This window comes from Cryobacterium fucosi (genome assembly GCF_004403515.1).
Taxonomy (GTDB): Bacteria; Actinomycetota; Actinomycetes; order Actinomycetales; family Microbacteriaceae; genus Cryobacterium; species Cryobacterium fucosi.
Genome location: NZ_SOHH01000087.1, coordinates 1 through 111,257 on the forward strand (window position 1 = coordinate 1; position 111,257 = coordinate 111,257).

The 111,257-nt window shown below is 66.7% G+C and carries 125 protein-coding genes, 3 tRNA genes and 1 pseudogene (1 of these 129 running past the window's edge); 90 read left to right on the forward strand and 39 right to left on the reverse strand.

Features of this window, described 5'->3' with window-relative positions; translation table 11 throughout:
* The 48 genes from E3T48_RS17055 to E3T48_RS12530 form a co-directional block, all read left to right on the forward strand.
* Positions 1-624: DUF7666 domain-containing protein (locus tag E3T48_RS17055; protein ID WP_206751164.1), on the forward strand; the 624-nt coding region annotated here is incomplete at its 5' end.
* A gap of 2 nt (positions 625-626) precedes the next feature.
* On the forward strand, positions 627-1,679 hold the full coding sequence (locus E3T48_RS12320) for a YqaJ viral recombinase family protein (protein ID WP_134524347.1): 1,053 nt from the start codon (positions 627-629) through the stop codon (positions 1,677-1,679).
* Positions 1,669-1,908 carry a WhiB family transcriptional regulator gene (locus E3T48_RS12325; protein WP_134524348.1) on the forward strand — a complete coding sequence of 80 codons (240 nt, stop codon included), beginning with the start codon at positions 1,669-1,671 and terminating at the stop codon, positions 1,906-1,908. The genes E3T48_RS12320 and E3T48_RS12325 overlap by 11 nt, the downstream gene beginning before the upstream one ends.
* Positions 1,901-2,665, forward strand: a complete 765-nt coding sequence (locus E3T48_RS12330) for an ERF family protein (RefSeq protein WP_134524349.1) — start codon at positions 1,901-1,903, stop codon at positions 2,663-2,665. The genes E3T48_RS12325 and E3T48_RS12330 overlap by 8 nt, the downstream gene beginning before the upstream one ends.
* Positions 2,665-3,030 carry a hypothetical protein gene (locus tag E3T48_RS12335; RefSeq protein ID WP_134524350.1) on the forward strand — a complete coding sequence of 122 codons (366 nt, stop codon included), beginning with the start codon at positions 2,665-2,667 and terminating at the stop codon, positions 3,028-3,030. The genes E3T48_RS12330 and E3T48_RS12335 overlap by 1 nt, the downstream gene beginning before the upstream one ends.
* A gap of 125 nt (positions 3,031-3,155) precedes the next feature.
* Complete coding sequence (locus E3T48_RS12340) at positions 3,156-3,350, forward strand: hypothetical protein (protein WP_134524351.1); 195 nt, start codon at positions 3,156-3,158, stop codon at positions 3,348-3,350.
* Entirely contained in the window at positions 3,347-3,772 is a 426-nt protein-coding gene (locus tag E3T48_RS12345) for a hypothetical protein (protein ID WP_134524352.1), read from the forward strand. Before E3T48_RS12340 ends, E3T48_RS12345 begins: the two co-directional genes overlap by 4 nt.
* Complete coding sequence (locus E3T48_RS12350; RefSeq protein ID WP_134524353.1) at positions 3,769-4,104, forward strand: hypothetical protein; 336 nt, start codon at positions 3,769-3,771, stop codon at positions 4,102-4,104. Before E3T48_RS12345 ends, E3T48_RS12350 begins: the two co-directional genes overlap by 4 nt.
* A 193-nt stretch (positions 4,105-4,297) precedes the next feature.
* Entirely contained in the window at positions 4,298-5,557 is a 1,260-nt protein-coding gene (locus E3T48_RS12355; RefSeq protein WP_134524354.1) for a DNA-methyltransferase, read from the forward strand.
* The gene (locus tag E3T48_RS12360; RefSeq protein ID WP_134524355.1) at positions 5,554-5,910 is read left to right on the forward strand and encodes a DNA cytosine methyltransferase; all 357 of its coding nucleotides are present in this window, start codon (positions 5,554-5,556) and stop codon (positions 5,908-5,910) included. The genes E3T48_RS12355 and E3T48_RS12360 overlap by 4 nt, the downstream gene beginning before the upstream one ends.
* A 241-nt stretch (positions 5,911-6,151) precedes the next feature.
* Positions 6,152-6,679, forward strand: a complete 528-nt coding sequence (locus tag E3T48_RS12365; RefSeq protein ID WP_134524356.1) for a GIY-YIG nuclease family protein — start codon at positions 6,152-6,154, stop codon at positions 6,677-6,679.
* A complete protein-coding gene (locus E3T48_RS12370) occupies positions 6,679-7,593 on the forward strand; it encodes a hypothetical protein (RefSeq protein ID WP_134524357.1) in 915 nt (304 codons plus the stop codon). The genes E3T48_RS12365 and E3T48_RS12370 overlap by 1 nt, the downstream gene beginning before the upstream one ends.
* Complete coding sequence (locus tag E3T48_RS12375) at positions 7,586-8,935, forward strand: replicative DNA helicase (RefSeq protein ID WP_134524358.1); 1,350 nt, start codon at positions 7,586-7,588, stop codon at positions 8,933-8,935. Before E3T48_RS12370 ends, E3T48_RS12375 begins: the two co-directional genes overlap by 8 nt.
* 14 nt (positions 8,936-8,949) lie before the next feature.
* Positions 8,950-9,141, forward strand: a complete 192-nt coding sequence (locus tag E3T48_RS12380) for a hypothetical protein (RefSeq protein ID WP_134524359.1) — start codon at positions 8,950-8,952, stop codon at positions 9,139-9,141.
* Between the two features lie 357 nt (positions 9,142-9,498).
* Complete coding sequence (locus E3T48_RS12385) at positions 9,499-10,005, forward strand: hypothetical protein (protein ID WP_134524360.1); 507 nt, start codon at positions 9,499-9,501, stop codon at positions 10,003-10,005.
* A complete protein-coding gene (locus E3T48_RS16795) occupies positions 10,002-10,142 on the forward strand; it encodes a hypothetical protein (protein WP_166789721.1) in 141 nt (46 codons plus the stop codon). Before E3T48_RS12385 ends, E3T48_RS16795 begins: the two co-directional genes overlap by 4 nt.
* Positions 10,143-10,228: 86 nt before the next feature.
* Positions 10,229-10,882, forward strand: a complete 654-nt coding sequence (locus E3T48_RS12390) for a hypothetical protein (RefSeq protein ID WP_134524361.1) — start codon at positions 10,229-10,231, stop codon at positions 10,880-10,882.
* Complete coding sequence (locus tag E3T48_RS17645; protein WP_166789722.1) at positions 10,879-11,073, forward strand: helix-turn-helix transcriptional regulator; 195 nt, start codon at positions 10,879-10,881, stop codon at positions 11,071-11,073. Before E3T48_RS12390 ends, E3T48_RS17645 begins: the two co-directional genes overlap by 4 nt.
* Positions 11,074-11,427: 354 nt before the next feature.
* Entirely contained in the window at positions 11,428-11,586 is a 159-nt protein-coding gene (locus E3T48_RS16800; protein ID WP_166789723.1) for a hypothetical protein, read from the forward strand.
* Positions 11,587-11,765: 179 nt separating this feature from the next.
* The gene (locus E3T48_RS12400) at positions 11,766-12,107 is read left to right on the forward strand and encodes a hypothetical protein (protein WP_166789724.1); all 342 of its coding nucleotides are present in this window, start codon (positions 11,766-11,768) and stop codon (positions 12,105-12,107) included.
* The gene (locus tag E3T48_RS12405; protein ID WP_134524363.1) at positions 12,094-12,369 is read left to right on the forward strand and encodes a hypothetical protein; all 276 of its coding nucleotides are present in this window, start codon (positions 12,094-12,096) and stop codon (positions 12,367-12,369) included. The genes E3T48_RS12400 and E3T48_RS12405 overlap by 14 nt, the downstream gene beginning before the upstream one ends.
* A complete protein-coding gene (locus E3T48_RS12410) occupies positions 12,369-12,716 on the forward strand; it encodes a hypothetical protein (RefSeq protein WP_134524364.1) in 348 nt (115 codons plus the stop codon). The genes E3T48_RS12405 and E3T48_RS12410 overlap by 1 nt, the downstream gene beginning before the upstream one ends.
* 8 nt (positions 12,717-12,724) lie before the next feature.
* The gene (locus E3T48_RS12415) at positions 12,725-12,958 is read left to right on the forward strand and encodes a hypothetical protein (RefSeq protein ID WP_134524365.1); all 234 of its coding nucleotides are present in this window, start codon (positions 12,725-12,727) and stop codon (positions 12,956-12,958) included.
* Positions 12,959-13,237: 279 nt separating this feature from the next.
* Positions 13,238-13,591 carry a thermonuclease family protein gene (locus E3T48_RS12420; RefSeq protein ID WP_134524366.1) on the forward strand — a complete coding sequence of 118 codons (354 nt, stop codon included), beginning with the start codon at positions 13,238-13,240 and terminating at the stop codon, positions 13,589-13,591.
* A 172-nt stretch (positions 13,592-13,763) separates the two neighbouring features.
* Entirely contained in the window at positions 13,764-14,018 is a 255-nt protein-coding gene (locus tag E3T48_RS12425; RefSeq protein ID WP_134524367.1) for a hypothetical protein, read from the forward strand.
* A gap of 66 nt (positions 14,019-14,084) precedes the next feature.
* Positions 14,085-14,432 carry a hypothetical protein gene (locus tag E3T48_RS12430; protein ID WP_134524368.1) on the forward strand — a complete coding sequence of 116 codons (348 nt, stop codon included), beginning with the start codon at positions 14,085-14,087 and terminating at the stop codon, positions 14,430-14,432.
* A gap of 497 nt (positions 14,433-14,929) precedes the next feature.
* Positions 14,930-15,187, forward strand: coding sequence for a hypothetical protein (locus E3T48_RS12435; RefSeq protein ID WP_134524369.1), 258 nt, complete (start codon positions 14,930-14,932; stop codon positions 15,185-15,187).
* A 55-nt stretch (positions 15,188-15,242) separates the two neighbouring features.
* Complete coding sequence (locus E3T48_RS12440; RefSeq protein WP_166789725.1) at positions 15,243-16,580, forward strand: terminase large subunit; 1,338 nt, start codon at positions 15,243-15,245, stop codon at positions 16,578-16,580.
* Positions 16,581-16,589: 9 nt separating this feature from the next.
* The gene (locus tag E3T48_RS16805; protein ID WP_166789726.1) at positions 16,590-16,730 is read left to right on the forward strand and encodes a hypothetical protein; all 141 of its coding nucleotides are present in this window, start codon (positions 16,590-16,592) and stop codon (positions 16,728-16,730) included.
* A complete protein-coding gene (locus E3T48_RS12445) occupies positions 16,727-17,863 on the forward strand; it encodes a phage portal protein (RefSeq protein ID WP_134524371.1) in 1,137 nt (378 codons plus the stop codon). The genes E3T48_RS16805 and E3T48_RS12445 overlap by 4 nt, the downstream gene beginning before the upstream one ends.
* On the forward strand, positions 17,856-18,554 hold the full coding sequence (locus E3T48_RS12450) for an HK97 family phage prohead protease (protein ID WP_166789727.1): 699 nt from the start codon (positions 17,856-17,858) through the stop codon (positions 18,552-18,554). The genes E3T48_RS12445 and E3T48_RS12450 overlap by 8 nt, the downstream gene beginning before the upstream one ends.
* Positions 18,555-18,632: 78 nt before the next feature.
* On the forward strand, positions 18,633-19,844 hold the full coding sequence (locus E3T48_RS12455) for a phage major capsid protein (RefSeq protein ID WP_134524373.1): 1,212 nt from the start codon (positions 18,633-18,635) through the stop codon (positions 19,842-19,844).
* 72 nt (positions 19,845-19,916) lie between these two features.
* On the forward strand, positions 19,917-20,138 hold the full coding sequence (locus E3T48_RS12460; RefSeq protein WP_134524374.1) for a hypothetical protein: 222 nt from the start codon (positions 19,917-19,919) through the stop codon (positions 20,136-20,138).
* A complete protein-coding gene (locus E3T48_RS12465; protein WP_134524375.1) occupies positions 20,139-20,684 on the forward strand; it encodes a head-tail connector protein in 546 nt (181 codons plus the stop codon).
* Positions 20,684-21,151: a hypothetical protein gene (locus tag E3T48_RS12470; RefSeq protein ID WP_134524376.1), complete on the forward strand. Its 468-nt coding sequence runs from the start codon at positions 20,684-20,686 to the stop codon at positions 21,149-21,151. Before E3T48_RS12465 ends, E3T48_RS12470 begins: the two co-directional genes overlap by 1 nt.
* Before the next feature lie 2 nt (positions 21,152-21,153).
* A complete protein-coding gene (locus tag E3T48_RS16810) occupies positions 21,154-21,330 on the forward strand; it encodes a hypothetical protein (RefSeq protein ID WP_166789728.1) in 177 nt (58 codons plus the stop codon).
* Positions 21,327-22,352 (forward strand): phage tail tube protein, encoded by a 1,026-nt coding sequence (locus E3T48_RS12475; RefSeq protein ID WP_134524377.1) that lies wholly within the window; start codon positions 21,327-21,329, stop codon positions 22,350-22,352. The genes E3T48_RS16810 and E3T48_RS12475 overlap by 4 nt, the downstream gene beginning before the upstream one ends.
* Positions 22,352-22,837, forward strand: a complete 486-nt coding sequence (locus E3T48_RS12480; RefSeq protein ID WP_134524378.1) for a hypothetical protein — start codon at positions 22,352-22,354, stop codon at positions 22,835-22,837. Before E3T48_RS12475 ends, E3T48_RS12480 begins: the two co-directional genes overlap by 1 nt.
* Positions 22,838-22,859: 22 nt before the next feature.
* A complete protein-coding gene (locus E3T48_RS12485; RefSeq protein ID WP_134524379.1) occupies positions 22,860-23,261 on the forward strand; it encodes a hypothetical protein in 402 nt (133 codons plus the stop codon).
* Positions 23,262-23,416: 155 nt separating this feature from the next.
* Positions 23,417-25,300, forward strand: a complete 1,884-nt coding sequence (locus tag E3T48_RS12490) for a phage tail protein (RefSeq protein WP_134524380.1) — start codon at positions 23,417-23,419, stop codon at positions 25,298-25,300.
* Entirely contained in the window at positions 25,300-26,730 is a 1,431-nt protein-coding gene (locus tag E3T48_RS12495; RefSeq protein ID WP_134524381.1) for a hypothetical protein, read from the forward strand. The genes E3T48_RS12490 and E3T48_RS12495 overlap by 1 nt, the downstream gene beginning before the upstream one ends.
* Before the next feature lie 20 nt (positions 26,731-26,750).
* Positions 26,751-27,839 (forward strand): hypothetical protein, encoded by a 1,089-nt coding sequence (locus E3T48_RS12500; protein ID WP_134524382.1) that lies wholly within the window; start codon positions 26,751-26,753, stop codon positions 27,837-27,839.
* Positions 27,840-27,852: 13 nt separating this feature from the next.
* The gene (locus E3T48_RS12505) at positions 27,853-28,701 is read left to right on the forward strand and encodes a hypothetical protein (RefSeq protein ID WP_134524383.1); all 849 of its coding nucleotides are present in this window, start codon (positions 27,853-27,855) and stop codon (positions 28,699-28,701) included.
* 87 nt (positions 28,702-28,788) lie between these two features.
* On the forward strand, positions 28,789-29,244 hold the full coding sequence (locus tag E3T48_RS12510) for a hypothetical protein (protein WP_134524384.1): 456 nt from the start codon (positions 28,789-28,791) through the stop codon (positions 29,242-29,244).
* On the forward strand, positions 29,244-30,278 hold the full coding sequence (locus E3T48_RS12515) for a GH25 family lysozyme (protein WP_134524385.1): 1,035 nt from the start codon (positions 29,244-29,246) through the stop codon (positions 30,276-30,278). Before E3T48_RS12510 ends, E3T48_RS12515 begins: the two co-directional genes overlap by 1 nt.
* Entirely contained in the window at positions 30,278-30,646 is a 369-nt protein-coding gene (locus E3T48_RS12520; protein ID WP_134524386.1) for a hypothetical protein, read from the forward strand. Before E3T48_RS12515 ends, E3T48_RS12520 begins: the two co-directional genes overlap by 1 nt.
* Positions 30,647-30,672: 26 nt before the next feature.
* On the forward strand, positions 30,673-30,975 hold the full coding sequence (locus E3T48_RS12525; RefSeq protein ID WP_134524387.1) for a hypothetical protein: 303 nt from the start codon (positions 30,673-30,675) through the stop codon (positions 30,973-30,975).
* A gap of 91 nt (positions 30,976-31,066) precedes the next feature.
* The gene (locus E3T48_RS12530; RefSeq protein WP_134524388.1) at positions 31,067-31,450 is read left to right on the forward strand and encodes a phage tail fiber protein; all 384 of its coding nucleotides are present in this window, start codon (positions 31,067-31,069) and stop codon (positions 31,448-31,450) included.
* A 470-nt stretch (positions 31,451-31,920) separates the two neighbouring features.
* Here the strand turns inward: E3T48_RS12530 and E3T48_RS12535 are convergent, their stop codons facing one another.
* The gene (locus E3T48_RS12535; RefSeq protein ID WP_134524389.1) at positions 31,921-32,766 is read right to left on the reverse strand and encodes a hypothetical protein; all 846 of its coding nucleotides are present in this window, start codon (positions 32,764-32,766) and stop codon (positions 31,921-31,923) included.
* Positions 32,767-32,871: 105 nt separating this feature from the next.
* Between E3T48_RS12535 and E3T48_RS12540 the strand changes: the two genes are divergently transcribed.
* Positions 32,872-33,174: a hypothetical protein gene (locus E3T48_RS12540; protein WP_134524390.1), complete on the forward strand. Its 303-nt coding sequence runs from the start codon at positions 32,872-32,874 to the stop codon at positions 33,172-33,174.
* A 48-nt stretch (positions 33,175-33,222) separates the two neighbouring features.
* On the opposite strand, the gene E3T48_RS12545 is transcribed toward E3T48_RS12540, so the two are convergent.
* From E3T48_RS12545 to E3T48_RS12570, 5 genes are all read right to left on the reverse strand, one after another.
* On the reverse strand, positions 33,223-33,732 hold the full coding sequence (locus E3T48_RS12545; RefSeq protein ID WP_134524391.1) for a hypothetical protein: 510 nt from the start codon (positions 33,730-33,732) through the stop codon (positions 33,223-33,225).
* Positions 33,733-33,776: 44 nt separating this feature from the next.
* A tRNA-Arg gene (locus E3T48_RS12550) sits at positions 33,777-33,848 on the reverse strand.
* A 17-nt stretch (positions 33,849-33,865) separates the two neighbouring features.
* The gene (locus tag E3T48_RS12555) at positions 33,866-34,738 is read right to left on the reverse strand and encodes a tyrosine-type recombinase/integrase (protein ID WP_166789729.1); all 873 of its coding nucleotides are present in this window, start codon (positions 34,736-34,738) and stop codon (positions 33,866-33,868) included.
* Between the two features lie 153 nt (positions 34,739-34,891).
* The gene (locus E3T48_RS12560; RefSeq protein WP_134524393.1) at positions 34,892-35,161 is read right to left on the reverse strand and encodes a hypothetical protein; all 270 of its coding nucleotides are present in this window, start codon (positions 35,159-35,161) and stop codon (positions 34,892-34,894) included.
* A 387-nt stretch (positions 35,162-35,548) separates the two neighbouring features.
* Entirely contained in the window at positions 35,549-36,424 is an 876-nt protein-coding gene (locus E3T48_RS12570) for an SDR family oxidoreductase (protein ID WP_134524394.1), read from the reverse strand.
* Positions 36,425-36,739: 315 nt separating this feature from the next.
* On the opposite strand from E3T48_RS12570, the gene E3T48_RS12575 reads away from it, so the two are divergent.
* The 3 genes from E3T48_RS12575 (at position 36,740) to E3T48_RS17315 (ending at position 39,013) form a co-directional block, all read left to right on the forward strand.
* Entirely contained in the window at positions 36,740-37,510 is a 771-nt protein-coding gene (locus tag E3T48_RS12575) for a phosphotransferase (protein WP_134524395.1), read from the forward strand.
* Between the two features lie 165 nt (positions 37,511-37,675).
* Positions 37,676-38,188, forward strand: coding sequence for a hypothetical protein (locus E3T48_RS17310; RefSeq protein WP_241986803.1), 513 nt, complete (start codon positions 37,676-37,678; stop codon positions 38,186-38,188).
* A gap of 114 nt (positions 38,189-38,302) precedes the next feature.
* Complete coding sequence (locus tag E3T48_RS17315) at positions 38,303-39,013, forward strand: AAA family ATPase (protein WP_241986804.1); 711 nt, start codon at positions 38,303-38,305, stop codon at positions 39,011-39,013.
* A 94-nt stretch (positions 39,014-39,107) separates the two neighbouring features.
* Here the strand turns inward: E3T48_RS17315 and E3T48_RS12585 are convergent, their stop codons facing one another.
* Together E3T48_RS12585 and E3T48_RS17650 are read right to left on the reverse strand one after the other, a co-directional pair.
* The gene (locus E3T48_RS12585) at positions 39,108-39,536 is read right to left on the reverse strand and encodes a GNAT family N-acetyltransferase (protein ID WP_134524396.1); all 429 of its coding nucleotides are present in this window, start codon (positions 39,534-39,536) and stop codon (positions 39,108-39,110) included.
* A complete protein-coding gene (locus E3T48_RS17650) occupies positions 39,487-39,780 on the reverse strand; it encodes a helix-turn-helix domain-containing protein (RefSeq protein ID WP_134524480.1) in 294 nt (97 codons plus the stop codon). The genes E3T48_RS12585 and E3T48_RS17650 overlap by 50 nt, the downstream gene beginning before the upstream one ends.
* A gap of 66 nt (positions 39,781-39,846) precedes the next feature.
* Here E3T48_RS17650 and nadE point away from each other — a divergent pair, with 66 nt between their 5' ends.
* Positions 39,847-40,668, forward strand: coding sequence for an ammonia-dependent NAD(+) synthetase (gene nadE / locus E3T48_RS12595; protein WP_134524397.1), 822 nt, complete (start codon positions 39,847-39,849; stop codon positions 40,666-40,668).
* Positions 40,669-40,845: 177 nt separating this feature from the next.
* Here the strand turns inward: nadE and E3T48_RS12600 are convergent, their stop codons facing one another.
* From E3T48_RS12600 to mgrA, 4 genes are all read right to left on the reverse strand, one after another.
* Positions 40,846-41,547, reverse strand: coding sequence for a hypothetical protein (locus E3T48_RS12600; protein ID WP_134524398.1), 702 nt, complete (start codon positions 41,545-41,547; stop codon positions 40,846-40,848).
* A gap of 78 nt (positions 41,548-41,625) precedes the next feature.
* Entirely contained in the window at positions 41,626-41,931 is a 306-nt protein-coding gene (locus tag E3T48_RS12605; RefSeq protein WP_134524399.1) for a hypothetical protein, read from the reverse strand.
* Between the two features lie 65 nt (positions 41,932-41,996).
* On the reverse strand, positions 41,997-42,962 hold the full coding sequence (locus tag E3T48_RS12610) for a DMT family transporter (RefSeq protein WP_134524400.1): 966 nt from the start codon (positions 42,960-42,962) through the stop codon (positions 41,997-41,999).
* A gap of 3 nt (positions 42,963-42,965) precedes the next feature.
* Complete coding sequence (gene mgrA, locus E3T48_RS12615; protein ID WP_134524401.1) at positions 42,966-43,973, reverse strand: L-glyceraldehyde 3-phosphate reductase; 1,008 nt, start codon at positions 43,971-43,973, stop codon at positions 42,966-42,968.
* Between the two features lie 17 nt (positions 43,974-43,990).
* Between mgrA and msrA the strand changes: the two genes are divergently transcribed.
* The 4 genes from msrA to E3T48_RS12635 all read left to right on the forward strand — a co-directional run bounded on the left by msrA (position 43,991) and on the right by E3T48_RS12635 (position 47,531).
* Positions 43,991-44,515: a peptide-methionine (S)-S-oxide reductase MsrA gene (gene msrA / locus E3T48_RS12620; protein ID WP_134524402.1), complete on the forward strand. Its 525-nt coding sequence runs from the start codon at positions 43,991-43,993 to the stop codon at positions 44,513-44,515.
* Positions 44,516-44,700: 185 nt separating this feature from the next.
* Positions 44,701-45,249 (forward strand): single-stranded DNA-binding protein, encoded by a 549-nt coding sequence (locus tag E3T48_RS12625; protein WP_134524403.1) that lies wholly within the window; start codon positions 44,701-44,703, stop codon positions 45,247-45,249.
* A gap of 97 nt (positions 45,250-45,346) precedes the next feature.
* Positions 45,347-47,029, forward strand: a complete 1,683-nt coding sequence (gene ettA / locus E3T48_RS12630) for an energy-dependent translational throttle protein EttA (RefSeq protein WP_134524404.1) — start codon at positions 45,347-45,349, stop codon at positions 47,027-47,029.
* Between the two features lie 7 nt (positions 47,030-47,036).
* The gene (locus E3T48_RS12635) at positions 47,037-47,531 is read left to right on the forward strand and encodes an acyl-CoA thioesterase (protein WP_134524405.1); all 495 of its coding nucleotides are present in this window, start codon (positions 47,037-47,039) and stop codon (positions 47,529-47,531) included.
* Here the strand turns inward: E3T48_RS12635 and E3T48_RS12640 are convergent.
* Positions 47,528-48,022, reverse strand: a complete 495-nt coding sequence (locus tag E3T48_RS12640; protein WP_134524406.1) for a DUF2231 domain-containing protein — start codon at positions 48,020-48,022, stop codon at positions 47,528-47,530. The two genes, E3T48_RS12635 and E3T48_RS12640, sit on opposite strands and share 4 nt — an antisense overlap.
* 13 nt (positions 48,023-48,035) lie before the next feature.
* Positions 48,036-48,488 (reverse strand): QcrA and Rieske domain-containing protein, encoded by a 453-nt coding sequence (locus E3T48_RS12645; protein WP_134524407.1) that lies wholly within the window; start codon positions 48,486-48,488, stop codon positions 48,036-48,038.
* A gap of 154 nt (positions 48,489-48,642) precedes the next feature.
* Here E3T48_RS12645 and E3T48_RS12650 point away from each other — a divergent pair, with 154 nt between their 5' ends.
* On the forward strand, positions 48,643-49,155 hold the full coding sequence (locus tag E3T48_RS12650; protein WP_134524408.1) for a sigma-70 family RNA polymerase sigma factor: 513 nt from the start codon (positions 48,643-48,645) through the stop codon (positions 49,153-49,155).
* The gene (locus E3T48_RS12655) at positions 49,152-49,940 is read left to right on the forward strand and encodes an anti-sigma factor family protein (RefSeq protein ID WP_134524409.1); all 789 of its coding nucleotides are present in this window, start codon (positions 49,152-49,154) and stop codon (positions 49,938-49,940) included. The genes E3T48_RS12650 and E3T48_RS12655 overlap by 4 nt, the downstream gene beginning before the upstream one ends.
* Positions 49,941-49,946: 6 nt before the next feature.
* Here E3T48_RS12655 and E3T48_RS12660 read toward each other — a convergent pair whose 3' ends face one another.
* Positions 49,947-50,822, reverse strand: coding sequence for an acyl-CoA thioesterase (locus tag E3T48_RS12660; protein WP_241986805.1), 876 nt, complete (start codon positions 50,820-50,822; stop codon positions 49,947-49,949).
* A 68-nt stretch (positions 50,823-50,890) separates the two neighbouring features.
* Here E3T48_RS12660 and E3T48_RS12665 point away from each other — a divergent pair, with 68 nt between their 5' ends.
* On the forward strand, positions 50,891-51,568 hold the full coding sequence (locus E3T48_RS12665) for a DUF8185 domain-containing protein (protein ID WP_134524410.1): 678 nt from the start codon (positions 50,891-50,893) through the stop codon (positions 51,566-51,568).
* Between the two features lie 217 nt (positions 51,569-51,785).
* On the opposite strand, the gene E3T48_RS12670 is transcribed toward E3T48_RS12665, so the two are convergent.
* Complete coding sequence (locus E3T48_RS12670; RefSeq protein WP_134524411.1) at positions 51,786-53,366, reverse strand: PucR family transcriptional regulator ligand-binding domain-containing protein; 1,581 nt, start codon at positions 53,364-53,366, stop codon at positions 51,786-51,788.
* A 146-nt stretch (positions 53,367-53,512) separates the two neighbouring features.
* Here E3T48_RS12670 and gabT point away from each other — a divergent pair, with 146 nt between their 5' ends.
* The 4 genes from gabT (at position 53,513) to E3T48_RS12690 (ending at position 59,188) form a co-directional block, all read left to right on the forward strand.
* Positions 53,513-54,877: a 4-aminobutyrate--2-oxoglutarate transaminase gene (gene gabT, locus E3T48_RS12675; protein ID WP_134524412.1), complete on the forward strand. Its 1,365-nt coding sequence runs from the start codon at positions 53,513-53,515 to the stop codon at positions 54,875-54,877.
* Positions 54,874-56,190 (forward strand): Glu/Leu/Phe/Val family dehydrogenase, encoded by a 1,317-nt coding sequence (locus E3T48_RS12680; protein ID WP_134524413.1) that lies wholly within the window; start codon positions 54,874-54,876, stop codon positions 56,188-56,190. Before gabT ends, E3T48_RS12680 begins: the two co-directional genes overlap by 4 nt.
* A 125-nt stretch (positions 56,191-56,315) precedes the next feature.
* On the forward strand, positions 56,316-57,779 hold the full coding sequence (locus E3T48_RS12685; protein ID WP_166789735.1) for an NAD-dependent succinate-semialdehyde dehydrogenase: 1,464 nt from the start codon (positions 56,316-56,318) through the stop codon (positions 57,777-57,779).
* Positions 57,780-57,826: 47 nt separating this feature from the next.
* Positions 57,827-59,188 carry a flavin monoamine oxidase family protein gene (locus E3T48_RS12690; protein WP_134524415.1) on the forward strand — a complete coding sequence of 454 codons (1,362 nt, stop codon included), beginning with the start codon at positions 57,827-57,829 and terminating at the stop codon, positions 59,186-59,188.
* Positions 59,189-59,361: 173 nt separating this feature from the next.
* Here E3T48_RS12690 and E3T48_RS12695 read toward each other — a convergent pair.
* From E3T48_RS12695 to E3T48_RS12735, 9 genes and pseudogenes are all read right to left on the reverse strand, one after another.
* A pseudogene (locus E3T48_RS12695) lies at positions 59,362-59,542 on the reverse strand (hypothetical protein); the annotation flags it as partial.
* Positions 59,543-59,722: 180 nt separating this feature from the next.
* Entirely contained in the window at positions 59,723-60,199 is a 477-nt protein-coding gene (locus E3T48_RS12700) for a globin (RefSeq protein ID WP_134524416.1), read from the reverse strand.
* Complete coding sequence (locus E3T48_RS12705) at positions 60,189-61,454, reverse strand: mechanosensitive ion channel family protein (protein ID WP_134524417.1); 1,266 nt, start codon at positions 61,452-61,454, stop codon at positions 60,189-60,191. The genes E3T48_RS12700 and E3T48_RS12705 overlap by 11 nt, the downstream gene beginning before the upstream one ends.
* Positions 61,455-61,602: 148 nt before the next feature.
* Positions 61,603-64,146, reverse strand: a complete 2,544-nt coding sequence (gene pepN, locus E3T48_RS12710) for an aminopeptidase N (RefSeq protein WP_134524418.1) — start codon at positions 64,144-64,146, stop codon at positions 61,603-61,605.
* A gap of 119 nt (positions 64,147-64,265) precedes the next feature.
* The gene (locus E3T48_RS12715; protein WP_134524419.1) at positions 64,266-64,997 is read right to left on the reverse strand and encodes a hypothetical protein; all 732 of its coding nucleotides are present in this window, start codon (positions 64,995-64,997) and stop codon (positions 64,266-64,268) included.
* A gap of 66 nt (positions 64,998-65,063) precedes the next feature.
* Positions 65,064-65,705, reverse strand: coding sequence for a hypothetical protein (locus E3T48_RS12720; protein WP_134524420.1), 642 nt, complete (start codon positions 65,703-65,705; stop codon positions 65,064-65,066).
* 136 nt (positions 65,706-65,841) lie between these two features.
* Positions 65,842-66,066, reverse strand: a complete 225-nt coding sequence (locus tag E3T48_RS12725) for a hypothetical protein (RefSeq protein WP_134524421.1) — start codon at positions 66,064-66,066, stop codon at positions 65,842-65,844.
* A 128-nt stretch (positions 66,067-66,194) separates the two neighbouring features.
* Complete coding sequence (locus E3T48_RS12730) at positions 66,195-67,703, reverse strand: SDR family NAD(P)-dependent oxidoreductase (RefSeq protein WP_134524422.1); 1,509 nt, start codon at positions 67,701-67,703, stop codon at positions 66,195-66,197.
* Between the two features lie 266 nt (positions 67,704-67,969).
* A complete protein-coding gene (locus E3T48_RS12735) occupies positions 67,970-69,553 on the reverse strand; it encodes an MFS transporter (RefSeq protein ID WP_134524423.1) in 1,584 nt (527 codons plus the stop codon).
* 223 nt (positions 69,554-69,776) lie between these two features.
* On the opposite strand from E3T48_RS12735, the gene E3T48_RS12740 reads away from it, so the two are divergent.
* From E3T48_RS12740 to E3T48_RS12775, 8 genes are all read left to right on the forward strand, one after another.
* Positions 69,777-70,538, forward strand: a complete 762-nt coding sequence (locus E3T48_RS12740; protein WP_134524424.1) for a DUF998 domain-containing protein — start codon at positions 69,777-69,779, stop codon at positions 70,536-70,538.
* Positions 70,539-70,547: 9 nt separating this feature from the next.
* Entirely contained in the window at positions 70,548-71,036 is a 489-nt protein-coding gene (locus tag E3T48_RS12745; RefSeq protein WP_134524425.1) for a ribose-5-phosphate isomerase, read from the forward strand.
* Between the two features lies 1 nt (position 71,037).
* The gene (locus E3T48_RS12750) at positions 71,038-72,027 is read left to right on the forward strand and encodes an Fpg/Nei family DNA glycosylase (RefSeq protein WP_134524426.1); all 990 of its coding nucleotides are present in this window, start codon (positions 71,038-71,040) and stop codon (positions 72,025-72,027) included.
* 39 nt (positions 72,028-72,066) lie between these two features.
* Positions 72,067-72,744 (forward strand): FMN-binding negative transcriptional regulator, encoded by a 678-nt coding sequence (locus E3T48_RS12755; protein WP_134524427.1) that lies wholly within the window; start codon positions 72,067-72,069, stop codon positions 72,742-72,744.
* Complete coding sequence (locus tag E3T48_RS12760) at positions 72,741-74,216, forward strand: amidohydrolase (RefSeq protein ID WP_134524428.1); 1,476 nt, start codon at positions 72,741-72,743, stop codon at positions 74,214-74,216. Before E3T48_RS12755 ends, E3T48_RS12760 begins: the two co-directional genes overlap by 4 nt.
* 268 nt (positions 74,217-74,484) lie before the next feature.
* Complete coding sequence (locus E3T48_RS12765) at positions 74,485-75,933, forward strand: sensor histidine kinase (protein ID WP_241986806.1); 1,449 nt, start codon at positions 74,485-74,487, stop codon at positions 75,931-75,933.
* Between the two features lie 4 nt (positions 75,934-75,937).
* Positions 75,938-76,627, forward strand: a complete 690-nt coding sequence (locus E3T48_RS12770) for a response regulator (protein WP_134524429.1) — start codon at positions 75,938-75,940, stop codon at positions 76,625-76,627.
* A 229-nt stretch (positions 76,628-76,856) separates the two neighbouring features.
* Positions 76,857-77,834, forward strand: a complete 978-nt coding sequence (locus tag E3T48_RS12775; RefSeq protein WP_134524430.1) for an L-lactate dehydrogenase — start codon at positions 76,857-76,859, stop codon at positions 77,832-77,834.
* A gap of 16 nt (positions 77,835-77,850) precedes the next feature.
* On the opposite strand, the gene E3T48_RS16995 is transcribed toward E3T48_RS12775, so the two are convergent.
* Positions 77,851-78,306, reverse strand: a complete 456-nt coding sequence (locus E3T48_RS16995) for a hypothetical protein (RefSeq protein ID WP_134524431.1) — start codon at positions 78,304-78,306, stop codon at positions 77,851-77,853.
* Positions 78,307-78,508: 202 nt separating this feature from the next.
* Here E3T48_RS16995 and E3T48_RS12785 point away from each other — a divergent pair, with 202 nt between their 5' ends.
* Complete coding sequence (locus tag E3T48_RS12785; RefSeq protein ID WP_134524432.1) at positions 78,509-78,709, forward strand: hypothetical protein; 201 nt, start codon at positions 78,509-78,511, stop codon at positions 78,707-78,709.
* Between the two features lie 47 nt (positions 78,710-78,756).
* On the forward strand, positions 78,757-78,978 hold the full coding sequence (locus tag E3T48_RS12790) for a hypothetical protein (RefSeq protein ID WP_134524433.1): 222 nt from the start codon (positions 78,757-78,759) through the stop codon (positions 78,976-78,978).
* 158 nt (positions 78,979-79,136) lie between these two features.
* Here E3T48_RS12790 and E3T48_RS12800 read toward each other — a convergent pair whose 3' ends face one another.
* The gene (locus E3T48_RS12800; RefSeq protein ID WP_134524434.1) at positions 79,137-79,925 is read right to left on the reverse strand and encodes a GNAT family N-acetyltransferase; all 789 of its coding nucleotides are present in this window, start codon (positions 79,923-79,925) and stop codon (positions 79,137-79,139) included.
* 107 nt (positions 79,926-80,032) lie between these two features.
* Here E3T48_RS12800 and E3T48_RS12805 point away from each other — a divergent pair, with 107 nt between their 5' ends.
* Complete coding sequence (locus E3T48_RS12805) at positions 80,033-80,638, forward strand: GNAT family N-acetyltransferase (RefSeq protein WP_134524435.1); 606 nt, start codon at positions 80,033-80,035, stop codon at positions 80,636-80,638.
* Here E3T48_RS12805 and E3T48_RS12810 read toward each other — a convergent pair.
* Together E3T48_RS12810 and E3T48_RS12815 are read right to left on the reverse strand one after the other, a co-directional pair.
* A complete protein-coding gene (locus E3T48_RS12810) occupies positions 80,635-80,943 on the reverse strand; it encodes an antibiotic biosynthesis monooxygenase family protein (RefSeq protein ID WP_134524436.1) in 309 nt (102 codons plus the stop codon). The genes E3T48_RS12805 and E3T48_RS12810 overlap by 4 nt on opposite strands.
* 328 nt (positions 80,944-81,271) lie before the next feature.
* Positions 81,272-81,342, reverse strand: a tRNA-Gly gene (locus E3T48_RS12815).
* A gap of 168 nt (positions 81,343-81,510) precedes the next feature.
* Between E3T48_RS12815 and E3T48_RS12820 the strand changes: the two genes are divergently transcribed.
* From E3T48_RS12820 to E3T48_RS12855, 8 genes are all read left to right on the forward strand, one after another.
* Positions 81,511-81,584, forward strand: a tRNA-Pro gene (locus E3T48_RS12820).
* Between the two features lie 43 nt (positions 81,585-81,627).
* Entirely contained in the window at positions 81,628-83,028 is a 1,401-nt protein-coding gene (gene tig, locus E3T48_RS12825) for a trigger factor (protein WP_166789730.1), read from the forward strand.
* 277 nt (positions 83,029-83,305) lie between these two features.
* Positions 83,306-83,905, forward strand: a complete 600-nt coding sequence (locus E3T48_RS12830) for an ATP-dependent Clp protease proteolytic subunit (RefSeq protein WP_134507475.1) — start codon at positions 83,306-83,308, stop codon at positions 83,903-83,905.
* A gap of 16 nt (positions 83,906-83,921) precedes the next feature.
* The gene (locus tag E3T48_RS12835; RefSeq protein WP_134507476.1) at positions 83,922-84,593 is read left to right on the forward strand and encodes an ATP-dependent Clp protease proteolytic subunit; all 672 of its coding nucleotides are present in this window, start codon (positions 83,922-83,924) and stop codon (positions 84,591-84,593) included.
* A 225-nt stretch (positions 84,594-84,818) separates the two neighbouring features.
* Complete coding sequence (gene clpX / locus E3T48_RS12840) at positions 84,819-86,099, forward strand: ATP-dependent Clp protease ATP-binding subunit ClpX (RefSeq protein ID WP_134524437.1); 1,281 nt, start codon at positions 84,819-84,821, stop codon at positions 86,097-86,099.
* 186 nt (positions 86,100-86,285) lie between these two features.
* A complete protein-coding gene (locus E3T48_RS12845) occupies positions 86,286-87,119 on the forward strand; it encodes a methyltransferase domain-containing protein (protein ID WP_134524438.1) in 834 nt (277 codons plus the stop codon).
* 51 nt (positions 87,120-87,170) lie between these two features.
* A complete protein-coding gene (locus E3T48_RS12850; RefSeq protein ID WP_134524439.1) occupies positions 87,171-88,595 on the forward strand; it encodes a class I adenylate-forming enzyme family protein in 1,425 nt (474 codons plus the stop codon).
* Positions 88,576-89,691: a thiolase family protein gene (locus E3T48_RS12855; RefSeq protein ID WP_241986807.1), complete on the forward strand. Its 1,116-nt coding sequence runs from the start codon at positions 88,576-88,578 to the stop codon at positions 89,689-89,691. The genes E3T48_RS12850 and E3T48_RS12855 overlap by 20 nt, the downstream gene beginning before the upstream one ends.
* Positions 89,692-89,711: 20 nt before the next feature.
* Here the strand turns inward: E3T48_RS12855 and E3T48_RS12860 are convergent, their stop codons facing one another.
* The 8 genes from E3T48_RS12860 to E3T48_RS12895 form a co-directional block, all read right to left on the reverse strand.
* Positions 89,712-91,142 (reverse strand): protein kinase domain-containing protein, encoded by a 1,431-nt coding sequence (locus E3T48_RS12860; protein ID WP_134524440.1) that lies wholly within the window; start codon positions 91,140-91,142, stop codon positions 89,712-89,714.
* A gap of 203 nt (positions 91,143-91,345) precedes the next feature.
* Complete coding sequence (locus E3T48_RS12865) at positions 91,346-91,612, reverse strand: hypothetical protein (RefSeq protein WP_134524441.1); 267 nt, start codon at positions 91,610-91,612, stop codon at positions 91,346-91,348.
* Position 91,613: 1 nt separating this feature from the next.
* A complete protein-coding gene (locus E3T48_RS12870; protein WP_134524442.1) occupies positions 91,614-92,060 on the reverse strand; it encodes a GNAT family N-acetyltransferase in 447 nt (148 codons plus the stop codon).
* 9 nt (positions 92,061-92,069) lie between these two features.
* Entirely contained in the window at positions 92,070-94,652 is a 2,583-nt protein-coding gene (valS, locus tag E3T48_RS12875) for a valine--tRNA ligase (RefSeq protein ID WP_134524443.1), read from the reverse strand.
* A 302-nt stretch (positions 94,653-94,954) separates the two neighbouring features.
* Positions 94,955-96,724 (reverse strand): dipeptide ABC transporter ATP-binding protein, encoded by a 1,770-nt coding sequence (locus E3T48_RS12880; RefSeq protein ID WP_241986808.1) that lies wholly within the window; start codon positions 96,722-96,724, stop codon positions 94,955-94,957.
* Entirely contained in the window at positions 96,721-97,584 is an 864-nt protein-coding gene (locus tag E3T48_RS17015) for an ABC transporter permease (protein ID WP_134524445.1), read from the reverse strand. Before E3T48_RS17015 ends, E3T48_RS12880 begins: the two co-directional genes overlap by 4 nt.
* Complete coding sequence (locus E3T48_RS12890; protein ID WP_420898379.1) at positions 97,581-98,603, reverse strand: ABC transporter permease; 1,023 nt, start codon at positions 98,601-98,603, stop codon at positions 97,581-97,583. Before E3T48_RS12890 ends, E3T48_RS17015 begins: the two co-directional genes overlap by 4 nt.
* Positions 98,600-100,252 (reverse strand): ABC transporter substrate-binding protein, encoded by a 1,653-nt coding sequence (locus tag E3T48_RS12895; RefSeq protein WP_134524446.1) that lies wholly within the window; start codon positions 100,250-100,252, stop codon positions 98,600-98,602. The genes E3T48_RS12890 and E3T48_RS12895 overlap by 4 nt, the downstream gene beginning before the upstream one ends.
* A 383-nt stretch (positions 100,253-100,635) precedes the next feature.
* Here E3T48_RS12895 and ileS point away from each other — a divergent pair, with 383 nt between their 5' ends.
* The 4 genes from ileS to ndk are packed head-to-tail and all read left to right on the forward strand — an operon-like array spanning position 100,636 to position 106,376.
* Positions 100,636-104,253 carry an isoleucine--tRNA ligase gene (ileS, locus tag E3T48_RS12900; RefSeq protein WP_241986809.1) on the forward strand — a complete coding sequence of 1,206 codons (3,618 nt, stop codon included), beginning with the start codon at positions 100,636-100,638 and terminating at the stop codon, positions 104,251-104,253.
* Positions 104,246-105,622, forward strand: coding sequence for a bifunctional folylpolyglutamate synthase/dihydrofolate synthase (locus tag E3T48_RS12905; RefSeq protein ID WP_134524447.1), 1,377 nt, complete (start codon positions 104,246-104,248; stop codon positions 105,620-105,622). The genes ileS and E3T48_RS12905 overlap by 8 nt, the downstream gene beginning before the upstream one ends.
* Positions 105,619-105,957: a DUF4233 domain-containing protein gene (locus tag E3T48_RS12910; protein WP_166789731.1), complete on the forward strand. Its 339-nt coding sequence runs from the start codon at positions 105,619-105,621 to the stop codon at positions 105,955-105,957. Before E3T48_RS12905 ends, E3T48_RS12910 begins: the two co-directional genes overlap by 4 nt.
* Entirely contained in the window at positions 105,954-106,376 is a 423-nt protein-coding gene (gene ndk, locus E3T48_RS12915; protein WP_134524449.1) for a nucleoside-diphosphate kinase, read from the forward strand. Before E3T48_RS12910 ends, ndk begins: the two co-directional genes overlap by 4 nt.
* A 153-nt stretch (positions 106,377-106,529) precedes the next feature.
* Here the strand turns inward: ndk and E3T48_RS12920 are convergent, their stop codons facing one another.
* Entirely contained in the window at positions 106,530-107,129 is a 600-nt protein-coding gene (locus tag E3T48_RS12920) for a vitamin K epoxide reductase family protein (protein ID WP_134524450.1), read from the reverse strand.
* A gap of 278 nt (positions 107,130-107,407) precedes the next feature.
* Here E3T48_RS12920 and E3T48_RS12925 point away from each other — a divergent pair, with 278 nt between their 5' ends.
* Positions 107,408-110,065: an Rne/Rng family ribonuclease gene (locus E3T48_RS12925; RefSeq protein WP_134524486.1), complete on the forward strand. Its 2,658-nt coding sequence runs from the start codon at positions 107,408-107,410 to the stop codon at positions 110,063-110,065.
* 120 nt (positions 110,066-110,185) lie between these two features.
* Here E3T48_RS12925 and E3T48_RS12930 read toward each other — a convergent pair whose 3' ends face one another.
* Positions 110,186-110,476, reverse strand: coding sequence for a DUF4031 domain-containing protein (locus E3T48_RS12930; RefSeq protein WP_134524451.1), 291 nt, complete (start codon positions 110,474-110,476; stop codon positions 110,186-110,188).
* A gap of 198 nt (positions 110,477-110,674) precedes the next feature.
* Here E3T48_RS12930 and rplU point away from each other — a divergent pair, with 198 nt between their 5' ends.
* Positions 110,675-110,983 carry a 50S ribosomal protein L21 gene (rplU, locus tag E3T48_RS12935; RefSeq protein WP_134447928.1) on the forward strand — a complete coding sequence of 103 codons (309 nt, stop codon included), beginning with the start codon at positions 110,675-110,677 and terminating at the stop codon, positions 110,981-110,983.
* Between the two features lie 19 nt (positions 110,984-111,002).
* Positions 111,003-111,257: the 5' portion of a 50S ribosomal protein L27 gene (gene rpmA / locus E3T48_RS12940; protein WP_134507497.1), read on the forward strand. The gene runs 3 nt beyond the window's last position; 255 of the gene's 258 nt are visible here — the first part of the coding sequence; it begins with the start codon at positions 111,003-111,005; its stop codon lies off the right edge, out of view.

Here is a 111,257-nt window from a genome sequence, read left to right on the forward strand (position 1 = left end):
GCTCGGGATTCGTCCCACGTCGAGGCTCGGGATTCGTCCCACGTCGAGGCTCGGGATTCGTCCCACGTCGAGGCTCGGGATTCGTCCCACGTCGAGGCTTGGGATTCGTCCCACGTCGAGGCTCGGGATTCGTCCCACGTCGAGGCTCGGGATTCGTCCCACGTCGAGGCTCGGGGTTCGTCCCACGTCGTGGCTTCTCGTTTCGTCGCTATCCACCTCTACTCAAAGCGCGTCACCGTGGCGGGCGGCGTCCTCATCGACGTCACCGACATTGACACGTACAAGGTGCAGGACTTTATCGACTTCCACGGCGTAGCCGTTGAGGACGGTTGGGCGGTCGTGTACAAGGCCGTCGACGACGACCTGAAGTCCGGCCGCGGGTTCGCGTATCCGATCGGTGAAACGGTCACCGCGAAGGACTGGAAACCGTCGAAGGAATGCGGGAACGGTTTGCACTTCGGGTTCCGTCCGGCGGTCGCACGCACCTATTTCGAAGCGGCAACGCGGTTCCTGGAATGCCACGTCGAGGTCGCGACGATGGTCGCGTTGGGCGACAAGGTGAAGGCCCAATCGTGCCGTGTGATCCGTGAGGTCGACCTTGATGGAAACGCGGTGGAGTCGTGACCGTGAAGGCGTACCTGTCACCGCTGGATGAGCTGATGACGCGTTCGGTGGCGTCGTCGACGGACCGGCCGGCGTGGTTGCGGGCACGTACCGGTGGGGTCACGGCGACGGAGGTCGCGAAGCTCGCGAAGGGCGGCCCGGGCGTTCAGGCTGAGTTGGTCACCATGAAGCTGTCGGGTGAGCTCGAAGAGGACCTGTCGCACCTGCGGTATATCCGTTGGGGTCAGATCCGGGAGGAGTATATCGGCGAGTGGGTGGAGCGCCGGTTCAACATTCAGCCGAACCAGGTGTTGTTCCGTGGTGAGAACCCGCGACACCTCGCGACGCCGGACGGGGTCGGGTGCGACTTCGATGAGCGGCTGCTCGTGTGCGAGATCAAAACGTCGCTCCATGATCTTGATCCGGCGTTGACTTTTGGGCACTACCGAACGACTCTGTACGCCGATCAGAAGCAGTGGCAGTTGCACGTGACGGGTGCGCAGCGGGCATTGTTCGCGTGGGAGCAGCACGACGACGACTGGTCGGGCTGGCCTGACCGGGGCCCTGCGCCGGTTCTACCGGAGCCGGAGTGGCGGTGGGTGGAACGCGACGAGGAACGAATCGCACACCTGGTGAAGGTCGCCGACAGGTTCCTGGTGGCGCTTGATGAGGCGGCGGCGGGGAAGGTCGCAGAGTTCGACGTCGAGTTGGACGTGCTCGGGCAGGAGGTCATTCAGCACCGCGCCTCTGAGGGTGCGGCGAAGCGGGCGAAGGATGCCTCGTGGAAGGCGTTGCAGGAGCGTCTGGTGTTGCTGCCGTCGTTTTCGCAGTCGGGGGCGGCACGGGTGACGTGGTCGCCGTCGGTGACTGAGGTGGTGACGTCGACGGTCCCGGATGATGAGGCGGCCGTCGAGGCGGACCCGGTGTTGTTCGCGGCGTTCGTGGATGCGCGGGCGGCGTGGGAGGCGCACTTGGCGGGGTTCACGAAGCCGGTGGAGTCGTCGAGGGTGACGCCAGCGAAGTTGACGGTGACCCCGATGAAGGTCGAGAAGAAGGGTGTGGCTGATGTCTTTTGATATGGAGCCTTGGGAGGCCGACGCGGCGTGTGTCGGCCAGGACCCGGACGTGTTCTTCACTGGGTCTGATGAGAAGGCGGCGGTGGCGGTGTGCGCGTCCTGCCCGGTGAGGGCGGAGTGTCTCGCGTTGGCGTTGCGTAAGGGTTTCGAGTTCGGTGTTTTCGGTGGTTACACGGCGACGCAGCGTAAGACGATGCGCCGGAAAAAGGGAGCGAGTGCGTATGTCTGAGGCAACGAAATCGATGCGGCACGAGAGTCTAACGGCGGCGCTGGCGGCGTTCCAAGCGGAGGTGCCGTCGATCGTGAAGGGGTCGACGGCGAAGGTGCCGACGAAGTCGGGTGGCGAGTACACGTATTCGTATGCGGATCTCGCGGTCATCACCCCGTTGGTGCTCCCCCTGCTCGGCAAGCACGGTTTGGCGTGGTCGGCCCAACCCACGTTGATGGGTGACCAGTTCGTGTTGCACTATTCGCTGGCGCATGAGAGCGGCGAAGCTATCGAGGGTATCTACCCGTTGCCGGACCCGTCGAGTCTGCCGCAGGCTTTGGGGTCGGCGATCACGTATGCGCGCCGGTACGCGTTGTGTGCGATCACGGGTGTATCACCGGGCGGTGACGATGATGACGCGCAGGCGGCTCAGTCTGCCCCTGCTAGGAGGCCCGCACGGAAGGCTGCGACACCCGCTCAGAGCCCTATCGCGGGGAAGACGGCGGTGACCCGGGACTGGGCGGCCGCGGCTCAGGCGTCACGGAACATGGACGAGTTGCGGGAGGTGTTCGAGGCGGCGAAAGCGGAGGGCGAGCTGGGGTTGCCGTTCGAGGAGGGTTCGCCGGGGACGGTCGGTGAGCTGTTGCGGGCGTTGAAGGACACGTTGCCGGTTCAGTGGGCGAAGCCGAAGCCGGAGGCTACCGGTTGGGAGACGGCCGCTGTCGGGATCGTAAACGCTGATGGCGACGTCGTCGTCGTGGATGGTGACCCGGCCTGATGCTGAGCGCTCAGATCCGGCTCAACGACCACCTGGCCAAATGGGATGCTGAGATCCGTCGGTTCGACGCTGCCGTGCACGACTACGGCCGGTCGAAGGCCGGGTATGAGCACCGGGTGGCGATCGTGAAGATCACTGCGAAGCACGCGACGGAGAAGGTTGCTGTGGCGTGGCTGGACACGCTCGCGGATGCCGACGTGGAGGCGAACACTCTGCACCTTGAGTATCGGGGTTCGGAGGCGACGGTTGAGGCGATCAAGGCGCGGTTGCGGTGGTGTCAGGCGGTCGCTGATGCGCTCCGTTCCGAGGTCAGCACTGAGCGCGCTGAGTCGCAGATTTACTCCCTGGACAAGAGCACCCCGTGAGCGTCGTTGAAGAGGTCCGGGCGGCGATTGAGAAGCTGTCCGAGTTCAAGAGTCGTGGGTACAGCGTAGACAACGGGTGGTTGATCGAGTGTGACGAAACAATCACATGGCCTGATGACCCCCGTGTGCCACTTACAAACGACGACTGCATCGTTGCCATGTACAGCACCATCGACGCGCAGTTGGCGATCCTGCAGGAGTGCCTGGACTTCTACGCGAATTCGCAGGCCGTAGGGATGCCCGATAGCGAGATGTCCGAGTACTACGGCAACACGCTCGACCTGGCCCGCGCAATCAACGGACGTGAGGTCGCACTGTGAGCGAGCCGATCAAGCGGGAAGACATCCGCAAGGGGGATGTCATTCGGCAGACGTTCCAGTACACGGCGGAAGTTGACGGACAGCACCAGCCCGGCCTGTCGAAGTTCGAACTCATCGAGCGCCCCGTGACGTTGCCGACTGCAATGGGCACGGTAATCCGCACCAACAACAAGAGTTTGGACAACCCGGTCGGCTGGGTCTTTGAGAAGGGCTCGCGGAAGTGGTACGGCACTGACGGGGAAATATACACGCCCGAGTCGCTAGTGGAGCTGCTCGAAGGCAAGGGCTACCAGGTGCTCCGTCCGGTCGCCGAGGTCGCCGCCGAAGTGCTCGCTGAGGTACGACAGAAGATTACTTACTCTGCAACGCCTCAATGCAAGATCCACATTGCAGACGTGACCGCCAAGTGGGCTGCGAAGTGACCACCGTCGAGTACGCGTTGTGCAGGAACGGGTGCGGCCGGCTGTTGCGTCCGATTGGGACGAAGGCGGCGGATCACCCGGGCACGCATTTGCGGGCGTCGAAGGGCATGTGTGCGCGCTGTTATGTGGCGACGTCGAAGAAGGATCGGTCGTGTGTGGTGGCGAAGATTTTGGAGCGGGAGCGCGAGTTGACGTCGGATGAGGTGAAGGTGCTTGCCCGGGTGAAGTTCCGTTTCACGGGGGATGAGTTCGACCGGGTGGTGTCGATGTTGGGGATTGGTGTGGCGGGTCCGGTGTCGGATTCGCAGTGGACGAGTAGGGCGTTCAACTGATGGACGCGAAGGGTGAGGGTGCGATGCGGGCGGCCGCGGTCGCGTACATGGCGGGCAAGACGACGCCGGGGATTAATCCTTGGCGGGTGTTCGAGGCGGGCTGGGATGCTGCTATGGCTTGGAAGGTTGAGACGCCGGCAAGGGTGACGCTGGGGCGTGACGATGAGGTTCGTTCGTCGGGGTGGTCGGGCGCATGAACGTCCATTTTCAGAGCGGGATGGTGACTCTGTATCACGGGGATTGTGTTGAGGTGATGCGGTCGCTGCCGGAGGCGTCGGTGCATTCGATTGTGACGGACCCCCCGTATGGGCTCGAGTTCATGGGGAAGGGCTGGGATGCGCCATGGAAGGCGGCTGGGGCTGTCGTTCGTGATCCTGCGACGGAGCGGGGCGGGTTCCAGGATGGGAATGGTGGGAACGCGTACTCGAGGTCGCGGATTGAGTACGGGCGGGGCGGTGCGGCGTCGACGGGTTTCCAGGAGTGGTGTTTGACGTGGGCGGTTGAGGCGTTCCGGGTGTTGAAGCCTGGCGGGCACATTCTTGCGTTTGGTGGGTCGCGGACGTGGCACCGGTTGGCTGCCGCGGTGGAGGATGCCGGGTTTGAGATTCGCGATTCGATCGCGTGGCTGTATGGGTCGGGTTTCCCGAGGTCGCTGGATGTTTCGGAGGCGATGGAGAAGCGTCTCGCGGAGGCGGATCGTGGCGCACCGCCGGCGGGTGCGTGGGGTACGGCGTTGAAGCCAGCGTTCGAGCCGATCGTGGTGGGTCGTAAACCTTTTCCGGGGTCGGTGGCGTCGAACGTGATGGCGCACGGTACGGGGGCGCTGAACATCGAGGGGACTCGCGTTGGGTTCACGGGGGGTACGGCAACCTCGCCCGGTGCGAAGCCGAATGGGAAGAACAAGGTGTACGGCGATGGCATGGGGGGGATGGCGCAGGACCCTGCTTTTGTGTCTGGCCGGTGGCCGTCGAATGTGGTGTTGGACTCGTCGCAGGCGGCCGAGTTGGATCGGCAGTCGGGTGTGACCGTGAGCGTGCAGAGGGTGGGGGCACGGACTGGTAAGGCGTCCGGCGTGCTGGGGACGTTTGCGGGCCAAGACGGCGTGACGATGGGTCACGCCGATTCGGGTGGGGCGTCGCGGTTCTTTCCGACGTTCCGGTATGAGTCGAAGGCGCCACAGTTTGAGAGGCCGAAGGGTGACGACGGTGTGGGTCATCCGACGGTGAAGCCGTTGGAGCTGATGCAGTGGTTGGTGCGGTTGGTGACACCGCACGGCGGTGTGGTGTTGGAGCCGTTTGCTGGGTCGGGGACGACGGTTGAGGCGTGCCTGCGTGAGGGGTTTTCGGTGATTGGGATTGAGCGTGAGGCGGAGTATTTGCCTCTGATTATGAAGCGGGTTGGGAAGGATCACCAGCAGTCGCTGTTCGGTGATTGGGACGGGGTGGCGTCGTGAACGGCAACGGACTCACTGTGACCGATCTGTTTTGCGGGGCGGGTGGTTCATCGTCCGGTCTGGTTGAGGCGGGTTTCCGGGTGGTCATGGCGGCGAACCATTGGCAGATGGCGATCGACTCGCACCAGATGAATCATCCGACGACGGACCACGACAGCGCGGATATTTCGCAGGTGGAGCCGTCCCGGTTCCCGACGACGGACATTCTTTGGGCGTCGCCGGAGTGCACGAACCATTCGGTGGCGAAGGGCATCAAGCGTCAGCGTGACATGCAGGCGCAGTTGCCGGGCATGGAGGATCGGCTGCCGGATGCCGCGGAGTCGCTCGGGGCCGTGTTCGAGGTCGCATCGTGACGGCGCCGAGCCCTGTTGTGCGGGCTGTGACGTATGAGAGGGACCTGGAGCGGTGCGTGTCGTGTGGGGCGAGGGTGCGTTTGCAGTGGCAGCACCGCCGGCGGGTGGGGATGGGTGGTGCTGGGCGGAAGGCACCGCGGGTGGGGTTTGTGGATGGGGTGACGTCGTGTGCGTCGTGCAATCCGCGGTATGAGGGTGATTTGCAGGCGAAGGCGTTGCGGTTTGGGTGGAAGGTGCGGGCGTGGGTGAAGGACCCGGGTTTGGTGCCGGTGTGGTATCCGCTGGAGCAGTCGTGGTTTGTGTTGTTGGGGTCGGGGAAGCGGCAGCCGACGACTCCGGGGAATGCGTTGGTGATGATGGTCGCCGTGTATGGCGACGAGTACGAGCAGATGGTGGAGGCGACAGCGTGAACGAGGCGAAGTGCTTTATGTATCAGGTCTTTGATACTGATGAGCGTCTGGTCTACGTGGGCATCGCGGACAACTTCGAACGGCGCTGGCAGCAGCACGTTTCGATGTCGTGGTGGCTGGGTGAGATCGCGGTCCAAAGGATCGAGGTCTGGGGATATCGGTCACGGTTTGAAGCGAGGCTCGTTGAGGCTTTTATGATCAATGTCCACCATCCGATCTACAACATCAATAAAGAAGAATCCTCTTACCGGAGCTGGTCGCAGAGGCTCGAAGAACATGCGCTGTCAGGTAAATCGACTGATTCGTGTTGGATCGGTGAAATCGTTTCGTTTCGAGATATTGAACCGGTGGTTCGGTAATGGCTCGAATACGTTCGATCAAACCGGAGTTTTGGGATTCTCCTGGTACTGCCCGTGCGTCATTGCGTGGCCGGCTGTTCTTCATTGCGATGTGGAATTGGGCTGATGACTGGGGTGTGGGTGACGCGAATCCGAAGCGTTTGGTGGGGTTTGCGTTTCCGAATGATGATGATGTTTCGGCGGCGGATTTTCCGACGCTCCGCGATGAAGTTGCCGATTGCTTCGATGTGCAGTTCTACGAGGTGGACGGGCGGCAGTATTACAGCATTCCGAGTTGGGATGAGCATCAGCGGACAGAGCGGAAGGCTAAGCGGACCAATCCTGGCTCCGATCGGGCTGACTCGCCCGTAATCACGCGGGAGTCGGAGAATCCGGTGGAGAGCGTCGGAACTTCCGACGCTGAACCTCGGAAAATTGATCGTGGGAACAGGGGAAAGGGAACAGGGGAAGAAGGAAAGGGAAACGTGGCGGATATCCGCCCCGATGTTTCTCGGCTCTGTAATTTGCTGGCCGACCTGATCGAGTCGAACGGGTCGAAGCGCCCGAGTATTGGCACGGGCTGGCTGGATGCAGCACGGCTGCTGGTCGATGTCGACAAGCGGCCGTTGGGTGAGGCTGTGGGGTTGATCCAGTGGTGCCAGGGTGACGCGTTTTGGCGGGCGAACATTCTGTCGATGCCGAAGTTTCGGGAGAAGTACGACACGTTGCGGTTGCAGCGTGAGTCGAAGTTGGTGCCGACCGGTGATTCGGTGCCGGAAGAGAATGTGACTGCACTTCGGATTGCTCGGGAGCATGCCGAACAGAAGGCCGATTGGTGTGAGAAGCACGGTGTGACCGAGGCTGAATATGACGCGAATTGTCACGACAGGGTTTGGCTGGCTCGGGTAGAAAGCCGGGTGGCCGTCAATGAGTGACCAGGAGACGCTCCCGGAGCACGCGGCGGCGACCCTGCAGCATGACAGGTTCGCGGAGCAGTCGGTGCTCGGGTCGATGATGTTGGACGTGCGTGCGGTGTGGGATGTCATCGCGATTTGTGCGCCGACGGATTTTCACGATTGGCGGCATGAGGACATCGCCCGGACCATTGTTGGTCTGGCGCACCGGAACGAACCGACGGAACCGATCTCGGTGATCGCAGAGCTCACGAAGCTGGGCCTGTTGGATCGAGTCGGCGGGGTGTCGTATGTGTTCGAGTTGCAGGGTGTCCCGTCGGTGTGGTCGACGGTCGCCCATTACGCGCAGATCGTGTTGGAGGCGTCGCTCCGCCGGGGACTGCTGGCTGCCGGTAACGAGATCACACAGCTGGGCAAGGTGGGTGTCGGGGACGTGTTCGAGCAGGTGGAGGCGGCGCGAGCCTTGGTGGATCAGGTGACCCGGTCGGCGAAGGTGGACGTGAAACCGATCGGGGACACGTTCGCCAAGATGATCGAGTCGCTGACGGAACCGCCCACGTTCGTGGAAACACCGTGGCGGGACCTGAACGACTTTATCGGCGGGTTACGGCCGGGGAAGCTGTACGTGATAGGTGCCAGGCCAGGCAGCGGAAAATCCATTGTGGGGTTGCAGATCGCGGTGAGGCTCGCGCAGGTCGGGAACGTCGCGTTCGCGTCCCTGGAAATGTCTGAGGAGGACTTGCAGAAGCGGATGCTCGCACTGTTCGGGGAGGTGCACATGACGGCGCTGATGAATTCTTCCCTGTCGCCGGAGGATTGGGAGAAGGTCGCGAAGGTCCGGACGCGGGTGATGGGCGCCCCGATTTACATCGACGACCGGCCGGCGATGAACATCACGCAGATCAAGGCATTCGCCAGGTCGACGGCTCGGAAGGGGAAGCTCGCCGGGGTCGTCGTGGACTACCTGCAGCTGATGACGGACCGTGGCGGGGATAAAGCGCGGCATGAGGTGGTGGGCGAGTTCTCCCGCGAGCTCAAGATTTTGGCGCGTGAGCTGGAGGTGCCGGTGATCGCCCTGTCTCAGTTGAACCGGGCGTTGGAGAAGCGCACGTCGGGGAAGCCGTCGCTGTCGGATTTGCGGGAGTCGGGGGCGATTGAGCAGGACGCGGACGCGGTGATGTTGTTGCACCGTGAGGATGCGAATCCGAAGCGCCGGCACCTGGTGGAGGTGATTGTGGCGAAGAACCGTCACGGAAAAACGGGGACGTTGGAGTTGTTGTGGGAGGGCCAGTACGCGCGGGTTCAGCAGAGGTCGACGGTGTGGACGCCGACGACGGTCATCGAAGATCAAACACTCATCTGAGGAGAGGAAAAGTCATGAGCAGACGTACGGAACGGGAAAGGGAGCGGCGGCAGGAGCGGGCGGCTGCGATCGCGGCGCTTGCTGCGAAGCAGGGGTGCACGTTGGAGGTCGCGGAGGCGCGCTTGGACGTGATCCTTGGGGCGATGTTCGGTCAAACGGATGAGGAGCGCGCTGATCGTCTGGTGCGGGCTGGCTGGGCCGACTGATGCACGGCTGGTTCTGGGTGCTGTTCTTCGTGGCCCTCGGGTGCCTATGGTTCGGGTTTCTCGTGAATGCGATCCTCGCGTACCGGGACCTGCGCCGTGTCCGGCGGGAAATTCGGAGAATAGATTCCTCTGGTACGGGCGGGCTGGGCGACTGATGACTGAGTTCCTCGCAAGGTGGGGCGGGTTGTGCGGGTCGTGCTACGACCACATCGAACTGGGCGACCTGGTGCACTACGTGAACGACGACCTCGTGCACGTGGACTGTGAACCGTACGAGGTCCCCGACGAAAAGACGGTCGTGTGCACGACCTGCTGGATACAGAAACCATGCGAATGCGACGACACAGGGAGAGACGAATGAGTGAGCGCGAAGAACTGATTAAGGCCACGCACCAGTGGCTCGACACGGGCGGGATTCACCCGGCATACGCGGCGGTGGTTCGCACGCTGCTCGCCGCCCTCGAATCCCCTCCCGCAGCGGAGGAGCAGGAACACTGCGGCCTCGGCAGCTGTGCCGCGACGGGAGGCCACGAGGGCACATGCGCCGAGGCGAGCGGTTGGGATGTCGAGGGAGAGCCGGAACGGGAAGCGCTGATAACTGAACTCAGGGAGTGCGGGGCGGGGGACATTCGCTTCGGTATTTCTGACATCGCAGACGCAATCCTCGCTGCTGGCTACCGACGAGAGCCTGAGCCGCGAGAGGTCTCGACGGTTGAGGAGTTGGACGCGAAAACCCTACTGGCGCAGGTATGGGACGACGGGTTCACTGAGCACGTCCGACAAGAAACCATGCAGCGCGCAGACCCGAGCCACCCGATCACCCGCGTCAACCCGTATTTGAATCTGAAGGCAGGTGAGTCGTGATTATCGCCATCTCGCTGAGCATCGTCGGCGCCTTGGTCCTCTGCCTGGTCGTCGCGGAAACCATTCTGATTCGGGAACGGCGCCGGGGTAACCGGGTCGGCCCGAACCTGAAACCGTTCAACACGAAGGACCGCTGACGATGGTCCGGGTGTGTGCGAGAGGGTGCGTCATCACCGGCCGTCACCTGCCGTCGTGCCCGGGTAATTGCGCCGGGTGTTTCCCGGTGCTCGCGTACCAGGGTGCAATGATCTGCGAGGGGTGCGCGGATCGGCTCAGGTCGACGATTGGTGACGCCGCCGACCTGTGCGCGCACATAAGGTCCATGGTCGACCCGTTGAAAGCTCAGGTGTTCGACCGGGAGAAACTGTCGGGCGGGAAGCTGTCACATTCGCCCGCGCCGGTGAGCGTTGACCTGTTAGACGCGGGAACGGACGTGTACGACATCCTGTCGTGGTGGGCGTCATACTTCGGCGACCCGACCGTGTACCGGCCGCTGCCGGTGTCCCTGAGCCCGGAGGAAGTGCACGCGGCAGTGAAGTGGCCGGCCGATTTCCTGCTGTTCAGGTTCGAGCAGGTTTGCAACGACTCGTGGGTGGTGATGTTCTCCCGGAAGGTCATCGACTGGCCGGAGCAACCCGAGGGCCCGGACGAGACGGAGGGGTGGACCATCTGGAAGGCTCTGCTCCGGTTCCCGTTGGAGCGGCCCGCGCATTGGGCCGTGAAGCCGTGTCCGGCGTGCGGTGTCCGAACGGTGAGGGTGACACCGCCGAGGCGCGGGAACGACCCGACGTTGTACGTGTGCCGGTCGTGCACATGGTTTCCCCCGTTCGTCGAGCGGGAGCTGTGGACACAATATTTTGAGGGGACGTTCTGGTGAAGGGTTGGCTGACGTTGGATGAGGCCGCGGCCCGGGTGGGCAGGTCGAAGCGAACAATCTACCGGTGGGTGCAGGACGGTTCCCTGACAATCCACGTCGATAGGGTTATCGAAGAGAAGCTGCTGAAAGTGGACCTGGCGAAACGTCAACGGGTCGGCCGACCAAGGGCAATGAAGGGAATGACACGATGAACGCGATATGGGTGCTTTTGCTGGTGCCATCGATGATGGTCGGATGGGCTGTGGGGGTTCACATGGGCAGGAAGCCGGCTCACGACCCGCGGAGTACGAGATCCTACCGTCGGGACGCTGCAATGGCTGGCTGGATTGCCGGGCGTACCGATAGGGCCGCGGTCAGTATTCGCGGCCAATTGGAACGAAAGTATCCTCCGGGATTCTTGATACCTGAGCGCTTTGATGGAATGACACGCTTGTAATTCATGGCAAACCTGGCACGAATACTGGTACGCTAGACGTAGTTGAGGAATCCGCCCGAGGGGCGGATTTTCTCGTTAACGGGGGCTTTCATGTGGATGGGAGCGGGGGATGAATTCGGGCAAAATTCAGGACGACCTGCTCGACAAGATCGCCGGACTGATCGCGAACCGTGATTCGACGTTGAAACAGATTGAGGTGTGGATCGAGTCTGAACCCGGTCTGCTGGAAGTCCTCGACGACATCCGTCTACACCTGACCGCGGGCTGAGAGCACGTGCGATGTTCGATTCGGATCTCACGGGCCAGATTGGCCTGGTCGTCAAAGCTGTAGGGTTCTGGCCGCGGGTCATAGCTCACGTCACAGCCTCACCCGCACACCATGTGATCATCCATGTCGGCGCGGGCCAGTGCATCAGCGCAGAGCCCGGCGGTACCCGCCTGCGGCCGGTGAGAGACTTTCCCGGGGCTGTGTGGTCACGGTTCCCGTTCACCCGGAAGCAACGGCTCAGCATCGCGTTCTGGGCGCGTAACCGGTACGGCCGCCCGTACAACTACGCGGCGTTCGTCGCGATCGGTGTGGCCCTGATGTTGAAGCGTTCGACCCCTGAATGGGTGGAGCGGTTCCTAATGACGGATCGTTCGTATGAGTGCGCGCAGCTCGCGGACGCGGCCCTGATGCACGCCGGGGTGCATGTGTTCCGTGACGGCCGACCGTATGGCGCCGTGTATCCGGGGTCGTTCGTGAAGGTATGGGAGCACTTCGGGTGGTGGCCTGATGGTCCAGCCTGACATCGACGAAGATGTGGTCGTCGACCTCGATTTCGAGCCGGTGATCGCGTGCGAGGGCCGGGATCATAATCGGGGGATGTCGGGTCATATCCCCGACGCGCCGGGCGCGTTCATGGTCATCTCGCCGTGCCATGGACCGAAGGTCATTCAGTGTGCGCCGCGGGTCGCAGCTATGCGGTTCAGTGGCCTGTTGCACTGCTCGGTGTGTCGTATGGAACACCTGGTCGAGGAGTACCGGTTCCTCCCGATCAAGGGTGAGTGATGGGTCACGAGAGCTTGAACTATCGGCGGGGTCGCGGCGGCCGCCCGTTCGAGCGGTTGAAGAAACAGGTTTACGCGACGGAGACGGTTTGCCGGAAGTGCGGCCGGCGGGTGGATCTGGACCTCCCATACCGTGACCCGGACACGGGGAAGGTCAACCGGATGTCGAAGAGCATCGGGCACACCACAGAGCTCGACGCCGGAGGGCATCCGTACGACGGGCATCTGGAGCACAACTCATGCAACTCTTCGGCGGGGGCTAGGTACGGGAACGCGAAGCACGGCCACGGCAGCGCACCGGAGCCTGAGGTTCAGTGTTCGGCCGATTGGGAGAACAACGACTGGTAGGGGGCGTGATGGCTGTTCTGAACCTGGGCACGGCGTTCGCTGCCGCGGTCATCAAGTATGCGGGCCTTGACCCGCTAGTGCATGACCCGGACACGATGGTCATCGACATGGTCCCGGCAACCGGCCTGGCCACGGTCAGGGTCACGCGCACGTTCAGTGTGGACACTACGGTGCTGCGGAAGCTCATCGGGTCTACGGCCCTCCCGGGCGAGGTGGCACCGCCGCCGCAGGTGAAGCCGTGACGGACGCCGAGATCGACCTGGAGATGACGTACACCACGTACGGGCAGTCATGCCGGGCACACCGGACGGGAATCTGGTCGAGTGCCGCCGCAACTACGGGCACGAGCAGGACCATGCGACGCCGGCGGGGACTCGTGTGATCCGTTGGACGACCGGCCGGGCTGAATGAGCGTTTCATCTGGTACAAAGTCACCCGATTCACGGGGGTTAGACCACACCGGGAAAAGCGCAACCGCGTAAACATGCGGAAGTGCACGATGTTTGTACCAAGAAGAGGGGGTGAACGTCACAATGGAGCCCACATTCACCTACTTCGCACGCGTCGAACGTTGGGTCGACGGAGACACTGTGTGGCTCACCGTTGACCTCGGCTTCCGTATCACCGCACGGACAGACTTCCGCCTCTACGGCATCAATACCCCGGAGCGGAACCAGCCGGGCTATGCGGAAGCGAACGCCCGCGTGAACATTCTCGCGCCGGCGGGAACGATCGTCCCGATCAAGACGTACAAGAACCCTGACAAGTACGGTCGCTGGCTCGTGGACATCTACACCCCAGACCAGCGCACCCTCAACGGCATCCTCATCTCCGAGGGCCTCGCTGTTCCTTACTTCGGTGGCTCACGCACCTAACAGACTCACACCCTGCCTGGCTGGCCGCCTCACCCTGGGCAGGGTGTGACCCAAACAGATTGGTGATCTCATGCCGTTCAATAACGTATCCGGTATCGGTATCAGGGAAACCCCTGTTCCGTCAGCAGCAGCCACAACCTCGGGGGCAACAGCTGCCCTATCTGATTACGGTGTGGCGAAAACGATCCGGGCACAGCTCAACGTCACGGCAGCATCAGGGACAGTGCCCACTCTCGACGTCACCATTCAGGACTCCATCGATGGCGGTGCCACCTGGAACACGGTGGGCACGTTCACTCAGAAGACCGCGGCATCCCGTGAGGTCATCAACGTCACTATCCCGTTCAGCAACACCCTTCGCGCAGCATGGACTATCGCGGGCACCACACCATCATTCACGTTCGCCATCGACTGGTACGCCGAATGACCCAACACTTCCCGGCACCTTTGCCGGGTTGACCATATCCGAATCAAACACCTTGGAGAAGCGCACATGTCTGAACAGATCCCCACTATTGGCCGCATCGTGCTCTACACGCTGACTGAGGTGGATGCGCAACGCATCAACTCGAAGCGTGAAGCGTCCGCGACCTATATCAAAGCGTTCCACGAGAACCCCACCAAGCACGGCGAGATGCAACACAGCGGGAACCCGGTCGAGCCTGGCATGGTCTTCCCGCTCATCATCACCCGCGTATGGGGAATCACACCGACGTCGGCGGTCAACGGTCAGGTGCTACTCGATGGCAACGACTCATTGTGGGTGACGAGCACCTCAGCGCAAGGCAAGAGCGAGTACTCCGCCACGCAGGGCCACTTCACCTGGCCGACCCGCGAGTAGCAGGAGGCAGCAATGACCAGACACACGGACCCGTGCGACCGTGCACCCCGAGGGTGGTGGTGCTCACGCACTCACGGTCACAACGGACCATGCGCAGCAAGACGACGCGGCATCGCGAGGCTCTGGCACGTACTCACACACGCGTGACCATCGCCACATCGGTAATAAATACCCTCTGACCAGCACTTTTTTAGAGTTCAGGGGTCACGATAGACCGCGGTTTCTCTTAAAATATCTCTCCCCGATTGTTTGAGGTGGTGGGTACGTTGGCACCTTTGCCGCAGCATGGGACGCAGCGTCGGTATCGGTTGGAGTTGAAGTCGGGGACTGTGTGTGATCGGTGTCGTGCGGCGAATACTCAGGCGAAGCGGTCGCAGCGGGCTCGTGCTCGTCAGCGGGGGGCGTCGCCGGTTTTGTCGTTGGTGGGCAACGTACCGGTTGTACGTGGGGACGTACCACCCTCTGGTGATGTTGAGCGGACGCCGACGGAGGTTGCGGTGATCGCTGATTTGGGTTCGGTGTCGGTGGAGACGCCGTTCTATTACTCGTTGCGGGCGGCGGCTTTGGTGTTGGCGCGTGAGATTGATACGTCGAAGTTGGCGAAGGCGCCGCTGGTGAAGCAGCTGGTGGATACGATTCGCGAGTTGAGGGGGAAGGCGGGCCCTGGTGGTAGTTCGATCGATGCCATCCTCCGGGAGCTCGCAGCGCCGCTCCCTGGCGTTGCCCCGGTTTCAGACCCCGAGGAACCTGGATAACCCGACGTATGGGGTTCGGGCTGGCCTGATCGGGAAGACGTTGGGTCAGCCGTTCATGCCTCATCAGCAGTTGATCGCGGATATCGCGGGTGAGGTTGACCCGAAGACGTGCCGGTTGAAGTACCGGAAGGTTGTGGTGTTGCTGCCGCGGCAGTCGGGGAAGACGACGATTGACCTGTCGCAGAACATCATGCGCGCGCTGGTGTTCGCGGGCCCGCAGTTCGGGGGACCGCAGACGATCACGTACACCGCTCAGACGCGCAATGATGCGCGGATGAAGTTCCTGGCGCAGGAGAAACTGATCCTCCGCAATTCGGCGTTCGGCGGTTTGTATGAGCTGCGGGAGGCGAATGGGTCGGAGTCGATTCAGTGGGCGAACGGTTCGGTGCACGGGTTGGCGTCGACGACGGAGAAGTCGGGGCACGGTCCAACCTTGGACAAGGGCACGATCGACGAGGCGTTCGCGCAGATCGACCGGCGGGTTGAGGGGGCGATGCGGCCGGCCATGATCGCCCGCCCGAACGCTCAACTGTGGGTGTTGTCCACGGCGGGCACCTTGCAGTCGGTGTACCTGAACGAGGAGATCCGGGCTGGCCGTGAGCTGGTGCTGTCGGGTGAACCGTCCCGAACCTGCTACATCGAGTATTCCGCGTCGGAGGATGACGACCCCGACGACGAGGAAACATGGTGGGGATGTATGCCGGCGCTTGGTTGGACGGTGGGGATTGATGAGATCCGGGCTGAGCATCAGGACGCGGCGAACGATCCGCGCCTGTTCTCGCGCCCGTACCTGAACATCACAGACACGGGGATCGGTGCGGCCGCGGTCGTGACCGACGCTGAGTGGACGGAATCGGGCACGGACTCGGGTGTGGTGGGGCCTCGCGCGTTCGCGCTGGACGTCACCAACGACCGGTCCTGGTCGGCGCTGTCGTGGTCCGGGTTCGACCGTGACGGCGTGTCCGTGTCGGAGCTGGTCAAGCATGAGCGGGGCACACATTGGGTGGTCCCGTTCCTGGTGAAAAAGTTTGCACAGTTCCCGAAGTATGAGCGGCGGATCTACCTGATCGGTGCGTCTCAGGCTGGGCAGATGGAGGACGCTTTCGAGGACGCGGACATCGAGGTCGTCAGGTTGTCACGGCCGGACTATGCGGCGGCGTGCGCACGGTACTACGACGGCATCGTGCAGCGCACGGTACTGCACTTGCGTTCCGGTCAGGTCCCCCTCGACGTCGCGATTGGTGGCGCCGCGTGGGGGACGGGCGACACACGGGTGTGGTCGCGGACCAACTCGACGGTGGACATCAGCCCGCTGGTCTCATGCACGGTCGCAGGGTTCGGGTTCGCACTCGAAATGGCGAACAACTACGACGTCATGGAGTCGACAGCTTAGGAGGCGCACGTGAAATCACTCATCACCACCATCCTTGAGCTGGTCGGACTGGCCCTGATCGTCACGGGTGCCGCCCTGATCTTCACCCCGGCGGCGTTCATCGTCGCCGGCGCTGGTCTCATTCTCATCAGTCGGGGGGTCAACACGTGAGCCTCCTCTTCCGGAAAACCGAAGAACGAGCGATCTCGTATCAGGACGTGTGGGGTTCGGGCGAGAGATCGCCGGTCCGTGGAGACCAGTTGGAGACGGCGCTGTCGGTCGTCCCCGTCTATTCCGCAACGGGCTACATCGCGGACCAGTTCGCATCGTCTCCGTGGGCTGCCTACGATACGACCGCTGGAGCGCCAGTGAAGGCTGCGACTCAGCCGTCGATCATCACAGACCCGGGTGTGCGTCAGCTCGACGTGTTCTCCTGGAAGCACCAGCTGTGCACGTCGATGCTGTTGTGGGGGAACGCGTACGGGTACATCGGGTCGCTCGACCGGGCGGGTAACCCGGCGAAAGTGGAGTGGCTCCGCCCGGACAGGATGAACCTGAACGACGGTGAGTTCTATTTCAATGGCGAGCATGTTTCGCGGTCGAATCTGATTCATATCCCGATGTATGTTCTGCCAGGCTCACCGGTCGGGCTGTCCCCCCTGGGGCTGTTTCGTACGCAAATTGAGACGGGCATTGAAGCGCAGCGCGTGGGGAAGAACTTCTTCAAACGGGGGATGGTGCCGTCGGCGCTACTCCGGAACAAGGCGAAGCAGCTTGACGCGGAGCAGGCGGCGACTGTCAAGCGCCGATTCATTGCCTCGGTCTCATCGTCTGAGCCTTTCGTTACGGGCATGGACTGGGAGTACACGGCGATCGGGCTGCCCCAGTCTGATGTCGCGTTCCTTGCGGGGATCAAGGCTACGGCGACACAGGTCGCCGCAATCTATCGGATATCGCCGGAGATCGTCGGCGGGGAAACGTCAGGGAGTTCGCTCACGTACAAGAACCTGGAGCAGGACCAGATCAGGTTCAACACCGTGACTTTGCGCCCGATCACATCACGCGCTGAGGCCGTGATCGATCACTACATGCTCCGACAGTACGTGAAATTCAACCTCGACGCCGGAGCTCGAGCCGATCTGAAAACACGCTACGAAGCTCACCAGATCGCCATCGACGCCGGGTTCAAAACCGCCGACGAGATCCGTGCGCTCGAAGAGTTGCCGCCGCTGACAGACCTGCAGAGACAACTGATGGCCATGAAAAAGATTCAGTCAACCGTGAAGGGGACAGCTGGTGCATGAAATCGAGAAACGTAACACGGCGCAACCGGTAGAGTTCCGGGCGTCCGACACGGGTGCAGGGGTCCTGACCGGGTACGCGGCGGTGTTCAACCGGTACTCGCAGAACCTCGGCGGTTTCGTCGAGCAGGTCGCCCCGGGTGCATTCAACAAATCACTCGGGGACGCGACACCTGTCATTGCCCGGTACAACCACAACGACGATTTCCTCCTCGGCACGACCGAGGCGGGCACGCTGACGCTCACCGTCGACGGTACGGGTCTCCGCTATGACGTGGAGCTTCCTGACACCACGGCCGGCCGGGACGTTGCGGCGCTCGCGAAGCGCGGCGACCTCCGCTACTCGTCGTTCGCGTTCCGAGCGCTCGACGACGATTGGGGTGTCACCGATCAGGGGTTCCCGTTCCGGACGCTCCTGAACGTGCAACTCGTCGACGTCGCCCCGGTGAACACCCCGGCATACATGGACACGACCGCGGGTATGCGTTCCCTCGCGGAGCGCCTGCACATGGAGGTCGACGAGGTGCGCATAACACCGGTCGAAGAGATCCGCTCACTCCTGAGCGTCGAAAAACTTCCTCCCGAATCTCGGGCGGAACCGGAGAGCAAGGACGGGCAGAGCGAAACTCACCCGACTATTGCGATGCTCCGTCGCCGACTGGACATGGTTCAGTCGGCACCAGTCAGCAGGTAGACAACCACTGGCACAACACCGATCCATTCGCCCCACCCGCAGATTGCGGTGGGGCTTTTTCCTTGAAAGGGAGAAAAAATGCCATCAATGGTGGAGCGCCTGCTGGAACAGCGGGCTCAGCTCTGGAGTCAGGCAACAGCCCTTCTCGACGTCGCCGACGCTGAGAAGAGGGACCTGTCTGGGGCAGAGAACGAACAGTACGACAAGATCACGGAGGACATGCGTTCCCTGAAGGAACGCGCGGACCGGTTCATGGAGGACGATCGCACCTCCCGTGACATCGACGAGGCCCTGCGCTCGTTCAAGGGCCGTGAGCAAACAACCGAGAGCCGGCTGCCCGAGCTGCGCAAGTTCGTGAACGGTGAAACGAAGTCGTTCGAGATCATGCCGACGGTGAAGGAACTCGAGGAGATCCGGGCACTGTCCAAGGGCACCCTGACCGCCGGCGGCAACACGGTGCCGACGACGTTCTACGCCAAGCTGTGGGAGCACATGGTGGAAACGGCCACGCTCCTCGCGGGAGGCGCGACACTGTTCACCACCAACTCGGGTGAGACCATCGACTTCCCGGTGACGACCAGCCACGGCACCGCCGCCGCGGTCGCTGAAGGTGCGGTGATCGGCGGGACCGACCCGGCGTTCGCGAAGCGCTCCCTCGGCGCGTTCAAGTACGGCGAGTTCGCTCTCATGTCCCGTGAGCTGACGCAGGACACCGGCGTTGACCTCGAGGGTTACCTTGCACGTGTCTTCGGACGCAACGTGGGTAACCTGCTCGGGGCGAAGCTGATCGTCGGCGTCGGCACGACTGAACCGGCCGGCATCATGGGTTCGGCAACGCTGGGCATCACGGGCGGCACGGGTGTCGCGGGTGCTCCCACCTTTGACAACCTGATCGACCTGTTCTACTCGGTCATCTCCCCGTACCGGAACAGCCCGAACGCGTCGTGGCTGATGAAGGACACCACGGCGGGTGTGCTCCGGAAGGTGAAAGACCTGAACGGCCAGTACATCTGGCAGCCGTCCGTCATCGCCGGCACACCGGACCGGATCGAGAACAGGCCCGTGTTCACGGACCCGAACGTGGCAGGCACTGCGGTGAATGCAAGGTCGGTGGCGTTCGGTGACCTGTCCGCGTACGTCGTGCGCATCGTCAACGGTATCCGTTTCGAACGGTCCGACGACTTCGCGTTCAACACGGATCAGATCGCGTTCCGCGCGATCGTCCGTGGTGACGGTCTCCTCGCGGACCAGACCGGCGCCGTGAAGTTCTACCAGGGTGCTGCAACCTGATCGGTTCGGTTCCTGAGGGGGCGGGCTTCGGCCCGCCCCCTTCCCCGTAAACCCCCAACGAGGAGGCAGTAAATGAAGATTCGAATGCTCGCGAAGATCAGCGGAACCCGCGACCTGGTCGACTGGCCGGATGTCGGCGGGACCATTAACGTCCCCGCCGATGAAGCTCAGAGCCTGATCGAGAATGGGCTGGCCGCCGAGGTCGGCGCCGTCGAGACGGCGGACCTGACTCGTCGGACACGCAAACCGGAAACTGCCACTGTGAAGGGTCTCACGAAGAGGGACCTGAGCTAAATGGCGACCGGGCTGATTCCTCTCGCGGACGCGAAACGGTCGCTCGGGATTGTGGGCACCGCAGACGACGCCGACATTCAACGGTACATCGAAGCGGCGACCCCCGTCATTGAGAACATCACCGGCCCTCTGATTGCCGGGTCGAAGGTGCACACGCTGAGCGGTGGGTCTGGGGTGCTCGTGCTTAGCGGCCCGTTCAGCACGGTCACGAGCGTGGTCGAGTCTGGTGTCACGATCACCGACTATCTCGCGGACGGGCCCGCGGGCATCATCTACGCCGGCACCACTGTGAGTTCCCGGGATTTCAAATCCGGGGTGCGGAACATTGTGGTCACCGTGAACGTGGGGAATGCGGAGATCCCCCCGAACGTGATTCTCGCAGCGCGTGAGTTGGTCAGGGTGTGGTGGCAGCAGGGCCGCCAGGGTAATCGTCCCGCGTGGGGCAACGACGTACCTGATGGGGCGGATGTTCCGATGGGGTTCGCCATTCCGCGACGCGTCGTCGAGTTGCTGCGGCCGCACGCACGAGCGGATGGGTTCGCCTGATGGTCGAGGCGACACAGGCTCTCGCGTTCAAGGAGGCGATGTTCAACATCGCCGTCGGGTTGTGGGCCGCGGACACGACGGTGCAGGTCGCTTTCGGTCACCCGGGCCAAACGATGATGAACGACATTGTGTCGTTCGGGGAGTTGGGCAGTTCGCAGGTGCCGGGGCCGATGGGCGGGCAACGGTCCCGCGATGAAACTCTGACGCTCACCGTGATTTTCTCCATCTTCCGTGGTGGTGGTGCCGATCAGGAGATTGTCACCGCCAGGCGCGGTTACGCGCTGCTCGGCCAGCTGGAGAACTACGTGCGGAAAACGGACACGACCGTGACCGGGACGGTGCGGAGTTGTTTCCTTGCCTCTCACGCGTCGGACGGTTCGACGGACCCTGATGTGCTGGCGGCTGGCCGGCTGACCACCATTGCGGCGCAGTTCGTCGCTGTCACACGAATTACTACTGGGAGCTGACCATGAAACTCATTCACCATTCGCCGGCGGGCGCGCTGGAGATCGTCGGTGTCGACGGGATCGTCGAGCCGGGCGAACCGTTCGAGATCCCCGACGAGCAGGCCGAGGGTCTGCTCGTGCAATCCGACCTGTATTTCCGCGCACCTGAACCGACACCTGAACCGAAGGGCAAGAAATGACCACGCAACAGGACGCCGCCCTCGGGCTGAAAAAGGAGGCCACGTTCGGGACCTACATCGCCCCCGATAAGTTCTTCGAGATCACGCAAGAGGACTTCGCGTGGAACCCGACGTTCAGTTCCGGGTCGGCGATGCGCTACGGGAAGCGGGTCATCGCGGGCGACCGCCGTGTACTGGTGAAGGAAGAGGTCACCGGGTCGCTCACTGTCGAGGGCATCACGAAGACCCTCGGTGCCATGTTCGAAGCTGCGCTCGGGTCGGGGGTATCGACGATCATCGGCGCGGGCCCCGGGTACCAGCAGCTGTTCACGCCGACGGCGACGGACCCGCTGCCGTCGTACACGATTCAGGCGAGCATCCCCACCGTGGGTGGTGGTGCGGCTCAGCCGATGTCGTTCCTCGGGTGCGTGTGCACCGGGTTCGAGCTCGACGCCGGTAACGCGGGCGTCCCCATGTTGAAGTTCAATTGGGTGGGAAAGTCCGTGGACACCACGCAGGCGTTCGTGACTCCGTCGTATGTGGCGGGCACGTCGCTGATGTCGTTCGTCGGCGGGTCGATCCGGATCGGTGGCACCGTGACGGTGCCGACGAACGTAGCGCTGGCCTCGGGTGGTACGGCGGCGGCGAACGTGGTGGATGCGAAGTTCACCTATGAGAACGGCGTCGACTCGGGCGGGTTTTTCTTCGGCGGCGGCGGCAAGCGCGGCCGGGCACCCGTGGTGGGGGGCCGGGGGCTGTCGGGGAGTTTGACGGTCGAGTACGACACGAACGTCCTCCGGGACGCGTTCCTCGCACAAACGGATCTGGCGTTGGTGTTGAAGTTCGCGCACTCTGTGGCGATCACGGCCGGGGTGTTCCCGACGCTGGAGATCACGATCCCGGTGGTCCGGTTGGACGGTGAACTGCCGAAGGCGAACGGCGGGGATGTCATCACCCAGTCGGTTGACTTCACGGGGGTGGACGGGCGTGTTGCTGCGCAGCCTGTGTATGTGGCGATCGTGACGGCGGAGACCGCGATCTGATGGTTGAGGTGGTCATCGACCGGGCGGAATGGTATCGGCTTGCGGGTGACCTCAAAGCGTATGAGCCTGCTCTACTGCGCGCGCTACGGCGCCGGCTGAAGAAGTCCGGCGACCTCGCGGCGCTCGCAGTGAAAGCGAAACTTGCCAGCGCGGGCGGCGGTGACGTCGGGCATGAGAACCGGGCGGCGCTGATCGCTGGAACGCGCGTGTCGGTGAGTTTCGCTGAGCGAACCGCGGGCGTGAAGATCGTGACGAACCCGTCGAAACTACCGGCGACGAGCCGGGGCTTGGCTAAGGCGTTCAACCTGGCCGAGTTCCGGCACAGGGTGTATGGCCGGAAAGTGTGGGTACCTCAGAAGGGGCGCCCGTATTTCAACACGTCCATCGATGAGGTTGCCCGGACTGTGATGGTCCGGGAAATGCAGGAAGCAATGGATGAGGCGACGGCCGTGATCACTTCACGCGTCGGCGCATGGCCGTACTAAAAACTAAAGGGGCACGAGGCGTATGAAACTACTCATCGGTGATGCGAAGTATGACCTGTTCGAGGGGATTCAGAAGGCGACCCTGTCGGACCTGATCCTGTTGAAACGGGCGACGAAGTCGACGGACTTCCCGAACGGGATCACGGTCAACACGATCCAAGCTTTCTTTACCTCGCTGAAAGCTGACGAGGATGATGAGCGCGGGCTGCTGGAGATGCTCGTCGATTCGGATGAGGGTCTCGAAATCGTGCGGGCGATCATCTTCCTGTGTCGCCGCCGCGCCGGGGAAACACAGTCGTTCGACGAGCTCACCGATGTGGCTCTGTCGGAGACGGGGTTTGAGGACGACGAGGTCGAGGTTGAGTCCGGCCCAAAAGACGAGGCCGTCGCGCCGGTCAAAAAGACGAAGACCTCGAAGACGTAGAGGCGTCCCTGTATCGGTGGTTGCCGGCGATCTCGCATTATTTCCCGGGTATCACCCCGCTGAACGTGTACCAGCTCACCGTTGATTGGTGGCGGGTGTACGTCGCGGAAGCGAAGGCGATTCACCTCGAGAATTCGAAGAAGTAGGGGGTTGTCGTGGCGACTAAGTCTCTGACGTTTGACCTGTTCGGTCGTGACCGGACGGCGTCGTCGACGATCAACAATCTCGGCGACAATGCGGACCGGATGGGTGGCCGGTTCAAAAAGGTCGGCGTCGCGATCGGCGTCGGCCTCGCGGCGATAGCTGTCGGCCTGGTCAAGTTCGGCACCGATTCGGTGAAGGCTTATGCGGACGCGGAGGAGCAGCAGGCCAAGCTGGCGTTCGCGTTCAAGAAGTTTCCCGCGTTGGCGGACACGAACCAGAAGGCCCTGCAGAAGCTAAACGGGGAGTTGCAGAAGAAGACCCGGTTCGACGATGATGCGACTGCCGCGGCGCAAGCGTCGCTGGGGGCGTACAAGCTCACCGGCGCGCAGATCACCCAGCTGACACCCCTGTTGCAGGACTATGCGACGAAGACGGGGAAAGATCTGCCGACGGCCGCGGATGACCTTGGTAAGGCCATGCTCGGGCAGGGTCGCGCGTTGAAGGCTGTCGGCATCAACTTCACGGACACGGGTTCACTCGCAGGCAACTTCGACGCGGTCATTTCAGGGCTCACCGACAAGGTCGGCGGGCTCGCGGAGCAGTCGGGTCGGACGGCTGCAGGCAAGCTCGACATTCTGAAGAACCGGTTCGGTGAGGTTCAGGAGAAGGTAGGCGGGGCACTGATGCCCGTCCTGTCGGGCATGATGGATTTCTTCGACACCACGCTGATGCCCGGCCTTGAGGGTGCCGCGTCATGGATCGCTTCTGATGGTGTCCCAGCCCTGTCGAAATTCTGGGACTGGCTGGTGAAGTGGAAAGACATCCTCATCCCCGTAGCGGTGGGTATCGGCACACTCACCGGGGCCATGTGGTTTTTCAACGCGGCAGCTGCGGCTAACCCTGTCGGGCTGATCGTGCTGGGTCTTGAGGCGATCATCGGCATCGCGGCCGGCGTAACCATTTTCTTCGACCAGATCCTCGGGTTCTTCAAGGACACCCCGTGGGCGGCGCTCATCCTCCCCTTGATCGGTGGGGTCGCGTCGGTCACTCTGTTGGTCAACACCCTTGTCAATTTCGCCCCACAAATCGGCGCGTTCGTTGAAGGGGTTGTGAGGTGGTTCACCGATCTGCCGGCGGCGATCGGTCAGGGTCTGTCCGACATGGTCGCCGCCGTTGGCGCGTGGTTCGGCCAGTTGCCAGGTAAAGCGGGCTTCGCGGTCGGCACCATGGTTGGTACTGTCCTCGCTTATTTCATGGCGTTGCCTGGCCAACTCGCGAATGCTGGGATGCTGACGATCAACGCGGTGATGGCATGGTTCAACTCCCTGCCCGGTTTGGTGGGCTCGGCGTCCTCGAACGCGGTCGGTACAGCCACGAGTTGGTTCTCCGGCCTGCCGGGGAAGATCATGGGCATATTCTCTGGGGCGCCAGGGTGGCTGTTCCAGGCTGGGAAGAACATTATCGGGGGGCTCGTCGACGGCATGTCTGCGGTGCTCGGTAACATCTGGTCGACCATGGCGAAAGTCGCCGCCGCGGTGCAGGCCGGGTTCAACAAGGCGATGGGTATCAAGTCCCCGTCCACGGTGATGCGTGACAAATCTGGTCGGCATGTTGTTGGCGGCATCATTCAGGGCGTTGAGCAACGCATCCCGGATCTGGTTCGTACGATGGCGAATCTGGCCGATCAGATGACTTTGCCGTCTCTTGGTGGTTCCCCGTTCGATTCGCCCACGTTTGCGGGGCGCCGTGCAGGAGGCCCCGTGCAGGTGTCTCTGGCGGGGGCTACGTTCACTGCTGAGATCGATGGGCGCCCGTTCACGATGATGATCAAAGAGCAGATCAAGGACGCGTCCGGGTGGCAGGGTCTCGAGTTTGATAGTGGGGTGGGTCGCTGATGTCGCAGACTGTGAACCCGGTGAAGAACCCGTCGTGTGAGGTCAACGCGACGGGGTATTACGCGTTGTCGGGGACGGGTGGGGCGTCGACTGTTGCACGTGCGACGGTCGCGCCCGCCGGGCCTGGTGCGGGTTCCGCGTACGCCCGCTCAACGTGGACGGTTGCGAACACCGCGATTGGTGCGGGCATGACGATCGGTAGCTCGACGCTGACCGGTGTGGAGCGCATCGACGTGGTGCCGGGCCAGCTGTATCAAATTGGTGTGTGGGTTCGCGCGTCTGTCGCGAAGACGCTGAAACTGACGGCGGTTGTATACAGCGCGTCCGCCACGTTAGTGTCATCGAGCGACGGGCCGAACACCGTTGTGGCCGCGAACACGTGGACACGCCTCACAATAGCGAACACTCCCGGTGCCGGTGGGGTTCGGTTGGTTTTGTTGATAGAGGACTTCGCTGCACCGTTCTGGGCGAACGGCAACACCCTCGACGTGGATGGTGTCATTGTGTGGCCGGGTGCTACGCTGCCCGACTATTCGGACCCGTCGACGAACCCGAACATGGGGTGGTCCGGGACAGCTCACGCGTCAACGTCGATCCTGTTCACGCCGACTGTGACGCTGACGCAATACGCGCCGGACACGCTGGCGGGGCCGCGCGTGGAAGTGTTGGTGCAGGATTTGCCCCCTGGAACGATCACGATAACCCGGTTCTCAGACGCCAGGTCGTTCCCGGTGCGTGGCGGGGTGAAGGTGGCTTCAGCGTCGGGTGTGACGGTGCTCGACGTGGAGGTGCCGGAGGGCATCACGGCTGGATACCAGGCGCAGATGTTCGCACCGGACGGTACGCCGATCGGGTTCTCAACAACGACGGCGACGACGATGCCTATCACGGGCATTTACATTTCACAGCCGTTGGACCCGACCCTGTTCGCGAAGGTCAACATGGACGACGATTCGGCGGCTTCGCTGGTGCGAGGTTTCGATGGTGCCGTCGTCTACACGGACGGTGCAACTGTTGGCCGTTGGGTCGGTGGCCGCCGCAAAGGATTGTCGGGAGTGATCCTGAACATGGAGACGTCGACGGTCGCTGATGCGGACGAGATCCAATCCATGTTCGGCACGTACTCGACAGATCAGTTGCCGGTGTTGTGCATCCGGACACCTCCCGGTTTCGGGCGGATTCCCAGGACCTTGTTTCTTGCGGTTCAGGACCCGGAGGAAATCGACCGAAGCGTGAGGTTCGGCGGGTCGTTGGTGGCTTTCGCGTTGAAGGGTGACGAGGTTCTCCCGCCTGCGCCTGGCCTGTCCAAGTCGTTGCTCCGGTACAACGACACGGATCTTTTCTATCCGACATACTCGGCGATCGACGCGGCCTACGGAACCTATCTGGCCCGAGATCGGGATTATTCAAAGGCGGGGTATGCACCATGAAAGCTGCGTCGGCGAGTTGCGTGGCGGCACTGGCCGGCGGGTCGTTTCAGAAGTGGTACTCAGCCGATTTGTGGTACGACGGCGAGCGGCGGTTGCAGGACGTGCCGGTCAAAATTTCGCGGCTGTCGGATGACGATTCGCGGGCGGTGAAAACGCAGGGCACCGCGACGCTCACATGGACGGATGATTACGGTCGTTCCATGCTGCCTGTTGCGGCCGGTGACCTGTTCTCACCGTTCGGTTCGGAGCTCGCGGTGTATGCGATCGTGAACGCCGGCACTCTTCAGGAGCGCATCCCGATGGGATGGTTCCAAATAACGGACGTGCCGTCGATGCGTGACCGGACAATGTTCTGGAACAACCGGACGATCACGACCGGGTCAACAATTGAGATGGCGTTGCAGGACCGGTTGGTTCAGGTGCAACGGCAACCGTTCGACGTGCCGTCGGCGCCGACGATTCTCACTTCGGTGTGGGATGAGATCGGTCGGGTCACAGGGTTGCAGCTGTCTCGGACGATCGCGGATGCCATCATCTCGCGTTCGGTGGTTTACCAGGAGGATCGAATCCAAGCTGTGCTGGATTTGGCCGACATTCTCGGTGGTGTGCCGTATATGGCGCCGGACGGTTCGCTGGCGATGCGCCCGAAGGTGTGGGGTGCGGTGGTCGACACGTTGCGGCGTGGCGACACCGGCACGATCGTTTCCATCGGCCGTGGGATGTCAGCCGAAGGCGTGTATAACCAGGTCGTGTTCCGTGGGCAGGATGATCTACAGGGGCAAGTGTTGGCGGTTTCAGAGATCATCTCGGGGCCGTTGCGTACGGAGAATCCTGGGGGTGGTCGTTCGCCGGCGCATCGTCGACCAACGTTCCGTTCGAATCAGTTTGTGACCACGGCGGGTCAGGCGAAGGCGTACACAGATTCGGAGTTGGCGCGGGCGTCTCTGCTGTCGGTTCGGTGGCCGATCACAGAGGTGTGGAATCCGCTGCGTGAGGTCGGGGACGTGGTGAACGTGGTCGACGAGCAGGGTAAAACGGCGCTGTGTCGTGTTGTGTCGATCGATCGTGATGAAGGTCCGACGCAAGAAACGGCGGTGATTCGTGCCTAGCTTGGATCAGTCGGTGAAGCGCGCCCTCGCGGATGTGACGAAGCTCACTCGCATGGTGGGCACGTTCGTTTCCACGGACGGTGTCCGTGCGGTTGTGGATGTGGGTGGTGGCCGTATCCCTGCGGACATGGCCGGTTATCTGCCGGAGATCAACGAGCCGGTGTGGGTGCTGTTCATTGACGGTACGGCTTTGATTCTGGGGCCGACGAAGATGAAACCGGCTGAGGGCACGGTGACCGGACCACCATCGGGGAACCTGGTGCCGATCAGTACTGTGGCGGGTGCGATGAGTGTCCCGTATGCGTCGGGGTTGACGTTGTCGGCGGGGCAGGTGGTGAAGCTCGGCGCGTGGTCGGGTGGTGGGTTCGTCGGCGCGATCATGTCGACGTCGCCGCCGCCGCCGCTAGCTCCGGCCCCTCCATCCCCGGGGCCTGTGAATCAGTCCGCGGTTTTCACTGCGGTGGATGCGGGTTCGTACCGGTCGGGGTGGTGGACGTCTCAGGTGTGGGCGTCGGACAGTAACACGGGTGCGTGGTTTTACGGGTCGAAGATTGCCGACACCATTCCGAACGGCGCGGCGATCACCGCGGCTGCGATCTACATTTCGGCGACGCAGATCACCGGGTGGCCGCCGAACATTGGCTATCACAGCTCGGCCGGGAAGCCGGGCGGGAACGTCAGCGTTGGTGGGGCGTCAGCTGTCCCCGTGTTCAACGGGTGGGTGAATATCCCGCTGTCAATTGTGGACTACCTGAAGTCGAACGTGGGCGGGGTCGGTGTCGCGTCCGGCGGGTACTCAATTTTCCGATCACTAGGGCAAGACCCGTCATCGGGTGCTCTTCGAATCAACTGGACCGCATAAAGGAAGGGACTGCTGATGGGTGTTGCGTCGAATGACACGACAACAGGGAAACCAATTTTCAACAACACGTCGACGACTCAGGCAGATTTGCAGGCTTCCGTCGACTACGCGGCGACTGTCGGCAAACGCCGGTTGGGGACCACCACGCAACGCAACGCGCTCACCTACGTCGAGGAGGGGCTGCGGTTCCGCGACACCACGGACGGCATCGAGTACGACTACAAGTCGGGTGCGTGGGCTGCAGTGTCGCCCGGCCCGTGGACCGCACCGGCGTTGGCGGCGGGGATCACTGTCACGGCTGGCCGGGTGGCGACACAGTACCGGAGTGTCCCCGGGGCCGTGGAGGTGCTCGGGACGATCGACGGGTCGGGCGCTTCAGGGTATGTGCTCTTCACGTTGCCTGTCGGGTTTCGTCCGTCCGCTGAGGTGCGGATTTGGGCGGATGTCGGCGGCACGGTTCAGATCCTCAGCAACGGGGTTGTCAGTTCGACGCTCACCGGCGTGAAGACGGCGCTGTCGTTTCAGGGAAGGTTCCCGGTCTGATGATTCAAGGCATTGATGTGGGGACAAGTCAGCGGAGTCTGAACTTTTCGTTGGCGCGGGCGCTCGGGTTCGACGTCTGCTACGTGAAGCTCGGCGGGTCCAACACGGGTGCCCGGTATGTGGCCCCGTGGTACACGTCGCAGGTCGATAGGTCACGGTCGGTGGGGATGCGGGTGGGGCACTATTGGGTGCCGAACCCGAATCTGGACGTCGCGGGCGACGGGCGTTTCTTCGCGGGCAATCTGCGCGGGTGGACGGGCGCGGACTTCATTGTCCTCGACAATGAGCGTTTGGATGCGGCCCCCCGGCTGCTCACCGACTCGGAGGCATCGGTGTGGTTCCGCACGGTACGTGCGGCCACCAGCGCCCCCTACGCGCAAATGTTCATGTACGCAGGTGCAGCGGACCTGCGCGGGCGGGCATGGCCGGAGGTGCGCGCGCTCGGCGTGAAACTCATCGTCGCCATGTACGGGCAGAACGACGGGTCATATCCGGGGGAACCGAATCTGGGTGGTCGGTGGGACACCTGGCACGGCCACCAGTACACGTCGCAGGGTTCGCTCGGCGGCGTCGTCATCGACCTGAACAGGTTCAAGGAATCCGCGTTCGACTACAGCACGAGCACGGCCGGCGACGTCACGCCGATCGTAGACGACACAGAAAGCGATGATGACATGAAGGTTTTTGCGAACGCTGCGACGAACGTGTGGGTCGTCGGCGGCCCGGGGATTTGGTGGCCCATCCCGGCCGGGAGGGGTCTGGACTATGAGCGCGACTACGGTGCGCACATCACCTTGAGTGCGGAGGATTTCACGGCTCGAGCGGCTATGTATCTGTCGGCGAGGATTCACGACTACGGCGTGTTTGCGAACGTGGACACGAACCTGTGGGTCGTTGGTGGCCCGGGCATGTGGTATTCGATCCCGGCTGGTGAGGGCGGTTTGTGGGAGAACTGGTTCGGTGCCCGTCAGGCGGTTGATGGTGCCACGTTCGAGAAGCTGCGGATTGGCTTTGTCGGTCTCAAGGTGGCGTGATGCTGGACGGTGAGAATGGCACGCGTGCTGGGGAGGCTACTACCGTACAGCTCACGCGTATGGAGGGCATCCTCAACCTGGTGGCCGAACGGATCTCGAACTTGTCCACCCGCGTCGACGGTCACGACCGTGACCTGCTCGACGTCAATAAGACGATCGCCATAATCCTGTCGACTACTCAGCGTTTGACGGAGCAGGCGGACGCGCGGGATGCGAAGGCGGTGGCTCTCGCGGCTGCGTTGAAAGAGGCTGAGGAACAACGGCGGACGAAGACGGAAACCGCGTGGTCGCCGTACACAAAACTGTTCGCTGTTGTCGCTATCGCTGCGACACTCTGGGGAATTTTTTCCCCCATGTTCGTCCGTTGATAACAAACAAAACGAGGAGTAAGACAATGGCAATCAAGGGTGTGGCTCAGGTTGAAACGGTGTGGTTCCCCTGGCAGCGGGTGAAGCGCACGCTGATCGTGCTGCTGTTCACGGTCGTCCCGGCGTTGAACGTGGCGGTCCCGCAGATCGTGGAAGCGTTCAACGGTCAGGTGACACCGGAGTTGTTCGCGTGGATCAACTCGGTGGCGGCAGCGATTCTGTTGGTGACGGGTATCGTCACGCGGCTGATCGCAATCCCGGGGGTGAACAACCTGCTCGTGTATCTGGGCCTGGGGTCTGTTCCCCGGTCCATCACGAAGGGCCAGTAGACATGCCTGACGGGACTGTCCTTATCCTCGTGACCACGGCTTCGGCCGAGGTCACTCACGCTGAACCGATCGAACCGAAGGAGAACGTCTGATGGCTGTTGGACTGGCGACGACCACGCTTGCGAATAACTGGTTGAACATGCTGCGCGCGGTGGCGTTCGTCGCACCGCCGGCGACGTACATCAAGCTGCACACCGCTGACCCCGGTGCGGCGGGTGCGACGGCGGCATCCGTGGTGACGACCCGCCAGCTGGCGACGTTCTCCGCGGCCGCGTCGGGTGCTATCGCCCTGTCGAATGCTCCGGCGTTCACGATGACGGCGACGGAAACGATAACGCATATCAGTGTGTGGGATGCGGTGACGGTGGGGAACCTGCTGTGGACTGCGGCGTTGACCACGGCGAAGGCGGTCGTCAACACGGACACACTTACGTTCTCGACCGTCGGGGTTTCTCTGACCCCGCTCGCCGCGTAACAACCTGATCGGGGGCCGGACGTGGGTGTTCTCCAGCAGGCGTCGGGCACGTTCACCGGCACCACGTTCACCGCGACCCTCCCGGCGGCGTCGTCCGCGTCGAACCTGGTCGTGGTCATCGTCGCGGGTAACACCACGGTGACGACCCCTTCCGGGTTCACGTTGCGCACCTCGCAGGTGAACTTCATGGGCCACTACCTCTACGACAGTGCGGGTGGTGCGACCTCCTACGCGTTCACGTGTGCGTCGGGTCAGGGCACGTGGTATATCGCGGAGGTCGCGGCTGGCGCGTATCAGACCGCGGCCTCCGTGAATGATTCGACGGAGGCGACCACTTACGCAACGCCGAGCATCACCCCGACGGCGGGGACGCGGACACTGTTCGCGAGCATCGGTTCGTTATATGCGTCTGCGACGGCGCGCACAGTGTCGGGGTGGACGAACAGTTTCGTCGAGCAGGCGGACGTGTGTCAGGTCACCGCGGACGCACCTATGCAGGGTGTTGCCAAACTGGATGTCACCGCGTCGGGGTCGACGGCGTATTCGACGACGACGACGTATTCGTTGCCGTCGACGGGCCGTTCGGCGATCATCGCGTCGTACTCGACGACGTCGGGTGGGCCGACTGCTGACGTGTCCTCACCGTTCACTGCTGGCCGGACGGCCGATAGCACGCGCAACACGCTCGGCGCGGTTGCTCTGGCGGTCACAGCGGTCGTGGTCGCGACGGCCACACTGGCGACCACGGCGCAAACCTCGACCCCGGTAACTGCCGGGCTAACAGCTGTTGCGACGGTCACCCGACTCGCATCAACGTCAACCCCTGTCACCGCTGCACTGACGGCCACAGCTACCCTCACGACGGCAGCGGCTGCGTCCCTGGCGGGCACTGCAACGCTGACCGCTGACACGGTGAACAAACCCACCGGGGACACGTCCACACCCGTCAGCGTGGCGCTGAGCGCGGCCGGCTCCCGTAACACTCTCGGGGCCATATCCGTCCCGGTGACGGCGGCCCTCACGGCGACGGCGACGGTGTCCGGCACAGGGGTGGGCGCTGAGCTTCCCCTCACCGCGACCCTGACCGGGTCGGCGGTCCGCAACACGACGGCCGACACTGTCACGACGGTCACCGTCGCCCTCACGGCGGCCGCGGCCCGGGCTACGGTGTCGTCAACCTCCACACCGGTCACCGCGACCCTCACGGCGAGCACAACCCGCGGGGTATCGGCGGCGGTCAGTTCACCAGTGGCCGCTGCCCTGACCGCTGGCGCGACGGTCGCGTCGGCCGCCGGGTACCGGGATGTCACGCTCACTGCTGTGCCCCTCGACCAGCGGTGGGGTGCCGCCGAGCTCGCCCCGAGGTGGTCTCCCGTCCCCGTCCCCGATCGTTGGTCTATCACACCGAAGGAAGACTAAAAATGGGCACACCAATCTACGTCAGTACGGGAGCGGCCCGGTATGTGGGCGGCACGGTCACGGAAACCACGGGCAAGGACATCACCCTTGCCACGTTCCTCGTCGGGCTGGGGTCCATCTCAACCCCGCCGACGGTGTGGGTTGCCCCGTCGGTGAATGTGCAGGGCGCGACGGTCGCGGTCAGGATCCTGAAGTTGCTCGTCACCAACACGACGCCGGCGGGCACGTATTACTGTTGGGCGAAAATCACCGACACACCCGAGGTGGAACCGCTCATCCTGCAAGGCCCGATCGTCGTCATCTGAACCATTCCCGGCCGTCCTCCATGTGAGGGCGGCCGGGGTTTTTTCTTGTTATTGCGTGAAGATCGCGTCGTCGTACTCGAATGACGGTTTTATCTGGAAGACGATTTGCGCCGGGTCGTTCACGCTGTACGCCTCCGAATAGGTGATCGTCTGCCCGGGGAGAATGACTGTGTTGGGGCTCGATCCTATGTCGCCATCGTAGATCTTCGACGCTTCTGCCCCGCCGGAGGAGGCGGTCGAGTAGAGGAACGGTTCGAAGTTCTTAGTGCCACCATTCGTCACCGTAATGTTGAAAACGACGGCGGCCGGGCGGTCATGGCCGGCCGCGTATTCACCGGGTGTGTAGGGCGCGGGGACGCTCACGGAGATGGACAGATCGTTGAGGTACGTCACCGCCTCACCGAACTTGGCTGTCGTGGGCGGTGAGGGTTTTTCCGTCTCCGGCGTCGCCGCGAAGCTCGGGCCGGGGTCGGTGGGTCTTTCCCGGACCTGCGAGACCGGCACGCAACCCGTGAGCGTGAGCACCGCCGCGAGTATGATGATGGATGCTTTCTTCATGGTGCTCCCGCTTTCATCTGTGGTGCGCTGATTGTGAAGCATTGTCCCCCCGGAGGGATTCGAACCCCCGGCCGTGCGGGTAGAAACCGCGTGCTCTTCCGCTGAGCTACGGGGGGAGGACGTGACCACATTACTACGCGGCATGTCTGCGGCCAGAGTGAGCAGGCATGGGCACCACGGGCAGCGTGTTGAATCCGGCCCGCATCTGTTCCATGTCGACGAGGATGTACCCGGCTGTCGTGTCCGCGCGTTCGTGGCGCATGTTCTGTTGGACGACGAACGCGCTCACGCCCGCGCGGGACTGTTCGGTGGCGGTCGCGGCGCGGAGGTCGTGCGGCCGATGGTTGACGATGCCGGCGCGTTTCATGGCCCGACCGATGACGTCGGACACTGACCGGCCGAGAATGTGGCCCTCGTGCGCGGGGTACCGTTTGTTCGCTTTCCAGTTGGGGAACAGGTAACCGTCGGTGTGGTCGGCAAGGAGCTCCCAGACGGCGTCGCCGAGCGGGAGGGTGCGGGTCTTCTTGCCCTTCCCGAGGGTGGTGAGGGTGCGGTTCGTGTGGTCGATGTCGCGTGAGTGGACTTGGGCGATTTCAGACACCCGCAACCCGAGGTAGTAGTGCAGCGCGACCATCAGCCTGGTGCGCTTGTACGCGCCGCAGTGGAGGAGACGGTGGATGTCGTCGACGGTGAGCGGGGTCGCACGGCGTTTCCTCGATTTCACTTTTGGGAGTTTCGCGGCCGGGTTATCGAGACGGAATTCCTCATCCTGCATCCACGTGAAAAAGGTGTGCAGCGCTGACCGGTAGTGTTGTTTCGTCGAGTTCGACCATGTGCCGTTCGAGGCCATGTAACCGATGAGGTCGTGCCGGGTGACGGTGAGAAGGCTCCCCGCGGTCCTCTCGACGTTGCGGACGAACCGGATGCGTTCTGTGATGGTTCCCTCGGTGAGGTCTTCCGCGCGCATGTACTGTGTCCAGAAATTCAGAATCGCTTTTGATTCCATGGTCCCCCCGATGGTGTTGTGGGGGTCCACGATAGACAGGTGCCGGGTGAGCATCAAGGCTTCCTGTCTACCCCAGTGTGGGGGTGTAAGTAGTGGCTGCCGTACCATCCGTCCTCGGCGCTGAACGCTGCGCCCCGAGGGTGGGAGACGTACTTAGTCGACGTCGACGCGTTCACCGGGGGACCAGACGTGCCGAAGATCCGCGTGACCTGAGAGTGACACGCGCCGCTCCGCGTCAGACTTCTCGTTGCGGCGATACTCGGCCCAGAATTCGATGCACACGTCCAGTTCCGCGTCCGTTCTCTCGTTGTCGCGGTGCTCCGCGTATTCGAGAGCCCACCTGCGGGCACCGTCGATGTTCCCGCGCAGGATGTCCTCAGTTACCATCCGCTCGGCCTCTTCCTTGTTGGTGGTGTAAGTCATTATGCGGCCTGCCTCTCGGTGCTGAATAACTGGGTAACGTTCGAAGTGTCGGCCTTGTAATCCGCTTGTCGTAGGTTCGATTCCTACCGGGGGCACCACGAACATCGTCTGATCAGGGTTTCTTGTCCCCACCGAAAGGGCAAGACTTGATGCACTCAACGCTTATTCCACGGTACCCGCCCGCTAGGGGCGCTCGGAGAGAAGGTACGCGACCCAGTTCGACCCGAAGGCGCTCACGCCGGATCAGATCGCCGCAATCCGCCTCGCGGCCCGCGACTGGCGCGCAGCGGAGGGCAGGATGGGGCCGAAACCCGACGGGCAGGTCCGGGACCTCATCGGGGTGATGCTCGGCACAGCGAACGTATGGGGTTCCCGAACGCGAGGCAGCTAGAGTGCGAATCCGCCGTCCGTCGTCAGGACCTGCCCGACGATCCATCGGCCTTCGTCGGTGGCGAGCCATCCGATCAATCGCGCGGGGTCAGCGGGATACCCGAAACGCCCGAACGGAGTATTCCGCACGAATTCTTGAATCTCGCCGAGAGGGCGATCCGTCGTTTCCGGATCCAGGTATCCAGTATTGACGGGTCCCGGGTTGACGGTGTTGAGGATGATGCCCCTCGCCAGGAGTTCGCTGGCCACCGTTGGCGTGACCCCGGCCAGTGCCGCCTTGCTGGTGGCGTAGGCGACCTCACCCTGCATGGGGCCGTGGAGTTGACCCGACGTCATCCAGATGACTCGACCGGTGGCGAATTCGTCGACGGGGCCGGCGTGCGTCGGCCGTTTTCCGGGACGTGTGGGTGTGGATTCCCAGTGACCGGAGTACTGCTCAGCGAATGCTCGTGTCAGAAGGAGGGTGGAACGGGTGTTCACCTGCCAGTGCCCATCGAGCAGTTCGGGGGTCATATTGAAGATGGAGCCATCGCTCCCGCTGCGGGCGTGGTTGCAGACGAGTATGTCGACTCCCCCGCTCAGGCTGCGGGCTGCCTCCATGAGCACGCCGGCCGAATCCGGCACGGCCAGGTCGAGGCTCACGTCACCGAAGGTGGCGTTTTCGATCTGTGCTGATGTGATGCCCGTTCGGACCTCGCCGAGGTCATCGCTACCCCAGGGCTGCTCGTCGTCGTGGGGCGAGAAGTGCTGAATGAACACGTTCGCGCCCAGTTCGGCGAAACGGCGGGCCACGGCGAATCCGATTCCCTTGCGACGCGACACCCCCGTTACGAGTGCGGTCTTGCCGAGCAGGGGCGATGAGGGAAACGGCATGTGGAGACTCCAATATATGCAGTGAAAACAGCAAGAAGAAGGGATGCTGATCCGCTGACTCGCGGATTCACTACTTGGATGTCATACCCACACCTTCCAATCAACCGGAGCCACACACAGCCGATGGCTCTCCAGAAGCAGCTTAGCCCGCACCTTTTCCCCGATCCCAACTTCGCGTTTCCCGTAAGGCATTACGCCGCGACACCCGATCCGGACGGTCGACACCGACTGGGCCAACTGCTCGGCGACGGCTCAAGTCCTCGCGGCGAAGACTGCGCCCGCCAGGGTCTGACTTGCGGGCAGTAGCCTGCTGGTATGGGCGAGGAAGAGCATGAGCTGACGGGGGGCAACGCGTCGGGCCGTGTTGTGCGAGTGGGCGGCACGGTGCGCAAGCCCTGGATCGGCAACAGCCCGGTCGTGCAGAGCTATCTTGCTGCCCTTCGTTTACAAGGGGTAGACGCCCCCCGCCCGCTCGGCCGAGACGAGTTCGGCCGGCAAACGGTCGAGCATGTGGAAGGCAGCATCGCGCTAGGTCAGATGCCGCTTGGAAGCGACGATCTGCGACGGGTCGGTCGGATGATCCGCCGGATCCACGATGTCAGCGAATCTGTTCACATTCCCGACCCGGAGGGTTGGAAGATCCTGCTGCCAGTCGACAACCCGAATCTGATGTGTCACAACGATCTTGCGCCGTGGAACCTCGTCATCGGGGATCGTTGGGTCTTCATCGATTGGGATGCTGCCGGGCCGAGCACCCGGCTGTGGGATCTGGCATACGCCGCCCAAGCATTTGGCATGCTCATTGACGGTGAACCTGTCGAGTCCGCAGCATCGAGGCTGCGTGCTTTCGTCGACGGGTACGAGGCCGACACATTGCTCCGTGAGGCGCTCCCGGCGGCCATGGCGAAACGGACCGCGGCAATGTTTGGACTGTTGCGCACCTCACACGAAACCGGCCTTCAACCATGGGCCGACATGTACGTGAACGGGCACGGTGAATTCTGGCGCGCAGCGACCGAGTACGTCACCCAAAACCAAACGGCCTGGGAGCGAGCGCTCTCGCGATCGGAGTATGCGTCCGAATGAGGGTTGGCGTTCCGGGCGGCAGCTCCTTGAATCGGCTACGTTCTCGGGCGACACCACGCGGCACCAGTCGATAGTCTGAGCGGAAAGCAGGCACCATCAACGGACGATGTGGGGGCACGCGTGGACGATCAGCAGACAGCGTTTGTTGGGACGTTTCGCCGGTTCATGGACGAACTCATCCTTGCCCCTCGCCCACAGACCGACACCCGCACCCCCTTGGGCGACTTGGTTCAGGACTTCCTGCAGACGGATGTCACCATCCTTCCGATAGTCACCGAAGACCTCGCCACGCACCGCCTCGTTGACGCAGACATCGCCCTCGACGAACTCAACGCGGCATCTGCGTCTTCGGCGTTCGGCGTCACCGGCGGCCAGCAGCGCGAACATTCCTCCTTCCAAGAACTGATCAGCAGTCCCTTCATGCGTTTTTCGCCGGGTCCCGTTGACTATGTTTCGGCCGCCACAGGGCCGGACACCGAACGCCGGGTGGTCTCATTCGGTGTGCGACTACTCACCGTGGACGGGCACCGGGTGGCAGTGTTGCAGCGCGGCGCCCGACCCGAATTCGGTCGGGGCAACGCCCGGCTCGAGATCCTCGCCGGTGATGAGGCTGGATCGGCAGCCTTGTTGAGCGCGCTGCGCCGCCTCATGCTCGAGCGAAGCGTGCTGCGCGGCTAGGTTCTATCCTTCAGCGGCAACGAATTCGGCCAGGGCGCGGCGGGAGTCGATTTTCTGCCGCGCCCCCAGGTTCCGAGCGAGGAGATCATCCTTCCTCCCGGGGTGCTCGATGACGTGGCACGCCATGTGGTCGGGATCGGAAAGCACCGGGACGCACTACGCGCCGCTGGCCGGCACTTGAAACGCGGCGTGCTGCTCTATGGCCCTCCCGGGTCAGGCAAGACCCTGACCGTGCGGCACCTACTGAGCGAGACGCCCGGCATCACCGCCGTCGTTCTTGCAGGCGACAGCATCCGGTTCGTCACCCAGGCCGCCGAACTCGCCCGCGCCATGCAGCCCGCGATCGTCGTGCTTGAGGACGTCGATCTGATAGCAACCGACCGTAGCCTCTCGGTTGGCCCGCAGCCGCTACTATTCGCGATGCTCGACGCCCTCGACGGCCTCGACGGTGACGCCGATGTCGCGTTCGTGCTGACCACGAACCGGGTCGACGTGCTTGAGCAGGCCCTCGCCGACCGGCCGGGCCGGATCGATCTCGCCGTCGAGATCCCACTGCCCGACGCAGCCGCTCGGCACCGATTGTTCACGCTCTACGCGGGCGGCATACCCTTGTCGCCACAAGCGATCTTGGATGCCGCCTCGCGCGCCGACGGTGTCACCGGTGCCTTCGCGAAAGAGCTCATGCGCCGCACCGTGTTACTCGCGGCCGAGCAGGGCAGGCCGCCCACGGACTTCGATCTCGCCACCGCCATGGACACCCTGCTCTCCACCAGGGACAAACTCACCCGGCGGTTGCTTGGAACCGAGGGGTCGGCCGCCCGCTGAGGACCGTTGAACTTTCGCTCGTGACACCCAACCTGGCGGGCCGACATCGGCAAGTTCTCGACCGGAGGCCGCGTCGTTTCTGGTCTGCTGGTGCCTAAGCGCGTGGGTTGCCGATGCGTTCCATCCACGACTCGGGGATATCCAAGGCGGTGAACCCAGACTTGGAATACAAGCCGTGCGCATCGTTGGTCGAGAGAGCGATGCGCCGCAGACCAAGCGGCTCGCACTTCTCCAGGACTCCCGCGAGGAGCACACTGCCAATGCCGCGGCCGCGAAACTCGGGGTCGACGAATACGTCGCAAAGCCATGCAAAAGTCACTCCATCCGTGATGACCCGCGCGTAGGCGACTTGCCTGTTCGATTCAGTGACGTAGACGCCGAAGTTTCGTGAGCCGTCTATGGCTGCATCCTGCCTGGCACGTGACCGCCCTGGCGCCCAATAAGACTGCTCACTGATCCAGCGATGCACTTGGTCACGGTCTATCTCGGTAACGTCGGCTGAGAACCGATAGTTCGAATCCATCCCCCCATCTAATCGGTCTTGGGCGGGAATTCGCGTCAAGTAATTTTTTGGCCGACGTGGCAGCGAGATGACTGAGCGTGGCCACTGTCGGGTTGCCGATACCTCGTTCTATCCGGCTGATTTCTGCCTGCTGAATCCCGGTAGCGCTGGACAGGGACTCGGCTAGCGAGCTCCGCGTCCATCGTCCCCGAGACCACCGCGTACCTTCGGGTATGTCGATCGTGCCCTCGCCGACCTTCGAGATGGATCCGCGGTGGGACCGCTGGTGATCGGCACGACTGAGCCAGCCCGGGCTTGGTAGATTCGGTGAATGCGAGAACTACAGGCGCGAATCATCGCGGAACTGAACGTGTCCCCGACCATAGATCCGGCGCTCGAACTGCGCCGCCGGGCCCAGTTCCTCGTGGACTACCTTCGGCGCACCGGCGCGAAGGGCCTCGTGCTCGGGATCAGCGGCGGGCAGGATTCGAGCCTGGCCGGGCGGCTGTGCCAGCTTGCCGTCGAGCAGCTGGACGACGAGGGGCAGCCGGTGACCTTCCTGGCCGTGCGGCTGCCCTATGCGGTGCAGCGCGACGAGGACGACGCTCAGCTCGCCCTGGAGTTCATCCGGCCCCAATCGAGCACGACTTTCAACATCGTGCGCGCCGTCGACGGGATTGACGCCGAATACCTCGTCAGCACGGGCCGGGAGCTTCCCGACTTCGACAAGGGCAACGTCAAGGCCCGCGCCCGAATGGTCGCCCAATACGCCCTCGCGGGCTCACAGGGGCTCCTGGTCGTGGGCACCGACCACGCGGCGGAGGCGGTCACCGGATTCTTCACCAAGTACGGAGACGGCGGAACGGACATCCTGCCGCTCGCCGGGCTGACCAAACGGCAGGGCCGCGCGCTGTTGATCGAACTCGGCGCCCCCGAGCGGCTCTATCAGAAACAGCCGACCGCGGACCTGCTCGACGACACCCCCGGCCAGACCGACGAGGACAACCTGGGCCTGCGCTACGAGCAGATCGACGACTACCTCGAGGGGCATCCGGTCGACGACGACGTGGCCGACGCCATCGAGAAGCGGTACCTGGCCACCGAGCACAAGCGGCGTGTCCCGGCGTCGATGTTCGACGAGTGGTGGCGCTGACCTGCGGCGACGACCCGCGGTGGCCCCGCTTGTCCGTGGGGATCTCGACAAGCTCGATCACCGACCGTGCTCGCTCACCGGACGGGCTCGATCACCGACCGTGCTCGATCACCGACCGTGCTTGATCACCGGACGTGCTCGATCACCGGCCCGGTGGTCGAGCCTGTCGAGACCGCGTCAGGAAGCGGCGTACGGCGCGGGCCGCACCTCGAGCGCCTGCACATCGTCGAGGAGACGCTGGGTCTCCGTCGACGGTGTGGCCGGGGTGGTGGCGTAGTTCGACGGTGCGGGCACCGGCGTGGACGGCTGGGTCGAGTACTGGTCGTGGTGCTGCTGTGCGGCCCACGCATCCTGCTCGGCGAGGAGGTTCTTCTCGGAGCTGGTGTTCGCCACCTTCCACCGGTCGAGGTCGTTGAGGAAGACCTTGCGGGATCGTGCCGGCTTGTGCTGCCATTCGATCAGGCGATCGCGGAACTCGAGCAGAGCCGGTTCGAGCTGGTAGCCGAAGGTGGCGGAGGTGCGCTTGAGTTCGGCAAGCTGGTGAGCAGCCCAATTCGCGGCCACGGACGACCCCTTGATCGGCAGGAGGCGCAGCTGGATATCGGCCTGGCCGACGGCGCGGTCCGCCATGACCTGTTCCTGCGGGCTCAGCGAGTTCCAGACGGATGCCTCTGTCGCCGCGTCCACAAGCGCGCCGATGACGGCCGCCTTCAGCTCCCGGTCATGCTGGGCAAGCAGGTGCCGGATCGCTCCCCTGGAGATCCACGAGGCCAGCAGGCTGGCCACGATGATCGCGACGACGAGCACCACGGCGCTGAACACCATGGCCTGATTGCTGGCTGCCGTGAGCCAGGACACGAAACTATTCCACCACTGCATGAGCGGCACTTTACCGGGATCGATCACGGTTCGCGGGGAACAGGCCCGGCGTGCCCAAAAGGTCGTGTCGGCGAAGATTCACCGGAAGCAGTCCGCGGCGTCGTCGATGTTCCAGAAGGTGCCGAGCGCCGTCGTGCGGGTGGCCGCCAGAAGGCGCCGTGCGGCGAAGCGCTCGTCGGTGCCGTCGGTGCTGCGTTCGATGTGCCCGAGCACCGCGCCGGTGCCGTTGACCACACGCCAGAGTCCGTCGGCGACGGGGAGCAGGGACAGGTCGCGGAGGGTGCCGGCGCGCGCCGGCCGGAGGAAACGGCCTGGCTGGAGCGAACGGTTCGGTTGGGCAAGTTTCGTGAGGGCAAGGTTCGGCAGGGCAGGAGCTGTGGACATGGAATCCTCCGATATCGGCCGGCCGCGGTTGATGGTGTCTCCACGCTAGGGCCGGCCTCCGACATTCAGTCCGCGGCGGCGAACGGCTCGTTCCCGAGGGCGAGGTCCTGGCTGGCGAGGTCCAGGTCGACGACCTTGTTCACCCGGGCGGTTTGCGCGACCACGATGCCGCCCAGCACAAGTCCGACTCCGGCCACCTGCACGGTGTCGAGTGACTCACCGAGCCACAGGAACGCGAATCCGAACGCGAAGAGCACCTCCGACGCGGAGACGATTCCGGCGGCCGTCGCAGTCAGCCGGCCCAGCGCCATGTACGACAGCAGGTACGGCGCGAACGACCCGGCGACCCCGTTCCAGAGCAGCAGCAGCCAGAGCGGCAGGGCGAGCGCCCCGAGGTTGCCGTGCAGCGGCACCTGCTGCGCCAACGTCTGCGGCTCGACTTGCCACCACGCGCTGAAGACGAGCCAGAACGCGCTCGCGAAGAGCATCGACCAGAACGACACCACCAGGGGCGACGTGGATGCGACCTGCCGCTCGCCGACCAGGAAATACACCGCGAGGCAGATCGCGGCAGCGACCCCGGCCAGAACGCCGAGCGGCGACAGGGTGCTCGCCCAGATCTGCGCGACCACCGCCATCCCGATCAGCACGCAGCCGATGGCGAGCCAGATCCGCGGCTTCACCCTCTCCTTGAAGACGAACCGCGCGAACAGGGCCACCAGCAGCACTCCGGAATACTCGAGCATGAGGGCGATGCCCACCGGCAGCAGGCTGATCGCCACGGCGTAGAACCACTGGATGAGGGCAACGCCGGCGACACCGAGCAGCGCCATCACCGCCACCTGCCGTCGGCCGATCCGGAAAGCCCGGCGGTTGGTGACGAACAGCAGGGTGCCCGCGAGCACCGCGATGATCGTCACTCGGAAGAAGGTCAGCTGGGCAGGCGAGAGACCGGCCTCCACGATCACCTTGGTTGTGCTGCCATTGAGGCCGAAGAGCAGCGACGCGAGGAGAGCGTAGAGGTAGCCCACCGCCTAGCGCAGCCCGGTGCCGTGCACGGCGAACGGTTCGATCGCCGCGATCTCGTCGCTGGTCAGGGCCGGGGCATCCAGGGCCGCAACGGTCTGCTCCAGCTGGCTGACGCTGCTCGCCCCGACCAGCACGCTCGTCACCGACTGTTGGCGCAGGATCCACGTCACGGCAAGCTGGGCAAGGGTCTGGCCGCGCTCGGCCGCGATCGCGTTCAGGCCGCGGACGCGTTCGAGGTACGTATCGGTGAGCACATCCGCGGTCAGGAACCGGCTGGTCGCGGCCCGGGAGTCCGCGGGGACCTTCCCCGACAGGTACCGGTCGGTCAGGAGGCCCTGCGCCAACGGGGAGAAGCAGATGCTGCCCACGCCCAATTCGTCGAGCACCGGGAACAGGCCGTCTTCGACATGGCGGTCGAACATCGAGTAGCGCGGCTGGTGGATCAGGAGCGGAACGTTGTACTGGGCCAGCGCGGCGGCGGCCGCCCTGGTCTGCTCAGGCGTGTAGCTGGAGATGCCCACGTAGAGGGCCTTGCCCTGCTGAACGGCGGATGCCAGTGCCCCCATCGTTTCCTCAATCGGGGTCTCCGGGTCGGGGCGGTGGGAATAGAAGATGTCGACGTAGTCCAGGCCGAGGCGGCCGAGGCTCGCGTCGAGGGACGACAAGAGGTACTTGCGCGAGCCGAAGTCGCCGTAGGGGCCGGGCCACATGTCATACCCGGCCTTGCTCGAGATGACCAGTTCGTCCCGGTACGGACGGAAGTCTTCGGCGAAGATCCGGCCGAAGTTGGTCTCGGCGGAGCCGTAGGGAGGGCCGTAGTTGTTGGCCAGGTCGAAGTGGGTCACCCCGAGGTCGAAGGCGCGGCGCAGGATAGCCCGCTGGGTGTCCATCGGTCGGTCGTGCCCGAAATTGTGCCAGAGGCCGAGCGAGAGCGCCGGAAGCTTGAGTCCGCTCCGTCCGGTGCGGCGATAGGTCATCTCGGAATAGCGGCTCTCAGCGGCAACGAAGGTCATGCAGTTACTCTAGGACCGTGCAAACTTTTGTGGTCGCAGGTGGATGTTTCTGGTGTCTCGATGCCGTCTATCGGGTGCTTCGCGGGGTGAGCGACGTCGTCTCGGGTTACACCGGGGGAGACACGCCCAACCCGACCTACGAGGCGGTGTGCACCGGTCGTACCGGGCACGCGGAGGCCATTGCGGTCACCTTCGATCCGGAGGTCATCCCGGCCAACGTGATCCTTGACGTCTTCTTCACGCTGCACGACCCCACCCAGCTGAACCGCCAGGGCGCCGACGTGGGAACGCAGTACCGCTCCGCCATGTTCTACGCCGACGACGAACAGAAGCGACTCTTCGAAACGGCGCGCACCCGTGCCGCGGAATGGTGGGGCGAGGGCATCGTCACGACGATCCAGCCGCTCGGCGAGTACTTCGTCGCGGAGGACTACCACCAGGACTTCTTCGCCAAGAACCCCGGCCAGGGCTACTGCATGGCCGTTGCCCTGCCCAAGGTGAATAAGATCCGCAAGTCCTACGCACAGTACATCCTTCCCTAGCCCTCCACAGGACGCGGCACGGTTGTCTTGTCCACGTTCACGGTGCACGGCGGCCCGCCGGGGCCGTCCTGCCGCACACTCGGAGCACGTGGCCCGGGGGCGACGGAGACAGGCACGAGCGTTCGCTCCCGGGTCGCGCGCGTCGAGGCGCTGCCCGGCGCCCGACGAGGTGCAGGGAGAACGCAATGAGTGACACCATCACAGTGACCGGGATCGTGGCGACAACGCCGCGCCACCTCGTCACCAGCACCGGGCTGGCCATCACGTCGTTCCGGCTGGCTTCCGGTCAGCGCAGGTTCGACCGGGCGAAACAGTCCTGGGTGGATGCGGAGACGAACTGGTATACGGTCTCGACCTTCCGGCAGCTGGCCCACAACGTGGTGCGGTCGGTGCGGCGCGGCGAACACGTCGTCGTGGCCGGCCGGCTGCGCATCCGCGACTGGCACAACGCAGACAAGAACGGCACCGCGATCGAGATCGAAGCTGACAGCGTTGGGCACGACCTGACCTGGTGCACCACGATCTCCCAGCGGGTCGCCCCCGCACCCGGGCGGCTGCCCGACGAGCCGGCAGAGCCGTCAGAGCCTGCGACGCCGTCCGCCGCGGTACTCTCCGCCGCGGACCAGGACGATCCCGACCGGGCAGACCCCGGCGGTCCGGCTGCGCTGGACCGGGCTGAATCCGACGGTTTCCTGCCGCGGGAGGAGGCTGGCCTGGTCGCCTTAGACTCTTAGGGTCGGCCGCATCCGTGGCCCCTGGGCGGATGCCCGTGCAGCCGGCGAGCGGAACGTGTCTGGTAGGAGCCACGCGACAAATAGACTGGTAGGCACTATGGCCGAATTTATTTACTCGATGGTCCGCGCACGCAAAGCGGTTGGCGACAAGCTCATCCTCGACGATGTCACAATGTCTTTCTTCCCCGGCGCCAAGATTGGCGTGGTCGGGCCGAACGGAGCCGGAAAGTCCACGATCCTGAAGATCATGGCCGGCCTCGACACACCGAGCAACGGTGAAGCAAAGTTGTCACCCGGTTACAGCGTCGGCATCCTCATGCAGGAGCCCGAACTGGACGAGACGAAGACCGTGCTCGAGAACGTGCAGGAAGGCGTCGGCCCGATCAAGGCCAAGGTCGACCGGTTCAACGAGATCAGCCTCGCCCTGGCCGAACCGGACGCCGATTTCGACGCTCTTCTGGCCGAAATGGGCACCCTGCAGGAAGCCATCGACGCCGCCGATGCCTGGGACCTCGACTCCCAGCTCGAACAGGCCATGGACGCCCTGCGTACCCCGCCGGGAGATTCGGCCGTTTCCGACCTCTCGGGCGGTGAGAAGCGGCGGGTGGCGCTGACCAAGCTGCTCCTGCAGAAGCCCGACCTGCTCCTCCTCGACGAGCCCACAAACCACCTCGACGCCGAAAGTGTGCTGTGGCTCGAACAGCACCTCGCCCAGTACCCCGGCGCCGTCCTCGCCGTCACCCACGACCGGTACTTCCTCGATCACGTGGCCGAGTGGATCGCCGAGGTCGACCGCGGCCACCTGTATCCCTACGAGGGCAACTACTCCACCTACCTCGAGAAGAAGCAGGAACGACTGCTGATCGCGGGCAAGAAGGACGCGAAGATGGCCAAGCGCCTCGCCGACGAGCTTGAATGGGTGCGCTCGAACGCCAAGGGACGCCAGGCCAAGTCCAAGGCCCGCCTCGCCCGGTACGAGGAAATGGCCGCGGCGGCGGAGAGCACCCGCAAGCTGGACTTCGAAGAGATCCAGATCCCGGTCGGCCCGCGCCTCGGGGCCCAGGTCATCGACGCGAAGAAGCTCAACAAGGGCTTCGGCGACCGTGTCCTCATCGACGGACTCAGCTTCACCCTCCCGCGAAACGGCATCGTCGGCATCATCGGCCCGAACGGTGTCGGCAAGACGACGCTGTTCAAGACCATCGTCGGCAAGGAGCCGCTCGACGACGGCGAGCTCAAGATCGGTGAGACTGTCGCGATCTCCTACGTCGACCAGGACCGCACCGGCATCGACCCGAACAAGACCCTGTGGGAGGTCGTCTCTGACGGCCAGGACTACATCCAGGTCGGCAAGACCGAGATCCCGTCCCGCGCCTACGTGTCCACCTTCGGCTTCAAGGGTCCCGACCAGCAGAAGAAGGCCGGCGTGCTCTCCGGTGGAGAGCGCAACCGCCTGAACCTGGCGCTCACCCTCAAGCAGGGCGGCAACCTGCTCCTGCTCGACGAGCCCACCAACGACCTGGACGTCGAAACGCTCGGCTCGCTCGAGAACGCGCTGCTCGAGTTTCCCGGCTGCGCCGTGGTGATCACTCACGACCGGTGGTTCCTCGACCGGATCGCGACCCACATCCTCTCCTATGAGGGCACCGACGAGAACCCGGCGAACTGGTACTGGTTCGAGGGCAACTTCGAATCCTACGAGCAGAACAAGATCGAACGCCTCGGCCCGGATGCCGCGAAGCCGCACCGTTCCGCCTACCGCAAGCTCACCCGCGATTAGGACCACGATGAAGCTGCATGTGCCGATCACGCTCCGCTGGTCCGACCTGGACGCGTACGGCCATGTCAACAACGCCGCGATGCTGCGCCTCCTCGAGGAGGCGCGCATCCAGGCGTTCTGGCTGGACGAGGATGCGACCGAGCCCGCGCTCGGAGCGGGCACCGCGGTTCTCGACGGCCGGCCGGGTGCGGCGACGCTGACCCTGATCGCCCGGCTCGAGGCCGAATACCTCGCACCGATTCCCTACCTTCGGCAGCCGGTCGTCGTGCGGCTCTGGCTGGGCAAGCTCGGCGGGGCCAGCCTCGAGGTCTGCTACGAGGTGTGGAGCCCCGACGGAGTGCTGCCTGCCGTGCTGTACGCCCGCGCGAGCACCACGATCGTGCTGGTCGACGCCGCCACCGAGCGGCCACGCAAGATCAGCCCGACCGAGCGCGACGCCTGGAGCCCGTACCTGGATGAGCCGGTCAGGTTCACCCGGCGGGCATCCGTTCCGGAGGACTAACGCGGAGTCTCGCTGAACGAGCCCTGCCAGATCGCCCGGCTGCCGGATTCGCCCACGAGCACCGTCTGCCAGGTGGCCGCGCCGCCGAGGCCGAGGGCCAGCAGCACGAGGAGCACGCTCACCGCCCGCCGCCCGGCTCGCTCGCGCACGCGTCGTCGCCGGTCCTGCACGGTGTGCCAGAGCCAGACGAGGATGCCGAGCAGGCCGAGGGACAGCGTCCACGGCCAGAGCGCGCCGCCCAGGCCGGCATGCACGCCGATCAACGGGGTGGGTGCCACCCGCGCCTGCAACCAGGACCCGGCCTGGGTCGTGAGCGGCACCAGCGCGATCACCGCCAGCCCCAGCGCCGGCAGCACGATGCCCAGGCGGCGGCGCAACGTGGGGAAGGCCGCGGCGAGCAGCACGGCCAGGGCGGTCACCGGAACGAGCACGACGACGAGGTGCACGAGGAGAACGTGCAGGGGGAGACCGTTGACGGAGTAGAGGTCCATGGTCGCCCGCTGCCTAGGTGGCGGTGACCGAGTCGCCGGTGACCGAGACCGGCACCGCGACCAGCGGGCTCGGGGCAGGGCCACCGAGAACCTCGCCGGTCATCGCGTCGAACTTCGAGCCGTGGCACGGGCAATCGAATTCCTTGCCGACGGGCTTCACCACGCAACCCTGATGGGTGCACACGGCGCTGAACGCGACCACTTTCCCGGCGCTCGGCCGGCTGACCAGGATCGGCTTCCCGTTGAGGGACGCCTCGACCGAACCGCCGACCGGGATGTCGGCCAGCTTGGCGACCGTCGTCGACCCTCCCGTGTCGGTCTTCGCGGCGCCCGGTTGCCCGGTGGCGGCGGTGCCGGTGCTGCAACCGACGAGCGCGACGGCGGCTCCCGCGCCTCCGAGCAGGAGGGCGGCGCGGCGGGACACGCCCGCGGCGGTCCCGGCTGGAATCGTGGTGGGGGGCGTCATGGTTCTCCTCGAACGGGTTCGCGAATAGGTTGGGGTCGGCAGGGCGATGCTACCCAGTTGGCCTGTTACTCAGTACAACGACACGGTGACGGTTTCGGTTCAGCGCACGGGTGAACCGCCGTGACGGGTCCGACGTGTTAACGGCGGGAGGTGCATGGTGACGGACGAGCGAGCCGAACTGTTGCGTGCCCTCCACGACGAACACGCCCCGGCGCTCTGGCGTTATGAGGTGCGGCTGACCGGGGATGCCGGCCTGGCCGACGATGTGGTGCAGGAAACCCTGCTCCGCGCCTGGCGCCTGCCGCGCGTGCTCGACCAGTCGGAGACGTCCGCCCGGGCCTGGCTGTTCACGGTGGCGCGGAATCTCGTCATCGACGATCGTCGATCGGCCCGGCACCGCCACGAGATCACCACCGACCAGTTCCCGGAACAGCTGACACCCGACCAGACCGCCGCCCTCCTGGACTCCTGGCTGGTCGCCGACGCGCTGGCCGGGCTCTCGCACGAGCACCGGGCCGTGGTGGTCTGCGCGTACTACCGCGGCCAGTCGGTCGCCGAGACCGCACGGCTGCTCGACATTCCGCCTGGCACCGTGAAGTCCCGCCTGCACTACGCGCTGCGGGCCATGCGGTTGACCCTGCACGAGCGGGGGGTGAGCGAACGATGACCACACCGGACGCCTACGCCGACTGGGATGCCGCCTACGTGCTTGGGGCATTGTCGTCCGCTGAGCGGCACGAGTTCGAGCGTCACCTCGCCGACTGCGCCGACTGCGCCCGGATGGTCGCCGAACTCGCGGCACTGCCGGGGCTCCTGGGAACCGTTTCGGTCGAACAGGCGCTTGCGCTCGATCGCCAGGCCGGCGAGCCGCACCCCGACGCGCCGCCCCGGGACTCCGAACGCGCCACGGAGCCGCGATTGTCGGGCCAGAGCCTGCCGCGACTAATGGCCAGGGTGCGGCGACGCCGGCGTCGGGCCCGCGTGCTCGTGGCCGGGGTTCTCGTGGCGGTGGCCGGTGCGGCTGCGACCGCCGCCCTCGTGCTGACCGCGGGGCTGCCGGGCGCTCCCGGCGTGCCGACCGCGGTTCCCGTCGCGTCCGCGGCTCCTGGCAGCGCCCCGACCGTCGCAGCCCGCACGGTGATGCAGCAGGTGGTGCCCAGCCCCCTCAGCGCCAGTTTCGTGCTGACCGGCGAGCCGTGGGGAACTCGGATTGACGCGTCGTGCAGCTACGCGGAGACCGGCGAAGGCTCAGGGGCCGCCGAACGGGCGTATTCGATGTACGTGACCGACACCCGCGGCACGGCGACGCTGGTGGCGACGTGGCTGGCCGGTCCGGGCACCGCGATCGAGGCCGTCGGCACGACGAGCGTCGCCCCGCGCGACATCGCCGCCGTGGACATCCGTCTCGAACCGATCGGCCTGCTGCTGCTGGCCGGACGGCCGCAACCCTGAGCGGGACTACTGCGCGTTGGTCGGCACGCGCACCATGCCCTCCTGGGCCACCGTGGCCAGGAGCAGGCCGGACCGGCTGAAGATGCTGCCGGTGGAGAGGCCGCGGCCGCCCTGCGCCGACGGGGAATCCTGCACGTAGAGCATCCACTCGTCGGCGCGTCCGAACCGGTGGAACCACATGGCATGGTCGAGGCTCGCCACCTTGAGCCCGGGGGTGGCCCAGGCGATGCCGTGACGCCTCATGATCGGTTCCATGATCGAGTAGTCGCTCGCGTAGGCCAGCGCGGCGCGGTGCAGGTCGGGGTCATCCGGCAGCGGGCCGAGCGTCTTCATCCACACGGCCTGGCGCGAGGTGTGCTCGCCGTCGACCGTGAGGTAGATCGGCGACGGGATGTGGCGCATGTCGAACGGGCGTTCGCTGGCCCAGTACCGTGCGATCGAGTGGTCCACCTTCTCCAGGGACTGCGCCGCGGTCGGCAGGGACTCCGGATCCGGAAGGTCGGTGGGCATGTCGATGTGGTGTTCGAGGCCCTGGTCGTCGTCCTGGAAGGACGCGATCATCGAGAGGATCGGCCGGCCGGCCTGGTAGGCCTGCGTGCGGCGGGTCGCGAAGGAGCGTCCGTCGTGGATCCGATCGACCGAGAACGTGATCGGCTGGCCCACGTCGCCAGGGCGGAGGAAATAGCCGTGCATCGAGTGCACGTGCCGGTCGTCCGGCACCGTGCGCATCGCCGCGACGAGCGACTGGGCCAGGACCTGCCCGCCGAAGACCCGGCCGAGCGGCATCCACTGCGAGGGCCCGGTGAAGATGTCCTCACTGGTGCGGGCTTCCGTGTCGGTGAGGTCGAGGGCGGTCAGGAGACCTTGCATTGGCTCGTCCATGTGGCCTCCTCAGGCGCGTGAAGGGGGGTCTGTGTGAGCCCCGGCGTACCTTGGTAGTTTAGAAGCAGATGAGCAAGTCATTTTCTCTCACGGATTCCCTTTCCCTCAGCGACCTCCAGGTGTACCTGTCGCGCGCCAGCCGGGTGGAGGACGGTTCGGTGCGCCTGATTTCGGCGGCCGGGGTGCTCGCCGTGTACACGGCCATCCTGTACCCGCGCGGACTCCTCGACAGCAGCCCGACCGTGCTCGGCCTGCGCACCTTCGCGCTGAGCGCGCCGGTCGACCTGGACGCGGTGGTGCCGGTGCGTTCGCTGCTCGACCGACTGGCCAGGCTCGTGGCCGCGGCGACCGTGCCGGACGCGCCCGTCAACGTGACCGTTCCGCTCGAGGTGACCACCGTCACCTGGGCCGGGATCTCCCCGCCCAAGGGCGGGTGGACGGCCCTGGGCGAAACGGATGCCGCCCTGCTGCAGGCATCGGCGGACGCCGGAATCGAGGAGGTCGCCGCGGTCATCCCGACCGGGACGGGCGGCCAGATCGTGCAGCGGGTGCGCTCCGAGGTCTGGGGCCGGCCGATCCCCGGGCTGGAGATCGTGCCGGCCGGGGCTGCCTTCGCCGCGGTCAGCCTCGGCTTCCTGCCGAAGGAGGAACCCGTGCGCCTGTTCGAGACCGGGCCCTGGACCCGGCTGAGCACGAGCCGCGGCCACATCCTCGTGCGCCGCAAGCCCTGGTCGCTCCGCGCCTGACCCGCGCCTGACCCGCGCCTGACCCGCGGTGGTCGAGTGACCGGAGGTCGGGCCATTCGACCCGGTTTCGGCGGTCGAGCCCGTCGAAACCCCGCGTCGAGTGTGTTCCGAATTCAGGAGAACAGCGCGAATGCAGGGCGCTGGCGCGCATCCGGCGCACTGGTGCGGGCGCTGCACCTGAATTCGGCACGTGCCTCACTGACAACAGGGGCGATCATCAATCCGGGATGTCGCCCGTGGCCAGCAGCGCGGCCCAGATGTCCGCGCGGGCGTGGAACGTGCCGAGATCGCGGCCGAGAAGCTGCTCGGCCTGGCCGATCCGGGCCCGGACGGTGTGCCGGTGCACCCCGAGCACCTCGGCGGCGGGTCCGAACTGGCCGTTCTGCTCCAGCCAGACCCGCAGCGTGGCCATCAGCGACGTGCCGTGGGCGGCGTCGTGGTCGCTCAGCGGCGCGAGGGCCGCGCGGCCGACCTCCGACGCATCCGTCCTGGCCAGGAAGGCGAGCACCCCCTGCCGGGAAATCAGGTCGAAGGCCACGATCGCCGGTTCGCCCTCGTGCGCACGGTCAAGGGCCTGGCGGGCCTGGGCGAGCGCCCGAGGCAGCGACCGGTACTCGGCCGGGTCGGAGACCCCGACGTGCAGGCCGAACCCGACCAGGTCGTCGAGCAGGGGGCCGGCGCCGGAGTCGAGGCAGAGGACGACGCTGCCGCCCATGCGGGCGTAGAAGAGGTTTCCGCCACGCTCCTCGACCCGGAGTTCGAGGAACTCGGTGAGGGCGTCCAGGCGCTCCGGGGAAGGGTCGGTCACCGCGACCCGCACCGGCTCAACCGGGAAGGCGCCCCACAGCTCGGCCGAGATCGTGCGCGCCAGCCCGACCTGCCCACCGAGCAGCGCGTGCAGCAGCCCCGACCGGAGGTGGCCGCGGGCGCGGCCGAGCGCGGTGTTCTGTTCGAGAGCGAGCCCGGCGAGCGCGATCACGCTCGTCACCACCTCCTGGCCGGCCGGGTCGAGTGGGACGCGGCCGCCGAGTGCGAGCACGCCGCGCAGCTGGTCGCGGCGCCCGAGCGTCTGCAGGTTGAGCGTCTCGTCGCCGTCGTCGACCGTGAGGCTGGCGCGCTGGCCGCGGCGGAGCATCCGCCCGGCCTCGTGCTGCGCCCGGTCGAGGGAGCCGCGGGAGGAGGAGGCGCCGGTGAACGCGTCGCGGGGGAAGACCCGGTCGAGCGCGCCGCTCGGGTCGAACAGGGCGACCCAGTGGCCGAGCTGGCGGGACAGCTCGCTCAGGGTGGCGCTGAGGCCGTCGGGGCGGAGCGCCGCAAGCGAGATGGCCCGCTGCGCGGCCAGGGTCCAGGTGTCCCTGGCGAAGCGGAGTTCGGCGACCAGGTCGCCGGCGGCGCGGGCCACGGCGATGAACGGCGTGCCGTACGGCACCTCGACCAGGGGGATGCCCCTGGCCAGGCAGGCGGCGACCAGCGGGTCGGGCGTGCCGTCGCGGACGACCTCGGTGCCGAAGCCGAGGCAGGCGATGCCGAGGTCGGCCAGCCGTTCCACGTAGCCGGTGTAGAACGCATCCGTCGTCGTGTCGGAGGTGAACTGGCGGCCGGTGGTGAGCAGCATCTGGCTGGCGGAGAGGAACGGGGTCGGATCGGGCAGGTCGGAGCTGTGCACCCAGTCCACCGGCTGGTCGAGCGCCCCGGCCGGAAGGTCGGCCTCCGCGGTCAGCAGGCGCAGCTGCAGCCCGGGCTGGCCGAGGAGGCGGCGCAGGGGAGGCAGCAGCGGCGGGGCCACGGACGGAGACATGCGACGAGTGTACATGGCGGCGAAAGATCGGACCCGGGTTGTACAAGGTGGCAGACGCGGGATGGGGCCGCCGTGCATAGCATTGCGCAATTGGCATCGTCGCCGGCAGCGCGACGATGCACCTGTGTCGCAGAACTGGAGCAGCCATGACCATCGTCGAAGCCCCCACATCAACCGTGCCGCTCGGCGGTCCGAGCCTTCCGCAGGAGCGCCGCCTGGCGACGAGCATCCCCGGCCCGAAGTCGCAGGCGCTGCAGGCGCGCAAGGCCCAGGCGGTCTCCGCCGGCGTGGGCGTCACCCTCCCGGTCTACATCGTCGCGGCCGGCGGCGGCGTGCTCGTCGACGTCGACGGGAACTCGCTGATCGACCTCGGCAGCGGCATCGCCGTCACCGGCGTCGGCAACAGCGCCCCCCAGGTGGTCGAGGCCGTCGCCGCCCAGCTCGCCCAGTTCACCCACACCTGCTTCACCGTCGCCCCCTACGACTCCTACATCGAGGTGGCCGAGACCCTGAACCGGCTCACCCCCGGCGACCACGCCAAGCGCAGCGCCCTCTTCAACTCCGGTGCGGAGGCGGTGGAGAACGCCGTCAAGATCGCCCGGCACTACACCGGGAAGCAGGCCGTCGTCGCCTTCGACCACGCCTACCACGGCCGCACGACCCTGACCATGGGACTGACGGCGAAGAACCAGCCGTACAAGAACGGCTTCGGCCCGTTCGCCGCCGAGCTCTACCGGGCGCCGATGTCCTACCCCTACCGCGATGGCGGCCTGGACGGCGTCGTCGCCGCCGGGCGCGCCATCTCGCAGATCGAGAAGCAGATCGGCGCCGAGAACCTCGCGGCCGTGATCATCGAACCGATCCAGGGCGAGGGCGGCTTCATCGTCCCGGCGCCCGGATTCCTGCCCACCCTCGTCGACTGGTGCCGCGCCAACAGGGTCGTCTTCATCGCCGACGAGGTGCAGACCGGCTTCGCCCGCACCGGCGACATGTTCGCCAGTGACCACGAGGGCATCGTGCCGGACCTGATGGTGATGGCCAAGGGCATCGCGGGCGGTCTCCCGCTCTCGGCGGTCACCGGCCGCGCCCAAATCATGGACTCCCCGCAGGTCGGCGGCATCGGCGGCACCTACGGCGGCAACCCGCTCGCCTGCGCAGCGGCACTCGCCACCATGGCGGCGTACGAGTCGGAGAACCTGGTCGGACGGGCCAGGGAGATCGGCGCCATCCTCACCGGCCGGCTGAACGCCATCCGTGCCGCGGACAAGCGGGTCGGCGACGTGCGCGGCCGTGGCGCCATGATCGCGATCGAACTCGTCGACGCCGTCACGGGCGAACCGGATGCCGCCCTCACCGGACGCGTCGTCGCCGCCGCCCACGCGCAGGGCGTCATCCTCCTCACCTGCGGCACCTACGGCAACGTGGTTCGTTTCCTGCCGCCGCTGAGCATCCCCGACGCGCTCCTCGTCGAGGGCCTGCAGGTCGTCCAGGCCGCGCTGGCCGCCGCATGAGCGTCCTCGAGGCCGCACCGACGGCAGTGCTGACCGCATCGACGGCAGTGCTGACCGCATCGACGGCCCCGGTCGCGACCCCGCTGGACGACGCCCGCTCCCAACTGGCCAGCGCCATCGACGTGCTCGGCTACGGCGCCGGGCTGCAGTCCCTGCTGTCCACGCCGCGCCGCGAGATGACCGTGGCCGTGCCGCTCCGCCGGGACGACGGCAGCACCAGCCTGTTCACCGGCTACAGGGTGCAGCACAACCTGTCTCGCGGACCGGCCAAGGGCGGCCTGCGCTACAGCCCGGGAGTCACCCTCGACGAGGTGCGCGCCCTGGCGATGTGGATGACCTGGAAGTGCGCCCTGATCGACGTGCCGTTCGGCGGCGCGAAGGGCGGGGTCACCATCGACCCCCGCCAGTTCTCCCAGGCCGAGCTGGAGCGCGTCACCCGGCGCTACACGAGCGAGATTCTGCCGATCATCGGCCCGGAGAAGGACATCCCCGCCCCCGACATGGGCACCGACGAACGCACCATGGCCTGGATCATGGACACCTACTCCGTCAACGTCGGCTACACCGTTCCCGGCATCGTGACCGGCAAGCCGATCAGCCTCGGCGGGTCGCACGGCCGCGCCAGCGCCACCTCCCGCGGGGTCACCCACATCGCGCTCGCGGCGCTCCGGCACCGCGGCATCAGCCAGCACGGCGCGACCGCGGCGGTGCAGGGCTTCGGCAAGGTCGGCCACGACGCCGCGGTGTTCCTCACCGACGCCGGCGTGCGCGTCATCGCCGTGAGCGACCAGTACGGCGCCGTCTACAACCGGAACGGCCTGGACTTCACCCGCCTCAGCGCCTACGTCGCCGCCACCGGGAGGGTCGTCGGCTACGACGGCGCCGAGCCGCTCGACGGTGACGCCCTCCTCGAACTGCCCGTCGACCTGCTCGTCCCGGCCGCAGTCGAAGGCGTGCTGCACGAGGGCAATGCCGCCCGGGTCAGTGCCCGGATCATCGTCGAGGGCGCCAACGGCCCGACCTCCCCGGCCGCCGACCGCATTTTCGCCGAGAACGGCCAGCTCGTCGTCCCCGACATCCTCGCGAACGCCGGAGGTGTGCTCGTCTCCTACTTCGAGTGGGTGCAGGGCAACCAGGCCTACTGGTGGAACGCCGACGAGGTGGAGCACAAACTCGAAGAACGGATGCTCGGTGCCTGGCAGCAGGTCGTCGAATACGCCGTCGCCCGGGACCTCTCCCTGCGCGCCGCCGCGACCGTGCTCGCGGTCGAGCGTGTCGCCGAGGCCCACCTCCTCCGGGGCCTGTACCCCTGATCGGCAAGCGCGGGTGGCCCTCCGGTCGAATGCACCCGGTCAACAAGAAGCCAGTCAACAAGAAGCACGTGAACGAGAAGCAAGTGAACGAGAACCAAGTGAACGAGAACCCAGTGAAAGAGAACATCGTGTCCAGCCGTGAAACCGACCTCCTCGCCCGCGTCCCCGACGGGCTCTACATCAACGGGGCCTGGCAGCAGGGCGGTGGCGACCCGATCGAGGTGACCGACCCGGCGACCGGGCTCGTGCTCAAACGGATCGCGAACGCGGATGCCGCCGACGGCATCCGTGCCCTCGACGCCGCGGTCGACGCGAGCGCAGCCTGGGCGGCGACCGCCCCGCGCGTGCGCGCCGAGATCCTGCGCCGCGCCTTCGACCTGCTGCAGGAGCGCCGGGACGACTTCGCGTTGCTGATGACGATGGAGATGGGCAAGCCGCTCGCCGAGGCGAACGGCGAGGTCAGCTACGGCGGCGAATTCCTGCGCTGGTTCAGCGAGGAGGCCGTGCGGATCAGCGGCCGCTACGGGTTGAACCCGGAAGGAACCGGGTCGATGGTCGTCTCCCAGCACCCGGTGGGACCGTGCCTGCTGATCACGCCGTGGAACTTCCCGCTCGCCATGGCGACCCGCAAGATCGCGCCTGCACTCGCCGCGGGCTGCACCGTCGTGATCAAACCGGCCGAGCTGACCCCGCTGACCACCCTCTACTTCGTGCAGCTGCTCGAGGATGCCGGGGTGCCGGCCGGGGTCGTCAACGTGATCACCACCTCCGCCTCCTCGGCCGTGGCCGGGCCGATCATCGCCGACCCGCGGCTGCGCAAACTGAGCTTCACCGGCTCGACCCCGGTCGGTCGCAAACTCATCCGGCAGGCCGCCCAGGGCGTGCTGCGCACGTCGATGGAACTCGGCGGAAACGCCCCGTTCGTCGTCTTCGAAGACGCCGACGTGGACAAGGCCGTCGACGGCGCGATGCTCGCGAAGTTTCGCAACATCGGCCAGGCCTGCACCGCCGCCAACCGGTTCATCGTGCACGAGTCGGTCGCCGCCGAGTTCGCCCGCCGGCTCACCGAGCGAGTCCGGGCCCTGAAGATCGGCCGCGGCACCGAGGAGGGCGTCACGATCGGGCCGCTCGTCAACGAGGCCGCCGTGGCGAGCACCGACGCGCTCGTGCAGGACGCCCTGAGGAAGGGTGCCACCCTGCTCACCGGCGGGGTGCGCCCCGACGGCCCCGGTTCCTTCTACGAGCCGACCGTGCTGACCGGCGTCGCCCCGGACAGCACTATCCTGCACGAGGAGATCTTCGGACCGGTCGTCGGCATCGTCACCTTCGCCGACGATGACGAGGCCGTGCGCCTGGCCAACTCCACCGAATACGGCCTGGTCGGTTACGTCTTCACCAGGGACCTCGCGAGGGGACACCGGATGATCGGCCGCCTGGAAACCGGAATGATGGGACTGAACACGGGGCTGGTCTCCAACGCCGCGGCGCCGTTCGGCGGCGTCAAGCAGTCCGGCCTGGGCCGCGAGGGCGGCCTCGAAGGAATCCACGAGTACCTCCAGGCCAAGTACACCCTCATCCCGGTCGACTGACCCCGATCGAACCCGAACACACCAACGAACACTGCAGGGGAGCAATCATGACCGCGATTGAACGCGACATTGTCATCATCGGTGCCGGGGCATCCGGCCTCACCGCCGCGACCGAGCTGCGGAAGGCGGGCCTCACCGTCGCCGTGCTCGAGGCCAGGGACCGGGTCGGCGGCCGACTCTGGACCGACGACATCGACGGCGCCATGCTCGAAATCGGCGGCCAGTGGGTCTCGCCCGACCAGGACGCGCTCAAGGAGACGATCGCCGAACTCGGCCTCGAGACCTTCGCCCGCTACCGCACCGGCGAGAATGTGTACATCAACGCCGCCGGCCAGCGCACCCGATTCGAGGGCGGGATCTTCCCGGTGTCGGCCGAGACCGAGCGCGAAATCCTCCGCCTGATCGAGCTGCTCGACGGCCTCGTCGCCCAGACCGACCCCGACCGCCCGTGGACTCACCCGCGGGCGAAGGAACTCGACGAGATCTCCTTCGGCGCCTGGCTGGAAAACGAGACGACCGACCAGGAGGCTCGCGACAACATCGGCATGTTCATCGCCGGCGCCATGCTCACCAAGCCGGCGCACGCGTTCTCCACCCTGCAGGCGCTGCTGATGGCGGCGAGTGCCGGCAGCTTCAGCAACCTCGTCGACGCCGACTTCATCCTCGACGAGCGGGTCGTGGGCGGCCTCCAACAGGTGCCGATCCTGCTCGCCGAACGGCTCGGCGGCGACGTGCACCTCGGTCAGGCCGTGCGCACCCTGCGCTGGAACGAGGACGGCGTCGTCGCCGTCACCGACGACCTCGAGGTGCATGCCTGCCGGGTGATCGTGGCCGTCCCGCCCGTGCTCTACAGCCGGATCTCATTCGAGCCCCCGCTGCCGCGCCGCCAGCACCAGCTGCACCAGCACCTCTCGATGGGCTTCGTGATCAAGGTGCACGCCGTCTACGAGACCCCGTTCTGGCGCGAGGACGGCCTCTCCGGCACCGCGTTCAGCCCCTACGAGCTCGTGCACGAGGCCTACGACAACACGAACTTCGGCGACAGCCGCGGAACCTTCGTGGGCTTCGTGTCCGACGAGGCCGCCGACGAGGTGTTCACCCTCACGCCGGAGGAGCGGAAGACCCGCATCCTCACCTCGCTCTCGCACTACTTCGGCGAGAAGGCGCTCACGCCCGTCGTCTACTACGAGAGCGACTGGGGGACCGAGGAGTGGACCCGCGGGGCGTACGCGGCCAGCTTCGACCTGGGCGGGCTCGCCCGCTACGGCGCCGACCTGCGCACCCCCGTCGGGCCGATCTCCTTCTCCTGCAGCGACCTCGCCGGGAAGGGCTACCAGCATGTGGACGGCGCCATCCGGATGGGACGCGACACCGCCGCGGCGATCCTCGCCTCCGCCGAGCTCGTCTAGCTCGCTCATTCGCCCTTCGCCCTTCGCGGGTCGCGCCGCGTCGACCTCAGGTCGTCGTGGCGCACCTTGGGGAAGCGGGCGCAGGGTGAAACGTGCGCCCGCTTCCCCAAGGTGCGCCACGAGGATGTGGGGACGGGCGCGGCTGGGCTACAGCGCGGCTACACCGCGCGGCCCGCGGTGTAGACGCCCCGTTCGGCCCAGCCGACGACGGGGAAGAACCGGATGCCGCGTGCGTGCAGCCAGGCGTGCTTCTCCCCGGCCGCGAAGTCGAGGTAGGCCTCCGCCCAGCGTCTCGACCAGGATCACCCGCTTGCCGGCGGCGACCAGTTCGGCCGTCGCGACGAGACCGGCCAAACCGGCCCCCACGACGATGGCGTCGGCTTACATGCCTGCTGCATGCGGGGGAACGGCGCTCATCGTGACGCCAGTATCGCTCGTCGAATTCGACGGAGATTTTGCCGCAAACGGCCCAAAAGGCGTCTGCTGCGCGTCAAACCGCGAAAATCTCCGTCGAATTCGACGGGGGCGGGGCGGCTACTCGTCGAACGTGTTCAGCATCGCGTGGGCGGCCCGCTCCAGGTAGTCCCAGAGGGTCTCCCGCTGGAGCGGGGGTAGGTCGCACGCGTCAACGGCATCGCGCATGTGCGCGAGCCAGCGGTCGCGGGCCTCCGGGTTCACCTTGAACGGCTGGTGCCGCTGGCGCAGCCTGGGGTGGCCGCGCTGCTCGCTGTAGGTGCCGGGGCCACCCCAGTACTGCTCGAGGAACATGGTGAGGCGCTCCTCGGCCGGACCGAGGTCGGCCTCGGGGTACATCGGCTTCAGCACCGGGTCGGTGGCGACGCCGCGGTAGAACTCGGCGACGAGCTTCGCGAAGAACGGCCGTCCGCCAACCTGCTCGTAGAACGAGGCGCCGATCGCGGCGCCGTTCTCGCCGTCACGCAGATGCACGGGCGAGGGAGCAGCAGCGGGCGTGGGCGCTGCGGCGGGCGTGGGGGTTGACTCAGGCGTCATCGCGGATCTCCGGATCTGGTGCCGACTTCGGCGAGCTGGGGGTGGGATGTTCGGCGTCCAGCTCGGCGGCGGACTTCCCGGCCGGCTTCCCGGCCGGCTTCGAGACCGGCTCCGCACCCGGCTTGTCGGCCGGCGCGCTGCCGGCCGGGGACTCGTCTGCCGGATGCTCGGCGGCATCCGTGGCCACGGTACGGCCCTTGCGCGGGGCGCGGGGGAGCCGGGGCTTCTTACGCACCGGGACCGGCGCGGTGAACGGGTCGGTGATCGCATCGGGAACGGCCGCGGCGGCCTCGGCGGCGGCATCGAACGGTTCGTCGGTGTTCGGGATGGCGGCGGCGTTCACGGAGCCGTCCGGTCCGGTCATCACGACGCTGTTCAGCGGGGTCAGCCCGATGCCCAGGCCGTCGAGTGCCTTCTTGAGGTGCAGGCGGAGGTCGCGGGCGAAGTCCCATTTGGCCGAGACCCGGGTCTTCACCACGAGGCGCACGACGAGGGCCTCCGCCGAGATCGACTCGAGACCCCAGACCTCGGGCTTTTCCAGGATCACGGGGCGCCACTTGCGGCTGGAGGCGAGCGCCCTGGCCACCCGGAGCAGTTCGGCCTGCACGGCCTCCACGTCGGAGGCGTACGGGATGGCCAGGTCGACGATCACGCGCGCCCAGCCCTGGGACATGTTGCCGACGCGGAGGATCTCGCCGTTCCGCACGAACCAGAGCGTGCCGTCGACGTCACGCACCTGGGTGACCCGGATTCCGACCGTCTCGACCACGCCGGAGGCGAATCCGACGTCGACGATGTCGCCGACGCCGAGCTGGTCCTCCACCACCATGAACAGGCCGTTGAGGATGTCCTTGACGATGTTCTGCGCTCCGAAGCCGAGCCCGGCGCCGAGGGCGGCCGTGAGCAGCGCGAACGAGCCCAGGATGTCGGTGTTCACGATGTTGACGATCAGCAGTACGGACACGATCAGCAGGGTGACGTTGACGATGTTGGAGAGCACGGAGCCGAGCGTGCGGGTGCGCTGCACAACGCGAACGGCGGCCAGCGGCGAGACGCTCAGAGACTGGGTGTCCGTGACGTTCTGGTTTTTCTTCACCCCGGAGACGATCTGCCCCACGACGCGTTCGATCACGAAGTGCAGCCCCCAGCGCAGCAGGAAGGCTCCGATGACGATCGCGGCGATGTTGATGATCTTGAGCCACAGATCGACGGTGAAGAATTGGGCGAGTTCAAGCCAGATTGCGTCGAAGTTCATATTCTGACCAGTCTACCGAGAGCCGCCGGGCAGAGGCTGGGACCCTCGCCGACAGCGCGGGAGCGGATGCGCAAAACCCCCGCCGTGCGCCCGGTGCGGGCGGTGGCGAGGGTCTTGGGGCGTTGCAGTGACGGATGCTCCGGGCCGGTTAGACGGCGTCCCGCGCCTGCGCGGCCAGGGCGCGCTCCACCCCGGCCAGGTTCTCGATCACCAGGCGGCGGAGCGCTTGCGGCTCCGGGTTGGCGTCGAGCCAGGCACGGGTGGCGTCGGCCAGGGCCTGGTTCGCCAGCGGCGACGGGTACAGGCCCAGGACGAGCTTCTCCGCGATGGAGAAGCTGCGGGACTCCCAGACCGGCTGCAGCATGGCGAAGTACTCGTCCACGAACGGCTCGAGCAGGGTGGCGTCGTTGGCCCGGAGGAACCCGGCCGCCGTCACACGCACGATGGTGTTCGGAGCCGTGTCGACGTCGATCAGCGACGACCAGGCCGCCTGCTTCCCCTCGGGGGTTGGGATGGCGGCGCGCGCCTGGGCGGCCGACTGGGCGCCCGTCGCGGTGTTGTCGTCGGCCAGCGCCGCGTCGATTTCGGCGCTGCCGGCCTTGCCGCCGGCGACGAGGGCGATGAGCAGCTCCCAGGCCAGGTCGGTGTCGATCGTGAGGCCGTCCAGCGGCACGGAGCCGTCCAGGATCGCCGCGACCGAGGCCAGGTGGCTGCCGGTTGACGCGACCGAGGCGAAGAACTTGACGAACTGGAACTGCGCGTCGGTGCCGGGCTCGGCGTGCCGGGCGAGGGACCAGAGGGCGTCGCCGACCTCGGTGACCGTGTTCGCGCGGAACTCCGCGGCCACGTAGTAGGTCGCGGCCAGCACGACCTGTCCGAGCACGGTGCGGAGCGTGGTCGACTCGGTCTCGGTGGCGACGTTGCCCAGGACGAGGCTGATGAAGTCCCGCGGCGCGGTCTCGGCGTCGCGGGTGGCGTCCCAGACGGCACCCCAGACGATGGCCCGGGCGAGCGGGCTCTCGATCGAGGAGAGATTCTCGAGGGCGACGTCCTGCGATGCGGTGTCGAGGCGGATCTTCGCGTAGGCGAGGTCGTCGTCGTTGAGCAGCACGAGGGCGGGGCGGGCCAGGCCGACGAGCTCGGCGACATCCGTTCTCGGTCCGTCGATGTCGATCTCGACGCGGTGGGCGCGCACGAGGGCGCCGTCGGCGAAGTTGTAGAAGCCGATCGCGATGCGGTGCGGGCGGATCGTGGGGTAGTCCGCAGCGGCGGTCTGCAGCACGGTGAAGCCGGTGATCATTCCGGTCTCGTCGACCGCCACCTCTGGGCGCAGCGTGTTCACGCCCGCCGTCTCAAGCCAGAGCTTGGTCCACTCGCTGAGATCGCGGCCGCTGGAGGCCTCGAGCTCCACCATCAGGTCGTTCAGTTCGGTGTTGCCCCACTCGTGTTTGGCGAAATAGGCGGCAACCCCGGCGAAGAACTCGTCCCGGCCGACCCAGGCGACGAGCTGTTTGAGCACGGAGCCGCCCTTGGCGTAGGTGATGCCGTCGAAGTTGACCTGCACGTCTTCGAGGTCGGTGATCGTGGCGACGATGGGGTGCGTCGACGGCAGCTGGTCCTGCTTGTAGGCCCAGCTCTTCTCCATCACGGCAAAGGTGGTCCAGGCCTCGGTCCACTCGGTGGCCTCGGCGGTGGCCATGGTCGACGCCCATTCGGCGAACGATTCGTTCAGCCACAGGTCGTTCCACCATTTCATGGTGACCAGGTCGCCGAACCACATGTGCGCCAGCTCGTGCAGCACGGTGACCACGCGACGCTCCTTGATGGCGTCGGTGACCTTGGAGCGGAAGACGTAGGTCTCGGTGAAGGTGACCGCTCCGGCGTTCTCCATCGCTCCGGCGTTGAACTCGGGCACGAACATCTGGTCGTACTTGTCGAACGGGTACGGGTAGTTGAACTTCTCCTCGAAGTAGGCGAAGCCCTGGCGGGTCTTCTCGAAGAGGTAGTCGGAGTCGAGGTACTGGAACAGGCTCTTCCGGCTGAACAGGCCGAGGGGGATGACGCGGCCGTCGCTGGAGGTCAGCTCGCTGCGCACGACGGCGTACGGGCCGGCGACGAGGGCCGTGATGTAGCTGGAGATGGTGTGGGTGGGCGGGAAGACCCAGGTCTTCGCGCCGTTGCCGGCATCCGTGGGCACGGGCGTGACGGAGTTGGAGATGACCTCCCAGGCCCCGGGCGCGGTGACCGTGAAGGCGAAGGTGGCCTTGAGGTCAGGCTGCTCGAACACCGCGAAGACGCGGCAGGAGTCGGGCACCTCGAACTGGCTGTAGAGGTAGACCTCGTTGTCGACCGGGTCGACGAAGCGGTGCAGGCCTTCGCCGGTGTTCGTGTAGAGAGCGTCGGAGACGACGGTCAGGGTATTCTCGGCGGCGAGGCCGTCGAGCTGGATCCGGATGCCGTCGCTGACGGATCCCGGGTCGAGGGAGACCCCGTTGAGGGTCACCGAGTGCACAGTGCTGGTGATCGCGTCGATGAACGTGGTGGCGCCGGGCGTGGCCGCGAACTCCACGGTGGTCGTGCTGCCGAATGTCTCCGCACCGGTGGTGAGGTCGAGGGCTACGGCGTAGCTCCGCACGGCGATGAGCGCCGCGCGCTCCTGGGCTTCGATCCGGGTGAGGTTTTCTCCAGGCAACGTTTTCTCCATCTCGGTTTCGACCGGGGCTTCTGGCTCCGGTCGCACGACGGTTAAGCCTAGCCACTATTGCGACGGGGGCAGGGGTGAGCTGAGCCCGGCACTCCGGGTCGGTGCGATCAGGTTCGTGGGGCGAGGGCCTGCCAGCCGTCGGCCCGCAGCCGGCCCTGGCGCTCGCGGCGCCAGGAGTCCGACTCCGCCACGGCGGCGAGGTGCAGCACCACCCCGACGGTGGGCTCGTCGGAACTGTGCGCGAACGGCGCATGCTCGACGTGGTGCACCACGGTCCGCTGGGCGGCGAATCCCGTCAGTTGCCCGGGAAGGAAGCTCTCCCCGGCCCGCGGAACGGCATCGACGAGCGTGCGCCGGTGCAGCGCCTCGCCGGTGAACTCCGTGCAGGCGGTGTCGCCGAAGACCAGCAGTCGCACGTCGATCGCGGTGCGGTTCTTCGTGACCGAGTGCACCGGTCGCACATCGACTGCGGGAGCGCGTTCAGCGACCTGGCCCCGGGTGATCGCACCGGCCTGGTATTCGAACATCGCCGTCGCCACGGCACCGAGGCTGACCCGCTCGGCGTCGTTGCCGATCAGGAACTCCACCTCGTCGTACACCGGGTGCACGGGCTCCACGATGAGCATGGCCCGTGCGTCCGGGGTGATCGCATGATCGCCCCGGCTCGCCCGCCCGGCGCCGCTCCCGAGCAGGGTCTCCACCTCGTCGTAGACCGGGCTGCCGAGTTCGAGCACGAGCACGGGACGTTCCAGTGGGGCCCTCCGCTCGCTGGTGGCGCGAAGCGTGCTGCGCATCTCACGCAGCAGGGCCTCCCTGAGTTCTGTCGAGATCTCGGTCATCGTCGGCTTTCCGTTTCGTTGCATCCTGCATTGGCGGGGTCGTGCCGGTCGGGATTCGGGGGGAGCCTACGCTCCGGGCGCTGCCACCTGGGTCTGGGGAAGGGCGATGTCCCACCCCTCCTTGCGCAGCTCTCGCTGACGCTCCAGCCGGTGTTCGGCCGGCTCGGCCACGGAGGCCACATGCACCACCACCAGGACCGTCGGTGTGTCGCAGTTCTCCGGGAAGGGCGCGTGTTCGACCCGGTCCACCACCGGGCGCAAGGTGTCGAAGCGACTCAATTGGCCGGGAGAGAAGCGCTCGCCGGCGCGAGGCACGGCGTCGACGAGGGTGCGCCGGTGGAGGGCCTCGCCCGTGTATTCCGTGCAGTCCTCGTCGCCGAACACCATCACCCAGAGGTCGATGGCGGTGCGGTGTGCGGGCACCGCCTGGGTCGATGGTGCGGGGGTGCTGCGCGCATCCCGTGGAATGCGCCGCAGCCGCGCCATCCGGGCCTGGTGCTCCACCAGGGCGGTGGCGACGAGCGCGAGGCTCTCATGCTCGGCGATGGTGTCCAGGCGGGACTCGACCTCGTCGTACAGCGGACTCGCGGCCGGGTAGGCGCTCGCGTGCGCCCGAGGACGCCGGGCGAGACCCGGTTCGGTCGGGGCGAGGGAGTCCAGCATGTCGCGCAGCGACAGCTCCCTGGTCGGCGTGGGCGTCTCGGTCATCCGGTGGTTCCGTTCCGGTCATCATCGGCAGTCGGCGGCAGGCACAGCATTGCGCAGTTCCGTGTGACCTCATCCGGGTCGGGAGAGCAGCCTGTCGGCAGGGCGTGAAACCGCAAACGAGCACTGACCCCCCAAACTAGTCACAGTTGGGAGCAGAACCTAAAGGGCCCGGCGCTTGGGCGCGCCGTGCGCCCGGGACGGGTCCCACCGGCCGGGACGGCGTCGGCGGAGTGACCCAACGGATGATCCCGGCCGGCACCAGGAGCACCGCGCCGACGACGGCCGCGCCGAAGAACGCGGAGCCAGGGCCTCCCGCTTCGATGAGCACCCCGGCCAGGGCGCCGCAGACGAGCCCGGGCATGGAAGAACTCCGAAGAATGTGCGCGCCGGGCGCGGGTGAAGGATCCGGGTGGTCGAAGCCGAGCCGGTCGCTAATCACACAAGGGGAGCATCCGGCCACCATAGCCGATCGGATGCCGCCCGGGCGGTTTACCAGGCGGCGGGCTTGTAGTCCTTGAGGAAGACGCCGCACAGGTCTTCGCCCGCCTCGCCGCGCACGATCGGGTCGTAAACGCGCGCCGCGCCGTCGACGAGGTCGAGCGGGGCGTGGAAGCCCTCCTCGGCAAGGCGCACCTTGGTGGGGTGCGGGCGTTCGTCGGTGATCCAGCCGGTGTCAACACTCGTCATGAGGATGCGGTCGGAGAGCATCTCCTTGGCGCTGGTGCGGGTGAGCATGTTCAGCGCAGCCTTGGCCATGTTTGTGTGCGGGTGGCCAGGACCCTTGTAACCGCGGCCGAAGACGCCCTCCATCGCGGAAACGTTGACGATATAGGTGCGCCGGGCCCCGGATGCCGCGAGCGAGGCGCGCAGGCGGCTCACCAGCAGGAATGGTGCCGTGGTGTTGCAGAGCTGCACCTCGAGCATCTCGAGCGGGTCGACGTCCTCGACGTTGGCGGTCCAGCTGTTCGCCTCGTGCAGGTCAGGCACGAGCCCTCCGGCGTCAATGGCGGTGCCGGCGGCGAGGCGGTCGAGCGACGACGAACCCGGGGCGAGGGCCAGGGCCGTGAGGTCGTCGGCGGTCAGCACAGACGAGGCCGAGCCGGCTGCCGCGGCGGCCAGGATCGGGTGGCTGGTCACGGATGCGGCCAGCGCGGTCGGGTGCGCGTCATTGGTGTGGCCGAAGCTGACGATCTCGGGGATGCTGCCCTCGGGAAGCGGCGATGACTCGGCCTCGACCAGCATCGAATAGGAGCCGGGGGATCGACGCACGGTCTGCGCGGCGTTGTTGATCAGGATGTCGAGCGGGCCGGCTTCGGCGACGGACTCGGCCAGGCCGATCACCTGGGCCGGGTCGCGCAGGTCGATTCCCACGATGCGCAGCCGGTGCAGCCAATCGGGCGAATCGGGCATGGCGCTGAACCGGCGCACCGCGTCGCCCGGGAACCGGGTGGTGATCGTCGTGTGGGCGCCGTCGCGCAGCAGGCGCAGGGCGATGTACATGCCGATCTTCGCGCGGCCGCCGGTCAGCAGGGCACGCTTGCCGGTGAGGTCGGTGCGGGCATCCCGTTTCGCGTGGCTCATCGCGGCGCAACTCGGGCAGAGCTGGTGGTAGAACGCGTCGACGAGCGTGTAGCGCTCCTTGCAGATGTAGCAGGGGCGGGCCACGAGCAGCTCGCCGGCCGAGGCCTTGCTCGTGCCGAGGCGGAGCTGGGCGCCGATGGTCTCGTCGTCGATGCGGGTGGGCGCGCCCGTGGCGGTCGCGGCGATCACTTCGCGGTCGGCATCCGCGATGGCCTGACGCTTCTCGCCGCGCCGCACGATCTTCACCGACTTGAACATCTTGGCGGTGGCCTGGCGCACGGTGACGAAGTCGGGGTCGTCCGGGTCGATCGTGCTCAGCGACGCGAGCACTCTCAGGGCGACCTCTAGGTCGTGCGGGTCGATGGTCGGTGCTGCCTGCGTCGAGGGTGCGGGCTCGGTCGAAGGCGCGGTGCTCATCCGCCAATTCTACGTCGACCCGGATCGAACCGCCGCTCGAGCCCGCCCGGTGGTCGAGCCCGCCCGGTGGTCGAGCCGCCCCGGTGGTCGAGCCGCCCCGGTGGTCGAGCTCGTCGAGACCCCGCCCGGTGGTCGAGCGGCCCCGGTGGTCGAGCTCGTCGAGACCCCGCCCGCCCCGGTCTCTACGAGCTCGACCACCGGTACATGCACGATGGGCCCGATCACCGTGGTGATCGGGCCCATCGTATGGGTGCTGGGTGACGCGATCAGACCTTGAGCGGCTCCGGCTGATCGTCCAGCACCGGAAGCTCGATCGACGAGGTCGGCGGCTCATAGGTGTGGTCGAACGGCATCTCGTCGGTGTTCAGGCCGGGATTGTCGTCCTGGGTCGCGACGAGTTCGCGGGCCTCGAAGACCGAGTCCACGCTCGGCATCGACCCGAGCAGCGGCAGGCCTGCGGTCTCTCTCATGAAGAAGATCGCGATTCCGCCGATGACGGATGTTCCCATCAGGTAGTACGCCGGCATCATGTCGTCGCCGGTGGCCGCGATCAGCGCCGCGATGATGAACGGCGTGGTGCCACCGAAAATCGCGACGGAGAAGTTGTACGCGATTCCCATCGCGCCATAGCGGCTCTTGGTCGGGAACAGCGCAGGAAGGGCGGAGGCGAGGTTGGAAACGTAGAAGGTGACGGGGAGGGCGATCAGTGCCAGGCCGAGAAGGGTCGACCAGATCTCGCCGGCTCCGATCAGCAGGAATGCCGGGATGGAGAGCACGATGGCCGTACCGGAGCCCATCCAGAGCACCGGGCGGCGGCCGATCTTGTCGGAGAGCTTTCCGGTCAGCGGGATGCAGAGTGACATGATCACGAGGATCGGAATGGTCAGCAGGGTACCGTGCAGCTCGTCGTACCCCTTGGTGCTGGTGAGGTAGGTCGGCATGTACGAGGTGAGGGCGTAGCCGAGGGTGTTCGCGGCGGCGACGAGGATCATCGCGACGATGATTCCGCGCCAATGCGCCTTGAAGATGCTCAAGGGGCCGTTGGATGCGGGTTCCTCGGTCGTCGTGGGATCGCTGGCGAGGGCATCCTTGGCATCCATGGTGGCCTGGAACGTGGGGGATTCCTCGATCTTCATCCGGAACCAGATCGCGATCAGGCCGAGCGGCCCGGCGATGAGGAACGGGATTCTCCAGCCCCAGTCCTCCATGACCGGCTGTCCCAGCGTGACCTGGAGCACCGACACGAGCGCGGCACCGATGGCAAAGCCGAGATAGCTGCCCATGTCAAGCAGGCTCGCGAAGAATCCGCGGTGCTTGTCGGGGGAGTGTTCGCTGACGAACGTGGTGGCGCCGGCGTACTCCCCACCGGTCGAGAAGCCCTGGATCAGCTTCGTGAAGACGAGAAGGGCCGCGGCGAGCATGCCGACCATGGCGTAGCTCGGGAGGAGGCCGACCGCGAAGGTGGAGGCGGCCATCAGCATCAGCGTCATCGACAGCACCCTCTGGCGGCCGATCCTGTCGCCGAGCCAGCCGAAGAAGACACCACCGAGCGGGCGGGCGATGAACGTGGCGGCGAAGGTGCCGAGCAGGAACAGGGTCTGTACCGTCTTGTCGGCCTCCGGCAGGAAGACCGGGCCCATCGTCGTGATCAGGTAACCGAACACTCCGACGTCGTACCACTCCATCGTGTTACCGACGATGGTTCCGCCGAGCGCCTTCTTCAGGCGGGGCTGGTCGACCACGTTGACGTGGGACACCTTCAAGCGGCGCTGAAGGAGGGGTTTTCTGGTCTGTCCGGAGGCGCTCCTGACGCCCTTTTTCATGTCGGTCATGCTGGGGTCTCTCGGCATTTTGGCTTCTCTCGTGGAGGTCGTTTGCAGGTGAAGTTTGTGGACCCGTGTTCGGGCATAAAGAGCAATTTTAGCGCAAAAGCGCCGTCAACCCGAATTTCTGCCGAGGATAGGGCTTCTGGACAGGGGTTTACATGGGGTCGTCGGCGGGCGTTCGGGGGCCATCCGGCACCTGGGCTGGCAGCTCTATGACGCCCTCGACCCAAGGACATAGGCTGACACGATGACCCCGCCCAACCGCCAGTTCACAGCGGGAATCGTCCTGCTCTTCGGGCTCGTCTACCTCGTCTTCGAGTCCGTCGCGGCGGCGGCCTGGGTCGACCCGCCCTACGACTGGGCCCGGAATTTCATCTCCGATCTGGGCTTCGCTGACTGCGCAGTGGTCGATGGGAATCGCTTGTGCTCACCGTTGCATCCGTTGATGAATGCCGGCCTGCTCGTACAGGGCACAGTGTTCACGATCGGCGGGTTACTCGTGGCCCGCGTGACACTCGACACGGCCCGGCAGCGAATGGTGATCGGGATCCTCCTCGCGACTTCAGGAGTCGGCACCTTCTTCGTCGGGGTGCTCCACCAGAGCATCGCCCTCGCCGCCGCCGGACTCGACCCGCTTCACCTGACGGCAGCGGTCCTGTCGATCGGCGCCGGCAATGCGGGCATTCTGGTGCTCGGCGTGTTCGTGGTCGGGAAGACCTCCTGGCGCGGCTACGGCATCGCCAACGTAGCGCTCGGCGCCGTCGGACTGACCGCCGGGGTGCTGCTGCGCCTGGGAATCGACGCGGGCCTGGGCTACGGCTTCATCGAGCGGATCGCCGTCTATCCGCTCAATGTGTGGACGGTCGGTTCCGGCGTATACCTCCTCGCGAAGTCCGTGCGCGAGCGTCGGCGCCCGCTGTCCCGTTCGGCGCCCGCTGTCCCCTTCACGCCCGACCGAGTCGTCGGCGCGCTGCCCCAACCCGCTCCGCCAATCCGTCGAGCTAAATAGACTCGACCCATGCGCATTCACATCGCCACCGACCACGCCGGACTCGACTTCAGCCGTTTCCTCATCGATCACCTCACGGAGGCCGGGCATGACGTCATCGACCACGGCCCGCAGGCCTACGACGCTCTGGACGACTACCCGGCGTTCTGCATCAATGCCGCTCAGGCTGTGGTGAATGACCGGGTCGCCGGGATCGAATCCCTCGGCGTGGTCTTCGGCGGCTCGGGCAACGGCGAACAGATGGCCGCGAACAAGGTCGTCGGCGCCCGGGCCGCGCTGGTCTGGAGCCTCAACACCGCCAGGCTCGCCCGCGAACACAACAACGCCAACGTCATCTCGATCGGGGCCAGGCAGCACACCATCGACGAGGCGATCACCTTCATCGACGCGTTCATCGCCGAGCCGTTCCCCGCCGACGAACGGCACCTTCGCCGCATCCGCCAGCTCGCCGAGTACGAGGCGACCCGCGACATCGCCGGCAAAGGCATCGTGCGCTGACGTGCCAGAGGGCCACTCCGTACACCGCATCGCCCGCCAGTTCGCCCGCAATTTCGTCGGCCGGACGGTGCATCTGTCGTCGCCGCAGGGCCGTTTCGCCGTGGGCGCCGCTCTGCTCGACGGCCACGTGATGACGGATGCCCGCGCCGTGGGCAAGCAGATGTTCCTCCAGTTCGACCACGGGCTGTGGCTGCGCGTGCACCTGGGCATGTACGGCGCGTGGGACTTCGCCGGGGACATCCTGATGGATGCGACGATCGCCTCCGCGAACGGCCGGATGGGCCAGACGAACCAGCGGGGCACCGATGTCGCCTCGGCCGTGGTGGATTCGGCGGGGGAGAACTCGATGCACAGCATCGGGGCACCGCGTCGAACCCGGGTGCGGATGGCCGAGCAGGAGAAGGAGATCGACCAGCCGGGCACCTTCCCGCCGGAACCGGTCGGCCAGGTGCGGGTGCGCCTGCTCACCGACACTGTGTCGGCTGACCTGCGCGGGCCGACGGCCTGCGAGGTGCTCGACCCGGCGGAGGTGCAAGCCGTGATCGACAAGGCCGGACCGGACCCGCAGCTCGATGCCAGCACGGCCGCCGAGGACCGGTTCACCGCGGTGGTGCGCCGCAAGCCCACCCCGATCGGCCTGCTCCTAATGGACCAGTCCGTCGTCAGCGGCATCGGCAACGTCTATCGCGCCGAGCTGCTGTTCCGGGCCAGGGTGAACCCGTACGCCCCGGGCAAGACGCTCCGCGAGGATACCGTGCGCGGGCTGTGGCGGGACTGGGCGCACCTGCTGCGAATCGGGGTGGAGACCGGCCAGATGATGACCATGGACGACCTCGACGGTGACGCGTGGCGGTCGGCGATGAAGAACCGGGCCGACCGGCACTGGGTCTACAAGCGAGAGGGTCTGCCCTGCAGGGTCTGCGGCACCCACATCACCCTCGCGGAGATGGGCGCCCGCAAGCTCTACTACTGCCCGCGCTGCCAGGCCTGACACCCGTTGACCCGCTCCAAGAGACAGGAACCTCATCCGATGAGACACAATCCCTCCTTCGCGCTCGACGACCCGGCCGAGATCAGGCGCCTGGTTCGGGAGAACCCGTGGGCGACCATGATCAGCCACACCTCCGACGGGGAACTCGTCGCCTCGCACTACCCGGTCGTGCTCGACGAGGACAGCGACGGGATCGTGCTGCTGAGCCATGTCGGCCGGCCGGACGAGCAGTTGCACGAGCTCGGCCGGCACGAGCTGCTGGTGGTGATCCAGGGGCCCCACGGCTACATCTCACCCGGTTGGTACGACGCGTCACCCGCCGTCCCCACCTGGAACTTCATCACCGCCCACCTGTACGGCACCCCCGAACTGCTCAGCGCCACCGAGAACCTCGCCGTCCTCGAACGGCTCGTCGATCACTTCGAAGACCGGATGCCGGTGCCCCGGCGGATGAACGGCACCGCCGAGAACGCCGCCTACGCCGCCCGGATCTCGGCCGGCACGGTCGGCTTCCGGCTTCGGGTGACCCGGATGGTTGCCAAGAGCAAGCTCAGCCAGAACAGGCCGGCCGAGACCGTCAGCCGGATCCTGGCCGAACTGGAGGGGGCAGGGCCCTACGCCAGCCCGACTCTCGCCGCCGAGATGCGCCGGGTGCACGGCCAGCCCGAACAGTCCGACCCGACAGGCCAGACCGACCCGAGCGGCGACCGGTCATGACCCAGGCCTCGCTCACGCTGCGCAACGGACGCCTTCCCGGCAGCGACGAACGAGTGGACGTCACGATCAGCGGCGGGGTGATCCGGCGGATCGGCTACCGGGACAAGGCAACTCCCGGGCAGGAGAGCGTCGATCTCGGCGAGCGGTGGCTGATCCCCGGCCTCTGGGACAACCACGTGCACTTCAGCCAGTGGGCGCAGACCGCCCGGCGCCTCGACCTGTCAGCCACGGCCAGTGCTGCCGAGGTTGCCGCGCTCGTGCGCGAACGCGTCCGGGAGACGCCGCCGGGCGAGACCCTCGTCGGGTTCGGGTTCCGCGACGGCCTCTGGCCGGATGCCCCGGGCCGGGCCGTGATCGACGACGCCTCCGGCGGTCTCCCCGTCGTGCTCGTCAGCGGAGACCTGCACAGCTGCTGGCTGAATTCGGCGGCGCTCGCCGCGCACGGCTTCCCTGACCACCCGACCGGGCTGCTGCGCGAGGACGACGCCTTCGCGGTCGTCAACGCCCTCGGCACCGTGCCGGACGCCGTGATGGACGGCTGGGTCGACACTGCGGCGCGCGCTGCGGCCGCCCGCGGCGTTGTCGGCATCGTGGAGATGGAGATGGCCTGGAACCCCGGCGACTGGCAACGCCGGATCGAGGCCGGGACCGACGTGCTCCGGGTCGAGGCGAGCGTCTACAGCCAACACCTGGAGCAGGCGATCGCCCTCGGCCTGCGTTCAGGGGCTGCGCTCGATGGCACCGGCGGGCTCGCCGTGATGGGTCCGTTCAAGGTCATCACCGACGGGTCTCTCAACACCCGCACCGCGTACTGCTTCGACGAATACCCGGGTCTGGAGGGAACGGCCGGTTCGCACGGGCTGTTGACGGTGCCGCACGACCGACTTGTCTCCCTGATGCGCCGGGCGGCGGCCAACGGCATCCGCCCCGCCGTGCACGCGATCGGCGACCGGGCGAACAGCCTGGCCCTCGACGCCTTCGCCGAGGTCGGTTGTGAGGGCAGCATCGAACACGCCCAGCTGCTCCGCGACGAGGACCTGGCCAGGTTCGCCGCGCTCGGCATCATCGCCAGCGTGCAGCCCGAGCAGGCCCTCGACGACCGGGACGTCGCCGACCGGTACTGGGTCGGCCGCACCGGGCGGGCCTTCGTGCTCAAGGCCCTGCTCGACGCGCGCGCGACCCTGGCCCTCGGCAGTGACGCCCCCGTCGCCCCGCTGGATCCCTGGGTCACGATCGCGGCCGCGGTCGGGCGCACCAGGGGAGGACGAGAGCCGTGGCAGCCGGGGCAGGCGATCTCCCGGCAGGCGGCGCTCGGGGCGTCCGCCAGGGGGCGGCACGGGGTCTCTGTCGGCGATTTGGCCGACCTGGCGGTGTGTGAGACGGACCCGTTCGTCGCATCCGTCACCGACCTCCGGCGGATGCCCGTGGCAGCCACCCTGATCGCCGGCCGGTTCACGCACAACACCCTCTGACCTCGCACGGTGGTCGAGTGCGCGGTGGTCGAGCGCACGGTGGTCGAGCTCACGGTGGTCGAGCTCACGGTGGTCGAGCTCACGGTGGTCGAGCCTGTCGAGACCACGTCACGCGACCTGGTCTCGACAGGCTCGACCACCGGTTGCTCGACCACCGGGTGCGCGCCGTGCGGGGGTTTTCCCCCGAGGCGATCCGGTTGCCAGCCGGATGCCGCCGATTCCACCCGCCGGGAATGCTGGATTCAGGCACTCTGGCTGGAGGAAGACCATGAGCACGACCGAAACAACAACACCCACGACGAGCGACGACCCGAGGGATGACCGGATGGAGAACGCGATGGGCAACACCGTGGCGAACCCGGCCGCCCGTCGGGGCGGCTACCTCGGCCTGTGGCGGCGGGTTCCCCGGGATCTCGGCTTCCTGCTGCCGACGCTGCCCGTCGTCGTCGTCGCAGTCTCCGTGCTCAGCACGGTGTTTTTCACCGGCACGGGCATGATTGCGATCTTCGTCGGCCTGTTCATTGTGGTCCTGGCGTTGTACATCGCGCGCGGCTTCGGCCAGTTGGAGCTCGTCCGGCTGCGCTGGGCCGGTGAACCTGCCATCACGCCGCCGCGCTGGGACCCGCCCGGGGAGGCGCGCACCCCGCTCCGCACCATCCTCGGCCCGCTCGTCAACGGGCACTACTGGCTCTACCTGTTGCACGGCATGGTCGTCAACTTCATCATCGGCGTGGTCAGCTGGAGCCTGACGATCGTCTGGGTGACGGGGTCGCTCGGCGGGGTCAGCTATTGGCTCTGGGGTCGGTTCCTTCCCCGGGACGACGGCAACATCTGGCTCTATGACGTGGTCGTCGATTGGATGCTGCCGGGAAATACCCTCGCCACCGACCCGTTCCTCGGCGAGAGCCTGTTCCAGCTCGTCGTCGGCATCGTCCTCCTGACGACACTCCCGTTCATCACCCGCGGCATGACCGCGGTGCACCAGTTCGCGGCGCGCGGCATGCTCGGCGCGTGGCGCGCCGAGGCGCTCCAGCGGGAGGTCGCCGACCTGAGCGCGTCCCGCGGGGCTGCCGTCTCCGCGGAGGACCGGTCACTGCGCCGGCTCGAACGCGACATCCACGACGGACCCCAACAGCGCCTGGTGCGCCTGCAGATGGACCTCGCCAGCGCAGAGCGCAGGCTCGAGACCGACCCGGCGGCCGCCCGCGGACTACTCGCCGAGGCCAGGCAGCAGGCGCACGACACCCTCGAGGAGCTGCGCGCGCTGTCCCGCGGCCTGGTGCCCCCGATCCTCCAGGACCGGGGCCTGATCGCCGGCCTCGAGTCGCTCGCGGCCCGCAGCACCATCCCCGTGCGGCTCGAACTGACCGTCGACCCGGCGCTGCGGCTGCCGTCCGAGATCGAACGCGGCGCGTACTTCGCGGCGTCCGAGTTGCTGACGAACGCCGCCAAGCATTCCCGGGCCACCGGCATCCGGCTGCACCTTGCGCTCCGCCGCGTGCCTGACGACGACACCACCTGGCTGGACCTCTGGGTGATCGACAACGGCGTGGGCGGCGCTGTCCCGACCGAGGCGCACGGCCTGCGGGGCCTCGACGAGCGCCTGCAAGGCCTCCGCGGGATGTTGTCGATCGACAGCCCGGCGGGCGGGCCGACCGCGGTCGGGGCGCACATCCCGCTGACCGACACCGCGCCGGGCTCGATCGCCCTATCCTGAACAGGTGACCCAGCCAGAACAGCCCGCGACGGACGCGGCACCGGCGACCGCTCCGTTGCGGCTGGTGCTGGCCGAGGATTCGCTGCTGCTGCGTGAGGGGCTGATCCGGCTGTTCGACGAGGCCGGCTTCGTGACCGTCGCCTCCTACGGCGACGCCGAAGGGCTGCTCGCCGAGGTAGACGCGTTGCGGCCGGACATCGCCGTGCTCGATGTGCGGATGCCGCCCACCTTCCGCGACGAGGGGGTGCGTGCCGCGCTGGAGCTGCGACGGCGGCTGCCGTCAGTGGGCATCCTGCTGCTCAGCCAGTACGTCGAGGGCACGTACGCCCACGAGCTGCTCGCGGCCGGGGAGGGTGGCATGGGCTACCTGCTCAAGGACCGGGTGGCGTCACTGGACGACCTCACCGACGCGCTCACCCGGATCAGCGCGGGCGGCACCGTGCTCGACCCGCAGGTGGTGCGCGAACTGCTCGGCCGCCGCACCGACCCGCTCGCGGCGCTCACCCCGCGGGAGCGGGATGTGCTCGGGCTGATGGCCGAGGGCCGAACGAATGTCGGGATCGCCTCCGCCCTCGTGATCGGGGTCGGCTCGGTGGAGAAGAACGTCACCTCGATCTTCCAGAAGCTGCAGCTCGACGACTCCGGCTCGGACCACCGCCGGGTGCTCGCGGTGCTCGCCTTCCTCCGGCACTGACAAACCCGGTCGTTGATTGAGCCTGGCGGCGGTCGAGCCTGTTCCGAATTCAGGAGAACAGCCTGACCTCGGGGCCCCGGCGGGCATCCGTCGCACTGTCCCGGGCTTCACACCTGAATTCGGCACGGAGCTCACAGATGGGTTCGCTCACAGGCTCGATCACCGAACAGGCTCGATCACCGTTCTGGACGCGCACCCGGATGCCGGGCGGAGGGGGGAGACTAGGAGCATGAGCGCAATCGAGAATTCCAAGCTGGCCATCATCGGGGCGGGTGCCGTGGGCACCTCCCTCGCCTACGCCTCCCTGATCCGCCAGTCCGCGCGCGAGGTTGTGCTCTACGACATCAATGAGGCCAAGGTCGAGGCCGAGGTGCTCGACCTCGCCCACGGCACCCAGTTCACCGGCGCATCCTGCGTGTCGGGCGGTTCGGACCTGGATGCAATCGCGGGCGCCAACATGGTCGTGATCACCGCCGGCGCGCGGCAGCATCCCGGCCAGTCCCGCCTCGACATGGCAGGGGTCAACGTGGGGATACTGCGTGAACTGATGCCGAAGCTCGTCGAGCGAGCGCCCGACGCCGTCTTCATGATCGTCACCAATCCGTGCGACATCCTCACCTACGCGGCCCTGCACTTCAGTGGGCTCCCGTCGGCCAGGGTCTTCGGCTCCGGAACCGTGCTCGACTCCTCGCGGCTGCGCTGGCTGCTTTCGCACCGGGTCGACGTTGCGATCGCCAACGTGCACGCCGTGATCGTGGGCGAGCACGGCGACTCGGAGTTCCCTCTCTGGTCCCAGGCCAGGGTCGGCCCGATCTCGCTGGCCCAGTGGGTGGCGGATGACCTCTCTCCTGTCACGAACGGGCGCGTGAAGTTCTCGGAGGCCGAGTTCGAGGCCATCACCGAAGACGTCAAGACCGCGGCGTACCGGGTCATCGCCGGAAAGGGCGCCACCAACTACGCGATCGGGCTCTCCGGGGCGCGGATTGTGGAGGCCGTGCTGCGCGACGAAGGCGCCGTGCTTCCGGTCAGTTCGGTGCTGACCGGGTACCGCGGCGTGAGCAAGGTGGCGCTGTCGGTGCCGACCGTGGTCAACGCCGATGGCGTGTCCCGGGTGATCGAGGTGCCGTTCTCCGACTCGGAGCAGACACTGTTCCAGCACTCGGCAGACACGCTCCGGGCGACGCTGGACAGGCTCGGACTGGCCTGAGCCCGGCGCATCCGTCTCAATCGCTGATCTGCACCGGCGCACCGCCGGAGACGAGTGTCCAATCGACGCTTGCGAACGACGATGGTTCCACCACCCGCGCCCGGGTGACCCAGTCGATGATCAGTTGGCGGATCTCCTGCTGGGCGTTGTGAACCACCGGTGCGGTCGTGACGATCATCAGCGTGTTCTCGCGCCCGCGCTGCACGCGGACCGCTTCGACCAGCGTGGCCACCTTGGCCAGGCCGATGTCGTTCCGCGCGGAGTCGTCGTATTCCGCGTTCTGGAAGTAGTTCCAGTTGAAGACGCAGCCGTGCAGGTCGGTCGTCCCCATGATCGTCAGGGAGACCGGGTCTCCTGTCCGATGCCGGCCCCCACGCTCTGCGCCCTGGGCCGGCGTCATGCCGGCGGCGGTCAGCACGCCCACCGCCGCGAAACTACCCAGCACGCCACGTCGAATCAGTTGGATTGGCACGTTCACTCCCCAGGTGTGCCTCCGCGGGGAGGCGTTGTGAGGCAGGCAACCAACCCCACCGGCGACGCTGGACCCGTTCGAGAAATCCTGTCAATCAATCGGGACTCGCACGGCTGAATGGGCTGTCGCACTTCGGATGCTGCGTCTAACCTGCCAATTAGGCCTGCACGTTAAGGAAGGCAGCGCGAAAGAGGAGGATCAGATGGCGACCGACGGTCGGGCACGGGTGATCGTGCGAGACGGGCCATGGGGCTTCGTCTTCCTGTTGGCGTATATCGGTGCGGCCATCTACTTCGTTTCCCTCTCATCGGGCACGTTTTGGGGCGTCATCCTGGGTCTGCTCCAAGCCATCGTCTGGCCGGTCTACGTCGTCTACCACGTGTTGCTCCTGATCGGCGCCTGATCGCCCAGAGCCAATCCTCATTGCGCAGAGCCGGAAAGGAATCGGCCATGACTCAACTCGTCCTGTTCCACCGCGCACAGGGATTGAGTCATGGGGTCACCGCGTTCGCCGAGCGGCTGCGCGCGGCCGGTCACGACGAGCACACGCCCGACCTGTTCGACGGCCGCACATTCGGCAGCATCGAAGTCGGCATGGCCGACGTCGAGGCGCTGGGGTTCGACGAGATCATGGACGCGGAACCCAGGCCGTCGAGATTCTCGACCCGGTAGTTGACCATGAACGCAGCGGTGCTGGGCGCAAAGGGGGGCATCCTGCGCCGAACCAATGGACCAGATGGTCGTTCCACCAACGGGCGTGCCGGCGCCATCGGCCCAGGTGAAAGCCGCCGATGCCGGTAACTCGTTTCATGGAACCTCCGAGATTCGGATCAACGAATCCAGTTGTATGGCGTGGTCGTCGATACCTTGATCAGGCCGGAACGTTCGAGGATGGGGCGTGAATCCTCGGTTGAGTCGCTGTGCACGAGCCTCTTGCCCAAGGCGATCGCGGAGTGGGCCCTGGCGGCCGTCACAGCACGATAGATACCTCGGCCGCGGTATGCCGTGAGGGTGGCACCGCCCCAGATGCCGACGAAGTCGGTGCCGGGCACCGGCTCGAGTCGACCCCCGCAGACCATCCGGCCATCCGTCTCGGCCACCCAGAGTTCCAGGCCGTCGCCGCGGGCGAGTCGCGTGAGCAACGCGTCAGCGAGGCGAGTGTCGACAGCGTCACCGAACGCCTCGTCGACCATGGCACTCATGGCACGCACATCCGCCTCGGTGGTGACGCGCCGCACGGTGACACCGTCCGGTGTGGGGGCGTCCGTGCACAGGCCCTCAAGCGGCCCGATCATGATCGATTCAGGTTCGCCGGGTTCGAACCCGTTCTCCAACAGTATCCCGTGCAATCCTGGCGCGTGATCGTGGCCGCGGGTCTTCCATTCGACGCGGGTGATCTGCGGGTCGGCACGGTAGTGATCGAGCGCGCCTGCGACCAATTCGGCTATCGCGTGGTGGTCTGCCTGGCGGAGATCCCGGTATGTGACGAAGCCGCGACCGTCGGCGAACGTCACGAGACGCAACGGTCCGAGCTCGGTGACGGTGAGAGCGCTGGGCGTCTCCGCGTCGGTTCGAAGTTGGTCGTCGTAGGCCTGGAGGTATTCCGAGGAGTCAGTCATCGGTTTCATGCTGGCAGCGCCACGAGCCCGCCGCAACATCATTTTGGGCCGCGAGTCGAACGCCTTGTGCATCTCAATCGGTTCCCAGGATGTCCTAATGTCGAGCCATGGACCTCTCGGCAACGCCCACGCTCGCAGGATCGCTCGTGACCCTTGAACCGCTCTCCCATGATCACGTGGCTGACCTGCGTGTGGCGGCGGACGAGGGTGAACTCTGGCGTGCGTGGTACACCGCGGTGCCGCACCCGGAGGCGATGGCCGGCGAGATCGAACGCCGACTCAGTCTTCATGCGCAGGGACACATGTTGCCATGGGCCATCCGGCTCGCGTCAACGGGACGAGTAGTCGGCATGACGACCTTCATGAACCCGAGCGATGCTGCGCCGCGGTTGGAAATTGGCTCGACCTGGCTGGCCAAAAGCGTTCAGGGCACCGGGGCAAATCGCGAGGCCAAGTTCTTGCAGCTGGCCTATGCCTTCGACGTCTTGCACTGCATCGCGGTGGAATTTCGTACTCACTGGCACAACCGCCAATCGCGGAAAGCGATAGCGGCATTGGGTGCGAAGGAGGACGGGGTGCTTCGCAATCACTCCGTCGGACCAGACGGCGCGCTACGAGACACAGTCGTATTTTCGATTATTCAGAGTGAGTGGCCGGCCGTGCGCCTCGGTCTTTTGCACTCCCTGGCGAGGGGAAGGGGCTTCGAAAACTAGGTGCGCGATGGCACAACGCTCACAGTCTGAAAGTGCTCGACCACTGGAAAAGGGTCGTAGAAACAATGAAGGAGGTCGCGCCACTCCTGGTACTCCCCAGACCCTCTGAACCCGTCGGTGTGGTCCTCGAGGCGGGCCCAGTTGACGAGGAGCAGGTACGTGCTCGGTCGTTCCATGCACCGTGCCAGGGTCAGTCCCTGGAATCCTGGTATCGACGCGATGATGGTTCGCGCGCGCGCAAAGGCTGCTTCGAACTGTGCCTCCTGGCCGGCAACGACAGGAAGGAGGGCGTGTTCCGTGATCATCGATCAACTATGGCAGCGGCGTGCCACGGCTCCAATGCCAAGAGCGACATCTGTGCGCCTGCGGTCAGAGTCGAAAGCGACGACCAGCGTCCCCAAGCACGCGAAGAGTCCGAGAGTGGCGAGAAGAAAGGCGAGAACCTGGATACCGAGTCCTACCGGAGCAATTGCGAACGATTCGTAGCCGCCCCAAAGAAACAACCCCGAGCCCAAGATAGCGGCTCTTCCAATCAACGTGGCGGCCCAACGCATCCGGTTGGCCGCGAGGTGCGCCTTTGTGATGCCGGTCACGCGTCCCGCCGAGATGCGCTGTCGGCCCGGTCGATCTGGGAGGGGATGACGGGAATCGAACCCGCGCCATCAGTTTGGAAAACTGAGGCTCTACCATTGAGCTACATCCCCGGGCGTGGTCTCCCGCGCACTCGATCACTTTAGTACACGTTCCGGGGCGACGGATGCACGGAGGGTCGCTTTCGCATCCTGACCGTGCAGTAGACTTACCGAGGTCATTCCGCTGGTGCGTGAGCTTTGCGCGTCAGGAGGATGACTCCAACGGGTTGAGAAAATATCCGGGGCGTAGCTCAGCTTGGTAGAGCGCTCGGTTTGGGGCCGAGAGGTCGCAGGTTCGAATCCTGTCGCCCCGACAGTCACCCCCCAGAACATCGTTCGAACACAGGAGATACCCACGTGAAGTCCACGGTCGAAAAGCTGAGTCCCACGCGCGCCAAGGTCACCATTGCGGTGACCCCCGAGGAACTGAAGCCCAGCATCACCCACGCCTACGGGCACATTGCCGAGGACATCAACATCCCCGGCTTCCGCAAGGGCAAGGTTCCGCCGCCCATCATCGACCAGCGCGTCGGCAAGTCCGCCGTGCTCGAGCACGCGGTCAACGAGAGCCTCGACGGGTTCTACCGCAAGGCCGTCGAAGAGCACAAGCTGCGCCCCCTGGGCCGCCCGGAAGCCGACATCGTCGAATGGCCCAGCGACAAGGACTTCTCCGGAGACCTGCTCCTCGCCATCGAGGTCGACGTGCGTCCCGAGATCGACCTTCCCGCCTACGAGGGCCTCAAGCTCACCGTTGACGCCGTCGAGGTGTCCGATGAAGACGTCGCTGAGGAACTCGACCAGCTGCGCAGCCGTTTCGGCACGCTCGTCACGGTCGACCGCCCCGCCACCACCGGCGACTTCGCCCAGATCGACCTGGTCGCCAGCATCAACGAGCTCGAGGTCGACAACGCGACCGGGATCTCCTACGAGGTCGGCTCCGGCGACCTGATCGACGGCATCGACGAGGCGCTCGACTCCCTCAGCGCCGGCGAGACCACCACCTTCAACTCCAAGCTGATGGGTGGCGACCACGAGGGTGAGACCGCCGAGATCACCGTCAAGGTCATCGCCGTCAAGGAGCGCGAGCTTCCGACCGCCGACGACGACTTCGCACAGATCGCCAGCGAGTTCGACACCATGGCCGAGCTCACCGAGAGCCTCAAGGCGCAGGTCCTGCGTTCCAAGGCCTTCGGTCAGGGCAGCCAGGCCCGGGAGAAGCTCGTCGAGCAGCTCCTCGCCTCGGTCGAGGTTCCGATCCCGACATCGATCATCGAAGACGAGGTGCGTCGCCACCTTGAGGGCGAGAACCGCCTCGAGGACGACGAGCACCGCGCCGAGGTCACCGAGTCCAGCGAGAAGACCTTCCGCCAGCAGATCCTGCTTGACACGATCGCCGAGGCCGAGAAGGTCCAGGTCAGTCAGGACGAGCTCACCCAGTACCTGATCCAGGGCGCCGGCCAGTACGGCATGGACCCGAGCGAGTTCGTCCAGGCGCTGAGCGGCAACGGTCAGATCCCGTCGATGGTCGCCGAGGTCGCCCGCAACAAGGCCCTCGCGATCGCGTTGGGCAAGGCCGAGGTCGTCGACTCCAACGGGGCGCCCGTCGACCTGTCCGAGTTCGCCGCCGTCGCCGCGAACGACGAAGCCGACGAGGATGACGAAGCCGACGACGAAGCCGACGACGAGGTCGAGGATGCCGCCGAGGCACCCGAGGCCGTCCCGGCCAAGCCGAAGAAGAAGGCCGCAGCCAAGAAGTAGCACGCCACGAGAACGGGGCCGGATGTCACAGACATCCGGCCCCGTTTTTGCGCCGGGCCGGCGCCCCGTCTTGTCTCGCCCGTCGAATTCGACGGACATTGTGCCCAATCGGGGCCCAGAAACGCGTCCTGACACCGTTTCCCACAAAATCTCCGTCGAATTCGACGGGGGAGTGTCGCGGGCGGCGGCGCGCAATCTGCCGAGGGCGAACACGGCCGTTCCGGCGCGTTCGACCCTATAGATTCATTCTGAAGCGACAAGCGAAACGGAGCGCGACATGGCCGATATGGCACCTACACCCGGCGTTTTTGACCGACTGCTCAAGGACCGCATCATCTGGCTCGGTTCAGAGGTTCGGGACGAGAACGCCAACGAGATCTGTGCCAAGATCCTGCTGTTGGCCGCAGAGGACTCTGAGCGGGACATCTTCCTGTACATCAACTCGCCCGGCGGCTCGATCACGGCCGGCATGGCCATCTACGACACGATGAAGTTCGTGCCGAACGACATCGTCACCGTCGGCATCGGACTTGCCGCGTCGATGGGCCAGTTCCTCTTGTCCTCCGGCACCAAGGGCAAGCGCTACATCACCCCGAACGCCCGCGTCCTGCTGCACCAGCCGTCCGGCGGTTTCGGCGGCACGGCCGCCGACATCCAGACCCAGGCCAAGGTGATCCTGGACATGAAGAAGCGGATGGCCGAATTGACGGCAGAACAGACCGGCAAGTCGGTCGAGCAGGTCCTCATCGACAACGACCGCGACAACTGGTTCACCGCCCAGGAGGCCGTGGCATACGGCTTCGTCGACCACCTGCGCGAATTCGCGTCGGATGTGGTCGGTGGCGGCGGCACCGACGACTCAGTGAACAAGAAGTAGGACGGGCGGAAACGACATGGAATTCACGAATTTTGGTCACCAGGCCGGGGGCCGCGCCCCGCAGTCGCCCGAGGCCCGCTACATCCTCCCCACGTTTGAAGAGCGCACCGCCTACGGGTACAAGCGTCAGGACCCCTACGCGAAGCTCTTCGAGGATCGCATCATCTTCCTCGGTGTCCAGGTCGACGACGCGTCGGCCGACGACGTCATGGCCCAGCTCCTCGTGTTGGAGAGCCAGGACCCCGACCGCGACATCGTGATGTACATCAACTCACCGGGTGGCTCCTTCACCGCGATGACGGCGATCTACGACACAATGCAGTACATCCGGCCGCACATCCAGACGGTATGCCTCGGCCAGGCGGCATCCGCCGCTGCCGTGCTGCTCGCCGGCGGAACGCCCGGAAAGCGCCTCGCGCTTCCGAACGCGCGCATCCTGATCCACCAGCCCTCGGCCGGCGGTCAGGGTGGCGGGCAGGCTTCCGACATCGAAATCCAGGCCGCCGAGATCCAGCGGATGCGCGAGTGGCTGGAATTCACCATCTCCCACCACTCCAACCGCACGGCGGAGCAGGTTCACAAGGACATCGACCGTGACAAGATCCTCGGCGCTCCCGAGGCCCTCGAGTACGGCCTGATCGACCAGATCCTGACCAGCCGCAAGAACGTGCCCACGCTCGTCAAGTAGCTCTTCGCAACAATCGCACGTCGAACGCGGCGGATGCGCGGCTGCCTGGCAGCCGGGCATCCGCCGTTTTCAGGGTCCAACGGCGGTTTCCCGGCCGGCCCCCGCAATCGTATTTCCACCGGTCCGCACGGCCTGCACAACACAGTCACAGGCACAGGCTAGGCTCAGTTCAGCATTACCAGCATTACCAGCGTTACCAGCAATACCGATGGAGGAGGCTGACGGATGGCCCGAATAGGCGAGAGTGCCGACCTGTTGAAGTGTTCCTTCTGTGGGAAGAGTCAGAAGCAGGTCCAGCAGCTCATTGCCGGTCCCGGTGTGTACATCTGTGACGAGTGCGTCGAGCTGTGCAACGAGATCATCGAGGAACGCCTGGCCGAGGCCGGTGCCGAGGAAGGCAACGGCGAGTTCGACCTTCCCAAGCCCAAGGAGATCTTCGGATTCCTCGAGGAATACGTCATCGGGCAGGAAGCCGCCAAGCGCGCCCTCGCCGTTGCGGTCTACAACCACTACAAGCGCGTGCGCGCCCGGGCCACCCTCACCGCCGCCGATGCCATCCACGATGACGTGGAGATCGCCAAGTCCAACATCCTGCTGATCGGCCCGACCGGCTGCGGCAAGACCTACCTGGCCCAGACCCTTGCCAAGCGGCTGAATGTGCCCTTCGCCGTGGCGGATGCGACGGCCCTCACCGAGGCAGGCTACGTCGGCGAAGACGTCGAGAACATCCTGCTCAAGCTGATCCAGGCAGCCGACTACGACGTCAAGCGCGCCGAGACCGGCATCATCTACATCGACGAGATCGACAAGATCGCCCGCAAGGCCGAGAACCCGTCGATCACCCGCGACGTCTCGGGTGAGGGCGTGCAGCAGGCCCTTCTGAAGATCCTCGAGGGCACGATCGCGTCCGTTCCGCCGCAGGGCGGCCGCAAGCATCCGCACCAGGAATTCATTCAGATCGACACGACGAACGTGTTGTTCATCGTGGCCGGCGCGTTCGCGGGCCTCGACGACATCATCTCCACCCGGGCCGGCAAGAAGGGGATCGGTTTCGGCGCCCCGCTGCACAGCAAGGGCGACGATGTCAACCTGTTCAGCGAGGTCCTCCCCGAAGACCTGCACAAGTTCGGGCTGATCCCCGAGTTCATCGGTCGGCTCCCGGTCGTCACCACGGTCACCCAGCTCGACCAGGTTGCCCTGATGCAGATCCTCACCGTGCCGCGGAACGCCTTGGTGCGCCAGTACCAGCGCATGTTCGAACTCGACGGCGTCGAACTCGAATTCGAGCAGCCGGCCCTGGAAGCCATCGCCGATCTGGCGGTGCTCCGCAAGACCGGCGCACGCGGCCTCCGCGCCATCATGGAAGAGGTGCTCGGACCGATCATGTTCGAGGTGCCGTCCAGTTCCGAGGTCGCCAGGGTCGTCGTGACCCGCGCCGCCGTGCTCGACAACGCCGAGCCGACCATCGTGCTGCACAAGGCGCGCCGGGTGGACAAGTCCGCCTGACCCGTCCCGGATCCTGAATCGAACCGCCCCCGGCCTCTGGTCGGGGGCGGTTATGTTCGCGATCTCCGCGAACGGGGGAAGCGGGAACGGACGTGTGCCGCGACGCGAAAAGGGATTCGTCGATTCAGCACTAATCAAACCTGGTTCGACCGACACCGGGTCCGCTTCCGTGCGTAGGCTCAGGGCATGACTGACCAGCCCGAACGCCCCGAGACCGCGCCGCGCGACCAGTACACCCACGGTCATCACGAAAGCGTGTTGCGCTCGCACACCTGGCGTACCGTGGCGAACTCGGCGGCCTACCTCATTCCGCACCTCGACCCCGGTTTGACCCTGCTCGATGTGGGGTGCGGGCCAGGCACGATCACGGTCGACCTGGCCAGGCGCATTTCGCCCGGCCGGGTCACCGGCATCGACGCCGCGGAGGAGATCATCCGGCGCGCGGCCGGGCTGGCCTTCGACGAGGGGGTGCGCAATGTGGTGTTCCAGGTCGGCGACGTCTACGCCCTGGATTTCCCGGACGAGTCCTTCGACATCGTGCACGCCCACCAGGTGCTGCAGCATGTCGCCAACCCGGTTGCGGCGATGACGGAGATCCGGCGGGTGCTGAAGCCCGGCGGCATCTTCGCCGCGCGGGACGTGGACTACGGCGGGGTGATGGTGCATCCGAAGCTGCCCGGTCTGCTGCTCTGGATGACCGCCTACCGGGACGTGCACTACTGGAACGGCGGCGACCCGGACGCCGGGCGGGCGTTGAAGGCGTGGGCACGGCAGGCCGGGTTCGGCCGTGTCGCCAGCAGCGCGTCGATCTGGTGCTTCGCCTCGGATGCCGAACGAGAGTGGTGGGGAGAGTCGTGGGCCGTGCGGGCCACCGAGTCCGCCTTCGCGGCGCACGCGATCGAGGTCGGCGCGGCCGACCTGGCCGACCTGCGGCAGATCGCGGCCGCCTGGCGGCAGTGGGCCGCCGACCCCGACGGCTGGTTCGGGATGCCGCACGGCGAGATCATCGCCCGGAAATAACACCGTCCGAAGCCACGCCACCGACAGTCATCACCGGCAGTAACATCAAGGGTGCCCTTCCTGGATCAGCTGAACCACTGGGCCCGGCACCAGCCGGGCGCGACGGCCGTCGAGGTCGGCGCCGACCGGCTCAGCTTCGCGGGACTCGCGGCCAGGGCAACCGACGCGCTGTCCGTCGGGACCGACGGTGCAGGCATCGGCGTCCTCAGCCTGCCCAACGGCATCGACTTCGCGGTCGCCCTCGCAGCCGGGATCGCCGGTGACCGCGCCGTGGCAGTGCTCGATCCAGGCTGGCCGGATGCCCAGCGGCACGCCGTCACGGAGCGACTGGCCGCGGAGGGCGTGCGGCGGCAGGCGCAGCCCCGGCCCGATTCCGTCCCTTCCCTGGCCGACGGGCACCCCGACTCGGTCTTCCTCTACGGCTTCACCTCCGGGACGACCTCCGTGCCCAAGGCGTTCACCCGCACCCGAGGATCCTGGCGGCGCTCCTTCGAGGCCGGGACCGACTACTTCGGGCTGACCGGGCACGACCGCACGCTTGCGCCGGGCCCGTTGTCGTCCAGCCTCACCCTGTATGCCCTCGCCGAGTCCCTCCACGCCGGGGCGACCTTCGTCACCCTGCCGGAATTCGACCTGGCCGCCGCCCTCGCCTGCGTCGCCGACCGCGGGATCACCCGGCTGGTTCTCGTGCCCACCGTGCTGCGTATGCTCAGCGAACGTGGCCTGGCCGGCGGGGTGGACGGCCGGACGCTCACCAGCATCGTCAGCGCCGGGGCCCGGCTGGATCCGGCCACCCTCGCCGCCGCACGCCGGTTCGCGCCCAACGCGACCATCCACGAGTACTACGGGGCGGCCGAGCTGAGCTTCATCGCAGCGTCCGGTCTGCGCCCGGGGGACTCGCCCGGCGCGAACGCCACAGCCGTCGGTCGCGCGTTTCCCGGCGTTTCCCTGGCTATCAGGGACGAAGCCGGGCGGGAACTGCCCCGGAACGAGCCGGGCACGATCTTCGTGCGCAGCGACCTGGTCAGCACCGGCTACGCCTGGGGCGACGACGGCGAGGCGTTCCGCCGGGACGGCGACTGGTGCACCGTCGGGGACCTCGGTTTCCTCGACCGGGACGATGTGCTGCACTTCCTGAACCGTCGGGCGGACATGATCGTCACGGCAGGCCAGAACATCTACCCGCAGGAGGTGGAGGCCGCACTGCAGGAGCTGCCGGGCGTGGCATCCGTGGTCGCGGTCGGTGTGCCGGATGCCCGCCGAGGCAGCAAGCTCGTCGTGGCGGTCCTCGCCGGCCCCGAGGTCGACGCGGCAGCGCTGCGCCGGGCCTCCGCCGCCGCGCTCGCGGAGGCGAAACGGCCACGGTCCTTCTACCGGCTGGCCGCTCTTCCCCTCGCCCCGACCGGCAAGCTCAGCCGTGATCTGCTGGCCCGATGGATCACCGAGGGAGACCCGCGTGTCACCGCACTCGACTGACCACGACCGGCCCGGCGCCGAAATCGGGAGTGACACCGACCGCGAGCCGGTCATCGTCCTCGGCCGCCGCACCGCCTTCGGGCGAGTGAACGGCGGCCTGGCGCAGCTGACCGCCGACCGGTTGCTCGCGCCGGTGCTGGCCGCGCTGCTGGCCGACTCCGGCGTCGCCCCGGACACGGTCGACGACGTCATCGTCGGCAACGCGGTCGGCGGAGGCGGGAACGTGGCCCGCCTGTCCCTGTTGCGCGCGGGGCTCCCCGTGTCGGTGCCTGGCCTGACCGTCGACCGCCAGTGCGGCTCCGGGCTGGAGGCCATCGTCCTGGCCTGCCGGCTCGTCGCGGCCGGAGCCGGAGATGTCTATCTGGCCGGCGGCGTGGAGAGCTGCAGCACCGCGCCCCTGCGCGCCCACCGGCTCTCCTCGACGCCCGGCCGCCCCGACTTCTTCGACCGGGTGCGGTTCTCCCCGGACGAGGTCGGCGACCCTGAGATGGGCGTCGCCGCCGAGAACGTGGCCGACCGGTTCGGCATCACCCGGGAGCGACAGGACGCGTTCGCGCTCCGGAGCCACCGGCTGGCCATCGCTGCGAGCGAGTCGGGGCAGCTGACCGAGGAGATCGTCACCCTCGACACGGATACCGGCCGGGTCGATGCCGACGAGGGACCGCGGCGCAGCCTCACGGCCGGCCTGCTGCCCCGGTTCGCCCCGGCCTTCCGGGCAGGCGGCACCGTCACCGCCGGCAACTCCTGCGCGGACGCCGACGGGGCCGTCGCGGTGCTGGTGACCAGCCGGCGGACCGCGGACGCCCTCGGGCTCGGCGGCGGCCTGCGCTTCGTCGATTCCGCGGTGACGGGCACGAACCCGGTCCTCCTCGGCATCGCGGAGGAGCGCGCCAACCCGCAGGGTGGGGCGCTGGCGGTCGGCCATCCGTTCGGCGCGAGCGGCGCGCTGTTGGTGCTCAACCTGCTGCGGCAGTGCCGGGCCGCTGCCTCGGCGGGCGACCTCGGCCTCACGGCCGTCAGCATCGCCGGGGGACTGGGCGTCGCGGCGCTCTGGCGCTGGGACGGCACCGTTGGCGGGTCGCGGCGGGGCCGGTAGACGGCGAGTCGAGCCGCGGTTCAGCTCGGTGTCGGAGTAGCGCTCGATAGGGCCACCATGGATCGTCGGCTCTCCAGGCGCAGTTCCATCTCGCTCATGACAAGTGCCGCGAGGTCCCCGAGGGTGGCGAGTTCCTGTTCCGTGGCCACGCGCGGTTCGTAGTCGAGCACGCACAGCGTGCCGAGGTTATGTCCGTCGCGGGTGCGCAGGGGCGCCCCGGCGTAGAACTGGAGACCGAAATCGCCGGCGACGAGGGGGTTGGCCAGTGTCCGGGGGTCGAACCGGGCATCCTCCACGACCCAGGGCATGTCATCCAGGATCGCCGAGGCGCAGAGCCCGGGGTGCCTGTCGATGTGGTCGATCTCGAGTCCGTGGTGGGACGTGAACCAGATCCGATCGTGATCGACGATCGTGACGAGCGCGACCGGAACCGAGAATACGCGGGCGGCAATCGCCGTGATCCGATCGAAGGCGCCGTCGACCGGTGCCTCCGGTAGCCGATAGCGCGCAACCGCGCGCATCCGGGCCTCCTCGGGCGAGGGCTCGGGAGAGGACCCGATATCCCTGTGCCGGCCGGTCTCGGCGGTCACCAGCTGGCGCAGCGCCGGGACCAGATCGTGGATGGACGGACGGTCTTTCGGGTTGCGGGCGGTCATGGCCGCCAGGAGCGCCCTCCATTCAGGGGCGATGCCGTGCGGAATGGTCGGATCGTTTCGCAGCCGGGCCAGTGCCGACTGGATCGGGTCGCCGGGAAAGGCAACGGTGCGGGTGAAGCACTCGAGGAGCACGAGCCCCAGCGAGTAGATGTCGCTGGCCGACCCCAGCTTCTGTCCCCGCGCCTGTTCGGGGCTGAGGTACGCGGCAGTCCCCGTCGTGACGGTGTCCGTGTCCCCGCCCGGGGCGGCGCCGACCAGGGCGATGCCGAAGTCGGTGAGTTTCGCGTGGTGCCGTGCGCTGCCCTGGCTGTAGTCCACCAGCAGGATGTTCGCCGGCTTCACGTCTCGATGCACGACGCCCCGATGGTGAATGTATTGCAGGCCCTCGGCCAGGTCGAAGCCGATGTGCGCTATCTGGCGAGGAGTGAGCGGACCGCGCTCGAGCTTGACCTTGAGATCGGCGCCCGTGACGAGCTCCATGACGAAGTAGACGCGGGGCCGGGCAGCATCCGTTCGGTCGACGCCCGCGTCGAGCAGGGTGACGAGGCTGTGGTGGTTCAGGCTCGCGACGAGGTTCACCTCGTCTTCCTGCAGACGGATGTCCTTCTCGCTCGTTGCGGTCGCGTCGAAGACCTTGACGGCGACGTCGCGACCCAGTGACTCGTCCCTGGCGCGATAGACCGACCCCGTGCCGCCTCGGCCGATCAGTTCCTGCAACCGGTATCGTCCGCGCAGCCGCGGTGCGCCGGCCTCAGCGACCTCAGGCAAGCGCCGGGCCGTGGTTATGACATCCATATGAGCGCCCTCGTTTCGTGCCGCCTCCACCACCGGCGGTCCGGCGTGTCCACTCATTGGACGTAGCTCGAGGCCGATATGTCACGGCGAACGTCGAAATCTCTGACCTCGGGGTCTGCTGTGAGGCCACGGCAGTCGTTGCCTGTGACATCCAGTCAGGGTCAGGCCGGCGGTCCCCGGTCAAGCCGGCTGAATCCAGTCGGTTAGATCCAGTCCTCGTCGTCCTCGACCGGCACGGCAGGCTGGGTGATGGTGGCGCTGTCCTCACCGGGGTTGTACCGGATGACGGTGCCGTCGTCGAGCTCGAGCACCGGTTGGGCCTCAAGCCAGGTCAGTGTCCAGCGCCAGGCGCTGTTGTCCTCGCCGAGGGCGGCGAGTTCCTCCTCGACCGCCTGGATCGCGATCTCGACCACGTGCGGCAGACCCGGGGGAACCGGTCCGCCGAGCGGGAAGCGGCTTCCCAGTTGCACTCTAGAGCTCGATCTCGTAGGTCACCCAGTCCGTGCGGGTGGCGACATCGTCGTAGAGGCGCTGGGCCTCCTCATTGTCGGTCGCCGTGATCCACGCCATGGTGCTGAGATGGTGCTGCGTGGCGTACTGCTTGGCGAATTCGATCAGGGCGCGTCCCACCCCGGTGCTGCGCGATTCGGGGACCACGAACAGGTCGTCGAGGTAGAGCCCGCGGGTGGCGCTGAGCGTGTTGGGCACCTCGCGGTAATGTGCGAACCCGATGAGGTCGCCCTCGTCATTGACGGCGACCGCTCCGGCGAGCACGTGGTTCTTGTCGATGATCCAGCTCCAGACCTGGAGCGCCTTCTCATCGGTGAGCGCACTCTTGTAGAACTCGCTGTAGCCCTCGAAGAGGCCTAACCACGAGAAAAAGTCCTTGTCGCCCAGTGTTCGTACCTTGATTGACATCCGGTTCTCCTATCTCTCCGGCACCGTGTCGAGCACGATGTCGGTGACAGCCAATACGCTGCCATCCACAAAAACCAATTCCGAGATACGACCCACGGCCCGCAGATCGGCGGAGGCCTGCGCGAGCAGGGCAACCTCAGCGGCCGTTCCGCTAATTACAGCAGATGCGACGGCAGATTTCTGGGAAGCTTTCGCATCGGTCTTGGCGCGCCGGATGCCGGTCAGGGCCCGGCTTGCCAGATCGAGCAGGGCGACGTTGCCGATACCGCCCGCCGCGAGCTCGGCCTGACTCGGCCACGGCGCACGGTGCACCGATCCGTCGTTGGACCAGGACCAGGCTTCTTCGGTGGCGAACGGCACGAACGGCGCGAACAGGCGCAGCAGTGTGGCGAGGGCGGTGCGGAGCGCGGCGACGGCCGACGCCTGCCCTGCGCCGCTCTCTCCGTAGGCGCGTTCCTTGACCAGCTCGAGGTAGTCGTCGCAGAAGGTCCAGAAGAAACTCTCGGTGAGTTCGAGCGCACGGGCGTGGTCGTAGCCCTCGAATGCGGCCGTGGCCTCGCCGACGACGACGCTGAGCCGGGCGAGCATGCTCTGGTCGATCGGCTCGGTGACCGGGGCATCCGCGGCGCCGTCGAAGCCGAGGATGAACTTGGACGCGTTCAGGATCTTGATCGCGAGGCGACGGCCGATCTTGATCTGGGTCGGGTTCTTCGGGTCGAACGCGGCATCCGTGCCCAGGCGGGAGGACGCGGCCCAGTAGCGCACCGCGTCAGAGCCGTGCTGTTCGAGCATGTCGGCCGGGGTCACCACATTGCCCTTGGACTTGGACATCTTCTTGCGGTCGGGGTCGACGATGAAGCCGGACAGCGCCGCGTGCTGCCACGGTGAGACGCCGTGTTCGAGTTCGGCGCGGAGCAGGGTGGAGAACAGCCAGGTGCGGATGATGTCCTGGCCCTGCGGGCGGAGCGAATACGGGTAGACCAGGTCGAACAGGTCCGGGTCGCGTTCCCACCCTCCGGCGAGCTGCGGGGTGAGCGACGACGTGGCCCAGGTGTCCATCACGTCAACCTCGCCGACGAAACCGTTCGCGGCCCCGCGCTGGTCGGCGCTGTAGCCGGGGGCGGTATCGGAAGACGGGTCGACCGGGAGCAGATCGCGGGTGGCGACGATCGGCTGGTCGAAGACCGGGTTGGCGTCGGCATCCAGCGGGTACCACACGGGCAGGGGCACGCCGAAGAAGCGCTGGCGGGAGATCAGCCAGTCGCCGGTGAGGCCGTTCACCCAGTTCTCGTAGCGAACCCGCATGAACTCGGGGTGCCACTGCAGGTCGGCACCGTGGGAGATCAGGCGGGAGCGCAGGACCTCGTCGCGGGCACCGTTGCGGATGTACCACTGGCGGGTCGACACGATCTCGAGCGGCTTGTCGCCCTTCTCGAAGAACTTGACCGGGTGCACGATCGGCTTGGGCTCGCCGATCATGTCGCCGCTCGCACGGAGCAGCTCCACGACGGCCTGCTTGGCGGAGAAGACCGTCTTGCCGGCCAGCTGGGCGTAGGCGGCGCGGCCGGCCTCGCTCACGATGACGTCGGGGGTCTCGGCGATGATCCGGCCGTCGAAGCCCATGATCGCGCGGTTGGGCAGGTCGAGTTCGCGCCACCAGACTACGTCGGTCACGTCGCCGAAGGTGCAGATCATCGCGATTCCGCTGCCCTTGTCCTTCTGGGCGAGGTGGTGCGCAAGGATCGGCACCTCCACGTCGAAGAGCGGGGTGCGCACAACGCTGCCGAAGAGTGCCGTGTACCGTTCGTCGTCGGGGTGCGCGACGAGGGCTACGCAGGCGGGGAGCAGCTCGGGGCGGGTGGTCTCGATCTCGATGGTGCCGCCGTCTGGCTTCCGGAACGAGACCCGGTGGTAGGCGGCGGGCATCTCCTTGTCTTCGAGCTCCGCCTGGGCGACCGCGGTGCGGAAGGTCACGTCCCAGAGGGTCGGCGCCATGGCCTGGTAGGCCTCGCCGCGTTCGACATTGCCGAGGAACGCGAGCTGGGAGGTGATCAGCGAGTCGTGGCCGATCGTGCGGTAGGTCTGGGTCCAGTCGACGCTCAGGCCGAGGGTACGCCAGAGGGCCTCGAACTGCTTCTCATCTTCGATGGTGAGTCGCTCGCACAGTTCGATGAAGTTGCGTCGGCCGATCGGGAGCTGGTCGGCGGCCTTGCTGCTCTTGCCGTCGCCGCCCTCGAAGGGCGGGGTGAAGTCGGCCGCGTAGGGGAGCGAGGGGTCGCAACGCACTCCGTAGTAGTTCTGCACGCGGCGTTCGGTGGGAAGGCCGTTGTCGTCCCAGCCCATCGGGTAGAACACGTCGCGGCCGCGCATGCGCTGGAACCGGGCGATCACATCCGTGTGGGTGTACGAGAACACGTGCCCGATGTGCAGCGAACCGGAGGCGGTCGGCGGCGGGGTGTCGATGGAGAAGATGTTCGCGCGGGTGGCGGAGCCCCGGTCGAACCGGTAGGTGCCGGAGTCTTCCCAGCTGCCGCCCCACTTGGTTTCGAGACCCTCGAGGGCCGGCTTATCCGGAACGCTGGCGGCGGTCATGTTTCTCCGTTTGTGTATGTGCGGCACCGTGTCTTTGGTGAGATGCCTGAGTGTTGGGCCTGACCCAATCTACCGGATGCCCTGTTCCCCGCCGATTCCGGCGGTGGTGGAGCCTGTCGGAACCGGCCGCCGCGGTCTCGACGGGCTCGACCACCGGGGTCTCGACGGGCTCGACCACCGGGGTCTCGACGGGCTCGACCACCGGGGCTCGGCCGCCGGGGTGTCGACGGGCTCGGCCACCGGGGCTCGACCGCCGGGGCTCGGCCGCCGGTGGTTGAGCCTGTCGAAACCGGCCGGAGCCCTCAGGCGAGCCGGGGGACCGCGGCGAGCAGGGACTGCGTGTACGGATGCCGCGGCGCCCGGAACACCTGCGCCGTCGCACCGGTCTCCACGATCCTGCCGTCCAGCATCACCGCGACCTGGTCGCTGGCGTGCTGGATCACGCCCAGGTCGTGGGAGATGACGAGCAGGCTGAGGCCGCGTTCGCGCTGCAGCTCGTCGAGGAGATCGAGCACCTGGGCCTGCACGGTCACGTCGAGGGACGACACCGGTTCGTCGCAGACGAGGATCTGCGGTTCGGAGGCGAGCGCCCGCGCGATACCGACCCGCTGGCGCTGGCCGCCGGAAAGCGACAGCGGCCGCCTGGTGAGGAGCGTTCTGGGGAGGGACACCTGGTCGAGTAGCTCGAGTACCCTGGCCCGGTCGCGGGCGGCGGTCCCGGCCCCCGCCGATCCGGTTCGCGCCGCGCGGCGCGCGCCCCGGACGGCGTCGCGCAGCACCGCGTCGACCGTCAGCCGAGGGTCGAAGGAGCTGAGGGCATCCTGGTACACCGCGCCGAGCTCCGGGCGCAGTCGACGGCGTTGCCGCTCGGTGGCGGCGCTGAACGGGCGCCCGAGCACCCGCACCTCGCCCGAATCCGGCAGGCTGAGCGCCAGCAGAAGCCGCGCCGTCGTCGTCTTGCCCGACCCGGACTCGCCGACCAGACCGAGGGTGGTGCCGCGGGCGAGCCGGAACGAGACCCCGTCCACCGCCAGCTGGTCGCGGCCGTCCGGTCGCCGGAAGGTCTTGACGAGTCCGATCGCCTCCAGCACGACCTCGCCCGAGGCGAGGTCGTGCGCGGGAGACGCGGAAGAGGCCGCCGCCGCCGCGGGCGCTGAGACGTGGAAGGCGGGCGGTGAGAGCGGGGTCGCCGGAGCATCCGCCCGGTCACCGGGAGAGGCCAGGCGCGTGCCGCGCGGCTTGTCGATTGGAATCGCGGCGATCATCCGCCGGGTCTGCTCCTGCCGCGGCGAGGCGAGCAGCCGTGCGGCCGGCCCCTGCTCCACGATCCGCCCGGCGCTCATCACGGCGATCCGGTCGGCGATCCGGCCCACCACGGCGAGGTCGTGGCTGATCAGGAGGATGGCCGTCCCATGCCGTTTGAGGCTCTCCAGGAGGTCGAGGATCTGCGCCTGCACCGTCACGTCAAGGGCCGTCGTCGGCTCGTCGATGAGCAGCAGCGGCGGGTCGAGGGCGATCGCGGATGCGATCAGGGCGCGCTGGCGCTGCCCTCCGGACAGCTCGCCCGAACGCTGCCGCACCCGGCTGCGGCCGTCCGGCAGCCCCACCCGTTCGAGCACCTCCTGCACCCTGGCCCGGCGCGCCGCCCGGTCGAGGGTGGTGTGCAGCCGGAGGGAGTCGGCGATCTCGCGGCCGATCGGTCGCAGCGGGTCGAGGGAGACGAGCGCGTCCTGCAGTACCAGGCCGACGTCGCGGCCGCGCCGGCGTCGCCACTGCGCGTCGGACAGGTCGAGCACGTCGCTGCCGTTGATCGCCAGTTCGGCGGCCTGCAGCCAGGCGCCGTCGCCGGCCAGGCCGAGCAGGCTCCGGGCGGTGACGCTCTTACCGGAGCCGGACTCGCCGACCAGCGCCAGGCATTCGCCGGGGGCGATGTCGAAGGAAATCCCGGCGATGACCGGATCGGTGCCCGGCCGGGGGCCGAACCCCACCGCGAGGTCCCGCACCCGGAGCATGGACACGAGCGGGCCGGGTGTCGCCCGGCGGTTGGCGGTGGCGCCGGTTCCCGGGCTCATGCGTGGCGCGCCCGTCGTTCGAGGGCGCGTCCGAGGCTTGTCGCGGTGACCGCGGTGAGCACGATGAACAGCCCGGGGAAGAAGGCCATCCACCAGGCCGACGTGATGTAGGTGCGCCCGGCCGAGAGCATGGCGCCCCATTCGGCGGCCGGCGGGGCGGCGCCGAGCCCGAGGTAGCTCAGCGCCGACGCCCAGACGACGGCCTGTCCGATGCCGAGGGTACCGAGCACGAACAGCGGCGCCAGGGTGTTCGGCAGGATGTGCCGCACCAGGATCTGCCAGCGGCCACGGCCGAGCACGGTGGCGGCCTCGACGAACGCCGCGGACCGCACCGAGATCAGCTGGGCCCGGATGATGCGGGCATAGCCGGGCGCCGTCGCCAGCCCCACGGCCACGGTCGCCGTCTGCGCCCCCGGCCCGAAGACCAGGATCACGAGCAGGGCCAGCAGGAGGCCGGGGAACGCGAACAGCACCTCGAGGAACCGATTGACGGTGAAGTCGACGACCCGCCCGAGCATCCCGGCCATGGTGCCGAGCACGATCCCGAGGCCGAGTCCGATCGCCGTGGCCAGCGTGCCGATCACCAGGGAGCCCCCGGTGCCGTGGCTCACCCGGGTGAAGATGTCCCGGCCGGACTCGTCGGTGCCGAACCAGTGTGCGAGGTTCGGCGGCTGGAAGGCGGACAACGGGTCGATGGCCAGGGGGTCACCCGGCGCCACGAGAGACGGCGCGAACGCGGCCGTGATGAGGAACAGTGCGAACGCCCCGGCGAGGGCCTCGGCGGCGCCGATCCGGCGTCGGCGCGGCGACCGCGCCCGAGCCTGCCGGCCGAGGTCGGCCTGGATCTCGAGGTCGCTCATCGCCGGCGCAATCGCGGGTCGGCGATCCACTGGGCCAGGTCGGTGACGACGGTCATCAGGATGTAGCCGACGGCGACGATCATCACGACCCCGATCACCACGGGCACATCGCGCACGGTGACGGCGTTCAGCATCGTGCGGCCGAGGCCGGGCCGGGCGAAGATGGTCTCCACCACGACGGCGCCGCTGACCAGGGAACCGAAGGCCCAGCCGGAGAGGCTGATCGCCGGCAGCGACGCGTGCCGGAGGGCGTGGATCCAGCGCACGCCGCGTTCGCCCTCGCCGCGGGCCCTGGCGGAGAGCACGAACGGCGACTCGAGCGCGGTGAGCAGGGACTCGCGCATGATCTGGCCGAGGAACCCGGCCAGCGGGATGGCGAGGGTGAGCACGGGCAGCACGAGGCCGGCCGGGCCCGGCGTGCTGATCGGCGGCAAGGCTCCCAGCCAGACGCTGAACAGCACGATCAGGGCGGTGGCCAGCCAGAAGTGGGGCAGTGCCGCGGCGACGATCTCCAGCCCCGAACCGAGGTACCAGGCGAAGCGGCCGCCGCGGGTGGACCAGGTGGCGAGCACGAGCGCGAACAACCAGGCGACGACGAGCGCCAGTGCCGCCAGCAGCAGGGTCCCGCCGAGCTGGCCGACCAGCAGCGGGGTGACATCCTGTTTGAGAGCGTAGGAGCGGCCGAGGTCGCCGCTTGCCAGCCGGCCCAGTTGTGCCAGGTACTGCACGACGACGGGCTGGTCGAGACCGTACCGGGCCCGCACCGCGGCCAGGGCCTCCGGCGACGTCTGCGAGCCCGGACCGCCCAGGATGGCCTCGGCCGGGTCGCCAGGGATCAGCCTGATCGCGACGAAGGTGATCGTGGCCACGGCCCAGAGCACGAACACCGCCCCGACCAGGCGGGCGGCGAGCAGGCCGGGCAGCGTTCGGCGGACAGCGGGCCGCGGGCGTACCCGAACCGGCCGGGCGGAGCGAGGTGCTCCATCCGGCCTCAGCGCGCCTGCCGCGGCGTCGGTCACTCGGCGGGCAGCCAGGCGTCGTAGAACGTGGGAGTCGACACGGTCGGCATCGCGCGGGCGCCGGAGACTCGGGAGCTCAACAGGTAGTGGTTCTGCTGGTCGTAGAGCGGCAGGATGTAGAAGCCCTCCAGCACCTTGTTCTGCACCTCCGTGTACAGGCCGGTGCGCTTGTCGGCATCCGTCACCGCCCCGGCCTCGGTGAGCAGCGCGTCCACCTCGGGGTCGTTCACCTGCGCGTGGTTGGCGAAGTAGCCGCTGGGGGCGGGGACGATACCGGCGGAGTCGAAGAGGATGCGCAGCACGTCGGGGCCGACCTTGGTGTACGGGGCGCTGACGGCGTCGTAGCCGTTCTCGCCGAGCGCCGTGTACCAGCTGGAGAGGTCCATCGGGGTGAGCACCACCTCGAAGCCGGTCTTCTTCGCTGTCGCCTGGATCTGCTCGAACAAGGACTGCTCGGCGGGGATGGACTGGTTCGTGCTGACCGGGAACTGGACGGTGAGGCGCGCGCCGTCCTTCATCCGGTAGCCGGCCGAGTCGCGGGCCGTCCAGCCGGCGGAGTCGAGCAGCTTGTCGGCGGCCTTGGCGTCGTAGCCGAACAGGTCGGGTCGCTGGGCCGCGGTGGCCTCCACGCTGGAGAGTGCGGAGTATGACCGCTTGGCCGTGCCCTGGAAGAGGCTGGTGACGGCGTCGTCGACGTTGGCCGAGCGGATGAAGGCCTCCCGCACGATCGGGTCGTCGAACGGCGGCCGGGACGAGTTCAACTCGATCCGGTTCGAGGCGCCCGGCCGGGGCGCGTCGAGGTGGGTGATCGTGTCGCCTTTCTCCGCCTGCACGATCGTGTCGGGCTGGGCGTTGTCGATCACGTCGGCGTCACCGGCCTGCAGGGCCGCGAACCGCGATGCAGAGTCGGGGATGAACCGCCAGATGATCCTGGCCAGGTACGCCGGGCCGGTGTGATCCGCGTCGGCGGGCGGCGACGTGTACGCGGGGTTGCGCACGAGCACGACCGAGTCCTGCTTCTCCCAGCTCTCGACCTGGAACGGGCCGGTGCCGACCGGGGCCACGCAATTCTCATCCAGGCCACGGGCCAGGCCGGTCGGGGATTCGATCGCCAGCCAGGGCTGGGTCAGCGATTCGAGGAGGGCGCTGTCCGGTTCGCCCAGGGTGAACCTCACCACGTTTGCCGAGACGGACTCGGTGCTCGTGACCTTGGCCAGCGCCAGGTAGCCGGTCGAGGAGCCCGTCTTCGGGTCCTGCAGGTGCGCGATGTTGGCCTGCACGGCGGCCGCGTCGAGCGGTGTCCCATCCGTGAATGTGACGCCGTCCTTGAGGGTGAACTCCCAGGCGAGTCCGTCGGGGCTTACCGTCCAGGACTTGGCCAGCCAGGGGATGATGGCGCCGTTGCCGTCCCGGGAGACCAGCGACTCCAGGTACTGCGTGCTCACCAGGGCCTGCGGGTAGTTGCCGCCGACGTGCGGGTCGAGGCAGGTGGGCTCGGCATCGCCGGAGGCGTAGGTGAGGGTGCCGCCCTTCACCGGGGTGGCGCCGTCGCCGGCTCCGGGAGTGGCGGCACACGAGGTGAGCAGGAGGCCGGCGGCCAGGACGGCCCCGATGGCGGCGGGGCGGTGTGAATGAACCGAGGAACGCATGAGGGGGATCTCTTTCCAGGGCAGGGGAACGGCCGAGTGTGCTGGTCGAGGAGCCGACCCGTGGTGGGCCGCCAGTGTCCCATCGTAAAACATCTGGTGGCGGCCGGGAATTCCACTCGGCGGATGCGGCAGGCTAGAATCGTCCACGGATGACTACGATCCGGCCATCACCGGTGAGTCTTCGGAAGAACGGCCCCCCGGGGCCTGGTAGAACCGAACGGGTCGGGCCCGTCACAGCCTCTGAACAAGCGGTCGCCCGCTCACCCGGGCGGCAAGCGAGGTGGTACCGCGGCGGATCCCTTTCGGAGTCGGCGTCCTCGTGGAACAGGGCAGGCCTGCGTGACGCAGGAACCAGACAACTGCCCGACTCGTCCAGGAGAAGCATGACGTACCCCAAAGGTCAGCAATCAGGTTCGGCCGACCAGCAGCCCGGCTCCATCGTGCCGTCACCGAACTTTCCCCAGCTCGAAACCGAGGTGCTCTCGTTCTGGAAGGACGACGCCACCTTCCAGGCGTCGATCGACAACCGGGAGGGCGCGCCCGAGTGGGTGTTCTATGACGGCCCACCGTTCGCCAACGGCCTGCCGCACTACGGCCACCTCCTGACCGGGTATGCGAAGGACCTGTTCCCGCGCTTCCAGACCATGCGCGGCAAGCAGGTGCACCGCCGGTTCGGCTGGGACACCCACGGGCTTCCGGCCGAGCTCGAGGCCGAGCGCGAGCTCGGCATCGTCGACAAGAGTGAGATCGAGAAGATGGGCATCGGCGCCTTCAACGCCGTCGCGCGCAGCTCCGTGCTCAAATACACGAAGGTGTGGGAGGAGTACGTCACCCGCCAGGCCCGCTGGGTCGACTTCGATAACGACTACAAGACCCTCGACATCACCTTCATGGAGTCCGTGATCTGGGCCTTCAAGCGGTTGCACGACAAGGGCCTCGCCTACGAGGGCTATCGGGTGCTGCCGTACTGCTGGCGCGACCAGACCCCGCTGTCCAACCATGAACTGCGCATGGACGACGACGTCTACAAGATGCGCCAGGACCAGACGGTCACGGTCACGTTCCCACTGGTCGGGGCGAAGGCGGAGGCGCTCGGCCTCACCGCCGTGCGCGCCCTCGCCTGGACGACGACCCCGTGGACCCTGCCGACCAACCTCGCGCTCGCCGTCGGCCCGCAGATCGTCTACGCCGTCGTGCCGGCCGGACCGAACGGCACCCCGGATGCCACCGTCCTCCGCGAGGAGGCCGGCAGAGCGGATGCCGCGGCCGAGGTGCTCGGCGCCGAGTACCTGATCGCGATCGACCTCGTCGGCAACTACGCCAAGGACCTCGGTTACGAGTCCGCCGCGGACGCGACCGCGGCGATCGCCCGCACCGTGCTCGGCGGCGACCTCGAGGGCGTCTCCTACGACCGGCTCTTCGACTACTACGCGGACACCGCGGTGTGGGGCACCCGGAACGCCTGGACCATCGTCGTGGCGGACTACGTCACCACCGCGGACGGCACCGGGATCGTGCACCAGGCCCCCGCCTACGGCGAAGAGGACCAGAGGATCTGCGAGGCCGCCGGCATCCCGGTGATCATCTCCCTCGACGACGGCGGGAAGTTCCTGCCCGACGTGCCGGAGGTCGCCGGCCTGCTCTGGTCAGACGCGAACAAGCCGCTCACCCAACTGATCCGGGCCGAGGGCCGCCTGCTCCGCCAGGCCAGCTACGAGCACTCCTATCCGCACTGCTGGCGTTGCCGCAACCCCCTCATCTACAAGGCCGTCTCCAGCTGGTTCGTGCGGGTCACCGACTTCCGGGGCCGCATGGAGGTGCTCAACCAGGACATCAACTGGGTTCCGGAGAACGTCAAGGACGGCCAGTTCGGCAAGTGGATCGGCAACGCCCGCGACTGGTCGATCAGCCGCAACCGCTACTTCGGTTCGCCGATCCCGGTCTGGAAGAGCGACAACCCCGACTACCCGCGGATCGACGTCTACGGTTCCCTCGACGAACTCGAGGCCGACTTCGGCGTGCGCCCCACCGACCTGCACCGCCCGTACATCGACGAACTCACCCGGCCGAACCCCGACGACCCGACCGGGCAGTCCACCATGCGGCGCATCACGGATGTGCTCGACGTCTGGTTCGACTCCGGCTCGATGCCCTTCGCCCAGGTGCACTACCCGTTCGAGAACCGGGACTGGTTCGACAGCCACAACCCGGCCGACTTCATCGTCGAATACATCGGGCAGACCCGCGGCTGGTTCTACATGCTGCACGTGCTCGGGGCCGCCCTGTTCGACCGCCCGGCCTTCAAGAACGTCGTCAGCCACGGCATCGTGCTCGGCAGCGACGGGCAGAAGATGTCGAAGTCGCTGCGCAACTACCCCGACGTGAACGAGGTGTTCGACCGGGACGGGTCGGATGCGATGCGCTGGTTCCTGATGAGCTCCTCCGTGCTGCGCGGCGGCAACCTCATCGTGACGGAGGAAGGCATCCGCGAGGGCGCCCGCCAGGTGATGCTCCCGCTGTGGAGCACCTGGTACTTCTTCTCCCTCTACGCCAACGCGTCGGGCGAGAACGGCTACGACGCGAGCTGGCGCACCGACTCCACCGACGTGCTCGACCGCTACCTTCTGGCCAAGACCCGCGCCCTGATCGTGGACGTCACCGCCGACCTCGAAAACCTGGACAGCACCCTGGCCTCCGCGCGGCTCCGGGACTTCGCCGACGTGCTCACCAACTGGTATGTGCGCCGGTCCCGCGACCGGTTCTGGGTCGGAGCGACCGGGGTCTCGACAAGCTCGACCACCGGGACGGGCTCGACCATCGGGGTCTCGACAGGCTCGACCACCGGGGTCTCGACAGGCTCGACCACCGGGACAGGCTCGACCACCGGGGTCTCGACAGGCTCGACCACCGGGCCGGTGGTCGAGCCTGTCGAGACCACACCCGGGTTGCCCACCGGTCCCGTCGACCACACCGAGGCCTTCGACACCCTGTACACCGTGCTCGAAACCGTCGCCCGGGTGGCCGCGCCGCTTCTTCCGCTCGTCACCGAGCGCATCTGGCAGGGACTCACCGGCGGGCGAAGCGTGCACCTGGCGGACTGGCCCGACCCGGAGCTCTTCCCCGACGACGACGTGCTCGTCGCCGCCATGGACCAGGTGCGCACCATCAGTTCCACCGTGCTCTCCCTGCGCAAGCAGGCCGGGCTGCGCGTGCGCCTGCCGCTGGCGAACCTGACCGTGGTCACCACCGACACGGCGGCGATGGCACCGTTCGAGGCCATCCTGCGCGACGAGCTCAACGTCAAGAACGTGTCCCTGGTGGAGCTCGCCGCCGGCAGCGCCACCGCCTACGGGGTCACCTCCCGGCTCAACGTCAACGCCCGGGCCGCCGGCCCGCGCCTCGGCAAGCAGGTGCAACAGGTGATCAAGGCCGCCCGCGCCGGCGACTGGATCGAGACCGACGGCGTCGTCACCGCCGGCGGGATCGAACTCGCCCAGGGGGAGTACGAGCTGGTGCTGCAGGCCGGCGGCCAGACTGCCGGCGCAGGACAGGGCGCCGAGTCCGGCGACACGACCGCCCTCGCCCTGCTGCAAGGCGGCGGTTTCGTGCTGCTCGACACGACGACGACGGCCGAGCTCGAGGCCGAGGGCTTCGCCAGGGACCTGATCCGGGCAGTGCAGGACACCCGCAAGTCCGCCGGATTCGAGGTGAGCGATCGCATCCGCCTCGACCTGGTCTTCTTCGCCGACGCGGACGCGGCCACCTTCGCCCTCGCCGTCGGGGTCGATGTGCCGGCCGAAACCCTCACCACCCGCTTCGCCACCCACCGTGCGAGCGACGCCGACGCCCAGCTGCTGGCGACGACCCTGCCGTCGGAGTGGCTCGGCGACCTGGTCGGTGCGCCGGTCGAACACTACGTGCGCTTCGAAGCGGGGCAGTACGCGAACCAGGGTGCCGTGCTGGTCGCCGTCGCCAGAGAGAACGGACTCATCCATGTCTAAGTCCAGCCCCCAAGCCGACGACGCCGGGCGGAGCGCCGGCGACGCCGTGTTCGCCGCGCTGCTCGCCCGCGTCGGCGAAGGCTCCCCGCGGCCCCGCCTCGAACCGACCAGGCGGGCCCTCGAACTTCTCGGCGACCCGCAGACCGTGTACCCGATCATCCACATCACCGGTACCAACGGCAAGACCAGCACCAGCCGGATCGCCGAGAGCCTGCTCCGCGCCTACGGTCTGCGCACCGGCCTGCTGATCAGCCCGCACCTCGTGCGGCTCAACGAACGCATCGTGATCGACGGTGAGTCGATCGACGACGAGGCCCTCGCCGCGAACTGGGACGACATCGCCCCGTACCTGCGGATGGTCGACGACGAACTCACCGCCGCCGGCGACGAACCGCTGACCTTCTTCGAGGCGCTCACTGTTCTCGCGTTCGCCTGCTTCGCCGACGCCCCCGTCGACGTCGCGGTGATCGAGGTAGGGATGGGCGGCGAGTGGGACTCCACGAACGTCGCCGACGGGCAGGTCGCCGTGATCACGCCGATCGCGCTGGACCACACGAGACGCCTCGGCGACACCATCGCGGAGATCGCCCGCACCAAGTCCGGGATCATCAAGCCCGCGGCATCCGTCGTCACGGCGAAGCAGGCCGAGCCGGCGCAGGCCGAGCTCGAACGCGCCGTCGAACTGACCGAGTCGACCCTGGCCAGTGAGGGCGAGGACTTCGCCCTGCTCGCCAGCCAGGTCGCCGTCGGCGGGCAGCTCATCTCGGTGCGCGGCCTCGCCGGCACCTACCCGGACCTGTTCCTGCCGCTCTACGGAACCCACCAGGCGCAGAACGCGGCTGTCGCGATCGCCGCCGTGGAATCGTTCCTCGGCGCCGGCAGCCAGGAACTGGCCTACGACCTCGTCGAGGAAGGCCTCGCCTCCGCCACCTCGCCCGGGCGGCTGCAGTTGGTCGGCATCGACCCGACCGTGCTGGTGGATGCCGCGCACAACCCGCACGGCGCGGCCGCCCTGGCCGCGGCGCTGGTCGCCTACTTCGACTTCGACGAGATCGTCGCCGTGGTCGGCATCCTCGCCGACAAGGATGCCGCCGGGATCATCGCTGCGCTCGAGCCCGTCGTCGCCCGCTTCCACGTCACCGCGTCGCATTCCGAGCGGGCCATCCCCGTCGACGACCTCGCCGACCTGGTGGCGCGCACGGCCGGGGATGACTCCACCATCCGGTTCGACGACCTCGCCCAGGCCCTCGAATCCGCCAGGGACTGGGCCGAGGAGTCCCCGCGGCGCGCGGTCATCGTCACCGGCTCGATCACCCTCGTCGGCGAGGCGATCGCCCTGGCCGACGCGCGGGAATGGCTGAAGAAGTGAGCCAACGCTCGGTGAAACGGTCCCTGGCCTCGATCGTGCTGGGCTTCGAGATCGTCGTCGTCCTCCTCGCCGCGCTGGTCATCTTCGGGCTCGGCGCCCTGCCGGCCTGGCTCGCGCTCGGCGGGGGAGCGTTGCTCTGCCTGGCGATGGTCGCGGTCATCGGACTGCTCGGCCCGGGCTGGTCGTACTACGCCGGCTGGGGCATTCAGGCCATCGTCCTCGCCACCGGATTCCTCAACCCCACGATGTTTTTCGTTGGCGCAATGTTTGCCGCCATGTGGACGTACTGCATGGTCGTCGGCACCAGAATAGACAACCAGAAGGAGAGCTCATGAGCACCCAGATCGAAGAAACCCTTGTATTGGTCAAGCCGGATGGCGTCGCCCGCAACCTGTCCGGCGAGATCCTGCGCCGGATCGAGGCGAAGGGCTACTCCCTCGTCGACGTGAAGCTGGTCGAACCCGACCGGTCGCTGCTCGTGGAGCACTACGCCGAACACGAGGGCAAGCCGTTCTTCGAGCCCCTCGTCGAGTTCATGGAAAGCGGCGCCATCCTCGCGCTCCGGATCGCCGGCGAACGCGTGATCGACGGCTTCCGCGCCCTCGCCGGAACGACCGACCCGACGACAGCGGCACCCGGCACCATCCGCGGCGACCTCGGCCGCGACTGGGGCGGAAAGGTGCAGCAGAACCTCGTGCACGGCTCCGACTCGGCCGAGTCCGCCGCCCGCGAGCTGGCCCTCTGGTTCGACTGAACGTTCGGCGCTACTCCAGGTCTGAGGCCTGCTCGCCCTCCGTGCTGCGGCTCGGTTCGCCGCCGTATTGCCCGCGCGGGGTGGCGGCGGGTGCTGCCCCAGGCGAGGCAGGGCAGCGGTGGTGAGGCAGGGCAGCGGTGGAGGGGGAGCGGGCTAGAGGCGGTGCAGGAAGTCCATCTGCACCTGGGCGATGGTCGCGGCCACCAGGTAGAAGCCGATCGTGATCACGACGATCCAGGAATAGGCTCCGGCGGCGAAGCGGCGCACCGCGGCGGATGCCGGCAGGTTCCCCTCCCTGAGGTTGTGCAGCGTGACCGCGAGGAAGACCGGAATGGTCACGACCCAGGTCACCATGCACCACGGGCAGAGCACGTCCAGCACGAAGAAGCTCTGGCCCATCAGCCAGACCACCAGCGCGATCGCGCCGGTCACGCCCACGTTGAGGCCGATCCAGAACCAGCGGGCGAACCGGGCCCCGGCGAGGATGCCGGCCCCGATCGCGATCACGACGCTCCAGCCCACGAGGCCGATCAGCGGGTTCGGGAAGCCGAAGATGGCGCCCTGCCACGAGCCCAGGTTGGTGCTGCAGCCCACGAGCACGCTGAAGTTGCAGGACAGCTGGGCCTGGGGATCCTCGAGGATGTGGAACTTGTCGAGGGTGAGCAGGAAGGCCGCGATCAGGGCGATCACACCGCCGACGACAAGGAAGATGGCGAGCCCAACGGGGCGCTTGGACGTCTCGGGCTGTGGCACCCTCGGATTATGTCATGCGCCTCGCGTGTGATCCTGAGAATGCATGCGATAATCAAGGAAGTCGCTTGAGCCGCGCTCAAGCTGATGCCAGAGAAGGCCTAATGGGCGGCGAAAGCCCAGATTCATTGGTCCCACGACCAAAGGTATTAGCAATCAGAGCCAGGAGCCGGTTGCGAACGAAGAGGATTTCCGAGGCTTGTGCGCAAGCAGAAGCCTCGCACGAGAGTAGCCGGATGGGTGGCGCGGTCGCCCAAAACCGGTCAAGGAGCGCACCAGTGATGGTGGAAGACAACGAAAACAAGAAGCGCAAGGGACTATTCGGCGGTCGGAGGACCAGCCGACGGGCATCCGCGGCAGCACCGACCACGCCGGAGGTGGCCGCCGAGCCACAGCCCGTTGTGACGGATGCCGCCCAGGCCACGGAAGCCGCGGCACCGGCAGGCGCCGCGCCGACCCGTGCGACCAGAACCAGTGCGGCGCGCAGCAGTGCCGCAACCACCACCGATGAGCCGGCCGCATCGAACACCGCTTTCGAGGCCCAGCCCCAGACCCCAGCGGAACAGGACGACACCGTGGACCTCACGACCCCGCCCGTCGAGCAGGCCGAGGTGCGACGCCCGTCGACCTCCCTCCTCTTCCAGGCACCGAACATCCTCCCGCTCCCGGCCCGCACCGGTGCCCGACAGGGTGCCTCCCGCCAGGACGGTTTCCGCCAGGACGGTTTCCGCCAGGACGGCCGCCAGGACAACCAGCGTCAGGATCAGGACGACGACGGCGATGAGGCGTCGACCGTGCGCCGCCGCGCCCGCCGCCGCACCGGCGACGAAGGCCGCTCCGGCTCGGACGACCCGGCGAACACCGTCGTTCGGGTGCGCACCCCGCGCGAACCGGAACTGATCACCGAACCTCAGCGGATCAAGGGTTCCACCCGGCTCGAGGCCAAGAAGCAGCGCCGCCGCGATGGCCGGGATGCCGGCCGTCGCCGCCCCGTGATCACCGAGGCCGAGTTCCTCGCCCGCCGCGAGGCAGTCGACCGGGTCATGGTCGTGCGCGCCAAGCACAACAAGATCCAGATCGGCGTCCTCGAAGACGGCGTCCTCGTCGAGCACTACGTGGCCAAGAACCAGGATGCCTCGCTCATCGGCAACGTCTACCTCGGCCGGGTGCAGAACGTGCTCCCCAGTATGGAAGCCGCGTTCGTCGACATCGGCCGCGGCCGCAACGCCGTGCTCTACTCCGGCGAGGTCGACTGGGATGCCGCCGCGGAGAGCTCGGGCAACAGCAGCCAGGCCCGTCGGATCGAACTCGCGCTCAAGCCGGGCGACAAGGTGCTCGTGCAGGTCACCAAGGACCCGATCGGCCACAAGGGCGCCCGCCTGACCAGCCAGGTCTCCCTCCCGGGCCGCTACCTCGTCTACGTGCCCAACGGCTCGATGAACGGGATCAGCCGTAAGCTGCCCGACACCGAGCGGGCCCGCCTGAAGAAGATCCTCAAGGAGGTTCTCCCCGACAACGTGGGCGTCATCGTGCGCACCGCCGCCGAGGGCGCCACCGACGAGCAGCTGACCCTCGACGTGAACCGTCTCACCTCGCAGTGGGCGTCCATCGCCAAGCAGGTCGACACCGTCCAGGCGCCGGCACTGCTGCACAGCGAGCCCGACCTGCTGATCAAGATCGTGCGGGATGTCTTCAACGAGGACTTCCAGAAGATGGTCATCTCCGGCGACGACTCTCGTGAGGTCATCGAGGCCTACCTGCGCCAGGTGGCCCCCGACCTGGTCGAGCGCGTCGAGCGCTACGAGGGCGAGGTCGACGCCTTCGACGAATACCGCATCTCGGAGCAGATCGAGAAGGCCCTCGACCGCAAGGTCTGGCTGCCGTCTGGTGGATCACTCGTGATCGACCGCACCGAGGCCATGACGGTCGTCGACGTCAACACGGGCAAGTTCGTCGGCTCCGGCGGCAACCTCGAAGAGACCGTCACCAAGAACAACCTCGAAGCGGCCGAGGAGATCGTGCGCCAGCTGCGCCTGCGCGACATCGGCGGAATCATCGTCGTCGACTTCATCGACATGGTGCTCGAGACCAACCGGGACCTCGTGCTCCGACGGATGCTGGAATGCCTCAGCCGCGACCGCACCAAGCACCAGGTGGCCGAAGTCACCTCGCTCGGCCTCGTGCAGATGACCCGTAAGAAGCTCGGGCTCGGACTGCTCGAATCGTTCAGCGAGAACTGCGAAGCCTGCGCCGGCCGTGGAATCATCATCCACCACGACCCGGTCGTCAAGCACCGCCAGACCGCGCAGCCCGCCATGGAGCGTCGCCCGCGCAGCAAATCGGGCAGCAACGGCGGCAACGGAGACAACGGCAACCGTGGCGGCGACAACCGCGGCGGCGACAACGGCCACCGGAGCGGCAACGACAGCGGTCACCGTGGCGGCAACACCGCCGGCACGCAGCAGTCGGAGCAGGCCAAGTCCACCGCCGGCACCCACGGGATCACCGAGGATGCCAAGCACGCCCTCGCACTGATCGCGGCGCGCACCATCACCCGCTCCCTGACCGGTTCCATCACGGTGGTCCCGGCCATCGAGGCAAACCCGATCGCGGCAACGGTCGACGAGGCGACGACCGAGACGGCGACGTCGACCTCGGTCGCGGCAAGCGAGGCGGAGGCTGCGGCATCCGTGCCCCTGATCGACGACGCCTCGGAGTCCGTGGCCATCCTCGACATCCCGGTCAAGAAGTCCCCGCGCAGCCGGCGAACGGTCAGCAAGCAGGTCACCGACCAACTCCTCGACTCGGTGCTCGAGGCTCTCCCCGAGCCCAAACAGCCCGGTCAGGGTCGATCGCGCAGCCGCCGCGTCACCACCGCCGGCGGCTCGACCGCCACGGTGCAGCCCATCATGACCCCTGGGAACGAGAAGCAGCAGTAGCGGCTCGGCCTCACCAGGCGACCGATGGAGGGCACGGCTTCGGCCTGGCCGTCATCGGTCGCTCCGGGTTGAGGCGCAGGGCCCCGAGGTTCGGTTCTCCAGGGCCCCCGCCGCCGACGGTCAGGGAGCCGGGTGCTCCGCACGATTCGCACGTTCCCTGGCCGACACCCTGAGTCCGCTCGCGCGCAGGCGCAGCACCAACTCCCGGTTGCCGACCGGATGCGCCCCGGCGGCCACCAGGGCGTCGTATCGACGCGCCGGCACGTCGTAGTGGTCGAGGTCGAATCCGCGCCGGGGAATCTCGTTGGCGGCCGCGAAGGCGTGCAATTCGTCCAGCGAGGCGTCGCTGACCAGATGCGACCAGACGGTGCCGTGGGCGGGCCACATGGGTCGGTCGATCAATACGGTCATCACCAGATTCTATGTTCCCGGTTCGGTTTGACCGGGGCAGGAGGATCCGCTAAAGTCGACTGTTGGTGTGCGATGGGCCTGAGCCCGCGCGGTCACCAAGGTTTTCTGACGGCGACGAGCCGGCTTGGCTCGTTCAACGCAGTAACTTTCCATCTTAGGAATCGGGGCCTCACGGCTCCCCAGAGTTAGGTACGTAACGTGGTTTACGCAGTTGTGCGCGCCGGTGGGCGGCAGGAGAAGGTAGAGGTCGGGACCATCGTCACGATGGACCGAATCAAGGCTGATAAGGACGGCAACGTCGAGCTGGCCGCCGTGCTTCTCGTCGACGGCGACAAGATCACCTCTGACTCGAAGTCGCTGGCCAAGGTCACGGTCACCGCCGAGGTTCTCAACGACCTCCGTGGTCCGAAGATCGTCATCCAGAAGTTCAAGAACAAGACCGGGTACAAGAAGCGTCAGGGGCACCGTCAGGAGCTCACTCGCGTTCAGGTCACCGGCATCGCCTAAGGCCTGAGGAGAAGAACAGATGGCACACAAAAAAGGTGCGAGTTCCACTCGCAACGGTCGCGACTCCAACGCCCAGCGCCTCGGCGTGAAGCGGTTCGGTGGTCAGGTTGTCAGCGCGGGCGAGATCATCGTTCGTCAGCGCGGCACGCACTTCCACCCCGGTGTCAACGTCGGCCGCGGTGGAGACGACACGCTCTTCGCCCTGGAGTCCGGCTCGGTTGAGTTCGGCGCAAAGGGCGGCCGCAAGGTCGTCAACATCGTGGTGGCTGCCGCG

Coding starts and splice junctions, on each gene's coding strand:
- E3T48_RS12325 (WP_134524348.1), top strand. CDS start 1,669: ATGTCTTTTGATATGGAGCCTTGGGAGGCCGACGCGGCGTGTGTCGGC.
- E3T48_RS12330 (WP_134524349.1), top strand. CDS start 1,901: ATGTCTGAGGCAACGAAATCGATGCGGCACGAGAGTCTAACGGCGGCG.
- E3T48_RS12335 (WP_134524350.1), top strand. CDS start 2,665: ATGCTGAGCGCTCAGATCCGGCTCAACGACCACCTGGCCAAATGGGAT.
- E3T48_RS12355 (WP_134524354.1), top strand. CDS start 4,298: ATGAACGTCCATTTTCAGAGCGGGATGGTGACTCTGTATCACGGGGAT.
- E3T48_RS12370 (WP_134524357.1), top strand. CDS start 6,679: ATGGCTCGAATACGTTCGATCAAACCGGAGTTTTGGGATTCTCCTGGT.
- E3T48_RS12375 (WP_134524358.1), top strand. CDS start 7,586: ATGAGTGACCAGGAGACGCTCCCGGAGCACGCGGCGGCGACCCTGCAG.
- E3T48_RS12380 (WP_134524359.1), top strand. CDS start 8,950: ATGAGCAGACGTACGGAACGGGAAAGGGAGCGGCGGCAGGAGCGGGCG.
- E3T48_RS12385 (WP_134524360.1), top strand. CDS start 9,499: ATGAGTGAGCGCGAAGAACTGATTAAGGCCACGCACCAGTGGCTCGAC.
- E3T48_RS16800 (WP_166789723.1), top strand. CDS start 11,428: ATGAATTCGGGCAAAATTCAGGACGACCTGCTCGACAAGATCGCCGGA.
- E3T48_RS12405 (WP_134524363.1), top strand. CDS start 12,094: ATGGTCCAGCCTGACATCGACGAAGATGTGGTCGTCGACCTCGATTTC.
- E3T48_RS12410 (WP_134524364.1), top strand. CDS start 12,369: ATGGGTCACGAGAGCTTGAACTATCGGCGGGGTCGCGGCGGCCGCCCG.
- E3T48_RS12415 (WP_134524365.1), top strand. CDS start 12,725: ATGGCTGTTCTGAACCTGGGCACGGCGTTCGCTGCCGCGGTCATCAAG.
- E3T48_RS12430 (WP_134524368.1), top strand. CDS start 14,085: ATGTCTGAACAGATCCCCACTATTGGCCGCATCGTGCTCTACACGCTG.
- E3T48_RS12440 (WP_166789725.1), top strand. CDS start 15,243: ATGCCTCATCAGCAGTTGATCGCGGATATCGCGGGTGAGGTTGACCCG.
- E3T48_RS12455 (WP_134524373.1), top strand. CDS start 18,633: ATGCCATCAATGGTGGAGCGCCTGCTGGAACAGCGGGCTCAGCTCTGG.
- E3T48_RS12460 (WP_134524374.1), top strand. CDS start 19,917: ATGAAGATTCGAATGCTCGCGAAGATCAGCGGAACCCGCGACCTGGTC.
- E3T48_RS12465 (WP_134524375.1), top strand. CDS start 20,139: ATGGCGACCGGGCTGATTCCTCTCGCGGACGCGAAACGGTCGCTCGGG.
- E3T48_RS12470 (WP_134524376.1), top strand. CDS start 20,684: ATGGTCGAGGCGACACAGGCTCTCGCGTTCAAGGAGGCGATGTTCAAC.
- E3T48_RS16810 (WP_166789728.1), top strand. CDS start 21,154: ATGAAACTCATTCACCATTCGCCGGCGGGCGCGCTGGAGATCGTCGGT.
- E3T48_RS12475 (WP_134524377.1), top strand. CDS start 21,327: ATGACCACGCAACAGGACGCCGCCCTCGGGCTGAAAAAGGAGGCCACG.
- E3T48_RS12480 (WP_134524378.1), top strand. CDS start 22,352: ATGGTTGAGGTGGTCATCGACCGGGCGGAATGGTATCGGCTTGCGGGT.
- E3T48_RS12485 (WP_134524379.1), top strand. CDS start 22,860: ATGAAACTACTCATCGGTGATGCGAAGTATGACCTGTTCGAGGGGATT.
- E3T48_RS12495 (WP_134524381.1), top strand. CDS start 25,300: ATGTCGCAGACTGTGAACCCGGTGAAGAACCCGTCGTGTGAGGTCAAC.
- E3T48_RS12515 (WP_134524385.1), top strand. CDS start 29,244: ATGATTCAAGGCATTGATGTGGGGACAAGTCAGCGGAGTCTGAACTTT.
- E3T48_RS12520 (WP_134524386.1), top strand. CDS start 30,278: ATGCTGGACGGTGAGAATGGCACGCGTGCTGGGGAGGCTACTACCGTA.
- E3T48_RS12525 (WP_134524387.1), top strand. CDS start 30,673: ATGGCAATCAAGGGTGTGGCTCAGGTTGAAACGGTGTGGTTCCCCTGG.
- E3T48_RS12530 (WP_134524388.1), top strand. CDS start 31,067: ATGGCTGTTGGACTGGCGACGACCACGCTTGCGAATAACTGGTTGAAC.
- E3T48_RS12540 (WP_134524390.1), top strand. CDS start 32,872: ATGGGCACACCAATCTACGTCAGTACGGGAGCGGCCCGGTATGTGGGC.
- E3T48_RS12545 (WP_134524391.1), bottom strand. CDS start 33,732: ATGAAGAAAGCATCCATCATCATACTCGCGGCGGTGCTCACGCTCACG.
- E3T48_RS12555 (WP_166789729.1), bottom strand. CDS start 34,738: ATGGAATCAAAAGCGATTCTGAATTTCTGGACACAGTACATGCGCGCG.
- E3T48_RS12560 (WP_134524393.1), bottom strand. CDS start 35,161: ATGACTTACACCACCAACAAGGAAGAGGCCGAGCGGATGGTAACTGAG.
- E3T48_RS12570 (WP_134524394.1), bottom strand. CDS start 36,424: ATGCCGTTTCCCTCATCGCCCCTGCTCGGCAAGACCGCACTCGTAACG.
- E3T48_RS12575 (WP_134524395.1), top strand. CDS start 36,740: ATGGGCGAGGAAGAGCATGAGCTGACGGGGGGCAACGCGTCGGGCCGT.
- E3T48_RS17310 (WP_241986803.1), top strand. CDS start 37,676: ATGGACGAACTCATCCTTGCCCCTCGCCCACAGACCGACACCCGCACC.
- E3T48_RS12585 (WP_134524396.1), bottom strand. CDS start 39,536: ATGGATTCGAACTATCGGTTCTCAGCCGACGTTACCGAGATAGACCGT.
- nadE (WP_134524397.1), top strand. CDS start 39,847: ATGCGAGAACTACAGGCGCGAATCATCGCGGAACTGAACGTGTCCCCG.
- E3T48_RS12600 (WP_134524398.1), bottom strand. CDS start 41,547: ATGCAGTGGTGGAATAGTTTCGTGTCCTGGCTCACGGCAGCCAGCAAT.
- E3T48_RS12605 (WP_134524399.1), bottom strand. CDS start 41,931: ATGTCCACAGCTCCTGCCCTGCCGAACCTTGCCCTCACGAAACTTGCC.
- mgrA (WP_134524401.1), bottom strand. CDS start 43,973: ATGACCTTCGTTGCCGCTGAGAGCCGCTATTCCGAGATGACCTATCGC.
- E3T48_RS12625 (WP_134524403.1), top strand. CDS start 44,701: ATGAGTGACACCATCACAGTGACCGGGATCGTGGCGACAACGCCGCGC.
- ettA (WP_134524404.1), top strand. CDS start 45,347: ATGGCCGAATTTATTTACTCGATGGTCCGCGCACGCAAAGCGGTTGGC.
- E3T48_RS12635 (WP_134524405.1), top strand. CDS start 47,037: ATGAAGCTGCATGTGCCGATCACGCTCCGCTGGTCCGACCTGGACGCG.
- E3T48_RS12640 (WP_134524406.1), bottom strand. CDS start 48,022: ATGGACCTCTACTCCGTCAACGGTCTCCCCCTGCACGTTCTCCTCGTG.
- E3T48_RS12645 (WP_134524407.1), bottom strand. CDS start 48,488: ATGACGCCCCCCACCACGATTCCAGCCGGGACCGCCGCGGGCGTGTCC.
- E3T48_RS12650 (WP_134524408.1), top strand. CDS start 48,643: ATGGTGACGGACGAGCGAGCCGAACTGTTGCGTGCCCTCCACGACGAA.
- E3T48_RS12655 (WP_134524409.1), top strand. CDS start 49,152: ATGACCACACCGGACGCCTACGCCGACTGGGATGCCGCCTACGTGCTT.
- E3T48_RS12660 (WP_241986805.1), bottom strand. CDS start 50,822: ATGGACGAGCCAATGCAAGGTCTCCTGACCGCCCTCGACCTCACCGAC.
- E3T48_RS12665 (WP_134524410.1), top strand. CDS start 50,891: ATGAGCAAGTCATTTTCTCTCACGGATTCCCTTTCCCTCAGCGACCTC.
- E3T48_RS12670 (WP_134524411.1), bottom strand. CDS start 53,366: ATGTCTCCGTCCGTGGCCCCGCCGCTGCTGCCTCCCCTGCGCCGCCTC.
- gabT (WP_134524412.1), top strand. CDS start 53,513: ATGACCATCGTCGAAGCCCCCACATCAACCGTGCCGCTCGGCGGTCCG.
- E3T48_RS12680 (WP_134524413.1), top strand. CDS start 54,874: ATGAGCGTCCTCGAGGCCGCACCGACGGCAGTGCTGACCGCATCGACG.
- E3T48_RS12690 (WP_134524415.1), top strand. CDS start 57,827: ATGACCGCGATTGAACGCGACATTGTCATCATCGGTGCCGGGGCATCC.
- E3T48_RS12700 (WP_134524416.1), bottom strand. CDS start 60,199: ATGACGCCTGAGTCAACCCCCACGCCCGCCGCAGCGCCCACGCCCGCT.
- E3T48_RS12705 (WP_134524417.1), bottom strand. CDS start 61,454: ATGAACTTCGACGCAATCTGGCTTGAACTCGCCCAATTCTTCACCGTC.
- E3T48_RS12715 (WP_134524419.1), bottom strand. CDS start 64,997: ATGACCGAGATCTCGACAGAACTCAGGGAGGCCCTGCTGCGTGAGATG.
- E3T48_RS12720 (WP_134524420.1), bottom strand. CDS start 65,705: ATGACCGAGACGCCCACGCCGACCAGGGAGCTGTCGCTGCGCGACATG.
- E3T48_RS12725 (WP_134524421.1), bottom strand. CDS start 66,066: ATGCCCGGGCTCGTCTGCGGCGCCCTGGCCGGGGTGCTCATCGAAGCG.
- E3T48_RS12730 (WP_134524422.1), bottom strand. CDS start 67,703: ATGAGCACCGCGCCTTCGACCGAGCCCGCACCCTCGACGCAGGCAGCA.
- E3T48_RS12735 (WP_134524423.1), bottom strand. CDS start 69,553: ATGCCGAGAGACCCCAGCATGACCGACATGAAAAAGGGCGTCAGGAGC.
- E3T48_RS12740 (WP_134524424.1), top strand. CDS start 69,777: ATGACCCCGCCCAACCGCCAGTTCACAGCGGGAATCGTCCTGCTCTTC.
- E3T48_RS12745 (WP_134524425.1), top strand. CDS start 70,548: ATGCGCATTCACATCGCCACCGACCACGCCGGACTCGACTTCAGCCGT.
- E3T48_RS12755 (WP_134524427.1), top strand. CDS start 72,067: ATGAGACACAATCCCTCCTTCGCGCTCGACGACCCGGCCGAGATCAGG.
- E3T48_RS12760 (WP_134524428.1), top strand. CDS start 72,741: ATGACCCAGGCCTCGCTCACGCTGCGCAACGGACGCCTTCCCGGCAGC.
- E3T48_RS12765 (WP_241986806.1), top strand. CDS start 74,485: ATGAGCACGACCGAAACAACAACACCCACGACGAGCGACGACCCGAGG.
- E3T48_RS12775 (WP_134524430.1), top strand. CDS start 76,857: ATGAGCGCAATCGAGAATTCCAAGCTGGCCATCATCGGGGCGGGTGCC.
- E3T48_RS12785 (WP_134524432.1), top strand. CDS start 78,509: ATGGCGACCGACGGTCGGGCACGGGTGATCGTGCGAGACGGGCCATGG.
- E3T48_RS12790 (WP_134524433.1), top strand. CDS start 78,757: ATGACTCAACTCGTCCTGTTCCACCGCGCACAGGGATTGAGTCATGGG.
- E3T48_RS12800 (WP_134524434.1), bottom strand. CDS start 79,925: ATGACTGACTCCTCGGAATACCTCCAGGCCTACGACGACCAACTTCGA.
- E3T48_RS12805 (WP_134524435.1), top strand. CDS start 80,033: ATGGACCTCTCGGCAACGCCCACGCTCGCAGGATCGCTCGTGACCCTT.
- E3T48_RS12810 (WP_134524436.1), bottom strand. CDS start 80,943: ATGATCACGGAACACGCCCTCCTTCCTGTCGTTGCCGGCCAGGAGGCA.
- E3T48_RS12830 (WP_134507475.1), top strand. CDS start 83,306: ATGGCCGATATGGCACCTACACCCGGCGTTTTTGACCGACTGCTCAAG.
- E3T48_RS12835 (WP_134507476.1), top strand. CDS start 83,922: ATGGAATTCACGAATTTTGGTCACCAGGCCGGGGGCCGCGCCCCGCAG.
- clpX (WP_134524437.1), top strand. CDS start 84,819: ATGGCCCGAATAGGCGAGAGTGCCGACCTGTTGAAGTGTTCCTTCTGT.
- E3T48_RS12845 (WP_134524438.1), top strand. CDS start 86,286: ATGACTGACCAGCCCGAACGCCCCGAGACCGCGCCGCGCGACCAGTAC.
- E3T48_RS12860 (WP_134524440.1), bottom strand. CDS start 91,142: ATGGATGTCATAACCACGGCCCGGCGCTTGCCTGAGGTCGCTGAGGCC.
- E3T48_RS12870 (WP_134524442.1), bottom strand. CDS start 92,060: ATGTCAATCAAGGTACGAACACTGGGCGACAAGGACTTTTTCTCGTGG.
- valS (WP_134524443.1), bottom strand. CDS start 94,652: ATGACCGCCGCCAGCGTTCCGGATAAGCCGGCCCTCGAGGGTCTCGAA.
- E3T48_RS12880 (WP_241986808.1), bottom strand. CDS start 96,724: ATGAGCCCGGGAACCGGCGCCACCGCCAACCGCCGGGCGACACCCGGC.
- E3T48_RS17015 (WP_134524445.1), bottom strand. CDS start 97,584: ATGAGCGACCTCGAGATCCAGGCCGACCTCGGCCGGCAGGCTCGGGCG.
- E3T48_RS12895 (WP_134524446.1), bottom strand. CDS start 100,252: ATGCGTTCCTCGGTTCATTCACACCGCCCCGCCGCCATCGGGGCCGTC.
- ileS (WP_241986809.1), top strand. CDS start 100,636: ATGACGTACCCCAAAGGTCAGCAATCAGGTTCGGCCGACCAGCAGCCC.
- E3T48_RS12905 (WP_134524447.1), top strand. CDS start 104,246: ATGTCTAAGTCCAGCCCCCAAGCCGACGACGCCGGGCGGAGCGCCGGC.
- ndk (WP_134524449.1), top strand. CDS start 105,954: ATGAGCACCCAGATCGAAGAAACCCTTGTATTGGTCAAGCCGGATGGC.
- E3T48_RS12925 (WP_134524486.1), top strand. CDS start 107,408: ATGGTGGAAGACAACGAAAACAAGAAGCGCAAGGGACTATTCGGCGGT.
- E3T48_RS12930 (WP_134524451.1), bottom strand. CDS start 110,476: ATGACCGTATTGATCGACCGACCCATGTGGCCCGCCCACGGCACCGTC.